The following is a 112,827-nucleotide window of genomic DNA, read 5'->3' on the forward strand; positions in this document are numbered from 1 at the left end:
AGGAAGCTGAGGAGCGGCGGGCCAAGCGCTTTGCCGAGTTCAAGGCGGCGACGGATGTTTTTTTCGCCCTAAGCGCCTGAAACATATTGCCTTCCCAGGCATTATGGCGAAATCTGCGACTCCAACGGGGTGGTGCGGGATTTTGCAATGAATTGGCTGAGGTCGTGTTTTTGCCGGGCCGCACTCGTCTGTATCGCGCTCACGGCCTGCGTCAGTCTCTCGGGCACGAAGCCGGAGACGCCGGTCTATGATGTGCGCAGCGCCGTCGTTCTCTCCGGCCCGAACATGCCGGCCGAGCTGCTTTCCGGCATCAACGACCGCGTCAACGCCGCGATCAACGCCACGGTGCGCAACACGGTGCTGCCGCGGGTGGTGCTGACGATCCGGGTGGTGTCCGTCGAAAAGGGCCTCGGCTTTCAGAAGGACCGCAACGTCGCCAAGATCAGCATCGACGCCGCCTCGGTCGAGGACGGCTCGGTCATCGCCGTCAGCGCCTTCGACGTGACCAGCATCGCTGCCGATCCCAAGCTTGCCGACGAGATCCTGGCCGAGGACGTTGCAGCAAGGATACGCTCGGTTTTCTCGCTCAGCGGCCGCAGCCGCTAGGACAAATCTACCGCCGGATTGCCGCCCGCAGCGGCGAGGGAGATCGCATGAAGGAAATTCTCGAAGAGCTGGAACGGCGCCGCGACATCGCCCGTCTCGGCGGTGGCAAAGCCCGCATCGACGCCCAGCACAAGCGTGGCAAACTGACGGCGCGCGAGCGCATCGACCTTTTCCTCGACGAGGGCTCCTTCGAGGAGTTCGACATGTTCGTCGAACATCGCTCCACCGATTTCGGCATGGACAAGAGCCGTGTTGCCGGCGACGGCGTCGTCACCGGCTGGGGGACGGTCAACGGCCGCACGGTGTTCGTCTTCGCCAAGGACTTCACCGTCTTCGGCGGTTCGCTGTCGGAAGCGCATGCCGAGAAGATCATGAAGGTACAGGACATGGCGCTGAAGAACCGCGCGCCGATCGTCGGCATCTATGATGCGGGCGGCGCCCGTATCCAGGAGGGCGTGGCGGCCCTCGGCGGTTATGCCGAGGTGTTCCAGCGCAATGTGCTGGCTTCCGGCGTCATCCCGCAGATCTCCGTCATCATGGGGCCTTGCGCCGGCGGCGACGTCTATTCGCCTGCGATGACCGATTTCATCTTCATGGTGCGCGATACCTCCTACATGTTCGTCACCGGTCCGGATGTGGTGAAAACCGTGACCAACGAGACAGTGACAGCCGAAGAACTCGGCGGCGCCGTCGTCCATACGGTGCGCTCGTCGATTGCCGACGGCGCCTATGACAATGATGTCGAAACGCTGTTGCAGGTGCGCCGGCTGATCGATTTCCTGCCGCTGTCGAATACCGCGCCGCTGCCGGAGATCGAATGTTACCAGTCGGTGACAGAAGTCGACGCCTCTCTCGACACGCTGGTGCCGGCGAGCGCCAACAAGCCTTACGATATCAAGGAACTGATTCGGAAGGTGGCGGACGAGGGGGATTTCTTCGAGATCCAGGCGAGTTTTGCCGGCAACATCGTCTGCGGTTTCGGGCGCGTCGAAGGCTCCACCGTCGGCTTCGTCGCCAACCAGCCGATGGTGCTGGCCGGGGTGCTCGACAGCGACGCCTCGCGCAAGGCGGCCCGTTTCGTGCGCTTCTGCGACTGCTTCAATATTCCGATCGTCACGTTTGTCGACGTGCCGGGCTTCCTGCCGGGCACGGCGCAGGAATATGGCGGCCTCATCAAGCACGGCGCCAAGCTGCTCTTCGCTTACGCCGAGGCAACGGTGCCGAAGCTCACCGTCATCACCCGCAAAGCCTTCGGGGGTGCCTATGACGTGATGGCGTCGAAGCATCTGCGCGGCGACCTGAACTATGCCTGGCCAACGGCGCAGATCGCCGTGATGGGCGCCAAGGGCGCGGTCGAGATCATTTTCCGCAAGGATATCGCCGATCCCGAGAAGATCGCCGCACATACGAAAATGTACGAGGATCGGTTCCTCTCGCCCTTCGTCGCCGCCGAGCGCGGTTATGTCGACGAGGTGATCATGCCGCATTCGACCCGCAGGCGGCTGGCGCGCGGCCTTAAGATGCTGCGCAACAAGGATCTCGCCAATCCGTGGAAGAAACACGACAACATTCCGCTTTAACGTTTCCGCCGAATAAAGCTGCGCGATCGGGTGTTTACCCGCTGTCGAAAATGTGAACGGCCGTCAGTGATCCGTGTGTTCAATCGCTGACGAGGACGGGCTAACGCTCGGCTGTAATTGTTTTAATGGAGAGGTTTAATGTCAAGTTTCGAGCGTCTTTCTGCCTATCGCCCCTACGGGCTGGCCGCTCTCAGAATCATCACCGCACTGCTGTTCATCGAACACGGCACGATGAAGCTTTTCGGCTTCCCGGCGTCGCAGATGTCCGGCTCGCTGCCGCCGCTGATGCTTTTCGCGGCTCTTCTCGAGCTTATCGGCGGTATCCTCATTCTCATTGGCCTGCTGACGCGCCCTGTCGCTTTCCTGCTCGCCGGCGAAATGGCGGTCGCCTATTTCATGGCGCATGCGCCGAGCAGCTTCTTCCCGGCCGTCAATCAGGGCGACGCCGCGATCCTGTTCTGCTTCGTCTTCCTCTACCTGTTCTTCTCCGGTCCCGGCGCTCTTGCCGTCGACAACCGCAAGACAGTCTGAACCATAGCTGAGGGACGTCGCCGACGCCCCTCAGCCTCAATTTCAGGCAGTGAGCTTGAGGCCGGCGATACCGCCGACGATCAGCATGATGCAGGCAAGACGGGAGACAATTGCCTCATCGCCAAGCAGCCAGATGCCAAGCAGTACGGTGCCAACCGTGCCGATGCCGGTCCAGACCGCGTAGGCGGTGCCGATCGGCAGGTGCTTTACCGCCAGGCCGAGCAGCACGATGCTGATCACCATGGATATGACGGTCAGCGTCGTCGGCAGCGGCCGCGTGAAACCCTCGGTATATTTAAGACCGATCGCCCAGCCACATTCGAAAAGGCCGGCGAGAAAAAGCAGAAACCAAGCCATACGACTCTCCTTGTTCAAGAGCGAGGCCGTCCCCGCGACGGTTGCATCCCGAGGGATGCCGCAGTCGTCTGCGATGGGGCGTATATGCGTGAGGAGACGGCTTACTTCAAGGTAGGAATCGGCATGGCTGCCATGCCGCCCGTGTTGCTGACTTGTTTTGCTGGTTTGGGATGCGATCAGCCTTGGCCGCCAACTTGCGCGGAAAGGCTCTTGGCGCGGCGGCAGAGGCGGTCGAAGGTTTCGAGGAAGCGTGACCGGTCTTTCGGGCTGAAGGCGGCGTTATAGCCCTTGCTCTCGCCGGTTTCACGCAAATGCGCGCCGAGATCGCGCATGGCGCTTGCCATGCCGATATTGGTTTCGTCGAAGACGCGCCCGGTCGGGCCGCTGACGAAGGCGCCGGTCGCGACACAGCGCACGGCGAGCGGTACATCGGCAGTGACGACGACATCGCCCGCACCGGCGCGTTCGGCGATCCAGTTGTCGGCGGCGTCGAAGGCATTGGAGACGATGACGTTGTGGATCATCGGATCGCGCGAAGGGCGCAGGCCGGAATTGGCGACGAAGGTCACTTCGAGGCCGTGACGTTCGGCGACCTTGAGGATTTCCGGTTTCACCGGGCAGGCATCGGCGTCGACATAGATCATGGCTATATCCTCATGCCGGCTGAATGGCCGGCTGTCTGATCATATCGATATGGGGAATGCCGTCTTCCAGATATTCCTGCGATATCCCGACAAAGCCGAAGGATTCGTAGAAACGGCGCAGATGGGCCTGCGCCGACAAGGCGATCGGATTTGCCGGATAAAGCCGCTCACAGGCGGTGATCGCTTCGCGCATCAATGCATCGCCCAGCCGCTTGCCGCGATGGGCAGGCGAGACGACGACGCGGCCGATCTTTGATGGATCCCGCGGCTCATACGGTTTCAGGATTCGCGCCGCGCCCAGGAGCTCAGCGTCCTCCAGAAGGCGCAAATGCAGAGCATCGATATCCTTGCCGTCGAGTTCCGGATACGGGCAGTTCTGCTCGACGACAAAAACATCGACGCGCATTCTCATGAGCTCGAAGAGCTCCCGCGCGGGGAGCTCTTCGAGCTTCTTGAGATCGACCCTGTAGTTGGCTGCAGTCATCAGTACACGACCACGCCGCGGATGGACTTGCCCGTATGCATCAGCTCGAAGCCCTTGTTGATGTCTTCGAGCGGCATGGTGTGGGTGATCATCGGATCGATCTGGATCTTGCCCTGCATGTACCAGTCGACGATCTTCGGCACGTCGGTGCGCCCGCGGGCGCCGCCGAAGGCGGTGCCCATCCAGTTGCGGCCGGTGACCAGCTGGAACGGCCGGGTGGAGATCTCCTGGCCGGCGCCGGCCACGCCGATGATGATGGACTTGCCCCAGCCGCGATGGCTGGCTTCCAGCGCCTGGCGCATCACCTTGGTGTTGCCGGTGCAGTCGAAAGTGTAGTCGGCGCCGCCGATCAGGTCGCCGTTGCGTTTGGTCAGGTTGACCAGATAGGGCACGATGTCGTCACCGACCTCCTTCGGATTGACGAAGTGGGTCATGCCGAACTTTTCGCCCCATTCCTTGCGATCACTGTTGATATCGACACCGATGATCATGTCGGCGCCGGCAAGCTTCAGGCCCTGCAGCACGTTGAGACCGATGCCGCCGAGACCGAAGACGATCGCCGTCGAACCGATCTCCACCTTGGCGGTGTTGATGACCGCGCCGATGCCGGTGGTGACGCCGCAGCCGATGTAGCAGATCTTGTCGAAGGGGGCGTCGGGATTGACCTTGGCAAGGGCGATCTCCGGCAACACGGTGAAGTTCGAAAAGGTCGAGCAGCCCATATAGTGGTGGATCTTGTCCTTGCCGATCGAGAAGCGGCTGGTGCCATCCGGCATCAGCCCCTGGCCCTGGGTCGCGCGGATCGAGGTGCAGAGATTGGTCTTGCGGGACAGGCAGGAATAGCACTCGCGGCATTCAGGCGTGTAGAGCGGAATGACGTGATCGCCCTTCGTCACCGAGGTGACGCCCGGGCCGACATCGACGACGATGCCGGCGCCCTCATGGCCGAGGATGGCCGGAAACAGGCCTTCCGGATCGGCGCCCGACAGGGTGAAATCATCGGTGTGGCAAATGCCCGTCGCCTTGACCTCGACCAGCACTTCGCTGGCCCGCGGCCCTTCCAGCTGCACGGTCATCACTTCGAGCGGTTTTCCGGCCTGAACGGCAACGGCGGCGCGAACGTCCATCTTCATATCTCCCTGCTGATTTTGTTGCTTCCCAGCTGATTTATCGGGCTCGCGCTTGGCATGGTCGACGAACTCGGCTCAAGCAAAAACACCCGGCCGCCCGGTCTTTCCCTTTCAGGCGAATTCCATGATCACGGCATCGACGGCCAGGCTTTCGCCGGCTGCAGCATTGATCTTGGAGACGACGAGATCGCGGTCGGCGCGCAGCACGTTTTCCATCTTCATCGCCTCGACGATCGCAAGCGTCTCACCGGCCTTGACCTCCTGGCCCTCGGCAACGGCGATGGCGATGACGAGGCCGGGCATCGGGCAGAGCAGGAGCTTGGAGGTATCGGGCGGCAGCTTCACCGGCATCAGCCTGTCGAGTTCGGCATGACGTGGCGAAAACACCTTGGCCCTCACCGAAAGCCCCTGCCAGTCGATGCGCAACCCGTTGAGAACGGGACGGACCTGCGCGATGATGTCGCGACCGCTGACCTTGCCGCTCCACACAGGGTCTCCCGGTCTCCAGTCGGTGACAACACTCCGGCTCTCGTCCTCGATCGCCATGTCCATATCGAAAGGGATGGTGACGAGACCGTCGAGCAATCTTGCGGCGACGTGGTTGTCGCCGATTTTGACCACCCAGTGCTCGCGCAGCGCGCCCGATGCGGCGCGCAGGCGATCGGCGAAACGTTCGCGGCGGTTCGCCTCGATCAGCGATGCGGACAGCGCGATGGCGGCAAGCACGGCCTCCTCCTGCGGCTCCGGTTTCATCGGCGCGAAACCATCGGGATACTCCTCGGCGATGAAGCCTGTGGAAAGCCGGCCCTCGCGCCAGCGCGGATGTTTCATCAGCGCCGCCAGGAACGGAACATTATGTTCGATGCCGTCGACGACGAAGCCGTCGAGCGCCCGGCCCATGGCCTCGATCGCCTCGAGCCGCGTCGGCGCCCAGGTGCAGAGCTTGGCGATCATCGGATCGTAATACATCGAGATCTCCGCACCCTCGAAGACGCCGGTATCGTTGCGGATGACGGCATTGCCGGTCCTGCCTTCCGCCGGCGGGCGGTAGCGCGTCAGGCGGCCGATCGAGGGCAGGAAATTGCGGTAGGGATCTTCGGCATAGAGCCGGCTCTCGATCGCCCAGCCGTCGAGCCTGACATCTCCTTGAGCAAAGGGAAGGGGCTCGCCCGCTGCGACGCGGATCATCTGCTCGACGAGATCGATGCCGGTGACGAACTCGGTCACCGGGTGCTCGACCTGCAGCCGGGTGTTCATTTCCAGGAAATAGAAATTGCGGTCGCGGTCGACGATGAACTCGACGGTGCCGGCGCTCTGGTAGTCGACGGCTTTCGCCAAGGCCACCGATTGTTCACCCATCGCCTTGCGGGTTTTTTCGTCGAGGAAAGGCGAGGGCGCCTCTTCCGCGACCTTCTGGTTGCGCCGCTGGATCGAGCATTCGCGTTCGCCGAGGTAGACGACGTTGCCATGTGCATCGGCCAGGACCTGGATCTCGATATGGCGCGGCTCAACGACGAATTTCTCGATGAAGACACGGTCGTCGCCGAATGAGCTCTTCGCCTCCGAGCGGGCGCGCTCGAAGCCGTCGCGCACCTCCGCCTCGTTCCAGGCAATACGCATGCCCTTGCCGCCGCCGCCAGCCGAAGCCTTGATCATGACGGGATAGCCGATCCCGGCTGATATCACTTCCGCATGGGCGGCATCCTCGATGATGCCGAGATGGCCGGGCACGGTGGAGACTCCGGCGGCGTTGGCGAATTTCTTCGATTCGATCTTGTCGCCCATCGCCATGATCGCCTTCGGCTTCGGGCCGATGAAGACGATTCCCTGCTTTTCCAACTCGGCGCAGAAGGAGGCGCGTTCGGAGAGGAAGCCGTAGCCCGGATGCACCGCCTCGGCGCCAGTCGCCTTGCAGGCAGCGATGATCTTTTCGGCAACCAGATAACTTTCCGACGCGGCGGCCGGGCCGATATGCACGGCCTCGTCGGCCATCTCGACATGCAGCGCGTCCCGATCCGCATCCGAATAGACCGCGACGGTTTGAATGCCCATGCGGCGCGCAGTCTTGATCACGCGGCAGGCGATTTCGCCGCGATTCGCGATCAGGATTTTCTTGAACATCGAGACTCCACCCAGAAATGCATCCCGGAGTTTTACGCACAAAACACCGGAACGCACAATCAGGCTTGCGGAGGGTCAGGCGACGGCTGCTTCCGAGACGGGTTCTTCGTCGACGATGCGCAGCCAGCGGCTGCGCCGCGGCTCGGCATATTCGCGCAGCTTGACGGCGGCCATGATCCCCGCCCAATGCGGATGATTGGCGCCGGCCAGTGTTGCCTGCTCGATCTGCTGGAGCACGCCGTATTCGACCGGCGAGACCGGGATGATGCCGCCCTCGGCGACGCTTCTGAAGATGCGCATCGCGAAATCGACGTCCTGGCGGGTAATGCCCCGGCGGTCGACGGCACGCGACAGCTTGTAGCCACCGATATTGTCGGTGATCGCCAGTCGGAGCTGATCGAGGGCGAGCGCTCTCAATTCACCCGGGACATCGGCCGAGATCTCCATGACATGGAGAATGAGCTCGAGTTCCAGCGCCGAGTTGACGACACCATCGGTCGTGAACATGCGCATGATCCAGGCGACGTTGATTTCATCAAGCGAGCCTTGCGGATAGGTATAATGGACGATGAAACCGGCGAGCTGTTCGACGAAGAAAGCGTTCCACGCGGCACATTTTTCAGGGCAGGAATTATTGAGCGCCAACATCGCCACGACATCGTCGGATGTCCGAATGCCATGCGGAAAAGCATGTTTGCGCAACAGTATAATATCTTCGGCCGTCAGCCGATGCTTGCCGGCCACGACACAGGCCGGAAAAGCGAGACGAAATTCGCTCATGTTTTAACTCCAGGCTTCATCATGAAACCGGAAACTGTTTTATCGTCTGCGAATTGACGATCCCTCAAGAAGCGGAGTTAACCCGATATTCCCGGGGTCAGGAGGATTTTAACGATTGCGCCTGCAACCGCTCGCGCCAGATGATGAAGAGGCCTGATGCAACGATGATGACGATGCCGATCCATTTGGAAAAGCTCGGGAAATCGTTGAACAGCGCATAGCCGAGAACGGTCGCCGAGATGATCTCGAAGTATTGGAACGGCGCAAGCAGCGACAGCGGCGCGAGCCGGAAAGCCCGGACCACCAGCATATGCGCATATCCGGAGATCGTGCCGAGGGCGAGCAACAGGACAAGGCCGAGACCGGAGGAGGGCAGAGAGACGGTAAAATCGGCATTGCCGGAACTGCTGCCGACGAGAAGGGCGGCGGCCATGAAGACCGTTCCGCCGATTCCGGCCATCGTCTGCATGGTCAGCGGCGAATCGGCCTCGCCGATGGCGCGGTTGAGGAAGAGATAGAGCGAGAACAGAAAGGCGCAGGCGACCGGCAGCAGCGCCTTCAGGCCGAAAATCTCGTAGCTTGGCTGAATGACGATCATCGCGCCGCCGAATCCGACGACGATCGCTATCCAGCGCCGCCAGCCGACCTTCTCTCCGAGAAACAGCGCCGACAGGGCGGCCAGCATGAAAGGCTCGACGAAATAGATGGCGAAGACATCGGCAAGCGGCATGTATTTGACGGCGACGAAGAACAGCAGGCTCGCGCCCCCATGCAGCGCACCGCGCAGCAGGTTCATCCACGGCCGCCGGGCCGAAAGCGCCTTGAGCCCGAAAAGGGCGAAAAGAATCGGCAGGGTGCAGGCGATCTGGAAGAAGAATCGATAGAAGGTCACCTGACCCGGCGACATCGCCTCGAAGGTCGCCATGTATTTGGCGATCGCATCCATAGTCGGCAGGATGAGCATGGCGCCGGACATGATGGCCATGCCCTGCAGGGAATTTTGATGGGGCTCTGACATGGCTGCTGATTCTTGCGAGGATGACGCCATCAATCACGGCAAAGCCGGGCGATCAAGCCAGGCAGCCGCAAATAGCTTCGAGGTGATGTCGAAATCGTCGCTTAGAAAGCGTTCCCCTGAAGGGAAATGGTGCGGTCGAGAAGACTCGAACTTCCACGGGTTGCCCCACAGCGACCTCAACGCTGCGCGTCTACCAATTCCGCCACGACCGCATCGTGGTAGGTGCCGATTTGCGTCGGCGGGGCAGCATGTAGCAAAAGCATCTGGGGTGCACAAGGGCGATATGACAGTTTTTTTGAAAACCGCTCACAGCATTTGAATTGGCCCCGAAACGGGTCCATATAGCTGTCCTGCCGCCCCTTTTTTGCAGGCATTTCGGGGAGAGCGGCAAGGAATGGCCATGCTTCGCACCGATCTCGAATTCTCCATGCTTCCCCAACCCGGCACCCGCCCGGTGCGCTGGCGCATCGCCGATGGCCTCGTTGCCTATGAGGAGGCGGTGGCGACGATGGAGCGCGAGGTGGCGGTGATATCAGATGGCGGAGACGAGCTCGTCTGGCTCGTCGAACATCCGCCGCTCTATACTGCCGGCACCAGCGCCAATGCGAGCGATCTCGTCCAGCCGGACCGTTTTCCGGTCTTTGCGACGGGGCGTGGCGGTGAATATACCTATCATGGACCCGGCCAGCGCGTCGCCTATGTCATGCTCGACCTGAAAAGGCGGCGCCAGGACGTGCGCGCCTTCGTCGCCGCCCTTGAGGATGTCGTCATCCGCACGCTCGACATGATGAATGTTCGTGGCGAGAGACGTGAAGATCGCGTCGGCGTCTGGGTGCGTCGGCCGGAAAAGCCAGTGCTGGCGGACGGGACGATGGCCGAGGACAAGATCGCCGCCCTCGGCATAAGGCTGCGCAAATGGGTGACCTTCCACGGACTGTCGCTTAACGTCGATCCGGATCTCGATCATTTCGGCGGGATCGTGCCCTGCGGGATATCAGCCTATGGCGTGACCAGTCTCGTCGATCTTGGCTTGCCCGTGATGATGGCCGATGTCGATATCCGGCTGCGCACCGCCTTCGAGTCGGTTTTCGGCGAAACGACGGGCGAGAACTGACTCAGCATGACGGCGACTTGTCCGGGGCAATTTGCATTTTTCCGCGGATCAATGCGTCGCGCGACATTGTAGACGCGCAGTTCTTGAGCGCCCATTTCCCTTCGGACGATGTCGCCTGGCGCATTTTAGGGTCAGGATCAGCAAATCAAATCGCTGCACTGCGAGATGTGGGTGAAGGTCTTAACCTATAATTAGCGGTGGCAAATATATAGGACATCACAACGCTGTGGATGTGGAAGTCTTGCGGACAATGAAAAAAAACTCAGCGGCAAGCTGGTCGATCTTCGATGTGTATTTCGTTCTCGATATTGTCGAGAAGGTCCTCATCGGGTATTTTTTCGTCGCGATCGTCATGCGTGTTCTGCCGCAGATGCAGGATAACCGGGCGATCATCGATTTCCTGCTGATCGTTTCGGAGGGCGCTGCGGCCTTCCTGATCCTGACACGCCGACCGACGAGAAATGCGTCGCTGCGCCTTTTTGACTGGACGGTCACCGCCATCGGCACGCTCTTCCCGCTGCTCGTCTCACCCTCCGCGACCACGCCTCTCGCGCCGCTCGCACTCTGCGGGACGGTGATGGCACTCGGTTTCATCCTGCAGATATCGGCAAAGCTGACATTGCGGCGAAGCTTTGGCTTGGTGCCGGCCAATCGTGGCGTCAAGATCGGCGGACCCTACAAGATTATCCGCCATCCGATGTATGCTGGCTATCTGATGACGCATATCGGCTTCTTCCTGGCCCATCCGAGCTTTTGGAATTTTGCCATCTATGCGACCGCCCTTGCCGCGCAGTGTTTCCGCCTCCTGGCGGAAGAGCGCCTGCTCAAACAGGATCCTGCTTACGAGGCCTTCATGGGCAGAACCCGTTACCGGCTCGTTCCATTCCTATTCTGAAACGACAGACAAATAGATCGAAAAAGAAAGGGCCGATTTCCGGCCCTTTCTTTTATCGGATCAATGCGTTGCCCGGCATGCTTCGGTGCGGGATGCGCCGCTGTCGGCACCCTTGGTGTGGGAGCCCTTGGGGCCAATCATGCTGTGGCACGGAGGCAGGGGGGCGATGCTCGCCGTTGCGGTCTTGTCGACGGCAGGGGCGGCCATGGCGCTCGGGGCGAAACCGTCGCTGTCATTGGTGTAGTCGCTGGAATAGGCCGGGGCCTTGCGGCTGCTGTAATGGACCGGGGCCGGCTTCGACACCGGGCTCGGTGCAAAACCGTCGCTGTCATTGGTGTAGTCGTCGGAATAGGTCGGCTGGGCGAAGGCAGCGCCTGCAAGGCTGACGGCGAACAGGGACGCGGCAAGGGCAAATTTGATGCGCATGGGTCTATCTCCTCAATCTGCTGTTGAATTCCACAACATAAACTAACCCTCGGCACGCACGAGTTCGCGCCCCAATTCAGGCAATTTTGTGAAAAGATGACGACGTAGCCGCGACCTTTTGTCCAAATGAAATCACAGTGTTGTCAACGAAATTGACGTTCTCGTTACGCAAGCCGCCTAAGCAAAATAACAAAATACGGCACTCACAAAAATGGATCGGCCTGCAATCTTAAATTGTTAACTTTTGGTAATGTAGGCGGAGGGGTGGGGAGGCCTTGGCGCCTCCCGCTTATGATCCGTATGTTGGGTGTCAGTCCTCGTTCGGAATATGCGCGTCGACGCCGGTCAGCTGCAGTTTATTGCGGACATGATGGACGCCATCGACCGAAAGCGCGGCGAGTTCGACCTTGCGGGCGATGCCGATCGTCTCCACCGAGCCTTCCAGGGTGACGACGTGGCCGTCGGCGTGAACCTCGATGCTGTCGATGTCGACTTCAGGAATGTTTTCGAGATTGTCGTTGACCCGCGCTTCGAGGTCGTCGCTTTCATCGCGGTCGATGGTATCGGCGCGCAGCGAATCCGTCAGGCGATTCTCGTTACCGTCCTCGTCCGTGCCATCGACCCGGAAGCCCCTGTTGGGATCGCTGTCAAAATTGGCTGCGGTCTCGCCATAGGGGCGGTTGGCGGGGTCGGCGCCGGTGCCGTCGGCATAGGGCCAGCCGTCGTCGAGATTGCGTTCCTCGAGGTCGCGATAATCTTCTTCGCGGGAAAGCTCAGGCTTTTCCCGGGAGAACTGGGTCTTGTCACCGATCCTTGCCATTGCAGTCGCTCCTTGTTTTTTGCCGGGTTCCTTTGCTGGAAACGCCGGCATCAGCGAATGGTTCGGTGTGGAGGGGATTTGTCAGGCCGACGTTTTTTCCCATTTCTTCACGAGACGCTCGCGTTTCAGCCGCGAGAGGCGCTGCAGCCAGAAAATGCCGTCGAGTTGGTCGACCTCGTGCTGGATGCAGATGGCGAGGAAATCTTCGGCGCCGTCCTCGTGCATGGCGCCTTCTGCATCCTGATAGCGGAATCGGATCGCTCGCGGGCGCGTGACCTCGTCGGTCGCGCCAGGCATGGAGACGCTGCCTTCGGCATGGCTCATCGTCTCCTTCGAAAACCAGGTGATTTCCGGATTGACGTAGAGACGTACGCCGTCGGCCCTGTCGAACTCCAGCACGGTCACACGGCTGAAGACGCCGATATGGGCGGCGGTGATGCCGACGCCGGGCGCGGCCCGCATGGTCGCCAGCAGGTCGTCGGCAAGTGCCGTGAGTGAGGAATCGAATGCCGTCACCGGCGCGCAGACTGTCTTCAGACCCGGATGCGGATAACGCAGAATCGGACGGATGGGCATGGGGCTGGCTTCCTCTTGGACGGGCTCTGCTTGGACGGGTGAGGAAACTATCGCCGGCCGCAGGCATTGTCATCACGAAGCACGGTTTGCCGCTTTACGACGCGAATGCTTTGGGCTAGCAGGGGCCAAGAATTCCGGCTGCGGGAGCCTCGCGCGGGATTCGCTTATCCGCTTGTTGACAATGTGTTTTCGGCCGACATTTGCGAATGCGGCACGGCAGTCGTTGAAATTCGAACCAGGTGCGAGGGCGGCAGATGACGACCACCGACGGGGAAGACCGCATTCGCAGGCGTCCTGACGGCGAGGAAGCCGATATCTACGACGAGGACGGCAATGTCCGCAGCGATTTTCTGGCGCTCGTCGGCGCCGCAATCGCCGACCGCGACACGCTGTTCCTGCGCCAGAACGTTGCCCGCCTGCATGAATCCGAAATAGGCGACCTGCTGGAAGCGATCCAGCCGGATCAGCGCCTGGCGCTGGTGCGCCTGCTCGGCGACGATTTCGACATGACGGCGCTGACCGAGGTCGACGAGGTGATCCGCCGCGAGATCGTCGACCAGATGCCGAACGAGCAGATCGCCGCGGCGATCGGCGAGCTCGATTCGGACGATGCCGTCTACATTCTCGAAGATCTCGACAAGGAAGACCGGGAAGAAATCCTTGCCCAGCTGCCGTTCACCGAGCGGGTGCGGTTGCGCCGGGCGCTCGACTATCCCGAAAGCTCGGCCGGGCGCCGCATGCAGACGGAATTCGTCGCGGTGCCGCCGTTCTGGACGGTGGGACAGACGATCGATTACATGCGCGACGAGGAGGATCTGCCCTATTCCTTCTCGCAGATATTCGTCATCGATCCGACCTTCAAGTTGCTCGGCGCCGTCGATCTCGATCAGATCCTGCGCACCAAGCGGCAGACGAAGATCGAGCAGATCATGCGCGAGACCAACCATCCGGTCCCTGCCGAGATGGACCAGGAGGAGGCTGCTCAGCTTTTCGAGCAGTACGACCTTCTCTCGGCTGCTGTCGTCGACGAGAACGGCCGACTGGTCGGCGTGCTGACCATCGATGATGTCGTCGACGTCATCCACGAGGAGGCCGACGAGGACATCAAGCGCCTCGGCGGCGTCGGCGACGAAGAGCTATCCGACAATGTGCTCTCGACGGCGCGTTCGCGCTTCCTGTGGCTTTTAATCAACCTCGGTACGGCGATGCTGTCAGCAAGCGTCATCGGTCTGTTCGACGCCTCGATCGAGAAGATGATCGCGCTCGCCGTGCTGATGCCGATCGTCGCCTCGATGGGAGGCAATGCCGGCACGCAGACGATGACGGTGACGGTGCGCGCGCTCGCCACTCGCGATCTCGACATCTACAATGCCGGCCGCATCATCCGCAGAGAGGCGGGCGTCGGCATCCTGAACGGAATCGTCTTCGCAACGATCATGGGCGCGATCGCAGGCACCTGGTTTCACGACTACCAGCTTGGCGGCGTGATTGCGGCGGCGATGATCATCAATCTGATAGCGGCAGCCCTTGCCGGCATCCTGCTGCCGCTGCTGCTCGACAAGGTGGGGGCCGACCCGGCGATCGCCTCTTCCGTCTTCGTCACGACGGTGACGGACTGTACCGGCTTCTTCGCCTTTCTCGGTATCGCCACCTGGTGGTTCGGTATCTGAACCGCCAAAAATTGACTATTACGTAAAAGTCAATATTATCGTCTGTCCGACGACGGGGAACACATGCCGGTGAACAAGTTTTATAGCATAACGGAACTGACGCGCGAATTCGGGGTCTCGACGCGCACGCTCCGCTTCTACGAGGACGAGGGACTGATCCATCCGGAGCGGCGTGGGCGCACCCGCCTGTTCCGGCAAGCCGACCGGCGGCTCATCGCAGAAATTCTCCGCGGCCGGCGCATCGGTTTCACCATCGCCGAAATCCGCGAGATCATCCAGGTTTACAAGGAGCCGCCGGGCGAACTCGGCCAGCTGAAGCTCCTGATGAAGCGCGTCGATGAGAAGCGTGACGACCTGCGCCAGAAGCGCAAGGATATCGACGACACGCTGGCGGAACTCGACGCTATCGAAGAGACCTGCCTCGGCCGCCTGGCCGAAATCGGCGTCACCACCTGATCACGCGCGGTATTGTCGGCGAATTCATTCCGCCTCGGCGCTGCATTCTGCGGCAATTGTCTGGACCCGCTCGTCGTTCTGTATATCGATCGCGCCCGCCTGAAGCGGCGTGAACAGGGCCTGCGCCTGCAATTTCTCCAGCGTGCACTGGCAGAAGCTGCGGCAGAGAGCTTCGCCCTGCTGCATGACGCAGGAGGCGTTGCATTGCCTTAGGTAAGTCGCAACCGGATCAGGCGCCTGCGGTGGGACGACGAGGGAAAGCCCATAGGCGATACCGATCAATACCGGCTGGTGGATGAGGTAAAAGGCAAGGCTGTGGCGGCCAAGCCTTGCCGGCCACCAGGAACCGGTGCCGATGGCGGCAAGCCGGTGCAGCAGTCTGGTTCTGATGGCGATCGAGGCAATAGTTAAACCAGCGAAGAAGGGCGTTGCCCAGGGAAACAGCGGCACGTAGTCGTTGGATCGTTCCGGCATCACCGCAAGGCCGATCCAGGCGAGATATCGGGGATCGAAGAAGGACGAGCGAAGCAGGCCGGGTGGACCGAAATTATCGGTGATCCAGGCGGCAAAGAGCGCGAGCGTGGCGATAAGGGTGAAGGCAAGCGGCAGTCTCAAAAAAACAACGCCGATGAGGGTGAGCACCGCGATGCAATGCAGGATGCCGAAATAGATCCACTCGTCCGGCATCGCGATGCGCGTGGCGATCGAGATTGCCGCGGCTGCCGCGGCGATCATGCCGAAGCGCTTCCAGAAGGAGGGCCAGCGAATCTCGGGCTTGCTCGAGAGCACCAGGCTGATGCCGACGATGAAGAGAAAGGTCGTGGCGATCGCCCGGGCATAGATCTTCAGCCAGCCGGTCTCGGCCGTGCCCGGCGCGAGATAGCCCATGAACTCCATATCCCAGCTGAAATGGTAGCTCGCCATGGCGATCAGCGCGACGCCGCGCGCCGTATCCAATAGACCGATGCGCGGCGGTTTTGTCACCACATCGGTTTCCGTTGCCGGCAATGTCATCAAAGTCCCTCGGGCAAATCACGTCCGCCGCTTGACGGCTTGTCGCGGCGAATAGCAGAAAGGTTGAGATTTGATGGCGGGCCGGCATCCATGATCGCCAGTCGCGCCTCCGAGAAGAACTGCCGCCGCGCCAGCACGAAGATGACGATCGCCGTGGTCAGCATGAAGACATAAGGGTTGATGAACCAGCCGAGATAGCCGATCGACAGGAAGATCGCCCGGAGGCCCTCGTTGAAATTACTGCCGGCAATGACGTTCATGCGGATGACGCGTTCGGCGGCCCGCTCGGCGGCGATGACGTCGCGCTCAGTGTCGCGCATCATTGGGATCGAGCCGAATAGGATGGTGCAGTAGTTGAACAGCCGGTAGGACCAGCCGAATTTGAAGAAGGCGTAGCCGAAAAGCGCAGCCAGCCCGCCGACCTTCATCTCGAAAACGGCGTGGCCGCCATGAAAGACGAAAGGCAGGTCGGCGAAGACGGCGTCGACCTTCTCGGTCGCGCCGAGCAAGGCAAAGCAACTGCCGATCGCGAAGATCGAGGTGGATGCGAAGAAGGCGGTGCCGTTCTGCAAGCCGGCCATGATCTGCGTGTCGATCATCTTCAGGTCGCGGCGCAGCGAATTGTAGATCCATTCGCGGCGCCGTTCGGTCATCGCATGGGTCAGGCTGGTGCGTCCGAAGAAGGTGCGGCCGTGCAGCAGCCAGGAATAGCCCATCCAGACGCAGGCAAAGAAGGCCAGAGCGATATAATCCGCCGTCGTCATCAGTGATTCAGTCTCCGCATGAACGCGGCCACTATGCCGCAAGTCGGATTGTGCCGCATGGCCGAGTTCGGCGGCTATACGCGGGCTTTTGGCCATGCGGCACTTCGGCATAATCGAGCCGTCGGGAAACGACAAGGCTTAGTGGACAACCGACCGGCATCTTCCGGAGGGAGCGCGCTGAAATCCGTGTTATCAACGAGCTTGCGTGGCAACCGGCAGACGAGAGCGCACCGTGTTAACCGCTTGTAAAGTTGTGATGGCCAATTGTTCAGGACTGAACCTGAACAGCTGATTCAAAAGTGACCCATGAGCCGGCCGGATTACATCCCGAGTCTCGATGGCCTGCGCGGTGTCGCTGCGCTTCTGGTCGTTGGAGCCCATATTGGCTTTATCTTTCCAATCACAGCTCCGCATCTCGTGTCGATGGGCGACGAAGCTGTCGGTTTGTTTTTTGCTCTTAGCGGCTTCCTGATGGCTCATCTCTACGGCTCACGGCCGGTCACGAGAGAAAACGTGTTGGATTTTCTTGTGAGCCGCTTTGCCCGCATTTACCCGGTCTATCTGGCGGCCGTCGTTCTGGTAGCGATGCTGTCGAGCGTGCAAAATCTGGATTTTGTTCAGCCGATCGCGGGCGGCGCGGATTTTGTGCGCCATGTCATTCTTCTCGGCTCCAGTGGTGTTTTCTGGTCGATACCACCTGAGATCCAATTCTATCTGCTCTTTCCCGTTCTGTGGCTTTGCTTGGCCCAGCCGCAACGCTATAGCGGCATGATTGTGGGGCTCACCGTGGTCGTCGTCGTGGACGGCCTGGTTGAATTGCCAGGCCCCGGAATAATGCTCGTCTCCAAGCTCCCTTATTTTCTTTTCGGCGCACTTGCCGGAATGATGCATTCCTACTGGGGCAGCTGGATTCCATCGACCCTCACAGGAATTTCAACGCTTTTCCTTCTGGCGGTGTTTTTCACTTACAGGCATATCTTCCCGGGCTTTTCCCCTGAATTCTGGAGCCTGCAAAGCGCGGTGGCCGCAGCCGTCATCGTCGGGCTCGTCGCTCGACAACCCCCGATCGCTGCAGATGTCCTGGCAGCTGCACCAGTACGGTTTCTCGGGAAGATCAGCTTTTCACTTTACCTTTTCCATGTCCCCATAATGTTCCTGGCGCGTCTGACTTTTGATGGCTTGATGCCCGAACCGGCGCTCATCGTGGCGACGCTTTTCGTAGCGGTAGCCGGGGCATGGTTCATCCACGAGACGATCGAGGCTCCCGGTCGTCGGCTGCTGGTCAGGCTATGGCAGAATAATCGCACGCGCATGGTTCCGCACGAAACTCCGGCTGATCAAATGGATCGCGCGATCGTCAACCTGCAAGAGATCGAAAAGCGCCTGCTGCACGGCGCTATGCCCGAAACCCAGGATGGGGCCGACGGCACGGTCATTCAGGATAGTCGCGACGAGAAGCTTCGCGCATAGTGCTCAGTTGAGCTCTTGGGCGAGTCCGATGAGAAGCCCTCCAAGCCCGCGGATGTAGCAGAGCCGATACGCGTCCTTGTACTGCACGACTTCGCCCACGAGTTGCGCGCCGCGCCTGCGGAGCCTTTCAAGCGTCTCGTCGATATCATCGACCGTGAACATGACGCGAAGGTAGCCCAGAGCGTTCACCGGGGCATTGCGGTGATCCGCGACAGTGGGTGGCGTGAGGAAGCGGGAGAGTTCGAGCCGGCTGTGACCGTCCGGCGTGCGCATCATGGCAATCTCGACGCGCTGATCGCCCAGTCCAGTGACACGTCCGGCCCATTCTCCTTCGATCGTGGTCCGCCCTTCGAGCTCGAGACCGAGCTCGCCAAAGAAATCAATCGCCTCTCCGAGGTGGTCGACGACGATTCCTACGTTGTCCATCCGTTTGAGCGCCATGCGTTCAATTTACAATGTGTCGTCTCGTCTAACAACGGACAAGTTGTGCAAACCTTCCCATTTGAAATGCTATAGTGACTGACAAGGCGGACCGCTTGGTTTGGCGCATAACCCCGAAAATCGGATTCGATTTTCGGAAAGGATTATGCGCAAACTCAAAGTGCTGGAGCGTCCCATTGGACGCGGGACGCTCTCGTGTGCACCGAATGTCGCACCGGCTCCATGCGATGTCGGTGTGCCGCGCGGATTTTAAACCGGCCCCGCTTATGCTTGCATCCTTGTATTCAGAAGGCGCACCCATGTTTCTCTCGGTATTCGATGTCTTCAAGATCGGTGTCGGGCCGTCGAGTTCGCACACGATGGGTCCGATGTCGGCGGCCAACCGGTTTCTCGACCTGATCCTGTCGAGTGAATGGCCGCGCCCGTCGTCGGGCGCACAGGTCGCAGCCATCAAGGTCAGCCTGCACGGCTCGCTCGCCCATACCGGTATCGGCCACGGCACGGGCAGGGCGGTCATTCTCGGGCTGATGGGCGAGGCGCCCGACAGCGTCGATCCTGACAAAATGGACGGCATCATCGATACTGTGGAGCGCACCGGCCGCATCACGCCGGCGGGCCATCCCGCCTATCAGTTCCAGCCGAAGACCGACCTGATCTTCGACAAGAAACAGCCGTTGCCCGGCCACGCCAACGGCATGATCTTCTCGGCCTATGACAGGGATAGCCGGCTGCTCCTCAAGCGCATCTATTATTCGGTCGGCGGCGGCTTCGTCGTCACCGACACCGAGCTCGAACAGATGCGGGCGAAGAAGAACGCGGCCGGCGGAACGCGCGTCCCCTATCCCTTCGCCACCGCCAAGCAGATGCTTGAGATGGCGGAGCGCTCCGGACTGTCGATCGCGCAGATGAAGCGGGCGAACGAAGAAAGCCAGCGTAGCCGCGAGGAGCTCGATCAGGGCCTCGACCGCATCTGGGAAGCGATGCGCTCCTGCATCGAGCGCGGCCTCAAGGTCGAGGGCATCATGCCCGGCGGCCTCAACGTCAAGCGTCGCGCCCGCCGGATTCACGACAAGCTCGAGGAGGAGTGGCGCAGCAACCGCGTCAACCCGCTGCTCGCTAACGACTGGCTCAGCGTCTATGCGATGGCCGTCAACGAGGAGAATGCAGCCGGCGGGCGCGTCGTCACGGCGCCGACCAACGGGGCGGCCGGTGTCATTCCGGCGACGATCCGCTATTACGAACATTTCCACGAGGACTGGGATCAGGACGGTATTCGCGACTACCTGCTGACGGCGGCTGCCATCGGCGGCATCATCAAGCACAATGCGTCGATTTCTGGCGCCGAGGTCGGCTGTCAGGGCGAGGTCGGGTCGGCGGCGGCGATGGCGGCCGCGGGCCTTGCCGCGGTCATGGGCGGTACGCCGGAGCAGATCGAGAATGCCGCCGAGATCGCGCTCGAACACCATCTCGGCATGACCTGCGATCCGATCGCGGGCCTGGTGCAGGTTCCCTGTATCGAGCGCAACGCGCTCGGCGCGGTCAAGGCGGTCACCGCGGCATCACTTGCCGTCAAGGGCGACGGCCAGCATTTCGTGCCGCTCGATGCCTGTATCGAGACGATGCGCCAGACCGGCCACGACATGAGCGAGAAATACAAGGAAACATCGACCGGGGGACTCGCCGTCAATGTCGTCGAATGCTGAGTTTGTGGACGCTGGAAGCTTGCTCTTGACGCTCGCTGCCAAAAGGATTTCAACGGCAGCATGGCATTGCATCTCATCAAACTCTGTGTCGGCGCCGACTCGATAGACGATCTGCGCGAATGGGTGGCGGAACGCGCGCTGCGCGCCATTGCCGCCGGCCTCGAGCCGCATTCGGTGCATACGACGCGCATGGTGCCGAAACGCATGGAGGAGCTGCTTGACGGCGGTTCGCTCTATTGGGTGATCAAGGGGCAGGTGCAGGCACGGCAGAAGCTGCTCGGCATCGAGACCTTCACGGACGGCGAGGGGATTTCGCGCTGCCGCCTGGTGCTCGGCCCGGAGGTCATCGAGACGGCGGTGCAGCCGAAGCGTCCCTTCCAGGGCTGGCGTTATTACACTGAGGACGACGTGCCGCGCGACCTGACAAGCCTTGGCGCCGGCATTGCCGAAATGCCCGCGGATCTTCGCCGCGAGCTTACGGAACTTGGCCTGCTGTAAGCCCGTAAATCAGAAACAATTTCCGAACGATTTATGCGTGTGGCAGCCGTCCGATCGGAGACGCTGCCGCTCTCCGCAGTTCAGCGCAGGCGCAACTGCACCGGCGCGCTGCCGTCCGGCGAGGTCACATGCAGGTGGATCCGGGCTTCGGGCTGGGAATAGCGCCAGGCGCGCGCGCCATGGCAAAGCAGCAGATTAATGAGATCCCGGGTCTTCGGAGATTTCGCCTTCGGCCGCTGCAGGCCGATCTCGGCCAGGCGCAAAGCCGCCTCGTGCAGCGGATGCAGAGATGAGCGCCCTTTGGTCGCCGTGCGGCGGTCTGAAGGCACTCCCGGAAAATTCTCATTGATCGCCATTGTTTTCCCCGTACGCAATACTGATCGAGTTCAAGAATTGTGGCCGGAAACGCAAACACCGATTCCGGCCGTTACCGATGCCGCCGGCCATCTTGCAGGCAGCATCGAATAGCTCATTGGGCAGCCGCCCAGCACTTGATGCCGGCCTTCTTCAAGGCCTTGCAGGCGTTGACCGCATCGCGCTGGTCGTCGAAGCCACCAAAGCGGGCACGGTAAAGCTGGTCACCTCCAGCGGCGTAGGCGACTGCGAAAGGCTTTGCCGAGGCCAGTGCCTTGCCGCCCTTGCTCTTGGCGCTTTCCAGAAGGTCCATGGCCATCTGCCGGCTCGGCGAGACGCCGACCTGCACGACCCAGCCGGTCGGGCCGTTGCTGATTGAAGCAGCACGAGTCGGGGAGGGAGTGGTCGAAGCGGTCGTGACGTTATCGACAGCGGTATCGCCCTGTTCCGGCGCCATGGAGGCGGGCGCCGGCGTCGGTACCGTGACCGAGGCCTGCTGCTTGAAGGTCATGGTCTTGACCTTGGTCGGCGCCGGCATCGGCTGTGCTACCAGCGGATTGTCGGATTTCGACTGAGCGGTCTCGGCATAAGCGACTTCGGTCTCGGCGACCTGATAGCGGGCATCCGGCATCGGCCCCTTATGCGGCAGGCTGAGATCGGCAGCGGTGGCAGAGACCGGCGGCTGCGCTGCGGTGATCGTCTTTGCGACCTGCTGTTGGGCCATTTGCGGCTGAGCTTTCTGCTGGGCCTTCTGCGGCTGGACCGGAGCAGGTGTTTCGATCATCGCCGGGGCAGGGGCTGCCTGGGCGATCAGCGCCGACGATCCACCGCGGCTCGATGCCTTCGGCAGGTAGGTGGCGATCAGATTGCGCATCTGGGCATCGCGGGCAGGCGTCGAGGCGCCGCCGAGCACAACACCGACGATCGATTTGCCGTCGACCTGCACCGAGCTCACCAGGTTGAAGCCGGCAGCGCGGGTGTAACCGGTCTTGATGCCGTCGACACCGCGCACCGAACCGACGAGGCGGTTGTGGCTGCGAATCGTGCGGCTGCCGAACTTGAAGGCGCGGGTGGAGAAATAGCCGTAATATTGCGGGAAATGCTGACGAAGGGCGATGCCGAGGCGGGCCTGATCGCGGGCTGTCGTCATCTGCGCCGTATTCGGCAGGCCGTTGGCGTTGCGATAGGTGGTGCGGGTCATGCCGAGCGCATGTGCCTTGGCGGTCATCAGTTGGGCGAAGCGATCCTCACTGCCGCCGCCTAGCATTTCGCCGAGTGCGGTTGCTGCATCATTGGCCGACAGGGTGACGAGGCCGAGAATGCCCTGCTCGACGGTGATCGTGCCGCCGGCGCGCACGCCGAGCTTGGTCGGCGCCTGGGCTGCCGCATGGGCGGAGAAGGGAACCGGTGTATCGAGACGGATGCGACCCTGCTCCAGCGCCTCGAAGGTCATGTAGAGGGTCATCATCTTGGTCAGGGAGGCGGGGTATTGCAGCCGGTCGGCATTCTCGCTGTAGAGAACGTTGCCGGTCTTGGCGTCGACGACGATGCCCGCATATTTCGGGTTCGCCGCTTCCGCGTCGGCATTCACCGAATCGACCAGGACGATCGTGACAGCCACCGAAAGGATCGCCAGCAGCTTTGCGAAAAAGCTGCCGGATCGGGACGATGATACGGAGGAGACTGACCTTGACACTATTCCACTCTTCGCTTGCATTTTCAGATATTTGGCATTTCGGATATTGGGGCAGGAACCGCACACCTCCCGCCGCACAGCTCGTCTTTCAAAATTACCGGTTGGGCGTTACCAATCCGTTTATGATGAATCGTTTATTTCGCTGTCCGGGGGGCATTTTAGGGACCTGTCGCAGAACGGTTCACAAGACGCGCGTCCACAAAGGTGCGGATAGCGGCATCAATATGTTCCCACTCGTCGAGATGGCTGCTCGAGAAACGGTAGAGAACGCTGAGATCCCTGCCGACCTTGATATCGCGCTGACAATCTCCGCTCGCCGCCTTGTCCGGGGCTGAAGGTAAAATGCAGCGCACGACGTAGTCCGGCCTGCCCTTGAGGGGCGCCGTCAGCAACACTTCGTCACCGTAACCGGCATCGGCGCGAAGACGATGCAGCGTCAGTCCGTCGCGGAAAGGCTCGGCCGGTCCTTCGAGCAGATGCGAATAGATCGGCTCCAGCCGCCCCGACATGTCGCGCGACATGGTGCTCTGTGTGATCTGCAGGAAGATCAGGCCGGAGGATTGAGCGACATCGTCGAATCGAAGGTGATTTTCCTTGCCGTAACCCTGCATTTCGGGCCAGGCGAGGTAGAGATCGACGCGCTCGGCAGCGCCCTCATGCCTTTGACTGGGGAAGCGGATGGCATTTTCCGGGAATTTGACGGTGTCGCGGCCGATGGCCAGCATGATTTCAGCCGTGCTGTCGGTGTTGCCGGCGAGCGAGATATGCCTGCCGAACCAACGGCCGCCGATGCTGATGGCAATAGTCAGGGCCGCCAGAATGGCGATCACCGCCATCGTGCGGAAGAGAAACCCCATGGAAAGAAGCGGTTGCTCGTCGGTTGCGCTGTGCGCGGCATGGCTCATGGTGGTTCTTCGCGTTTCGGTCCGCCCCAGGAAGAACATGAGCCGCCGGTACCGATGATGAATCTCATCGGTATGATCGGATCGGTATGGTTAACAATTTGCTAAGGGGCTGAAGGCAAGCCTTAAAAAAGGGGCGAGCCGTTCCCGGGACAGCGGGAACGGCTCTTGGGCGCCGGTCGGGGACGGGATGCGGGGACTGACCGGGCCGCAGACTGCAGCCGACATGGCCGGCAGGCTTGTTCCTACTTGACGCTACCGACCGCGACAGCGCGGCCGTCCTGAAGCTTCGACCAGCGGGCCGGATCGTCGGCGGACTGGCGCTTCAGATAGGTGTATTCGGTATCCGACCACAGCAGCACCTTGTTGCGCATGTTGTCGAGGATGAAGTCGCCGTGATCGGTGCGGACCGTCAGCACGGCATGGCCTTCGCCATTCGGCTGGAGCACGACTGTTATCAGCGTATCGGACGGCGAGAAGCCGTCGTCGATCAGCATCTTGCGCTTCAGCAGCGCATAGTCCTCGCAGTCGCCGACGGTGGTTGGATAGGCCCAACGCTCTTCGACACCGTAGATCTGCTCATCCGTCATCGGCTGGATCGTCGAATTGACGGCGTAGTTGACCTTGAGAATTTCCTTCCAGCGATCCTCGGTGAGGATGGCCGGTCCGGCATCGCCGCCGACTTCGACACATTCCTTTGGATTCGCCTTGCAGAATTCATAGTGTCCGATCGGCGGGCTGGCATTGCCCGCCAGGGCCATGCTGGCGGGCATCGCCTGTCCCGAACCCGCCATTGCCATGGTGATGGCACCGGCCAGAAGGCCGCCTTTCAGGATATTTGCAGTTGTCATTGCCGTCTCCCCGTAAGTTAGGGTGACAATGGCACAGACGTTTTTACCTCTCGCAAAATTACGCAATAGAATTAAAGGCTTAGTTGATTCAAATGCCGATAAAACTTGGCTAAAAACAGATTCGAATGCGCATAAAATTCGAAGCGGATTTGTCGCGAAATCGATTAAAATTGTAATTCACGCAACAAGGCTTTCACCCGCCAAGAGGTTGCGTTGCCGTCCTCATGTTAAGGGTTTTCGTTGAGCCGGATAATTTTCGGTGGCCGGCTGGCGATCTCAGGCGGGGTGCGACCGGCCGGAAAGGTCGCCGGAATGGACCGATTCGGTCGGTTCAAAAGCGGAATATCGCTCAGACCCCTGATGCCGGCGGGAAAATTATTTTTGCTGGATATCGCGAAATCGATCGGTCGCTGCGACGATCGCCGCGCTCATGTCCGGATTTGCGATGGAATGGGCAGCACGCGGAAGGACGCTGAGCTCGCTTTGCGGCCAGGCGCGGGCGAGTTCCCAGGCAGTGACGAGCGGCGCCTCGATGTCGAACCTTCCCTGCAGCAGGATACCGGGAATGCCGGCAAGCCGCGTGGCGTTCTTCAGCAGTTCGCCATCCTCCAGCCATGCGCCATAGCTGAAGTAATGAGTGATGATGCGGGCGCGCGTCAGCAGATAGGCGGGATCAGCCCAGCGGCGCGGCAGGCCTTGGGGATCAGCAAGCAGGATCGAGGCCGCTTCCCAATCATGCCAGTCGCGCGCCGCCTTGAGGCGGGTCTCCGGGTCCGGATCGTTGAGGAGACGATGATAGGCGGCAACCATGTCTTCCTCTCGACCCGGCACCCCTGGGGGAATGGCCTGACGGAAACGGTGCCATTCTTCCGGAAAGAGCGGCGCCATGCCGCGAGAGAGCCAGTCGATTTCCGAACGGCGGGTGGTGGTCACGCCTGACAGGACGATCGTTGCGACCCGCTCCGGATGGGTTTCGGCATAGGCGAGCGCCAGCGTCGAACCCCAGGAATTGCCGAAAAGCAGCCAGGTGTCGATGCCGAGACAGGCGCGCAGCCGCTCGATGTCGGCCACGAGATGCCAGGTGGTGTTAAGGGAGAGATCGGTTTCGGGATCGGCAGCACTCGGCAGGCTGCGGCCGCAATTGCGCTGATCGAACAGAATGATTCGGTAGGCACCGGGATCGAAATAGCGCCGCGCCGTGGTCGAACAGCCGGAGCCCGGTCCGCCATGCAGCACCAGCGCCGGCTGGCCCGCCGGATTGCCGCAAGCCTCCCAGTAGATCAGATTGCCGTCACCCGTATCGAGCAGACCATGATCATAGGGTTCGATTTCCGAATAGAGAGCTGACATCGGTGCCCCTGCGGTCGAAGCCGACCTTATCCATCATATCGCTGACAAAGGGAAGATGGGCGAGGGCGGGGCATTGCCGGACGCAAATTACTGCACAATCCTGGGCGACCTCATCGGGCGCCGATCGGTGTCGCCGCTTGTTCCACTCATAATATTATCTACCGACTGGATGGAACGACTTGCGACAGGAATAGGCGCTTGCCTTCCAAAGCCGGATTTGTTGCCACTTGCAAAGCTCTTGCCATGAAGTGAAGGCTTTTCAACACGACCTGACCGGGTGCGCACCGGATCCGGCAATCGCGTTCGATGGAAGCCCGTCAAGAATTGCACCCGCCACAGAACCCTCGGCAGGGCAGCCTCATTTTCAGCCATTGTTACAGGAATTCGCGCAGCGTCTCGCGGGACTGGATCGACAGGAATTCGATCGCCACGCCTTCGACGAAATGACGCACAACGCGGCCACGCATGTTGCCGAGGCGCACCGCCGTCCCGATCGAGGGACGCATCTCGACGTCGACGGCAGCACCCGACAGCGAAAGGTCCATGATGCGGCAGGAATAACGCGTGCCGTCTTCGAGCGTCAGCTCGGTCTTCGTGTCGCGCGGCGTCAGGCGGTCGTGGCGGCGATCTTCCGGCAGGCCGAGTTCATGTTTGTTGGCGAGCCAGGTGAGCTGGGCCGCGAGCTTCTCGCGCTTCCGGTCGGTGGCGTTGATCGACATGGTGAAGCCGCGGCCATCGAGCGTCTGGACATAACCTTCGACGCGTCCGAGATGATCGATATACGCGACGACGCGTTCGTTGGCGCGCGGCCGCCCGGAGCAGGTGACATACATGTCGCCGGGCGACATGTCGATCACCATGCATTCGAACTCCTCGTAGTTCGCAAGCATCAGCCGACCCTGCATGTTGATGGGCACACGCTGAAAAACGCCCTGTTCAGGGCGCGGCGCAGGTCGTTGCGTCTGAGCTGGCTGGAACGAGTGCATCAAAGGGCTTCTTCATCAAATCTGAGAGTCCGATCATTACCCGCAATCCATTAACAGAAGGTTGTTCCGTCTCGTCCCGACATAGCCGAAAACGAGTATGCCCGATGTCCCGAAACGAAACCCTCAGCGCGCCTCCGCACTCATCAGCAGCTGCGACACCATGCGGCGCATGACCTGTCCGAAACGGGCGCTTCTGCCGGCGACAATCTCGTTGATGGGGCGCAGTTCGACGGGTGCTGCCTTGCCGAACTTTCCGGGCAGCAGACGGCTGCGGTCGAGCGCCAGGAATTCGAGCGGTACGATCTCCAGCCAGCTCGCAGCCGCAGTCGGGGCAATGGCGCCGAGCAACCGATCACAGGCGCCGTTCGGTGAGCGCAGCGGCATCATGATAATCTCGAAGGAGGCCTGATGGCCGACGGTGCTGTAGCCGGTGGCATTGAACAGGGCGGGCATGGCATGGTCCATGACGCCCATCGCCGTGCGTTCGATATCGGCGTGCTGGCCATGGGCCCAGAGCGATGAAAAACGTTCGCCGCGCAGATCATGGCCAAAGAGATCGCAGATGCGGGTGCCGGCGAGCCGGAAACCAATATCTCCGCCCTCGCGCGCCTCCAGGATGAAGAGACTTTGCAGCAGATGCGGGACGGCGGAGGGTTCGACCTCTGATTTCAGCGGCGCATCGGCAGTGCCGCGGATACGGTTCCAGTAGTCAAAAATTTCGATGGTCGTTTGCACACGCATTTCACACCAACCTGTCCCATTCCGGATCATTTTCGGGCACTCATTGCCCCTACAGGCTCTACCTTGCGGATTTCATGCCAAACCGCGGCGGTTAAGGTTAAGAAAGGGTTTCGGTTGAGGTGCTGCGCCAGTCGTGCCACTGTCCCGCATCGCTTCGACTTTCGAAGTTCAGCACAACCTGCCCGGGCCGAGGTCTTTTCCTCGAACTCCCGACACGCCGTCCGGCACTTCGGACGGCTTTTTTTTTGACAGTCGCTCCTGTATGGCTGTGGCCTCAACGAGGCGATACGCAGATGAATGAGCAGACGGCCGAGCCGAACGAGGCGCCCGAACCTTCCAAGGTCCAGCCGCCGGCACGGCCAGCGCGCGAACCGGTCTTCAACCTTCCGCCGGCACTGTTCTTCAGCCTTTGCCTGCTGGCCGCCATCTACGCGGTGCAGGAGCTCTTGCTCTCCGACGATGCGCTGAACTGGCTGTTCTTCACCTTCGGCTTCGTTCCCGCCCGCTATGTGATTCCGCTGTCGCAGCAGGGGCCGGAGCTGTTCTGGACGCCAGTCACCTATTCGCTGCTGCACGGCAGCGTTCAGCATATCGTCTTCAACGCGTTCTGGCTGATGGCCTTCGGCGCGCCGGTGGTGCGCCGTATCGGGACGCTGCGTTTCGTACTCTTCTGGCTCTTTTCCTCCGTCGCATCCGCTGCCCTGCACGCGGTCCTGAACTGGGGCGACGTGTCGCTTTTGATCGGCGCGTCAGGGGTAATCTCCGGGCTGATGGGCGCTGCCTGCCGATTCGCCTTTCCAGCCGAACGACGGCCGATGCTGCCGGCACATCTCAATGCCCGGCTTTCCATCTTCGAGGCGCTGAAGAGCCGCACCGTCATCATCTTCATGCTGCTCTGGCTTGTCGGCAACGCCCTGATCGCCGTCGGAATCCCGCTCGTCGGCGACAGCGATCAGGCGATTGCCTGGGACGCGCATATTGGCGGCTTCGTCTTCGGCTTCTTCCTGTTTTCGCTGTTCGACCGGGCGCCGCGCCCGCCTGTGATGGAACCTGCGGGCACCGAGAAGGATGTGTTGCAATCCTGAGCCGGGCAGTGCACGATTGCCTTATCCGCGCTGGGGGGAGAAACCGCCGCGGATGCCTGTGACAAGTGTTTCACGGACATAGGAGGTTCGAATGACCAGTTCAGTCAAAGCAATCCTCGACCTGAAGGGCAGGGACGTCGTCACTGCCGGGCCGAACACCACCGTCGCCGAGGCGGCGGCCATCCTCAGCAAGAAGAAGATCGGCGCGATCGTCGTCGTCGGCATGGAAAACCGGATTTCGGGCATGTTCACCGAGCGCGATCTCGTGCATGCGATCGCCAAGCACGGCAAGGAAGGCCTCGATCACTCGCTCGCCCAGGTCATGACCGCAAAGGTCTACCGCTGCCATGAAGAGACGACCGTCAACGAGCTGATGGAGCTGATGACCAGCCGCCGTTTCCGTCACGTGCCGGTGGAAAGCAGCGGCAAGCTTGCCGGCATCATCTCTATCGGCGACGTGGTGAAATCGCGCATCGCCGAAGTCGAGCGTGAGGCCGAGGAAATCAAGGCCTATATCGCCGGCTGAGGTTTTTGCCGGCCGTGCCTGATTGATGTCGCCGTTCCAAACGCCACACGCTTTCGGACGGCATGCATCAGGGCTGGCTAGCGTAGACTTCCTGCATGCGCTTGATCTCGGGGAGCCGGGCTCTGGCTTCCTCGTAGCCGCGTTCGATCGCCTCACCGGCCCGGTGGAATTCGGAAAGGCCGATATAGCTGAGGCGCGGCTGCAGCGAAATATCCGGCGGGTCGCCGGCGAGACGGGCGCGGGCGATCCTATCCTGGATGATGTTGAAGGCCTGCACCATGACGCCGGTCATGCCGAGGCGCGCATAGGGCGCCTCTTCCTGCTTCTGCACTTCCTGCGGCGAGAGGCTGGCATTGTGCCGGACGACGGCCGAGCGGCCGTACAGGTCGTAGTTGAGATTGACGGCGACGACGAGCGGCTGCTCGTAGGCACGGCAGACGGAGACGGGGACGGGATTGACCAGCGCCCCGTCGACCAGCGTGCGGTGATTGCTGCGCACCGGCTCGAAGATGCCGGGCAGGGCATAGGAGGCGCGCAGCGCTGTAATCAGCGACCCATTGGCAATCCAGACCTCATGGCCGGTATTGACCTCGGCCGCGACCGCGACGAAGGGCCGATCGAGATCCTCGACGTTCAGGCCTTCGAGATGTTCCTGCATGCGCTTGGTCAGCCGCATGCCGCCGAAAAGGCCGCTGCCGCCGATGGTGAGATCGAGGAGACTTGCAATCCGGCGCATGGTCAGCGAGCGCGCGAAACTTTCGAGTTCATCGAGTTTGCCGGCGAGATAGCAGCCGCCAACCAGCGCGCCGATCGAGGTGCCGGCAATCATACCGATTTCGACCTTTGCCTCGTCGAGCGCGCGCAGCACGCCGATATGGGCCCAGCCGCGGGCCGCGCCGCCGCCGAGCGCCAAGGCGATCTTGATTTTCTTGACAGGCGCGGGAGGCGGGATCGTCTCCAGCGTCGTGGACATTCCGGAACCAGGACCTTCGCCTTCAGAGCTTTGACGATGCAGACTCCAGCTCAGCATGGCGCTCTCCCCTCCCAGCAGAACACTTGGTTTCCGATAGTGTGCCCGATCAGTTTCCAAATGGTATATAGAAGCGGTTTCTGGCGCAATAAGGAGCAAATGCCGGAGAAATTCGGGCTATTTTCCGTAGACATCGTGTGGATCGAAATGAATCTCGTCGTCGACGATATCCAGCATCGGCTTTCCGTCTCGAAGCGTGATCGTGCGGTAGAAGCAGGAGCGGCGGCCGGTGTGACAGGTGGCGTCGTGGCCGGCGACCTCGACCTTCAGCCAGATGGCGTCCTGATCGCAATCGGTGCGTATTTCCTTCACCGTCTGCAGATTGCCCGAGGTCTCGCCCTTCTTCCAGATCTTGCCGCGCGAACGGCTGAAATAATGGGCCGTGCCGCTCTGGATGGTCAGAGCCAGCGCGTGGGCATTCATATGCGCCACCATCAGCAGTTCGCCGTCCCTGGCGTCGGTGACGATCGCGGTGATCAGGCCGCGGTCGTCGAAACGCGGCGTGAAATCGCCGGCGTCTTCCAACGCCGACTTGTCCCCGGATGGTTGATTGAAGATCAGTTGACTCATCGCGGCCCTCCTGAGGGAGCCGGTATCAGCGGCTCCGCACCATGGTCATGAAACGGGCCTGATCGGCCGGCTCGGTCTTGAACGTTCCCGTAAACGTGGTCGTCAACGTGGTCGAGCCCTGCTTCTGAACGCCGCGCATCGCCATGCACATATGTTCGGCCTCGATCATCACGGCAACACCGCGCGGATTCAGCGTATCGTCGATGGCCCTGGCGATCTGCGCGGTCATCGTTTCCTGCGTCTGCAGGCGGCGGCCATAGATTTCGACGACACGGGCAATCTTCGACAGACCGAGCACACGCCCGTCCGGCATATAGGCGACATGGGCCTTGCCAATGATCGGCACCATGTGGTGTTCGCAGTGCGAGAAGAAGGGAATGTCCTTGACGAGGACCATGTCATCGTAACCGGCGACCTCCTCGAAGGTACGGCCGAGCACGTCTTCCGCCGCCATGTCGTAACCGGAAAAAAGCTCGCGATACGACTTGACGACGCGGGCCGGCGTTTCGAGCAGGCCTTCGCGCGTCGGGTCGTCACCGGCCCAGCGCAGCAGAACGCGAACGGCTTCCTCGGCCTCCTGCTGGGAAGGGCGATCGGAGTCCCGGTTCGTCTGCGGAAAGTTCTTTACGATGGCGTCCATGAACAATGGTCTCCTGGCCCGCACCGCGGGCCCATCTGTCGGAATCGCCACTGGTCAATCCCATGCGGGAATTCATGCACCTTTGGCAGGCTCCGGGGCTTTCGGGGCAGATTCAACGCCCGTCCGGCACGGTTTCCCAATCAAACTTACAAGAGGCCATTGCATTTTCATGGCCTTCGAACGACATACATATAGGAAGACGGCCATTATATGTAAGTATCCTCGGACGACACGGTGTGTTTTTTGTTTCAATAACAATAACACCCGCAAAGAGGCCGATCCGCAGCGATTTTGGAGCGGAAATCCAGCATGGATGACATCTACAACAGCAAGATTCTCGAATTCGCAGGCAATATTCCGTTGACCGGCACGTTGGCGGATGCCGATGCGACCGCCCAGGCCCATTCCAAGCTCTGCGGCTCGAAGGTGCGGATCTGGCTGAAGATGGATGGCGATACCGTGAGCGGTTTTGCCCATGACGTAAAGGCCTGCGCACTCGGCCAGGCCTCGTCCTCGATCATGGCCCGCCACGTGGTCGGCGCGACATCGGGCGAACTGCGCCAGGCACGCCTGGACATGCTTGCCATGCTGAAGGCCGATGGAGCGGGGCCGCAGGGACGGTTCGAAGACATGCGTTATCTTCTGCCGGTGCGTGACTACAAGGCTCGCCATGCTTCGACGATGCTGACCTTCGATGCCGTTGTCGATGCGATCGGGCAGATCGAGGCGAAACGGGCGGAAGTTGTCGAGGCGTAGCTGACATGTGCGAGTTCTGCGTCCGGCAGGCTGATGATGAGGACGACGGCGGTGCCGCCGGATCAGGCAAGTCGCGTGAAAAGGCCGCAGGCTCCTCCCGCAACTATACCGGCCCGTTCCGCAAGACCCCCGACCGCTTGCTCGGCATGGGGCTTATCCGCCTCTATCAGCTGACGCTTTCCGGCTTTGTCGGCAATTCCTGTCGCCACATCCCGACCTGCTCCGAATATGGCTATGAGTCGATCGCCCGCCATGGCCTGTGGGCTGGCGGCTGGATGACGCTGTTTCGCGTCGGCCGCTGCGGCCCGGGCGGCACCAGCGGCCTAGACCAGGTGCCGGAGAGGCTCGGCGACCGCTTCCGCTGGTGGACCCCCTGGCGTTATCTCGCTCTCGGACGCAAGAGAGGGTGAGCGCCATGACGATGCCCGGTGAATACAGGCGTGCATCGGAGGATTTCGACAGCTATCTCGATGATGTGAGAGCCGATGCGCTGATCGACAGCCGCAATGTGGTCTACACGATGACCCAAGGGGTCTTTCAGACATTCCGCTGCCGCCTCGATGTCGCAGACGCACTGCGGTTCGCCGATGTGCTGCCGCCGGTGCTGCGCGCAATCTTCGTCTCCGACTGGAACCCGCATGACGCCAAACGGTCCTTTGATGATCGTGCCGCGATGACGCGCGAGGCGCAGTCACTGCGCGGTGACCATAATTTTGCCCCCGACACTGCCATCCGAGACGTGGCAATGGCTGTGCGAAAACATGTCGAAGTCGCCGCATTCGACAGAGTGCTGAAGACATTGCCCGACGGCGCAGAGGAGTTCTGGCGGCCATGAGCACCTTCATCGCCCTCCTGCACAGCATTGTCCTGACGCCAGATCGCCGCGTTATCATGCAGGATTTGCGCGCACTTGCCGAAGAGCTCGGCTATCGCGAGCCGCGCACGCTGGTTTCCACTGGCAATCTCGTCTTCGAGGCCGACGATATGCGGCCGCACGAACTTGAAGTCGCCCTCGAAGAGGGTTTTGAAGAAAAGTTCGGCAAGCATGTTGATATCATCGTGCGCAGCGACTGCACCTGGATGGCGCTTTGCAGCACCAATCCTTTCAAAGACGGTAATGGTGACCAGGTCATCGTTCGGGTAATGCGCCTGCCGGTCGACCCGAAGAAGGTGGAAGCGCTGAAACCGCTGCTGACCGAGGGACAACGCATCGCCGTCGTCGGCGGCGATCTCTGGATCGATTTCGCCGGCAAGCCGAGCCAATCCAAGCTGCTTTCGGCGCTGACGACCAAGCGGCTCGGCGTCGGTACGATGCGCAACTGGAACACGGTGTGCGGCCTGACTGAAATGATCATCTAGGCCGGCTTCTTCTTTACTCACGTAGGAAATCTGAGTATCAGGCGGCAGCGTATCCGAGGACGGAGGCGCTGCCGTTGCAACCACCCGCATTCGTTGGCGGGACTGGACAAGGAGAATTTCGATGTCCCAAGCTATTTCCCTGACATTTCCCGATGGTTCCGTGCGCAGCTTCGATGCTGGCGCAACCGGCCGGGATGTCGCTGAATCCATTTCCAAATCGCTCGCCAAGAAGGCGGTCGCCATCGCAATCGACGGTACCGTGCGCGACCTTTCCGATTCCGTCACGACGGGCAGGATCGAGATCATCACCCGCAACGACGACCGCGCGCTGGAGCTCATCCGCCACGACGCGGCGCACGTCATGGCCGAAGCGGTGCAGGAGCTCTGGCCCGGCACCCAGGTGACGATCGGCCCGGTCATCGAAAACGGCTTCTATTACGACTTCGCCAAGAACGAGCCCTTCACGCCCGACGATCTGCCGAAGATCGAAAAGAAGATGAAGGAGATCATCGCCCGCAACGCCGCCTTCACCAAGCAGGTCTGGTCGCGCGAGAAGGCCAAACAGGTCTTCGCCGACAAGGGCGAGCAGTACAAGGTCGAGCTCGTCGACGCGATTCCGGCAGGACAGGATCTCAAGATCTATTACCAGGGCGACTGGTTCGACCTCTGCCGTGGCCCGCATATGGCCTCGACCGGCCAGATTGGCAACGCCTTCAAGCTCTTGAAGGTGGCCGGCGCCTATTGGCGCGGCGACAGCAACAATCCGATGCTGAGCCGCATCTACGGCACGGCTTTCGCCGAGCAGTCGGAACTCGACAACTACCTGCATATGCTTGCCGAAGCCGAAAAGCGCGACCACCGCAAGCTCGGCCGGGAAATGGACCTGTTCCATTTCCAGGAGGAAGGCCCGGGTGTCGTATTCTGGCACGGCAAGGGCTGGCGCATTTTCCAGTCGCTGGTCTCCTATATGCGTCGCCGGCTTGCCGTCGATTATGAAGAAGTCAACGCACCACAGGTGCTCGACACAGCGCTCTGGGAAACCTCGGGGCACTGGGGCTGGTATCAGGAAAACATGTTCGCTGTGAAATCGGCGCATGCAATGACGCATCCCGAAGACAAGGAGGCGGATAACCGCGTCTTTGCGCTAAAGCCGATGAACTGCCCCGGCCATGTGCAGATCTTCAAGCATGGCTTGAAGTCCTATCGCGAATTGCCGATCCGTCTCGCCGAATTCGGCCTGGTGCACCGCTACGAGCCTTCGGGCGCGCTGCATGGGCTGATGCGCGTGCGTGGCTTTACGCAGGACGACGCGCACATCTTCTGCACCGACGAGCAGATGGCTGCCGAATGCCTTAAGATCAACGACCTGATCCTGTCGGTCTATGAAGACTTCGGTTTCAAGGAAATTGTCGTCAAGCTTTCTACCCGTCCGGAAAAGCGTGTCGGCTCCGACGCGCTCTGGGATCGTGCGGAAGCCGTCATGACCGATGTGCTGAAGACGATCGAGGCTCAGTCCGAAGGTCGCATCAAGACCGGCATCCTGCCGGGCGAGGGCGCTTTCTATGGGCCGAAGTTCGAATATACGCTGAAGGACGCGATTGGCCGTGAATGGCAGTGCGGCACGACACAGGTCGATTTCAACCTGCCGGAACGCTTCGGGGCCTTCTACATCGACAGCAATTCCGAAAAGACGCAGCCGGTGATGATCCATCGCGCCATCTGCGGCTCGATGGAACGCTTCCTCGGCATCCTGATCGAGAACTTCGCCGGCCATCTGCCGCTCTGGGTATCGCCGCTGCAGGTGGTGGTGGCAACGATCACTTCGGAAGCCGATGCCTATGGCCTCGAAGTGGCCGAGGCGTTGCGCGATGCCGGTCTCAACGTCGAGACCGATTTCCGCAACGAGAAGATCAATTACAAGATCCGCGAGCATTCGGTCACCAAGGTCCCTGTCATCATCGTCTGCGGCAGGAAGGAGGCCGAGGAGCGCACGGTCAACATCCGCCGCCTCGGCAGCCAGGATCAGGTTTCGATGGGGCTCGATGCCGCTGTCGAGAGCCTTACTCTTGAGGCAACGCCGCCCGACATTCGTCGCAAGGCCGAAGCACGGAAAGCCAAGGCGGCCTGAAAATAGCGAGTTACGACAGCGCCGGGCCCTGGCCCGGCGCTGTCGGAAATCTGATATAAAGCCGCACTCTGTCGATGACGCTGCCCGCCGAAGCGCGGCCTTGCCCAAAGGTCTCGGTTGGGCCAAGCCGATCGAGGTTAAATCAATCGAGGCTGGTGTCGTCGCCGCCTTGTGGCGCGAGTTGCTCGTAGGAGGGCAGCGGAGCGACCGGAGCCGGCTGGACGCCCGGCGGTGGCGGTGTGCCAACCGGCACCTGTTGCACTGTGCGAGCCGCGCTCGCCGGCGGCTGCGGCTGCTGGTCCTTCATCAGAACCTCGACATCGGTATTCCTGCCGGCGACGACGGTGAAATCGCGCTGGTAGATCTTGTCCTTGTTGCGGGCGACGGCGGAATAGCCACCTTCGGCGAGAACCATGGTCGGGAAGGCGCTGACGCTTTCGCCGACGCTGTCGCCGGCGGCCGTCAGGATCGACCAGGCCGTATCGGCGATTGCCTCACCGCCGGCATCGGAGACAAGCTTGAAGGTGACCTGCGCGGCGCGATGCTGGATCGTCGCCTCGGTCAGCTTGCCGGCCTCCACCTGGATGTCGGCGCGGATCACGGCGTTGACGTTGCCGTACTCGGAAACGATGTGATAAGTGCCGGCATTGAGGCGGACGATGGTATTCGGCGAGACATCGGCAACGACGAGGCCACGCTCGCCATCGTCGCGCACTTCCGAGGAATAGATCGAGAAGCTCAACTGGTCGGGGCGGATGCGGGCATCGGTGCCGGAGACGGCATTGAGCAGCAGGCCGCCGGCATCGAGCACCATCACCTGCTTGTCGACATCGCCTTCAGCCGGAACGGTCAGCTTCTTGGTGACGCCGGCGCGGCCAAAGGAAACGTTGACGAAATAATCGCCGGGGGCGAGCTGAAAGGCGGCGGGTCCGCCCTTGGCGCTGGCGATCAGCGGCAGTTTGCCGTCGGCTCCGGCGATCGGGCTGAAGACGTACCAGGAGAGGCCTTCCTCCACCGGCGTGCCGTCCGCCGTCAGCTTGGCCTCCATCGGGACGTCACGCAGTTTGACCCCTTCAGGCGCATTGCCAGGCGCGATGAAAGCATCGAGCTTCGGCATCTTCGGCGTCGATTCAAGCTGTTTGAATTCCTTGAAGGCATCCTGAGCGCCGGCGCCCAAGGGCGTCAGTATCATCAGGGCAATGGCAAGGCCGATGCGTGCAAAAGGCGAAATGCCAAACATCTGTTTCGTGAACCGATTGACTTCTGAAATCGCAAAGGCCACTTCAAGACCAACGCGATGGCAAATTCAAGACCCACCCTTCGCAGCAGCATTAAAATGAGAGTTTCTCCCGCATGAAATCCGATATCAAGCTGATTGATTACCTCGCCGTGCGCCGCTCCATCCCCGCTTTCCAGATGTGTGAACCAGGCCCTGAGAAGGCCGAAATCGAGGAGATCCTGCGGCTTGCCTCGCGGGTTCCCGATCATGGCAAGATCGCGCCCTGGCGCTTCATCGTCTATCTCGGAGAGCAGCGCGCCCGTCTCGGTGAGGAGCTTCTGACCTTGGCGCTCAAGGCAAAGCCCGACCTTTCCGAAGAGATGATCCAGGTCGAGCGCACCCGTTTCACCCGCGCGCCCGTGGTCGTCGCCGTCGTCAGCAAGGCGGGGCCGCATATCAAGATCCCGGAATGGGAGCAGTTGATGTCGGCCGGTGCGCTTTGCCTCAACGTCATCCTCGCCGCCAATGCCAGTGGTTATGTCGCCAATTGGCTGACGGAGTGGTTCGCCTATGACCAGCGCGCTTATCCGCTGCTCGGCGTCGGTCCGGATGAAAAGGTGGCGGGCTTCATCCATATCGGCTCGACCACATTTCCAGCCATCGAGCGGCCGCGGCCGGAGCTTGCCGATACCGTAACCTGGGTCGGTGGAGAAGACTGATGTTCTACGCCACCGACGGGAACCGGCACGGGCTCGCGCATGATCCGTTCAAGGCGATCGTGTCGCCGCGTCCGATCGGCTGGATCGGCAGCAAGGGCAGGGACGGTTCGATCAATCTCGCGCCCTATTCCTTCTTCAATGCCGTTGCCGACCGGCCGAAGCTGGTGATGTTTTCTTCCGCCGGGCGTAAACACAGCCAGCGCAATGCCGCCGAGACCGGCGTCTTCACCTGCAATTTCGTCAGCCGCGATCTTGCCGAGAAGATGAACCTCTCCTCGGCGGCACTGCCCTACGGCAACAGTGAATTCGACTTCGCCGGTCTGACGCCGAAGCAGGCCGAACTGATCGATGCGCCCTATGTCGGCGAGGCCTTCGCGGTGCTCGAATGCAGGGTTACCGAGATCATCGAGCCGAAGACGCTGTCGGGTGAACCGTCCGAAAACGTCCTCGTCTTCGGCGAAGTGGTCGGCATCCGCATCGACGAGGCGATCGTCAGGGACGGCCGCCTCGACATGTCGATCGCCCGCCCTGTCGCCCGCATGGGCTATATGGATTACAGCGAGGGCAGCGATGTTTTCGAGATGGTCCGGCCGCAATTGCCGCCGATTGGTGGCTAATCAAGGCATGTAAAGGCTTAAGAAACATGGTGAACCAATCTTAAACCTTTTGCCGCTACCGTCGCAGCATTGAATGGAGCGCGAAGGAATCGCGTTCAAGTGCTGGGGCGTCGCGTGATCGTAGAAGCTTTCCTTCGTTGGATCGAAACGGCCAAGACGGGTGACCGGGCCCGGGCCGCAAACGCGCTCGGGCGAGCCTATCTGCAGTCCGAGATGTCTGCGGATGAGCGGGCGGCGGCTGAGATGGCGATGACCTTTCTGCTCGACGATTCGTCGCCGCGCGTGCGGCTGGCGCTGGCCGAGGCGATCGCCTGGTCGCCCGATGCGCCGCGCAGCCTGATCCTTTCTCTTGCCGAGGACCAGCCCGAAGTCGCCTGCCACGCAGTGACCTGTTCGCCGCTTTTGAACGATGCCGATCTCGTCGATCTCGCCGCCCGCGGCAATGGCGCCACCCGCATGCTGATCGCCGCCAGAGCGCATGTGACGCGCCCGGTTTCCGCCGCGCTTGCCGAGGTTGGTGACGAGGAAGAACTGCTGTGCCTGCTCGAGAATGACGGCGCGGTGATCTCCAGCCTTTCGTTGAAACGCATCGCCGAACGGCTCGGCGACTGCTGCGATATCCGCAACCTGCTTCTCGACCGCAGCGATCTTCCGGCCGATGCCCGCCAACTGCTGACCCAACATGTCAGCAATGCGCTGGTCGGGCTACCGCTGGCGCAGGCGGCTATCGGCCTGCAGCGGCTCCAGCGCATCAGCCGCGAGGCGACCGAGGCTGCCATCGTTTCGATCGCCGGCGATATCGCGCCGCGCGAAATACCCGATCTCGTCCAGCATCTGCGACTCAACGGCCGGCTGACGCCATCCTTCCTGATGCATGCGCTCTGCGCCGGAAAGGTCGACTTCTTCGCCGGCGCGATCGTCGATCTCACAGGCTGCAGCGAGCGCCGGGTGCGCTCGATCCTGGCAACCGGGCGCATGCATGCGGTGCGCGCGCTCTACGAGTCCGCCGGCCTGCCGAGAGATATTAGTGTCATCTTCGTCGAGGCGACGATGCTGTGGCGCGACGCCGCCAGAAAAGCGCCGGGCAGCGTGCTCGGCAATGTCTGCGGCCGTCTTCTGGAAAAGTTCCGCCATCACGACGCGCATGGCGCGATCGGTGAGCTGCTGGACATGGTGGAAAAACTCCACGTCACCGAACAGCGACAATCCGCCCGTGTTTATGCGGCGCTCGCTGCGGCCTAAAGCGCGTCGCGATCTTCAAATTAGCTTGCCGGACTTCAGGTCTTTGTTTCCGCCCGTCTTTTGGCGCAAAACCGCTGCACAGTTTTGCGCGACATGCTCTAATCGGCGAGCCGTGTCACCACCCAGGAATAGCTGGTGGAGACAAAATGCACCGGCTTGGTGAGCGTGTCCTTGACGCTCTTGCCGGAAGGCAGATGGTCGCGCACCTGCTGGGCAATATTATCGGCAAAACCAAGCAGTCCCTGCGGACGCTGTTCTGTCGCTTCAACAACAGCCGGCGGAGCGGGCGCCGGTTTCGGCGGCTCGGCGGCGGCAACGGTCTTCGGGGCCTCGCACACCGCGATTACCGAGGGATAATTGACATTCACATAGGTCTTCAGCCGGCGCTCGGCTTCGGCATCGCAGGCGGCAACAGTTTCCCAGCGTTTATCGACCGTCGCGAGATAATTGCACTGGCTGATGGAATCATCGCAGCCGAGAATGGTCATCGCGATCAGCACCGCTTGCATATTCTGCTTCCTTGACTATTGAGCATGTCATCGTCTTAGACGGCGCAATTCCAACCGAATGAAGGCAGCGGGATTAACTCTTTGTCATGTCGGCAAAAATTGTGTCCCAGTGCCAGCAGGGAGTCAGCATGTCCGTCACCATCGCCCTGGAGCCGCCGCGTCAGGCAGGTGTCATCCGGCTTCTCGATCTTTCCGATGCCTATGCGCAATCGCTCTATCCCCCTGAGAGCAACCATCTGGTCGACCTCTCGTTGCTGGAGAAACCTTCGGTGAGCTTCCTCGTCGCACGCAGCGACGATGTGATCGTCGGCTGCTGCGCGCTGGTCGAGGCCGGCGACGGCACGGCTGAGATCAAGCGCATGTTCGTCGATCCAGAGGCGAGGGGGCTGAGGATCGCCAGCGGACTGATGAATGCGCTGGAAGCGATCGCCGGGGAAATGCAGCTGAAGGCGATCCGGCTCGAAACCGGCATCTACCAGCCCGAGGCGATCAGCCTCTACCGCAAATACGGATATCGGGAGATCGAGCATTTCGGCGCTTACCTGCCGGATCCGCTCAGCCTGTTCATGGAAAAGCGGCTGGGATGATCGCCCGCTAGGGCGGGTGACGATTTAACAGTCAGGGATTCCCAGGCTGGAGCAAATCAGATTCCACACCGACTTTTGCAGGTCGGTGATGGATTGCGACGCACTTCGAGATGATCGATGGGAGCGTATCAGCGGCTTTGTGCCGGGTCGAACCAAAGGCAAGCGCGGTTCCCGAACGGACAATCGAGCATTTTTGGAGGGGGTATGAGCGATGTGTGCGGGAGCAAATTCGCGGCCGAATCTGGTCGCTCACTTGCGCAATCGGTTTGGTCGAATCTGCCACTGCAGCCCCCATTTTCATCTCGATTAGTACCAATCTTTGGGGAAAAGCTGCCCAAAATAGCTAAATTCAGAAAAAAATTTCGATTCCGCCTTCGACGGCAGGAATCCAGTCACGCCCACTAGCTTTTTCTAATGTTTTCAATGGACGCATTTCGCTATAGTTGCAGAAAGAATAATTCGCGGTACGCGAGACATATATTTTGCCACATTTTGGGCGACTCGAAATTCACCAAATATTTCAAACCGTAACTTCGGATCGATTTAGATAATGTGGCAGCAATATGGCTATACTTCTCAAGCACTTACTGTCGCGTTGCTGTTGCGCCCTCCAAAACGTCGCCCTATAACCTCCCGCCGTAACGCCTGATTAACTAAAAATAGTAACCGGCAAAGACAACGCTAAGGTTGAGGAACAAGAACATGACGACATACTACGTAGCGACGACCGGCAGCGGCGGTAACGGCAGTGCCTCGTCTCCTTTTCGCACGATCAGCGAGGCAATGGCTGCAAACCTTAAACCCGGCGACGAGGTCGTGGTGAAGCCGGGGACCTACAACGAGAGCATCAACATCGACAAGGACGGCTCGGCGGCTGGCGACATCACGCTGCGCTCGGAAGTGCCTGGCGCAGCACTGATCCGTCCGCCCTCGGGCTCGTACACCGGGATCAGCGTCAACGCCAACTACGTGACAATCGACGGCTTCGACATCAAGGGCGGCAACGGCGACGGCATCGAAGCGAACAACGTCCATCACGTCTCAATTCTCAACAACAAGGTCCACGACAGCGGGGAGTCGGGCATTCAGTTCAACTATTCTGACTTCGTCAAGATCGTAGGGAACGAGACCTACAATAACGCGTCGTCGGGCTGGTACTCGGGCATCTCGATCTACGAGAACCGGAACATCACCGGCGATACCTCGACGACCGGCTACCGGAATATCGTGCAGAACAACATCTCGCACGACAACGTCACGAAGTCGGGTGCACACACCGATGGCAACGGCATCATCATCGACGATTTCCAGAGCACGCAGGCGAGCGGTCATCCGAACTACACGTTTAAGACCCTGGTCGACAACAACCTGGTCTACGAGAACGGCGGCAAAGGCATCCAGGTTGCCTGGAGCGACTCCGTCACGGTGCAAAACAACACCGCATACCACAACAATCAGGACCCGCTGAACGACGGCACCTGGCGCGGCGAACTCAGCAACGCGCAGTCGAGCAACAACACCTGGGTCAACAACATCGCCGTAGCGGACCCATCGGTGAACAAGAACAACACTGCGGTCGATAACACGTCGTACGGCGGCTACACCAACGCCAACACCGTCTGGGCCAACAACATCACCTACAATGGGACGGCCGGCCAGTCCTCGGTCAGGACTGACGGCGGCAACGCGATGCCGAGCACGGCGAACGGCAATAAGCTCGGCGTCGACCCGAAATTCCTGGGGGCAGCGAGCGGCGACTTCCACCTCGGCTCCGGCTCGTCGGCGATCGACGGCGGAACCAACAAGTACGGGGTCGGCTCGGTCGATCTGGACGGCCACGCTCGCGTCGTTGGAACTGTCGATATGGGTGCCTACGAATCGGGCTCCAGCGCGGCACCGGGAACGCCAACCACGCCGACGAATCCGACGACGCCAACTACACCGACGAACCCGACCACGCCAACCACGCCAACTACGCCGACGACAAAGGAATTCGTCGGCACCAACGGCAACGACATCCTGCCACACACCGGTCAGTCCAACGGCGGCAACGAAACCTTCAAGGGTCTCGGCGGTAGTGACGTGTTGAAGGGCGGCGCCGGCGCGGACGTGCTCGACGGTGGTAGTGGCACCGACACGGCCAGCTATGCAGGCTCCGGCGCGGTCAACGTCAACCTGGCGACTAAGGCCGCATCGGGCGGGCAAGCCACCGGTGACAAGATCGCCAGCATCGAAAACTTGACTGGCTCCAGCTACAACGACGTGCTGACTGGCGGCAATGGCGGCAGCAACATTCTCAATGGCGGGGCTGGCGCGGACAAGCTCAGCGGCGGCGCCGGCGGGGACGTCCTCAATGGTGGTGCCGACAACGACACGGCCGGCTATGCGGGTTCTGGCGGGGTCAACGTCAACTTGGCGACTGGGGCCGCATCGGGTGGGTATGCCACCGGTGACAAGTTCGTCAGCATCGAAAACTTGACTGGCTCCAGCTACAACGACGTGCTGACCGGCAATAGCGGCAGCAACGTTCTCGATGGCGGGGCCGGCGCGGACAAGCTCAGCGGCGGCGCCGGCACGGACGTCCTCATCGGGGGTGCCGGAAAGGACATCATGACCGGCGGTATCAGCTCGGATACGTTTGTCTTCAAAACAGCGGCGGAAGCCGGGTCCGGCTCGACCCGCGACGTCATCACCGACTTCCAGCACGGCGTCGATAAGATCGATCTCCTTGCGATCGATGCGAATGGCTCTGCACAGGGCAATGGAGCCTTCCATTTCCTGGCGCAGGAGGGTGCCTCATTCGACCACAAGGCCGGCGCGCTCACTTGGCACTATGAAGACAAAGCTGATGCTACCGTTGTCCAGGGCGACCTGAACGGCGACGGTGTTCAGGACTTCCAGGTTCAGCTGCATGGCCACGTCCAGCTGGGGGCAGGCGATTTTCTCCTGTAACGATATCCGTTGTGGCGGTCGTTCGATCGCCACAACAATCGCGCTAGCGATCTGAAAATATGTCGATGGCAGAGTAATAACCAGCCACGCGACGCGCAAAAGTCGGTTACTCGGCGCGCGGATGAGTCCACCGGGAGGGCGTAGCCCGAGCGGGGTTCCCATCCGCGCGCTGCGATTTTTCGACGGGTGTCAGCCGTCCTTTCGGGCGCGGCTTTGCGCGAGGCGATAGCTGTCGCCGTTCATCTCGCGGATGTTGACTTGGTGGGTGATGCGGTCCAGCAGAGCGTCGATCAGGCGCTCAGATCCCAAGGTCTCGGTCCATTCGTCGAACGGAAGGTTGCTGGTGATCAACGTGGCAGCCGTGCGCGGTGTTGCGAGATCAGTTCGAACATTAATTCCGCACCGGGCCATATTGCGATTGCGGCGAGCTTGACGAACCTCATGAAGTTGACGAGCAGCTTGTCGTATCGGGTTGCGACGCGTCGAAGTCGTATGGGATGGAATGCTTACGCGTCGGATTGCATGGGATGACAGCTTCGGCATCCAGATTGCTGATGACTTGGCGCAATGCATTAGAATCATAGGCTTTATCGGCGAGAACGCGGCCAGCTTGGAGTCCTTCGAGCAAGGCTGAGGCCTGGGTGACATCGGCGCGCTGGCCGGGAGTGAGGATGATCCTGAGGGGCAGCCCTCTGCCATCGGTGGCCATGTGGACTTGGTGGTCAGTCCTCCTCGGGAGCGTCCCAAAGCCTGGTCCCCTTTTTGGCTGCCATCCTTTCCGGTGGCGGCGCGCACCAGCGAAGAATCGAGGGCGACATAGTCGTTGTCGGGATCCTGGACGAGATGATCGAACGCCGTCTCCCAGACGCCCGCCTTGGCCCACCGGGTGAAGCGCTTGTGGACTGTCTTGTACTTGCCGTAGCGCTCAGGCAGGTCATGCCAATGGGCTCCAGACCGCAACACTCACAAAACCGCGCTCACAAACAAAAGGTTATCGGCCCGATTCGGCTAGGATCTCTGGGCTTGCCCGGCAAAAGATCGCAGATACGACGCCATTGAGATGCCGTCGCTTGGCCATCTGAAGTCTCCAAATCAGACCTATGCATCACACATGAAGCCTGACGTGAATCCTGAATGTCGATTGGACCTACGGCAGGTTCAGCCTTCGGCAACGCGCGGGATCGGTTTCGACGAGCCGGGGATTGCCGGCGGGGCCTGTTCGTCGATGAGGAGCTGCGGTCCCGTCTCGCTCTTGTCGGCATTGCGGGCCTCGTGGATCCATTCGCGCCAGATGGCGACGATCAGCGCCATCAGCACCGGGCCGATGAAGAGGCCGAGGAAACCCATTGTCTTGACGCCGCCGACGAGGCCGAAGAAGGTCGGCAGGAAGGGCAGCTTGATCGGACCGCCGACGAGCTTCGGCCGCAGCGTCTTGTCGACGATGAAAAGTTCGACCGTACCCCAGACGAAAAGACCGATGCCGGCGACATGCGAGCCGCTGGCCAGCAGATAGACGGAGACCAGCGTGAAGGAGAGCGGCGCGCCGCCCGGTATCAGCGCCATCACGCCCGTCAGCACGCCGAGGGTGACCGGCGACGGCACGCCGGCGATCCAATAGGCGAGCCCGAGCACGATGCCTTCGCCGATCGCGATCAGCGTCATGCCCATGACGGTGGAGCTGATCGTCGCCGGCACGACCCGAGAAATGCGTTCCCAGCGGTTCGGCAGGATGCGCTCGCCGAGCATGTCGATCTGCTTGGAAAAGGAGAAACCGTCGCGATAGACGAAGAACAGCGCGATTAGCATGAAGAGCAGCGTCAGCAGCAGATGGAAGGCGCCGCCGCCGGCCGCAAGCACGGCACGATAGATATTGCCGATATTGGCGCCGCTGACCGCCTGAATGACCTCACCCAGGGCGCCGGGACTGCCGATATATTTGGTCCAGGCTTCATCGAGATAGGCGCCGGCCAAAGGCAGCGCGACGATCCAGTCCGGTGTCGGGGCGCCGGCGCGGTTGGCGTGGATCGCCCAGGTGACCCAGGTGCGCACTTCGCCCGTTGTATAAGTGACCGCAAGCCCGATCGGGATGACCAGGAAGGTGATGATCATGATGATGGCGATGGTGGCGGCGATCGTCGTGTTGCCGCCGACGCGGGCAAGAAGCTTACGGTAGAGTGGCCAGCTGGCAAAGCCGATGACGAGGGCTGCGAGCACCGGCACGAGGAAGCCGTAGAAGAAATAAACGCCGGCGGCGACGATCAGAACCAGCAGCCAGCGCGCCGCCGAGATGGAGGGAATCAGCGGCGTGCGTGTTTGCGCCGACGATCCGAGCCATCGCGGTTCATGATTGTTTTTCTGACGGTCGAATACACCCACGCGCGCCTCTTCTTATTCTTGTACTCTGGTTATGGGCCATGATCCCGACGGTTTCAAGGTCCGCAACGTGAAAGCGTATACAAAGCGTCGCTATTCGACTCTCAGAATCGAACGTCTTACTACTGCGGACGGCGCAAGACCTTGAAGGCGTAGAATTGCGTCTTTTGGCTGGGCGAGAAATTATTGTCAGAGCCGAGAATGAGGACATCGGCGCCGTCCTTGGCCTTGCCCAGCGACATGGCCTCGATATTGTCGGGAACAAGGCCGATGGCCCTCAGATCAAGGACCTGGCTCTTGCGGGCAGGGACGACGCGCTGGTCGTTTTTGGCGAGTGACGGGATGGCTGATACGTCGGTGGCATCGGCCAGATCCATCATCATGATCTTGATGGTGTTGCCGAAGCCCTGGGCATAGCTGCGCTCGACGGCGAGCAGCCGATGATCGTCGAGGGCAAGCATCTCGGACATGCCGTTGTCATTGCCGCCTTCGGCCTTGGTGGCGGCCTGCGGGATCGGCGAGACGGGGTAGACGTACTGAGCCTTCGGCTCACCGGTGGCGCCGTCGTAACGGATGATGCGCGACAGGCTGCCCGACGTCAGTGAGGGGTTCGGGCCGTCCTGGTAGAGGGCAGCTTCGACGCCGACGAAAACATCGCCCGAGGGCGCGACTGCGAGATCCTCGAAGGCGAGGTTGTCGCGGATGCCGGTCGACTTGTCGGCGGTCGGCGCAAAGCCCTCCGGCAACTTGAATTCGCGGACGAAGGAACCGTCCGGCGAAGCGACGCGGACGAAGGGTGCAAGCAACGTCTTGCCGTCGCCTTCGCTGCCCCAATAGATGCCGTCCTTGCCGAGGCGGATCGATTCCGGATCGACGGTCCTGGCAGCGAAGGGCTTGCCGTTCTTATCCTTCAAAGTGACTTGCTTGACCACCGAAACGTTCTTGAGACCCGATGCGTCCACATCGACGTCGAGTTCATAGAAGCGGGCAGGGCCTCTTTCCGAGCGGTCGTCGCTGATGGCGATGTAGTGGCCGGTGGCGGCATCGAAATCGAGACCTGATATGCCGCCGAATTCGACGCCGTTTTCCATATGGCCCGTGGGGATGACAAATTCGCCGAGATAGGAGAGCGATATGCCGGCGGCGCAATCGCCGAAGGGGCAGGCGGTCTCGACGGTGGCGCCGATCTCGGTGGCGCTGACGGTGCCGGTGCTGGACAGGAAAACGAAAGCGGCAGCCGCGAGAAAACGCTTGGTCATGACAAATATCCGGCAAGGGGTTTGAAAACGGTTCGAAACGGCGCCGCCGCTCCCTCAAGGGGAACGCGCGCCGACCGCTTCATGCGCCGGTTGTTTGAAGGAGTTGTTACGGTTCTTCGTCAGTTCCGTGAAATCGTCGATGCTAAAATGCGGTGCGCCGAACCGTTTTCACCCGTACCACAAGCGCATTCAGCGCTTTCGATCTAGAGTGCATTTTTATCACATTGTTTCTCCTAATGCGGGAAAAACAGAAATTACCTTGCAATTGCAAATTCAATTTGTAGTCTTCTTTTTGAGGTCATCGGCGCTGAATTACAACTTCGCAGATGGTATCTGTGATCAACGTGAGAGACCAGCGAGGCGGCAGATCAACGCTCGGGTCTCAGCAACTCTGACGTCCAAGCCGAGATTTCCGACGTAGATGGCAGAGGCTTGGCGAGGTCACGGCTGTACCCGGCATGCCGGTCGAAGCTTTCATACAGACCAAGGAGCGGACTGCTGGCCTATCTGACGAAGCCGTTCATGGATCAGGTCGCACGGGCGCTCAAGGAAGAATAAGAAAGATGCGGCGCTTTGATCAAAGACCAGGGGAAGACAGGCTCCTGACCACTGCCGACGCATTAGCCCGTTCCGTATTCCCTGCGGCTGCGCGTCCCGGTCCGAGCGATACGCAGGATCTAGGTCACGGTGCAGGTCAAGCGAAAGACCGCTTTATCTTTCTGGATGAGCTTCGAGGACTGGCTGCGCTATCAGTGGTTCTCTTGCATGCCAGCCAGCTTTTCAGCTTTCGGCTCAACTCCCACCCCTCCTTGGCCGTGGATTTCTTCTTTTGCCTGAGTGGCTTCGTTCTCGCAAATGGATACGACCAAAAGCTAAAGGCGGGTGCTCTGGGGAGCAGGGCATTCTTGCTGAAGCGCGTGGTACGGCTTTATCCCATGATGGTGGTTGGCGTCGCCTTGGGCGTCCTCGCGTCGCAATTTGCTTTGACGCCCAATATTGCTCTCGCCGAGGTCTCGATTCTTGCTGTGGGCGCATTATTCCTATTGCCCCTGGGACTCTTGGTAGGGCAGGAGGCCTTCGCGATCAACAACCCACTCTGGTCCATCTGCTTTGATATGGTCGCTAGCGTGGTTTACGGCTCAGTCGCTCACCGTCGGATACATTTTTGGCATGAGATAGCGGTCTTCGCGTTGTTGGCCGCAGCGCTTTTCCAAGTTGTCATGTTCGAGGGTGCTATCGGGCCGGTTGGTTTTGCGAACTGGCGAGCATTCTTCGAAGGATTTGTCAGGGTCGGCTTTTCGTTTCTTGCCGGCGTCTTGATCTTCCGCTGGAATATCCATCGTCGCGTCGGGGCTGTTCCACCTCAGATCCCGCTTTTCGTCCTGATCGCCGTGCTATTTTTCCCCTTTGCCGTCCCGAGTGACGTCTACGATTTCACTTGCATCGCGGTCATAATTCCGATCGTGGTCGCGCTAGCTGCAGCAGTACCGCAGGGCGCGGAGCGGCCGTTCGCTGCCTATCTCGGGCAGTTGTCCTATCCCCTGTATGTCGTCCATCTGCCTGTTATTCAGTTCGGCGATCATTTCCAAAACCTCACCGATGGCTTCATTCCATTGCCGGTCACGGTGAGCGGGACGCTCCTGGTCGCTGTCGGTGTGGCACATTTTTTACACGGTTGCTTCGATGCGCCCCTTCGCGCGTACCTGGGCCGCAAGTTTCCCTTGAGCTAGTTTAATTGCTTTCAAGCCGGCCATTGCTTTTTGGACACGGTTCGGTCCGATGAGCGCGATTATTGAAGCAAACTAGCTGGCAGGTATCGCCCTGCTCTAGATATCGAGATTCTCCGCGAAGGCCGCGCGCTCCTGGATGAAGCGGAAGCGGGCTTCCGGTTTGGTGCCCATCAGATCGTCGACGGCGCTGCGGGTGCCCTCGAAATCCACCTCGTCGATCAGCACCTTGAGCAGGGTGCGCTTGGACGGGTCCATGGTGGTTTCCTTGAGCTGGGCGGGCATCATCTCGCCGAGACCTTTGAAGCGGCTGATCTCGACCTTGGCCTTGCCCTTGAATTCCGTCTGCATCAGCTCGGCACGATGGTTGTCGTCGCGGGCATAGGCGGATTTCGAACCTTGGGTGATCTTGTAAAGGGGCGGCACGGCGAGGAAGAGGTGGCCGCCGCGCACCAGTTCCGGCATCTCCTGATAGAAGAAGGTGATGAGCAGCGAGGCGATATGGGCGCCGTCGACGTCGGCATCGGTCATGACGATGATGCGCTCGTAGCGCAGGTCTTCGTCGCGGTATTTCGAGCGTGTGCCGCAGCCGAGCGCCTGGATGAGATCGGCGAGCTGCTGGTTGGCGCCGAGTTTTTCGCGGCCGGCGCTGGCCACGTTGAGGATCTTGCCGCGCAGCGGCAGAATGGCCTGGTTGGCGCGGTTGCGCGCCTGCTTGGCCGAACCGCCTGCCGAATCGCCCTCGACGATGAAGAGTTCGGCACCCTCGGCGGTGTTCTGCGAGCAGTCGGCGAGCTTGCCGGGCAGGCGCAATTTACGCACCGCCGTCTTGCGGTTGACTTCCTTTTCCTTGCGGCGGCGCAGACGCTCCTCGGCGCGCTCGATCACCCAGTCGAGCAGCTTGGCTGACTCGTTCGGATTGTCGGCAAGGTAATGGTCGAAGGGATCGCGCAGCGCATTCTCGACGATGCGCTGGGCCTCGACGGTGGCAAGCTTGTCCTTGGTCTGGCCGACGAATTCCGGCTCGCGGATGAACACCGACAGCATGCCGACGGCCGAGATCATGACGTCATCGGTGGTGATCTGGGCGGCGCGCTTGTTCTGCGTCAGCTCGGCATAGGCTTTCAGGCCCCTGGTCAGCGCGATGCGCAGGCCGGCCTCATGCGTGCCGCCTTCGGGGGTCGGGATGGTGTTGCAGTAGGAATGCACCTGCGGATCGCCGCCATACCAGGTGATCGCCCATTCCATCGAGCCGTGGCCGCTCACCTTCTCGGTCTTGCCGGCGAAGATCTCGCGGGTGACGGTGAACTCCTTGCCCATCGTCGCCTGCAGGTAATCCTTCAGGCCGCCGGGGAAGTGGAAGACCGCCTTGTCGGGCACCTCGGAGCCTTCGGGCAGCACGCCCGGCTCGCAGCTCCAGCGGATTTCGACGCCGCCGAACAGATAGGCCTTCGAGCGCGCCATGCGAAAGACGCGGGCGGCATCGAACTTCATGTGATCCCCAAAGATCTGGGGATCGGGATGGAAGCGCACGCGGGTGCCGCGGCGATTGTGGACGTCGCCCAGCTCTTCGAGCCCACCCTGCGGCAGGCCGCGGGAGAAACGCTGGCGGTAGAGCTTGCGGTTGCGCGCCACTTCGACCTCGAGGTCGTCGGAAAGCGCGTTGACGACGGAGACGCCGACGCCGTGCAGGCCGCCCGAGGTCTCGTAGGCCTTGCCGTCGAATTTGCCACCGGCATGCAGCTTGGTCATGATGACTTCGAGAGTCGACTTGCCCGGCACCTGCGGATGGTTCTCGACCGGGATGCCGCGGCCGTTGTCGGAGACGGTGAGATAACCCTCGAGATCAAGATAGACCTCGATGAAATTGGCGTGGCCGGCGACCGCCTCGTCCATCGCATTGTCGATGACTTCGGCAAACAGGTGGTGCAGCGCCTTTTCATCGGTGCCGCCGATATACATGCCCGGGCGCATGCGCACCGGCTCGAGGCCTTCGAGGACGCGGATCGACGAGGCACCGTATTCATCCGAGTTGGAGGCGGCGGGCGCCGGACGCGCTGACGCCCCGCCAGCAGAGGGCGCTGCAGCGACGGCGGGCGCAGCCGTTACCGACGGCCGCTCGGCCAGAGCGGCAGGCTTCTGCGCCTCCTCGCGTTTTTCAGAGAGGGGCATTCCGGAAAAAAGGTCGTTGCTATCGTCCATGGAGCCGTTCAGATCTTCATCCTGTCTTAGGTCTGGCATTCCCGTCGACCCAAAATCACCGCATTTCATGCCACGTTTGCGAATCAGGCAGATTTTGCCAGAAAGCACCTCTATACGCGACACCGCCTGACTTGGCGGGTTTTTCCCAAATGATTTGCGTTGCCGGGCGCGGAATGGCAAGCGGCGGCAGGCTTCAGGAACCATCCGAATGCGAATGTCCACAAGTCATTGCACCATCATCACCGCAATTGCGGCGTTTTTCTTGTCCGTAGCCGTCCTCTCCGCCGTCGGCGCGCAGGCAGCCGATGCGCTGCCGCCCTTCAAGGACGATCTGTTTTCGAAGCAGACCGTGCTGCAGACGGGTGATGACGGCGCCTTCGAGGTCCTCGACTATGACGAGATGCGCGATATCAACGGCCGCGACCAGATCCCGCAAAAGCGGGTGCAGCAGAAATATGTGGCGCTCGGCATCCGCAAGGCCCAAGCCGACGAGACGCTGTCTCTCGATGGCGTCATGCTCGATGTCACCAGGGTGGGACCGGCCGGGAATGCCGCCTTCACGGTGATCTTCATCCATGGCCGCGACGGCGACCGGCGGCTCGGGGCCAACGACTACAGCTTCGGCGGCAATTTCAATCGGCTGAAGAACCTGGTCGCCGGCAATGGCGGCGTTTATTATTCGCCGACGGTCAGGAGTTTCGACAGTAGCGGCGTTGCCGTAATTGCCAGCCTGATCCGCTATGCCGGCGCGCAATCGCCCGGCCGGCCGATCATCCTTTCCTGCGCCTCGATGGGCAGCCAGGTCTGCTGGGGCATTGCGCGCGACGCTGACAGCGTCAAGCGGCTGAAGGGCATGCTTGTTATGAGCGGGGTCACTGACCCTGATTTCACCAGGAGCGCCTTCTACAAGGCGAAGCTGCCGCTGTGGTTTGCCCATGGCAGCCGCGATCCGGTCTACGCCGCCGCCAACCAGCAGGCGCTGTTCGAAAACCTGCACAAGGCGAAATATCCGACGCGCTTCACGCTGTTTCAGACCGGCAATCACGGGACGCCGATCCGGATGATCGACTGGCGTAACGTGTTGAACTGGATTCTTGCCAGTTAGCGGCTGGTTTTCGGCAGAAATATACGCGGGACCGCTGAGATTCCCCTTACGTCAAGGGCATGATGCTTTTCTTTGCCGCGCGCTTTTGATATTGCCCAAGGCATAAGCAGATTTTGGAAGGCTGGCATGACACCTGACGTGCGCCCGCTTGTGGCGGGAAACTGGAAAATGAATGGCATGCGTGCCTCCCTGGATCAGATCAAGGCGATCGCCGAGGGCGTTCGTTCGCCGCTGGCTGACAAGGTCGAAGCGCTGATCTGCCCGCCGACGACGCTGCTCTATGTGGCGACGGCGCTCTGCACCGACAGTCCGCTGGCGATCGGCGCTCAGGACTGCCACCAGAAGCCATCCGGCGCCCATACCGGCGACATTTCGGCCGACATGATTGCCGATTGTTTCGGCACCTATGTCATCGTCGGCCATTCCGAGCGGCGTACCGACCATGCCGAGACGGATCATCTGGTCCGCGCCAAGGCGGAAGCCGCCTTCGCCGCGGAGCTGACGGCGATCATCTGCATCGGCGAGACGGCGGATGAACGCCGGACCGGCCAGGCGCTCGATGTCATCAAACGCCAGCTCTCCGGCTCGGTTCCGGACGCCGCCACCGCCGAGAACACCGTCATCGCCTACGAGCCGATCTGGGCGATCGGCACCGGCGTGACGCCGACATCAGGCGATGTCGAGAAGGCGCACGCCTTCATGCGGGCAGAGCTTGTGGCCCGCTTCGGCGATGAAGGCCGCAAGATGCGTCTGCTCTATGGCGGCTCGGTCAAGCCGGCCAATGCCGGGGAGCTGATGGGCATCGCCAATGTCGACGGCGCGCTGATCGGCGGGGCGAGCTTGAAAGCGGCAGACTTCCTCGCCATCTACCGGGCCTATGAGGCGCTGCTCGCCTGAGGCATTGTTTATTCCTGGGTTTATTCGTTTATTCCAGGGCGTATTCCGGGCCGAAGGGCTTGGAATAGATCAAAGCCTCATGTAAAGAGCCGCCAGAATTCTTAACTTTGTCCGTCTCCAGGCGGGCAGGACTGGACCCATGCAGACAGTATTGATTGTCATCCATCTCATGATCGTGCTCGCCCTCGTCGGCGTCGTGCTCATCCAGCGCTCGGAAGGCGGCGGCCTCGGCATCGGCGGCGGTTCGGGCTTCATGTCGGCCCGCGGCACGGCTAATGCGCTGACGCGCACGACCGCGATCCTTGCGACCCTGTTCTTCCTGACTTCGCTCGGCCTCGGCATTCTGACGCGTTACGAAGGCCGCCCGAGCGACATTCTCGACCGCATTCCGGCAACAAGCGGCCAGGGCAACGGTATTCTCGATTCGCTCGGTGGCGGCGCACAGGCTCCGGCAAGTCAGCCGGCCGGCAACGGCGTTCCGAGCAGCGGGGCTGCGACGCCCGCACCGCAGGCTCCCGCCGCTCAAGCTCCCGTAACTGGCGCTCCGGTGACTCAGGCCCCGGCAGCTACCGCACCTGCAACGACTACCCCGGCAGTTCCGGCCGCGCCGGCTCAGCCCTCCGGTGTCCCGACGGGACAATAAACCGGTCTTCGACATAAACCGCCGGCAGGCCCTCGGGTCTGCCGGTTTTCTTTTGTTCAGATTCCCGCGTCACGCTCCGAAAGTTCTGGAAAAGAATTTTTGGGCTGGTGGAATCGTTTTTGAAAAGGTATCCGGTGAATCCCATGGCGCGATACGTATTCATCACTGGCGGCGTGGTTTCCTCTCTCGGAAAAGGAATCGCGGCCGCGGCTCTCGGAGCGTTGCTGCAGGCCCGTGGATATCGGGTCAGGCTTCGCAAGCTCGATCCCTATCTGAACGTGGACCCGGGCACCATGAGCCCGACCCAGCACGGCGAGGTCTTCGTCACCGACGACGGCGCGGAAACCGATCTCGATCTCGGTCACTACGAACGCTTCACGGGGCGTTCGGCGACCAAGACCGACAACATCACCACCGGCCGCATCTACAAGAACATCATCGACAAGGAACGGCGCGGCGACTATCTCGGCGCGACGGTGCAGGTCATCCCGCACGTCACCAACGAGATCAAGGATTTCGTTGTCGAGGGCAATGACGACTACGACTTCGTCATCTGCGAGATCGGCGGTACGGTCGGCGACATCGAGGCGATGCCGTTCATGGAGGCGATCCGCCAGCTCGGCAATGACCTGCCGCGCGGCACCGCTGTCTATGTCCACCTGACGCTCATGCCCTATATTCCGGCGGCCGGCGAGCTCAAGACCAAGCCGACCCAGCATTCGGTGAAGGAACTGCAGGCGCTCGGCATTCATCCCGATATCCTGCTGGTGCGCGCCGACCGTGAAATTCCGGAGGCAGAGCGCCGCAAGCTGTCGCTGTTCTGCAACGTGCGTCCGTCCGCCGTCATCCAGGCGCTCGACGTCGCCAACATCTATGACGTGCCGATGGCCTACCACCGGGAAGGTCTCGACGACGAAGTGCTCGCCGCATTCGGCATCGAGCCGGCGCCGAAGCCGCGCCTCGACCAGTGGGAAGAGGTCTGCAATCGGATCCGCACGCCGGAAGGCGAGGTAACGATCGCGATCGTCGGCAAATACACCGGCCTCAAGGATGCCTATAAGTCGCTGATCGAGGCGCTGCATCACGGTGGCATCGCCAATCGCGTCAAGGTCAAGCTCGAATGGATCGAATCCGAGGTCTTCGAAAAGGAGGATCCGGCGCCTTATCTCGAAAAGGTGCACGGCATCCTCGTGCCGGGCGGCTTCGGTGAGCGCGGTTCGGAAGGCAAGATCCATGCGGCCCGCTTTGCCCGCGAGCGCAAGGTGCCGTATTTCGGCATCTGCTTCGGCATGCAGATGGCGGTGATCGAGGCGGCGCGCAATCTTGCCGATGTGCCGGCCGCATCCTCGACGGAATTCGGCCCGACGAAAGAGCCGGTGGTCGGCCTGATGACCGAATGGATCAAGGGCAACGAGCTGCAGAAGCGGACAGCGGCCGGCGATCTCGGCGGCACGATGCGCCTTGGCGCCTACAAGGCGGCGCTGAAGAAGGGTACGAAGATCTCGGAGATTTACGGCTCAACCGATATTTCCGAGCGTCATCGCCATCGCTATGAGGTCAATATCGACTACAAGGACCGGCTGGAGAACTGCGGCCTCGTCTTCTCCGGCATGTCGCCGGACGGCGTGCTGCCGGAGACGATCGAATATCCCGATCATCCCTGGTTCATCGGCGTGCAGTATCACCCGGAACTGAAGAGCCGGCCGCTCGACCCGCATCCGCTGTTTGCCAGCTTCATCGAAGCGGCGACGGAACAGAGCCGTCTCGTCTGATGAAAGTCGCACCAGATCGCGCGGTTAGGCGCGATCTGGATTAGGTCCGGATGCTCTGCCGGATCAACCTTCAAGCCGCGGCCGGCAACGGCCCGATATAGACAGAACGCGGGCGAATCAACCGGCCGTCGAGCGCCTGTTCGCGCGCATGCGCCAGCCAGCCGACGGTGCGGCCGATCGCAAAGACCCCGGTGAAGGCTTGACGCGGAAAGCCGAGGGCTTCGAGCAGCAGCGCGGTATAGAACTCGACATTAACGTCGAGCGGCCGGTTCGGCTTGCGCGCCTTGAGGATCGACAATGCAGCAGCCTCCACCGCTTCCGCCAGCGCGCTGCGAGCCCTGTTGACCTGTCCGGTTGATATCAGCGGCTTCAGTGCGCCCTTCAGCGCATCGGCACGCGGATCGCGGACACGATAGATACGGTGGCCGAAGCCCATCAGCCGTTCGCCGCGGTCGAGCGCTTCGCCGAGCCACGGGTAAGCGTTTTCCGCCGTTCCGATTGCATCCAGCATGTCGAGCACGGGACCGGGCGCGCCGCCATGCAGTGGTCCTTTCAGTGCGCTCAGTGCTGCGAGCACGGACGAGGTGAGGCCGGCCTGTGTCGAGGCGATGACGCGCGATGCGAAGGTCGAGGCGTTGAGGCCATGGTCTGATATCGTCACCAGATAGGCGTCGAGTGCCGCCGTCTGCTCTCTGCTCGGCAATTTTCCGGTCAGCATGCGCAGGATATCGGCCGCCTGCGGCAGCGAAGCGTCGGGCGCGATCGGTTTTTTGCCGCGCTGCATGCGCAGAACCGCCGGAAGGAAGACTGCGGGCGCCGCCAGAAGGCTGAGCGCGGTATCGAAATCCTCGCCGTCGGGCAGCCGGGCGATCAGCGCTCGCATCGCATCGACCGGAGGCAGGGCGAGCAGTGCGGCATCGGCAGCCTTGATATGGTCGAACACCCCGGTTCGCGCTTTGGCGAGCCAGCCGCGCAATTCGGCTTCATCGAAGCTTCGTTCCATCAGCCCGTCGAGCAACAGGACGGCGACGCCTTCATAGGTACCGTCTGCGACCAGATGATCCAGCGATACGCCACGGATGATCAGCCGTCCCGCTTCGCCATCGACATCCGAGAGCTGCGTTTCGGCGGCGATGACATCTTCCAAGCCATTCGTCATGTTGTTTTCTCCTTTACGCCACGGATGATCCGACCTAGTCTCATTGACGTCAATCTTGATGTAAATGATCAATATGAGGTTCCGATGTCGTGGCTGACCGCCGAGGAGGCGCTACAGGCGCTGAAGACCAAGCCGCAGACGCTCTACGCCAATGTCAGCCGCGGGCGCATCCACGCCAAGCCCGATCCCTCCGATCCGCGCCGCAGCCTTTACCAGGCCAGCGACGTGCAGAGGCTTGCCGAACGCCATGCCGGCCGCCGCAAGGCCGAAACGGTTGCGGCCGAGACGATAAGGTGGGGCGATCCGGTTCTCCCCTCGGCAATCTCGACCATCACAGGCGGACGGCTTTTCTATCGCGGCCGGGATGCGGCCGATTTCGCTGACGTCGCGACGCTGGAGCAGACGGCAGCACTGCTCTGGAACGGCGCGGAAGCCTTCCTCTCCGGGAGCAGAACCGGAAATACCTCTCCGTCGCTTCAGGCGGCCTTCCGGGCGTTGGCAGGACGGGTGACATCCGATCTGCCGTCGCTCGGCCGCTCACAGGCCGCACTTCGCCGTGAAGCAGGCGGGGTTCTCTGCACCCTCGCCGATGCGCTGGCCCCGGGGCCGCCGGAGCAGCCGTTGCATCTGCGGCTTGCTGCCAGCTGGCGGCGGCCGGATGCTGCCGATTGCCTGCGCCGCGCGCTGGTGCTGATGGCCGATCATGAACTCAACGCCTCCACCTTCGCGGCGCGGGTCACGGCATCGGCGGGTCCGGCCCTTTCCGCCGCCGTGCTTTCGGGACTGGCGACGCTGACAGGACCGCTGCATGGGGCCGCCTGGCAGGGCGTCGACGCCTTGATCGAGGCAGCAGCCGCCCTTGGGGCGGAGCAGGCGATCCGCCGCACGCTTGCCCAGGGCAATCGCCTGTCGGCCTTCGGCCATCCGCTCTATCCCGATGGCGACATCAGGGCTCTGGCGCTGCTGCCGCACTTTCCCCTGCCGCCGCAGTTTGCAGCGGTTCGGGAAACCGGCGAGGAGATGGTCGGCGAGAGGGTCAATGTCGATTTCGCGCTTGCTGCGATGGCAGCCGCTTTCGATCTCCCGAGGGAGGCGCCGATCATCATTTTCTCGCTTGCCCGTTCCGCCGGCTGGCTTGCGCATGCGATGGAGCAGATCGACAGCGGCGAATTGATCCGGCCGCGGGCGCGTTATGTCGGACCGGCACCTGAAACGGACCGCAGAACTTAAGAATTCCGCCGCTTCGCTTTTTTGCCTAGGGAAATATCCGAATTCGGCTATCATGCCGCACATGGAAGAAGACGGTTGGCGGGGCGCTTTCGAAAAGCTGTCCCGCGCGGTCAAGGGGACTTTCCATGAATAGGACGCTTCGTAGCCTGCTTGCCGCCGCACTCGCTGTCGGCCTCATTCCGCATGGGGCGGCCGTTGCGCAGTCTGCCGGCTGCACGGTCTCGCGTGATGCCGGCGCCCGCCAGGTGCTCAGTTGTCCAGGTGGTGTCACGGTAACGGCGGAGGCCGGCGCGGTCTACAGCCTCGTCGACCGCAACCGGGACGGCAGCCCTGATTCGGCGGCGTTGCGCCGCAAGGCGATCCTCGTCGATGTCGACAGCACGCAGCATGCCGGCGGTTTCCAGGTCGTGACGCCGCAGGCGATCGCCGCCGTGCGCGGCACTCAATGGGCTGTCGATGTCGCGGGTGGCAAGACCTCGGTGCTGGTCGTCAGAGGCAGCGTCGCGGTCCGCCGGCCGGCCGGCGAGCCGGTGGTGCTGTCGCCGGGTGAGGGCGTCGATGTCAGCGGCGGAACCGAACCCCTCGTCGTGCGTCGCTGGCCGGCGCTGCGCGCCGCCGCCCTTCTTGCCCGCCTCGGCCAATAAATCCTATGAACCATCGCCTGCAGACTGTGATCGCGATGCTGCTCGCCGGTCTTTGGGCGGCAGCACTCGGCTATACCAATCTTAATGCCGGAAGCGGCATTCTCGACCGGATGGAGGCCTCGCTTGCCGATATCCGCAGCGTCATCGTCGGGGCGAAGACACCGCCTCCTGTTGTCTCGATCGTTGCGATCGACGACCGCACCGCCGGGGCGCATGGTTATCCCCTAAATCGGGCGACGCTTGCGCGCCTCATCGAGGCGATCACCGCGCTGAAGCCGAAAGCCGTGGCCATCGATATTCTGCTGGTCGATCCGGGGCCGGAGGAGGGCGACGCGGCACTGACCTCAGCCCTTCGCCGGGGACCGAGCGTGATTGCGGCTGCGGCCACCTTTGCACAGAGTCGGCAGCGCGTGAGCGATACCGCCGACGATCCGCTTGCCGCCATCCCTGAGGCAAACCAGCTTCTCCTGCCGCTTCCCCGTTTCGCCGAGGCAGCCGCGGTCGGCATCGTCAATGTCGCAACCGACCAGACCGGCACGCCGCGCTTCATTCCGCTGATCTCGCGTACCGCAGAGCGGCTGGATCCGGCTTTTCCGCTGCGTGTCGCTTCAGTGGCGCTCGGAGTCAATCCCACCATCGAACCCGACGCCATCATGCTCGGAAAGCTGCGCATTCCCACAGATATCGGCCAGCGGCTGCCGGTGACCTTCTACGGCGGCCACGGCAGAATCGCCACCTTCAGCGCCGCCGATGCATTGGATGGCAAGCTTTCGGCGGATGCGATCGCCGGCCGCATCGTCGTCATCGGTTCGACGGTCACCGGTGGCGGCGACGTCTTTCCGACGCCGTTCGATCCCGTCATGCCAGGTGTCGAGGTAATGTCGACGGCGATTACCCATCTCGTCACCGGCGACGGCATGGTGCGCGACCACAGGATAAGGCTGATCGATGCCGCCACCGCCATCGGTCTGACGGTCGTGCTCGTTTCGCTGGTCGCCTGGCGCCGCAGTGCGGCAGGCTATGTCATCATCGTGCTGACGCTCATCGTCTGGGCGATGCTCAATCTGTCGGCCTATGCGCATGGCTACTGGCTGAGTGCGGCGCTGCCGATCGCCGCAGCGCTGCCGCCGGCGCTGATCTTCGGCGCGGCCGAACTCTGGCGCGACCGTGGCCGCGCCCGCCATTATGCCGAACAGAGCGCGCTCCTGCAGCGCATCGAGGCGCCCGGCCTCGGCGAGTGGCTGGCGCGCGATCCGAATTTCCTCGCCACGCCGGTGCGCCAGAACGCCGCCGTCATCTTCATCGATCTCTCGGGCTTTACCGGCCTCAGCGAAACCGTCGGACCGGTGGCGGTGAGCAAGGTGCTGAGCGGCTTCTTCGAACTGATCGATGAGGAGGCGCGCGCCCATGGCGGCGCCATCACCAGCTTCATGGGCGACGGGGCGATGATCCTGTTCGGCCTGCCGGAACCCTCCGATGACGATGCCGCCCGGGCTGCTGCCTGCGCAGTGAGCCTGTGTGAGCGCACGCGGGCCTGGCTTCAAGCGCATGCGGGCTTCGCCCAAAAGAAGATCGGCTTCAAGGTCGGCGCCCATTGCGGGCCGATCGTCGCCTCGCGTCTCGGTACCGGCGACCGGCAGCAGATCACCGCGGCAGGCGACACCATCAATGTCGGCAGCCGCCTGATGGAAGTGGCCGCCCGCCATGGCGTCGAGCTGGCGTTGAGCGCCGAAATCGTCCGCGCGGCAGGCCCCGACAGCATGCTTGCGCAGTCCGGCCGGATGGAGGGACCGTTGGAAACGACGCTGCGCGGCCGGGCGAGCCACATCGACGCGTGGCTGTGGCGTAGCCGCACGCTTTGACAATCGCCGCGGGAGCGGTTAGGAACGGCGCAAATACCCCGCCGGCTGGCTCCGGCCATGGCGCAGTCACGCGCCTGACAGCTCCGAAAGATCGAACCCATGACAGAATTCAACGGCGTCGTCCCGGCGATCGCCAAGGCGTTGCAGAAGCGCGGTTACGCCGAACTCACCCCGGTGCAAAAGGCGATGCTCGATCCGGCGCTCGCCGCTTCCGATGCGCTGGTCTCGGCCCAGACCGGTTCCGGCAAGACTGTCGCCTTCGGCCTGGCGCTGGCGCCGACGCTGCTCGAAGGCCGAGAGCGCTTCGGCAATGCCGGCGCGCCGCTCGCCCTCGTCATCGCCCCGACGCGCGAGCTTGCCCTGCAGGTGAAGCGTGAGCTCGAATGGCTCTACGAAATGACCGGCGCGGTGATATCAAGCTGCGTCGGCGGCATGGACATCCGCAGCGAGCGTCGCTCGCTCGAGCGCGGCGCCCATATCGTCGTCGGCACGCCCGGCCGGCTCTGCGACCATATCCGCCGCAGGGCGCTCGATATGTCTGAGCTGAAGGCTGCCGTGCTCGACGAGGCCGACGAGATGCTCGATCTCGGCTTCCGCGAGGACCTGGAATTCATTCTCGATTCGGCGCCGGACGAACGCCGCACTTTGATGTTTTCGGCAACGGTGCCGGCGGCGATCGCCAAGCTTGCCAAGAGCTACCAGCGCGATGCCGTGCGCATCAGCACCGCGGCCGAGGAAAAGCAGCATGTCGATATCGAATATCGCGCGCTCATGGTGGCGCCCAGCGACCGCGAGAACGCGATCATCAACGTGCTGCGCTATTATGAGGCGACCAACGCCATCGTCTTCTGCTCGACGCGCGCTGCCGTCAACCATCTGACTGCGCGGTTCAACAACCGCAATTTCGCCGTGGTGGCGCTTTCCGGTGAGCTGACGCAGAACGAGCGCAGCCATGCGCTGCAGGCGATGCGCGACGGACGTGCCCGCGTCTGCATCGCGACCGACGTCGCCGCCCGCGGCATCGACCTTCCGGGTCTCGATCTCGTCATCCATGCCGACCTGCCGACCAATCCGGAAACGCTGCTGCACCGCAGTGGCCGCACCGGCCGGGCCGGGCGTAAAGGCATCAGCGCCATGATCGTGCCGCTGAACGCACGTCGCAAGGCCGAGCGCCTGCTCGAAAATGCCGGAATTTCGGCTGCCTGGGCGCGGCCGCCTTCGGCCGAGGAGGTGAGCGAGCGCGACGACGAACGTCTGCTTGCCGACCCGATCTTCAACGAAACACCGCAGGAAGAAGAACAGGGGCTGGTGCAGCAGCTTCTCGCCAGCCACGGCGCCGAAAAGCTTGCCGCCGCCTTTCTGCGTCTATACCGCACCAATCATTCGGCGCCGGAGGATCTCATTGAGGTTACCGTGCAGGACGAGCGCAACCGCAAGCGCCGCGACAATGCCGAGCCGTACGAGCCTGCGCAGAAGGGACCGCGTGAGGATTTCGGCGCCAGCGTCTGGTTCTCTATCTCGGTCGGGCGCAAGCAGAATGCCGAGCCGCGCTGGCTGATCCCGATGCTCTGCCGCAACGGCAATGTGACGAAGCGCGAGATCGGCGCGATCAAGATGCAGCCCGAGGAAACTTTCGTGGAGATCGCCGCGGCGAGCGCCGAAAGCTTCCAGGCGGCGATCGGACCGAACAAGGCACTCGAACGCGGCATCCGCGTGACCCGGCTTTCGGGCACACCGGATTTCAGCCGGGCGCCGTCGCCGAAACCCTATGCCGGCAAGCCATCCCGTGACGAGCGCCCGGACGACTCGTTCCGCAGCGAGCGCCCGAAGAACAAGTTCGGCAAGGGTCCGGGCGGCGGATATGCTGCGGCTGACAATGCCGGCGGGGAAACACGGGACAGCAAGCCCTGGAGCAAAAAGCCGGGCAAGCCTGCTTTCGATGGACCCAAATCCGACAAGCCGAAATTCGACAAACCGAAATTCGAAGGCGCCAGATCTGAGGCCCCCAGATATGAGGGCAAGGGCGGCGGACCGAAGGCCAAATTTTCAAAAAAGAAGCCCGGCTGATCTTGCTGCTACAGCGCTGGATGCTGCAGCAGTTTGAATCGCGGGACCCCTTCGCCAGTTCGGGCGAAGGGCCTTGGGTCGTATTCCTCGGGGAGCTCCTGTGATGGTGGAAACAACGATCCTCAGCGTTCCGGTTTTCAGTATGCTCTGCAATGAGGCCTTCCGGCTGCGGCGTGCCGTTTTCGTGCATGAGCAGAAGGTTCCCGAAGCCGAAGAATTCGATGCCGACGATCTCAGCGCCCACCATCTCGTCGCCCTCACGGCGGGCGAAGTCTCCGGCACGCTGCGGGTCATTTACGCCGAGGAACATGTGAAGATCGGCCGTGTCGCGGTTGCCCACCCATGGCGCGGGCGCGGCATCGCGGCTGATATGATCGGGCGGGCGATGGACCTGCATCGCAGCGCGCGCGACAACCGCTTCTATCTCACAGCGCAGGCCGGCAAGCTACCGCTCTATGAACGTTTCGGTTTCGTCGCCTATGGCACGGAATTTCTCGATGGTGGCATGCCGCATCTCGCCATGAAGAACTACTGAACCATCGGGCTCAGCCAGGCAGGAGAGACAATGAAATGCCCGGTCATCTCGCAACCCGATCCAGTCGCCTTCATCAAGGCCAATCTGCCGATATCAGCCGTTCCCTGCATTCCCGAGATCCGGCTGCATACCGCAGGCCCCGCGAGCGGGCTCTGGCGGCTTGCAGGCCCCGGAGAAGCCGATCCGGCGCCTTATTGGGCCTATCCCTGGGCCGGCGGCGCTGTGCTTGCCCGCCATCTGCTCGACCAGCCGGAGACGGTCGGGGGCCGCCGTGTCCTCGATCTCGGCGCCGGCTCCGGGCTCGTCGCCATCGCGGCGGCCAAAGCCGGCGCAGTGGCGGTGACGGCGGTCGATATCGATGCCAATGCCATTGCCGCAACCGGCCTCAACGCGGCGATCAATGATGTGAACATCGTGGCCGTCGCCGCCGATATCATCGATGAACCGCCGCCGGAGACAGACCTTCTCGTGGTTGGCGACCTGTTCTACGAACCCGCCCTTGCCTTGCGGGTGATGGCGTTCCTGTCGCGCTGTCAGGCAAGCGGCATCGAGGTGCTGATCGGCGATCCCGAGAGGGCCTATCTGCCTCAGGGAGAATTGAGTCGAATCGCGACCCATGCCGTTGCCGATTTCGGCGCCGGCACGGGCGGCGGGGCGGTGCCGGCAGGGGTCTTCACGCTCCGGCACCAGTTGAAGGCGGGGATTATGCCAGGAGGTCAGGCCGCAACAGCATGACCGGGCAGGGTGCGCCGGCCGGCAATTCACCCGCATGCGGCGGGCGGATGACGAGGCAGTCGGCCGCAGCGAAGACCTTCATCATCGAGGAATCCTGCTTGCCGAATGGTTCGGCGATCCAGCCGCCCGTGGCCGATTTCGCCAGTCTGGCGCGGAGATAATCCTGGCGATGATCGTTGGCTCGCAGCGATATGGCTGTCTCGGCTGTCGCCTCGCGCCGCACCGGCGGCAGCGATGCGAGCCGGCGGATCAGCGGCTCCAGGAACAGCAGGCTGCAGACCAGGCTGGAGACCGGATTTCCGGGCAGGCCGAGCACGTGGATCGGCCCGAGACTGCCGACCATCAGAGGCTTGCCCGGCCGCATGGCGATCTGCCAGAAATCGAGTTCCATGCCGGCAGCCGTCAGCGTCGCCCGCACTAGATCGTGGTCACCGACGGAGGCGCCGCCGATCGTCACGATCACATCGGCGCCGGCCGCCTCAGCCTTGCCGATCGCGGCGGTGATGGCTGCCTGGTCGTCAGGCGCAATGCCAAGATCGAGCACCTCGGCGCCGGCCTTGCGGGCGAGGGCGGCAATGCCGAAACCGTTCGAGGCGATGATCTGCGCCGGGCCGGGTTGGCTGCCTGGCGGCAACAGCTCGTCGCCGGTCGCAAGGATGGCGACCAGCGGCTTGCGTCGTACCTCCACCGTTGCATTGTTCATGCCGGCGGCAACCGTCAGCCGGGTGAAATCGAGTATCGTGCCTGCCGGCAGCACGGCTTCGCCCTCGACGAAATCCTGTCCGCGCGGGCGCACATGCTGGTTCTGACGCACGGGGAATGTCGTGCGGATGGTGCCGTCGTCCAGCCGTTCGGCATCCTCCTGCAACAGCACGCTATCGGCGCCCGAGGGAACCGGGGCGCCGGTGAAGATGCGAACAGTCTCGCCCTTGCCGACCTCGCCTTCGAAGGCACGGCCGGCAGCCGAGGTGCCGATCAACCTCAGCACGGCGCCGGGCTCCGGTGCATCGTCGCGGCGCAGGGCATAACCATCCATAGCGGAGGAATCGAACGGCGGCTGCGTCAGCTTTGACGTGAGATCGCGGGCTAGCACACGGCCCTCGGCCTCGGCAAGGTCGAGCGTCTCGGAGGTTTCGACAGGTTTGGCGCGCGACAGCAAGCGGTTCTGCGCCTCGGCGACGGGCAGCAGGCTCATCGACCGGCCTCCGGATGACGGAAATCGCCTGACTTGCCGCCGGATTTTTCCAGCAGCCGGATGCCACCGATTTCCATCGTCCGGTCGGCAGCCTTGGCCATGTCGTAAATGGTGAGACAAGCGACTGATACGGCCGTCAGCGCTTCCATCTCGACACCGGTCCTGCCGGTCAGCTTGGCCATGGCCGTAACGCGCAGGCCGGGAAGAGCGGCGTCCTCTGATATATCGACCGTCACCTTGGTTAGCATCAGCGGATGGCAGAGCGGGATCAGATTGGCGGTCTGCTTGGCGGCCATGATGCCGGCAAGGCGGGCGGTGGCGATGACGTCGCCCTTCTTGGCGTTGCCGTCACGGATCAGCTTCAGGGTTTGCTCGGCCATGCGCACGTGGCCCTCGGCGGTGGCGATGCGGACCGTTTCCGCCTTGTCGCCGACATCGACCATATGGGCTTCGCCGGCAGCGCCGATATGGGTCAGACGGGGCTTCTCGCTGCCCATCTCACTCGGCCGCCAGCACGGCTTCGCCAAAGAGCAGTGCGCGGGTGGCGGCCGCCACGTCGTCCTTGCGCATCAGGCTTTCGCCGACCAGGAAGGTGTTGATGCCGCTGGCGGCCAGCCTTTTGCAATCGGCATGGGTGAAGACACCGCTTTCGCCGACCAGCAGCCGGTCGTCCGGCACCATTGATGCAAGCGCCTCGCTGACGGTGAGGCTGACCTCGAAGGTGCGGAGATTGCGATTGTTGATGCCGACGAGCGGCGAAGAGAGCTTCAGCGCCCGCTCCATCTCCTCGGCGTCGTGGACCTCGACCAGAACGTCCATGCCGAGGTCGAAGGCTTCGTCCTGCAGGCGCTCGGCTTCATCATCCGACAGCGAAGCCATGATCAGCAAGATGCAGTCGGCGCCCCAGGCGCGGGCCTCGTGCACCTGATAGGTCTCGAACATGAAATCCTTGCGCAGTGCCGGCAGCGCGCAGGCCGCGCGGGCGGCCGTTAGAAATTCCGGCGCGCCCTGGAAGCTCGGCCTGTCGGTCAGGACGGACAGGCAGGCGGCACCGCCGGCCTCATAGGCGCTCGCCAGCGACGGCGGATCGAAATCCGGACGGATGAGACCCTTCGAGGGGCTCGCCTTCTTGATCTCGGCGATGAGGCCGAAATTGCCGGCATCACGCTTGGCCACGAGCGCCTTGTGAAAACCGCGCGGGGCGGATTGACCGGCCTGCATCGCCTTCAAGTCGGCGAGCGACACCGTCGCCTTTGCGGCGACAATCTCTTCACGCTTGTAGAGTTCGATCTTCTTCAGGATATCGGTCATCGGGCAATCCTAGTCGATATCGTTGGAAACGGCGATGAGTTTGTCGAGGGCGAGCGCGGTGGCGCCGCTATCCAGCGACTGCGCGGCAAGCGTCATGCCGTCGCGGATCGTCCCGGCCTTGCCCGCGATGACCAGTGAGGCGGCGGCATTGGCGAGCGAGACATCGCGATAGGCATTCTTGGCGCCGCCGAGCACCTCGCGAAGCGCTGCGGCGTTGGCAACACCGTCACCGCCCTTGATGTCGGCGAGCACGCAAGGGCTGACGCCGAAATCGGCGGGCGACAGCTCGAAGGTGCGGATCTTGCCGTCCTCGAGCGCCGCGACTTGTGTGACGCCGGTGGTGGTGATCTCGTCGAGGCCGTCGCCATGGACCACCCAGACGCATTCGGAGCCGAGATCGCGCATGACTTCGGCGAGCGGCACCAGCCATTGCGGCGAGAAGACGCCGAGCAGCTGGCGTCGGACGCCGGCCGGATTGGAGAGCGGGCCGAGCAGGTTGAAGATCGTGCGCGTGCCGAGTTCGACCCGGGAGGGGCCGACATGGCGCATGGCGGAATGATGCATCTGCGCGAACATGAAGCCGACGCCGGCCTCCGCGATGCAGCGGGAGATGATCTCGGGGCTGACATCGAGCTTGACGCCGAGTGCGGCCAAATTGTCGGCCGCGCCCGATTTCGAACTCAGCGCCCGGTTGCCGTGCTTGGCGACGGGGACACCGGCGCCGGCGACGATCAGCGCCGCCAGCGTCGAGATATTGTAGGTGCCGCTGGCATCGCCGCCGGTGCCGACGATGTCGATCGCATCGGCCGGCGCCTCGACGGCCAGCATTTTCGCGCGCATCGCGGTGACGGCGCCGACGATCTCATCGACGGTTTCGCCGCGCACGCGCAACGCCATCAGGAAGCCACCGATCTGCGAGGGCGTCGCCTGGCCCGACATCAGGATGTCGAAGGCGGCGCGAGCCTGGTCACGCGTCAGCGGCTCGCGGCTTGCGGCCTTGGCCAGGAACGGCTTCAGATCGGTCATAAGGCCTCCTAGCGGACTGTCGCCTGTTCGGCGAGCTTCTGGTTGATCTGCGCGCCGTATTGCGTCTGCAGCAGGTTGACCATCTGATCGAGGATGTCGTCGCCGGCGGCATTGGCCATGGCGGTGATCTGGGCATCGCGGTTGTTCAGGACGTCGCCGGTCGGCTCACTGTTGACCTCGGTGACCTTCATCAGGATCTGCGTCGAGGGATCGGCGCCCACGGCGCTCGCGACCGTATCGACCGGGCCGGAGAAGGCGGCGGTGACGCCGGCGCGGCCGAGCACCGGATCGTCGGTGGAGCGGGTGACACCGCTCTTGCTTTCGACGGCGATGCCGAGCGGCGTTGCGATATCGGCAAGTGCCGTGCCCTTCGCCGCCTCGGCCTTCAATGCGTCGGCCTTCTTGGCGAGCTCGGCCTTCTGCTGTTCGGCGGTCCAGTCCTCGACGGCCTTTTCGCGCACCTCGGCGATCGGGCGATCGCGGTCCGGCGTGATTTCAAGGACGTTGAACCAGACATAGCCGTCATTGCCGATCGGCAGCGGCGGCGCATCGACGCCGACCTCGGTCTTGAAGGCTTCGCCGAGCAGCTGCTGCTTGGCCGGGAGATCCTTGACCTCTTTGCCTTCCTTGTCGGCGCCGGTCATGTCGACGGCATCGACGGTGACGGCCTGGAGCTTCAGCTGACCGGCGATATCCTCGAGCGTGGAACCTCCGGCGCGCAGGTCTTCGATGCGGTCATGAACGTTGATCACCTCCTGAGAGGCGTTGGAAAGCGCCAGCTGCTTGCGGATATCCTCCTTCACCTCGTCGAAATTCTTCACCGTTTCCGGCTTGATGTTGGTGATGCGCAGGATGACGGCCCCGAAGGAGCCGTCGACCACAGGCGTCGTGCCGCCATCGCGCGAAACCGCGAAGGCTGCATTGGCAACGGCCTGGTCGGGAACCTTGTCCTTGGTGAATTCGCCGAGCAGCACGTCGCTTGCCGTCTTGCCCTGGTCGGAGACCAACTGATCGAAGCTGGTGCCGCTCTTCAGCGCCGTTTCGGCGGCGGCGGCAAGATCCTTGCTGGCGAAGGTCAACTGTTCGATGGTGCGGCTTTCCGGTGTGCGGTAGATATCCTTGCTCTTGTCGAACGTTTCGTGGATCTGATCGTCGGTGACGGTTGCAGCGTCGGCAATATCGGCGGGCTGCAGCTTGAGATAAATGAGCTTGCGGTATTCTGGCGCCCGATAACGCTGCTTGACACCTTCGAACCACGTCGCCAGCACGTCGTCGGCGGGCGCCTTGATCGGCTCGATATTGGCGTTGGTGAGCAGCAGGTAATCGACACTGCGGCTTTCATTGCCATAAAGCTTCAAGGCGTCGACCAGCGTCTTCGGCGCGGTGAATCCGTTCGAGATGGCATCGACGACCTGGCTGCGGACGGCGACCTTGCTGCGCTCCTTGATGTAGTCGTCCTGGCGGATGTTGGCATTGCGCAGGCGCGAGACAAAGAGCTCACGGTCGAACTGGCCGTTGACGGCCTTGAAAGCCGGATCGTCGGCGATCAGCTGGGCGAGGCGATCCTCCGACAGGCCGAGGTTCATGTCTTCGGCTAGCTGATCGAGCGAGGCGCCGGCCACGAGCTGGGCAAGCACTTGCTGCTCGATGCCGAAGGCGCGGGCCTGCTCGGGGGTGAGGCGCATGCCGAACTGCTGGCTGAGGCTTGCCACCTGGCGCTGATAGGCGAGGTGGAATTCGTTGACGTCCACATGCTGATCGCCGACGGTCACGACCGTGGTGCTGTTGCCGCCCGTTAACAGCTCATGCGACACGCCCCAGACACCGAAGGAGACGACGAGCAAAAGCAGCAGGAGCTTGGCAACCCAGGTCTGAGCAGCTCTTCTCAGGATATGGAACATGGAAACGCAAACCTCGCAGTATCATTGAGCCGCGCGCCGGCGGACATTCGACGTTCCTTAAAACAAACCCGACAGGAAATGAAGGGTTTGTCGCGCGAAAAGCTGCACAAGGCGGCTGCCCGGCCGCGGCGGCTTTGCGGCGAACAAAAGATCGGTTGCGGCGGAACTTTTCGGGCCGCCATTTCGTTGAAGCGGCATCCCATGAAACAGGAGCAGACCATGGCAGAATTGAAAACCGCTTCCGCCGAATCCACCGCCGCGCGTGTCAAGGCTGATATCGCAGCAGACGATCTGTCGGCGCAGGTCGCAGCCCTTCGCAACGATCTCTCCCGGCTGACGGAAAGCGTTGTCGCGCTGGGGCAGGGCGCAAAATCGGCGGTGACGGACGAGGCTTCGGTAATGACCGAACGGCTGCGCGACAAGGTGCGCGAAGAACCGCTCATGGCACTCGCGGTGACGGCAGGCATTGCCTATGTGTTCGGCCTGCTCAGCCGCCGCTGAACGGGAATTCAGAGCTCAAGAAAAAGCCGGACGTCATCAACGCCCGGCTTTCGATATGTCTAACGCGCAGATTGAGGCCAGCGGCCGGGGTCAGCGGCGGATGAGACGGCCGATGAAAATCAGGATGCAGGCACCGATAAAACCGGTGATCAGATAGCCCAGCCAACCGGCAAGCGGCTGGATGTGTAACAGACCCAGGATCCAGTTGGCGACAATGGCGCCGACGATGCCGAGCAATATGTTCATGAGCAAGCCCATGTTGCTGCTCATGACCTTTTCCGCCAGCCATCCGGCGATACCGCCGATGATGATGGCTGCAATCCAACCCACGCCTGCGTTTTCCATGGTTATCTCCCTCCTGGCAAAACGAGTCACAGAATGCACGAAACGAGAGGAAGTTCCACTCCCAGTTACCGAGATTGCTTGCGGGTTCAGCAACTTATGTGACTCAGGGCTGCAGCACGGTGACCGGGAAGTTCAGCACGTAGGCGGCTATCTGAAACAGCAGGCCTGATATGGCGAGAATTGCGAATCCCAAAGGCATGATCAGACTTTTCGTAAACATCTTTCCTCTCCCCTATGCTTAAAGCATAAGCTGAAGCGGACGACGCGCAAGATTATTACTAATAAATAGTTAAGCGCTGCATTTGAGTAAAACTTAAGATATCAAAATGACACAACCTGTTCTTTTGCGACACGGATTAATAAATACTCGAATAGCTGGCGACGAGTCGTGCGATAGATGACTAGTGAATGTTTTTCTTGCTTTGAAAAGACTGCGGTCAAACTCGCGATGACAAACAATGCCTCCGGGGGAGTGCACTTCAATATTTTACGGCGTTTTGGGATTAACCCAACCCATCGGCCGTTCGCTCCGTTGGAAATACGCAGGATTAATTCCGTGGCGGGGCGAAATTTGTTTCCAGGCGCAAATGAAGCAATTCCGGTGATGGACGGAGTTCAGAATAACTTCGCCGTCATGCCAGCCCCGACGGATTGATTTTGCCACGAAGCGCATCATTTTATCCAGAAGCCATTCGATCCGGGGGAAACACTCGATGTCAAAAGCTGCAATCGCCATCGCCTGCATCTGCCTGCTCACCCTTTCCGGCTGCGGCAATACCGCATACGGGCTGAAGAAGGATGGACAGGAAGCGAGCCACGCAATGGACAACGCGACCCATCGGGTGCTTTCGGCCGGCGCCAAGAAGTGATGCGTATTAATCGCTAAAAAAGCCCGCCAGGGGTGAGGCGGGCTTCAAATAACAGGGAGAATGGACGGATGGAAGCCGTCTCGTCTAATAAAGCATTTCCTTAAGCGTATGGCTTTACGTCATTCGACGTAGCCGCGACCGGCAACGATCCGATGCGACCATGACTCGGAATCGAATCAGAAGTTGCCCCAGTTCTGGGCGCGGGCACGGGCGCGAATAATCCGGTATTCGCGACCGCCATAGAGCGAGCCGATTGTCAGCAGAAGTGTCAGAACGTCCCAGATGATATGCATGTTATCCTCTTAGGTTGGACGGCTCTGCCGTCGATCGGTGAAGCTACAATAGCAATCTTTCGAATGTGCTTATATGACAAGAAATCGGGATAAGCGGAAAAGCGGGCAGGGCGCTCCCGCAGAGGAGAGGCGGCGTCACCGCCTTGGAGCAGCAAGGTGAACAGATTACCGGACGGCGGCCGATGACGATTTTTTCCGTCCGCCACATAACGTCCTATCGTTACGTCAGGGCGGTCGATTTCGGCGAGCATCGCCTGATGTTCCGGCCGCGCGACAGTTTCGACCAGCGGCTGATCGAAGCGTCGTTGACGACCTATCCCGAGGAAAGTCATGTCCGCTGGATCCACGATGTTTTCGGCAATTGCGTGGCGCTCATCGATATTTCGAGGCCGGCGTCCGAGCTTCGCTTCGAAACCTGGATCACCCTCGATCATACGCCCCAGGTCGCCCTGGATCTCAAGGTCGACGAGGCGGCCCTGATTTATCCATTCTCCTACGACAAGGAGGAGATTGCCGATCTGACGCCGGCAATGCAGCGCCATTATCCCGATCCGAACGACGAGGTCGGACGCTGGGCACGGCAGTTCGTGCGCCAGGGGCGTCCGACGGAAACCGGGCATCTGCTGATGACGCTCTGTTACGCCATTCGGGAAAGCTTCGTCTATCAGCGCCGGATGGAACACGGAACACAGACCCCGGTGCAGACCTTGCAGCTTCGCTCCGGCACCTGCCGGGATTTCGCGCTTTTGATGATGGAGGCCGCCCGCGTCCTTGGGCTCGCGGCGCGCTTCGTCACGGGCTATGTCTATGTTCCCGACCGGGACGGCTCCACGGTGCTCGGCGGCGGTTCCACCCATGCATGGTGCCAGATCTATCTCCCCGGCGCCGGCTGGGCGGAGTTCGATCCGACCAACGGGATCGTCGGCAACCGCGATCTCATTCGTGTCGCGGTTGCCCGCGATCCGCGCCAGGCAGTCCCGTTGAGCGGCAGCTATGATGGCGACGGGGCGGATTTCGACAGCATGACGGTGCAGGTCAACGTCACCACGAGATAATCTCGATTCTCTCCGAGGTAATCCGGATTACCTCCGAGATAATCTTCCGGGGCAATCTCGGATCACCACCAAGTCTCTGTATGGTGACAGTTGTCCCTTGCGGGAACCGGGTAGCGCGATCAACGTTCCATACTCACCTCCGCACATGCGGAGCCGCGATAGGGAAGCCACAATGAAGATACGCGCCGGGTTTCATCTGGGCTACGAATGCACGCAACCAACGCCGATGCTGCTCGTCCTCAACATCCATCCCTCTCGGCGCGCCGATCTGCTGAGTGAGCAGGTCCTGACATTCGACCGGCCGATCGAGGCCTGGGAATATACCGACGGGTTCGGCAATGCCTGCAGCCGGATCGTCGCCCCGCCGGGACTGACGACCATTTCCACGGAATTCGAGATCTACGACAGCGGGCAACCCGATATTGTTCCCGATGATGCGGTCCAGCACGCGATCAATGACCTGCCGGACGATGTGCTGGTTTTCCTGCTCGGCAGCCGCTATTGCGACACCGACAGGCTGGCAGATTTTGCCTGGGCAACCTTCTCGTCGACGTCGCTCGGCTGGACGCGCGTCCAGGCAATCTGCGATTTCGTCCACGACCATATCACCTTCGATTACCAGAAGGCCGACCTCCTGCGCACCGCCCATGGCGGCTTCACCGATAAGGCGGGCGTCTGCCGTGACTTTGCCCATCTCGCCATCGCGCTGTGCCGGTGCATGAATATCCCGGCCCGATATTGCACCGGCTATCTCGGCGATATCGGCGTACCGATCGATCCCAATCCGATGGATTTCAGCGCCTGGTTCGAAGTCTTTCTCGGCGGCCACTGGCATACGGTCGACGCCCGCCACAATACGCCGCGCATCGGCAGAATATTGATGGGAACCGGCCGCGACGCCACGGATGTCGCGATGTCGACGGCCTTCGGGCCGGCAACGCTTTCCCGTTTCGAGGTGATCACCGAGGAAGTGCCGCAGGAGGCACCCAGGAACGATTGATGGTGGGCGACGGAGCTCCTATGCCTTCTTCAAAAACTCGGTTTTCAATACGAGACCTTTGACCTGCTTGGTGCTGCATTCGATCTCACCGGGATTGTCGGTGAGGCGAATGCCCTTGACCAGCGTTCCACGCTTGAGCGTCTCTGAAGTTCCTTTGACCTTGAGGTCCTTGATCAGCGTTACGGAATCGCCGTCGTGAAGCTGGCTTCCGTTGCTGTCTTTTACGATAATGTCGTCAGCCATGATGTCCTCGCTTGTTGATGCGAGACGGGAAATCACGGCGACATGGCATAGTCAACCTCAGGCGGCCTTCAATCACGTAGCCGCGCAGACATCCCGGACACACTCGCGCAGCCAGCGATGGGCGGGATCGGCATCCATCCTGGGGTGCCAAAGCAAGGAAATCGTGATCTCACACGTCGGAACGGGCAGGGGAAAACTATGCATCCCCGCGCGCAGCGATTCCGTGTGACGCTCGGGCACGCTGGCGATCAGATCGGAGGTTCGGGCGAGCGCCAGCGCCGTCGAAAAGCCGCCGACGATCGTGGCGACCTGCCTGTCCAACCCCAGCGCATTCAGGGCTTCATCGATCGGCCCCTTGTCGAGCCCGCGCCTGGAGACAATGATGTGCCGGCCGGCCGCGTAACGGGCAGGCGTGATCTCGCCTTCGCTGAGCGGATGGCCCCTGCGCGCCACGCCGATGAAACGGTCCCGGAACAAGGCCTGCGCCCGCACCTCCGGACTGGTCGTATCGCCGACGACGCCGGTTTCGAGATCGACGGTACCGTCGCGTAGCGGGGTGCTGTCCTTATCCGGCTTCTGCATGAAGCGCAGCCGGACGCCTGGCGCTTCCCGGCTGAGGCGGGCGATGAGATCGGGACCGAAATTCTCGGCGAAGCCTTCGCTGCTGCGCAGTGTAAACGTCCGGACCAAGCTTTGGAGGTCGAGCGCCTCCAAGGGCCGCAGCACCGCCTGCGCCTCCTCGACGACCCGACCGACCCGCTCGCGCAGTTCCAGCGCCCGTGGCGTGGGAACGAGGCCGCGGCCGGCGCGCACCAGCAGCGGATCGCCGGTCGTCTCGCGCAATCGGGCCAGCGCCCGGCTCATCGCCGACGGGCTCAGCCGCAGCCTTCGGGCGGCGCGCGCAACGCTGCCTTCTGCAAGCAGGACGTCCAGGGTGACGAGCAGGTTGAGATCGGGTGTCGACATGCATCCCATATAACATGGTTTCATCATGATGTGGCGTTAGACGCATGAATGAAATGCAAATCGTGCGCCTTCCGCCACGCCACGCAGCGGACTAGCTTTTCATCGGCTCCATTCGGGCCCACGGAAAAGGAGGCCATTGTGAAACCAGTCATTGCAGAGCGAGGCGAGGCCGTCGCCGAACGCATACCCTCCGTCCGCTGGGCGCTTGCCAGTCTTTCCCTATCCATGCTGCTGCCATCGCTCGGCACCAGCATCGCCAATGTCGGTCTGCCGACTTTGGCGCAGGCATTCGACGCCACCTTCCAGGATGTCCAGTGGATCGTGCTCGCTTATCTGCTCGCCATCACCACCCTGGTCGTCAGCGTCGGACGGCTCGGCGACATCACCGGCCGCCGCCGGCTGCTGCTCATCGGCATACTGCTCTTCACGCTGGCCTCAATCCTCTGCGGCCTGGCGCCGACACTCTGGCTGATGATTGCCGCGCGTGCGGTGCAGGGCCTGGGCGCCGCCATCATGATGGCGCTGACCATCGCCTTCGTCAGCGAAACGGTGCCGAAGGCGAAGACCGGGAGCGCCATGGGGTTGCTCGGAACCATGTCGGCGATCGGCACCGCTCTTGGGCCTTCGCTTGGCGGGTTCCTGATCGCCGGGCTCGGCTGGCCGGCAATCTTCCTCGTCAACGTGCCGCTCGGCGTGCTGAGCTTCGTTCTCGTCCATCGCTATCTGCCCGCCGATCTCAGCAAGGGGAAGGCGAATCGGACCAGCTTCGATACGATGGGCACGCTGGTGCTTGCCCTGACGCTGTCAGCCTATGCGTTAGCGATGACGATCGGGCGCGGCAGTTTTGGTCCGCTGAACATTGCCCTGCTGCTCACGGCCGTCTTCGGCGCCGGTCTGTTCGTGTTCACCGAGGCGAGAACGGCATCGCCGCTGGTCCGCTTGGCGGTGTTCCGCAACCCGGTGTTCAGCGCCAGCTTGGCGATGAACCTGCTCGTTGCAACGGTGATGATGGCGACGCTGGTGGTCGCGCCGTTCTACCTCTCCCACGCGCTCGGGCTCGATCAAACTCTCGTTGGGCTCGTCATGTCGATAGGCCCTGTCATCTCCATCTTGAGCGGAATCCCGGCCGGCCGCCTGGTCGATCGTCTGGACGCATCATTCGTGGTTATCGCCGGGCTCGTCGCCATGGCGGCGGGCTCCGTCGCCGTGGCCGTGCTTCCCGGCATTACAGGCTATATCGCTGCCATCGCCATGCTGACGCCAGGCTATCAACTGTTCCAGGCGGCCAACAACACCACCGTCATGGCCGACATCAGCCCCGACCAGCGCGGCGTCATCTCCGGCGTGCTCAATCTGTCGCGCAATCTCGGACTGATCACCGGCGCTTCCGTCATGGGCGCCGTCTTCACTTTCTCTTCGGGAGCGCACGATATTGCGGCGGCGCATCCCGACGCGGTTCACTCAGGCATGCGGATCACCTTCGCCGTCGCGGCAGCGCTGATTGTCGTTGCGCTCGCCATTGCGACCGGGACTTGCCGGAGCCGCCGAGCGCTCGGGGAGAGTTAGCCCGACCCTCATCGGCCGCCGAGCGAAACTCAGACCAAGGTCCGATCTGTCCCGGACTTCATGCCGATACCAAAGCTTCGGTCGCTGCAATAGGTTTTGCGGACTTTGGTGGAGTTTGCGGAGCTATTGCTGTGACCAAGATCATTGTTGCGGGGATGATACTTATGCCAGTAATCTTCTGGGGTTCTGTTGGCGTCCTGATATACTCGCACCTCTCGTGAGGGCACTCACCAGAGCAATTCCAGGATCTGTGGCTCCTCGTAGAGGATCGGGCTGCTCGGACGCCGAGGGGCCTGATCGTGAAGGAATGTCTGATGAAAATTTTGGCGGAGAATGCCGCTCAGCTGGAAGGTTGAACCAAGCCAAACTCGCTTCAAGGCTGCAGCGAGAACGTCTTTGCGACGCCGGCTCAGAGGACGGCCACGTGATCTCGTGGCAGCGACGTGACGTCAATCTGCCGCCCGACCCCATTCTTAAGTTAATGGCAGTCGCGTCCTGCTGCAGCCTGTATATCATCTCATCGTCAACGCAAAGGATCAGTGCGACCACGGCAACGCGCAGCTGCCCGCCTAACGTATGGCGAAGTAAAGCTGCGCTTCATATTGTTCATCCGGCGTCGGCATACGGGTTTCAACCAATGGAAATTTCGCGCCGCGCCGTCGCATGACTATGCCGCCAAGGTTTCCTTTTTCTTCGGAAGGGAAAGGCGCCCATTCAGTCGAGCAACTCATCCAGGAAAGCCATGCAAAAAGCTTCAAGCGAATTATCTCCAAATGACTTTGGGCAGTTTCGCTGACTTGTTCGCAAGTGAATATCCCAGCAACGTCGAGATGATTGAAATCGCGCCAAAAGACAATCGTGATTTTTTGGGAGATTGCCCGCGAGCGTCAGGGCGAGCAGAATCATTGGGGCAACAGCAAAACGGAAGCCTGCGATACCGCGCCGATGCTACTGAGACGGCATCCTACCGTTAAGGTAAGGGCGCAATTCCCGAGCGGAAATCGGAAATTATATAACAAAATCAATATGAAATGGCGGAAGAGGTGGGATTCGAACCCACGGTACGGTTTCCCGCACGCCGGTTTTCAAGACCGGTTCCTTAAACCACTCGGACACTCTTCCATCTGATTGAAAAGGTTAAGAAATCGACATTTTGTTGATTCCAGCAACCGGTCATTGCTGCCGATTTGCGACCCAATCATTCGATGGCTGGCTTTTTAGCAGCTTTGATCGCAGCGTCAACGTGCTCTGCAGCATTTGCCGGCATCTCCGCTATGATGGGCAAATAGCTCTGGAGAGAACCGACCTTCAACCGTTCTTCAGCCTGCGCGAGCCTGTGCCAGTTCCGGCGCAAGGAAGCTGCTGGTCAACCCGGCACTGCTAAACAATTCAACCCTGTTACGGCCGTTGTTTTTGGCAATGTAGAGCGCCTGATCTGCACGTTTCTGGACGTCTTGGTCGGTCAGACCCGCTTCCCAAAGTGCCACGCCTGCGCTGACGGAAGGGGTGACCTGATTTCCTTCGAAGACAAGGCTGACGGCGCTTACCGCCTCGCGTATCCGCTCAGCGAGCGCAAAAGCGGAAGATTGCGTTTGGCCGCGCAGAAAGAGGCTGAACTCCTCGCCGCCCAGCCGGCCGAACACGCAGGAAGGGGGGACATTCTGTGCAATTGTCCGAGCAACATTTATGAGAACGACATCGCCTTTGTCGTGCCCGTACATATCGTTCACACGCTTGAAAAAGTCGATATCGATGAGGACGAAGGCGTCTCCGGGGCCGAGGCTTTTCGGAAGCGAATTGAAGAAATGCTGCCGATTGGGAATGCCGGTCAGCATATCGGTATTTGCAAGTCTGGTAAGCTTCTCTTCGGCTCTCTCCTGCACGAGCACGAGCACAAACAGCGCCACCGCGAAATGACAGATGATCAGCAAAAAGAATGCGTAGCGCGGAGGAAGGGGCGCATCGTTCGGAAAGACGAAGCCGACGACCACCAAAACGGAGAGAGACGTCGCCACCCATATGGATGCGGAAAGACCGAGCCGCGCGGTAAGGCGCTCGTGGAAGAAGTCGCGGGCGATCACGAAACCTGACAAGGCAAGCAGGACGGCGGCGCTGCCGTTGAACACCGATGCTCTCAATCCGTTGTTCAAATACCATGGCGTTTTCACCGCACTCAGCGTCAGGACGACGGGCAGGAGTAACGGCCACCAGTCTCGTAAAGAGTTTTGACGCCGGCTGAGGCCGAAAAGCCCAACCGCCATGAGCCCATAACCATTGGCGCCGAGTGAAAAACTCCAGAACGTCCTGGCATCGCCGGACATATGAAGGCTCTCATCCAAACCAGCGAGCGTTGAGGCGATCGCAAGCAAAGAGAAACTGCCGGCAAGTACGCCAAGCCCTGGCGTCGCTCCGGAGCGCCATCTCACGTAAAAGAAGCAGATTGCTCCGACGATGAAGGAAGACTTGTGTAGAAGAAGGACAGTCGCAAGATCCATTGCCGGAACCCGATATGAGATGAGAAGCGGGCTCCGAATAACGGCTAAAATCTACTTTTCAATGAACGCGGAGTGACCTTTAGACGTCAGTATTCGCGGTGCTTCCGGAGACTGGCGATAGGAAGCGTTGAGCGGCCTGTTCCTCCCGCTGGAAATGACTCGCCTTCGCCCCGGCTTGAGCGTTTACTGTGCTATTCTGGCGGAGGACACACACCATGGCCATGTATCTCACGCGCTTCAGCTACACGCCCGAGACATGGGCGCGCATGATCGAAAACCCCGAGGATCGCCGGGAGGCGGCACGCAGCTATATTGAATCCGTAGGCGGAAAGCTCCACGGGTTCTGGTACGCCTTCGGCGAGCATGATGGTTGGAATCTTTGGGAGGCGCCTGACAACGTCTCGATGGCGGCGGTCGCACTGGCTATCGGCGCAGGAGGCGCGCTCAGCGCGATGGAAACCACTGTCCTCCTCAGCGTCGAGGATACGATCGAAGCGTTGGAAAAGGCGAAGTCGGTTCGATATCGTCCACCGGCAGCGTAATAAGCAGGGGCCGAATGCCAGCGAGCCCTCCGCGGCTCTCCGCGTAAAGTCTGAGCCGGGCCGCCGATTGTTCGGTGGCCCGGCCGTTAAGCGTTACTTCGACTTGATGTTTTCCCAGCGCTTCAAGAGGTCGGCATGGGTGTCGGTCCAGCCCTTAACCGCCTCGTCCATTGTCTTGCCGTCGGCGACCGCGCCGGCGATCGCGGTGATATCTGCGAGCGGGAGATATACGCTGGCGATGACTTCGCGCGCATGCGGGTTCTCGGTGGAGAAGCCGCTCTTGGCTATCCAGTTGTAGGTCTGCGCCAGCGGGAATATCGCCTTCGGATCCTTCAGAAACTTGACCGGGTACTTCTGTATCATCCACGACGGCTCCCAGAGCGTCACAGCAATCCATTCCTTTCGGTCGATGGCCGACTTCAATTCAGCCGTCATCGCAGCCGTGCTGCCTTCGACAAGCTGTAGCTTGAGGTCGTAGGCTTTGACCGAGTTGGCGGCATCGCGCATCAGGCCTGAACCCGGTTCGATACCGACGATCTTGCCGCTGAACTTGTCGGCGTTACCGTTCAACTGCTCCATGGAGTCGATCGGCACATAATTCGGAACCGCAATAGCCTGGTACAGGCCAAACGAAACCGGCGATATCTTCTCCAGCTTCTTCTTGTTCTTGTCCCAATAATCCTGTGCGACGTAGTCGGTCAGCGAGGCGAGAATCTGGATATCGCCCTTGCTGAGAGCGGCATAGGCGATGCCCCATTCGGAGAACGACACGACCTTGACGGTGTAGCCGGAATCTTCCAGCGCCTTCTTGGTGACACCGCTGATCGCTCCCAGATCTTCCCACTGCATCGTGCCAATGGTGATGGTCTTTTCTTCCGCGTGCGCGGGCAGCATGGTCATTCCGAACATGGCCGCGGCACAAAGCATTTTCCACAACTTCATCATTTTTTGCTCCTAGTTTTCGTTCCCCTTTTCATGAAACACCAGCGGTCGGCCTGGCCTTCATGATTGCGCGGCGAGGGGTCATCCCTGCGCGCAATTCCTGCAATCAGATCACCGAGTCCCGCTCGTAGCCATCATGGCCACGACCTTGTAGACGGCGAGGCCCACATCTTTCGGGACTTCAGGCATGCCTTGACTTGCGTATGCCTTTAAGATCGATCCCTGGAGGACTGGCCGAAATCGAACTGATTGGCGGGCATTCAACCCTACGGCCTTGATCAAACCGCGGCCATGAATCGATGCGCGTCGTATATGGCCGCGTGGATGTTCCTGCTTGCGACCGCATCGCCAATCCGAAACAGCTGAAACTTGCCACCGGGATTATTGGCAACAACTTGCGGCTTGCCCGCTATGAACGCCCGGTAATCGATTTCACCTTGGTTCCGGGAGAGCGGCTTGAGCGAGAAATAGAGTTCGTCCATCGGCTTCGTCCCGCTTTCGACGACAACCTGGTCCACCTCTTTTTCGACGCAGACCTTGGAATACTCGTCGAAAAGTATGACTGCGATCCTGTTGCCGCGACGTTCGAGGCGCTCAATGTGCAGGTTCAGGGTGATCTTTGCGCCGGCTTTGTTGAGGGCACGGAAATAGGCGGGGTAGCTCGTTGCCCCGATGTCCGGCGCAAGGGTTCGTGCAGGCGTGACAACTTCAAGATTCGAGCCCGCGTCGGCCAGAAACTCAGCGATCGTCATGGCGGGGTGCGAACCGTTGTCGTCGTAGACCAGCACATTTTTCGCGGGCTGAACGCTTCCGCCGAGGATGTCCCAACTGGTCGTCGCAAGCTCCTGTCCTTCCTCAAGACAGTCAACATTAGGCAGTCCGCCCGTAGCAACGACGACGACGTCGGGTTCTTCCGCCACAACGTCACTCTCATCGACGAAGCGATTGTAGTGGAATTCGACGCCGAGGCGCTCGCATTCAGACAAGCGCCAGTCCACGATCCCAAGGATTTCGCGACGGCGTTTCAGTGCCGCGGTTATTAGAATTTGTCCGCCTGCTTTGGATCCAGCCTCAAAAACCGTGACCTTGTGGCCCCGCTCGGCCGCGACCCGTGCAGCCTCAAGACCGCCCGGTCCCGCTCCGACGACCACAATCTTATGCATTGGCCCGTTGGTCTTCCTGATCACATGCGCGAGGCTGCCCTCCCGACCAGTCGCCGCATTGTGCACGCAGGTGGCGTTGCCAGCGGGGTAAATGGAATCGATGCAGAACCCCATGCCGACACAGGGGCGAATTTGATCCTCCTTCCCTTCGATCACCTTGCGGATGATGTGAGGATCGGCAAGGTGCGCGCGTGTCATGGCGACCATATCAAGCTTGCCGCTCGCAATCGCGTGTCGCGCGGTAGCCACATCCTGAATTCTTGCCGCATGAAAGGTCGGTATCTTCACATTCTGACGAACCTCTCCGGCGAAATCGAGATGGGGAGCAGATGCGGTTCCCATGTTCGGAATCACATGACTCAAGGCCTCGTCTTCTGAGACGTGGCCGCGAATGACGTTGACGAAATCGATCAAACCGCCGGCCTTCAATCGACGGGCAATCTCCACCCCTTCGTCTCGCGAGAGCCCTTTATCCCAAACCTCATCGCAGACCATGCGGACGCCGACAATGAATTCGTGACCGATGCGCTTACGGATGGCGGTGAGAATATCGTTCACCAGGCGCATCCGGTTCTCGAGCGAGCCGCCGTATTCATCCTCCCGCTTATTTGTTGCCGGAGACCAAAAATGCGCGATGAGATGCGAGGCGCATTCGAGCTCGATCCCGTCAAGCCCTGCCGCTTTGACCCGCTCCGCACTGTCGGCATAGGCTGTGATCACGCGCTCGAAGTCCCAATCCTCCATCGCCTTGGGATAGGCGCGATGCGCGGGCTCCTGGATGTGGGACGCATCGATTATCGGGAGCCAATCGCCTTTGTTCCAGTTGGTTCGGCTTCCCAGGTGAGTGATTTGAATCATCACGGCAGCGCCGTGGTCGTGAACGTCGTCGGCAAGCTCTCGAAGCCACTTCACGGACTCGTCTTTGTGGAGCTGGATATTGCCGAACGCCTGGGGACTGTCGATGTCGACGACGGACGAACCGCCGATCATCGTCATTGCTATCCCGCCTTTGGCTTTTTCCGAATGGTAGAGACGATAGCGCTCCTTCGGGAGTCCGTCCTCAGTATATCCCGGCTCGTGCGCCGTCGACATCATCCTGTTTCGGAGTGTCAAATGCTTGAGTTGGAAAGGCTGGAGCAATGGATCGTTTGACATCTCAATTGTTCCCGTGACGGCCTATTGTCGTAGTCGCCTGTTCTCCCGACGTCGGGTTCTGGCGGGTGAACGACAATGTCCGGCGAGGGCGTGAGGCCGTAAAGGGCAAATAAATTCATGGAAGTATGAGGCAGGATGGATAAAGACCGGATCGGCCGGCAGGTGAGTGGGTGATCGTCCTCCAGGCTTGTTGACCACGCGAACGATAAGGTGTTTCGCTTCTTGCCGGTGCGCAGTCTTGCACCGTGTGACGGAGATTCCGTGCGCTGCAATTTTCGAACGGCGAAGAACTCGAAACCATGAGTCATGACAGTCAGTCGTTACGACGGACAATTCCCTCCCTCCACAGCCTGATCCTGTTCGAGGCTGCGGCGAGATATCTGAATTTTTCGAAAGCCGCCGCGGAATTGTCCATCACTCAGCCTGCGGTCAGCCACGGGATCCGACAACTCGAGTCGTCTCTCGGCCACGCGCTTTTCGTCCGGGAAAGGCGGGCGCTAAGCCTGACAACGCAAGGCCAACGCCTCTATTCGGCGGTATCGGGGGGATTTGCGTCGATCGCCGAAACGCTTGACGATATCGCCGGCATGCCTCGCCGAGACACCCTCGTCATCAGCGCCTCGACGGTCATGGCGACAGAGTGGCTGATGCCGCTGTTGCCGGAATTTCGCCAAGTCCATCCTGATTTGATGATTGACCTGCGATGCTTGGACCGCGATCCAGCGATGACGACGAGCAACATCGATGTTCACATTCGGCTCGGCGATGGAAACTGGCCGGATTGTGATGCCATTCCGCTGTGGGACGAGGAAATATTGCCTGTTTGCAGCCCAGCTTATCAGGCGAAGAGCAAGCCTCTGTCACTCACCAGTGATATATTGCGCCATCGGCTTATACACTACGTTGACCCGTATCGCTTCAGGATCGGTTGGGCCGAGTGGTTGCGGGCCACAGGTGTCGGCGCTCCACCGACTTTGCCGACATCGCTGCAGGTCAACGATTCCCTTGTCGCGATGAAAGCTGCGGAAAATGGCGAAGGCATCGCGCTCGGTTGGCGACCTCTCATCGATCGGCCCCTTCGAGAAAATCGCCTCGTCATTGCTATTGACCGCACCCTGAAGACAGGGAGGCGTTTCTACGTGGTAACGCCAAGTGCCCCAAATCGCAGAAAGGTCGCCCTGATTTTCAGGGACTGGCTGGCGAGCCGTTTTGAAGGTCTTTGAGGCGCGCGTGTCGTTCCCGCCTTTGGCGTGATTTTGGAGGGGATGCTGCGCATAAACGCAATTCCAACGGCTTTGGGAGGTCGCAGCTAGCTCCCATCGGATCCAAGGCCCTTCGGACCGTTGAGCTGGTTCATATCCTCGCAAAGAGAACGAACCGCCTCCATCGTCACGGCGAGTGCCGACATCAGGATCGAGATGTCGTTGTCTTTATCTGGCTGGGAAAGCGCGCGAGATCGAGCGTGCAACTGTTGGCTGACCGTGTCGAGCTGCAGAATGGTTTCATTATTCATCGTGATCCTCCAAAGGTCTAAACCTTCAAAGTTCCCGGCGGGCATTTCGTTCCATACAGCCCGAAGCGTCAAATACGCAATCCGCCATATGGCAATTGGTGACGTGACTAGCCGTTCGGTTTGCGCAAGGGCGGAAGCCGCATGTAGTAGGAGTTCAGGGGGGCGTAGGATCCCTTCGGTTCACCCTTGCCGGGCTTGACCAGATTGGGCGCCAGTTTTCCCTCCGGCCCGAAAATATAGTCGATGCCGGCGCAGAGATGGGCGAGGGAGCGGTAGTTGAAGTGTTTGAACCAGTCGTTCGCGAGGAAGGCGGCTTCGTCCCAGGCCTTTCCGCGGAGGCGATCGTATCCGGCCTGCTGCAGAAAGGCCTCGCCTGTCCTCGTATTGATGCTGGCGCCGAGACATAAGTTGCCGGCGATCAGCGACAGCCTGAGCACTCTGATGGTTTCGGCATCCTTGTTCGATAAGGGTTTCAGGGTCTGAGCCAGATAGAAATTCGTCGATGGATCATTGGTCATCGTCTTGCGCCAATAGGCGGGGAGATCCTCCGCGCCGGCGCCGACGGCCGGTGAGACGGTCATTATGACCAGCAAAATCAAGCTTTTGACAATTCCGCCCATGGCAATCCCCCAACCCTGCGCATAGAATGCATAGCGTTATTTCGCCTGATGAGGCAAGGTGACGCCGCGCCGCGCGGGAAGCACGCGCCGCCTGTGCCAATTTGGGCTATTCGGGCATTCGGAAGCGAGTTCAGATTTACCATATGCGCCGCATCGGCATGAGGATTTCGGGCCTTATTGCGGCGGCGGAAGGGCAGGGCGGAGAGGTTCGCGTTAGTGATTTATAAACCATAATCATTAGAATTGTCGCTATCGCTGCGAAATCGTTCGTAAATTTGCCACGAACTTCGCATGATTAAAGTCTCGTTAGGCGGGTGGGGATAAGGCGTATTGGCCCGGATTGGGGCAAGGTTCCTTAACCATAACGATCTTTGAGCGGCGTGGGACATATGAAACTGGAATACGGGGCGGCGTCTTTCGCAACGACAGCACGGTGGCTGGCGATCTCGGCGATGTGTGCGACGGTTGCGGCGTGCGGCACGACACAGGCGGTGCCGAAGAAGAAATCCCACGGCAAAGAATATTTCTCCGAATCCGAATATGGCGTGAAGGCAAGCCCGCGCGTCGCTACCGGCAACAACATCCCCAAGGGCGGCGGCCGCTACATCGTCGGCAATCCTTACGAGGTGAAGGGCAGGTGGTATTATCCGAAGGAAGACTTCTCCTATAACAAAGTCGGCGTCGCCTCCTGGTATGGCTCGGCCTTTCATGGGCGGCTGACGGCGAACGGCGAAGTCTACGACCAGATGCATCTTTCCGCCGCGCATCCGACCTTCCCGCTGCCGAGCTATGCGCGCGTCACCAATCTCGAAAGCGGTTCCTCCGTCATCGTGCGCGTCAACGATCGCGGCCCCTATCACGAAGGGCGCATCATCGACCTTTCCAACAAGACGGCCGATATGCTGGATCTGCAGCACAGCGGCACCGGCAAGGTGCGGGTGCAATATGTCGGCCGCGCCCGCATGGACGGCCACGACATGCCCTATCTGATGGCGTCCTACGTGCCGAAGGGCAGCCGCATTCCCGGCGTCAATCCGGAAGGCCAGATCGCAACCGGCGTGATGGTCGCCTCCAACAGCCGCAAGATCACCCGCGATCAGCTGCAGAGTTCGGAAGATTATGAGACGCCGGCCAACGTGCCGGTGCCGATGTCGGCCACTTCCTATGCCGGGTCGACGCCGAGCGCACGCTACAATGCGGCCCCCGTCGCAGCACCCGCTTTGGCAGCGCCCGCCCATGTTCTGGTAGCGCCATCAGCACCATCCGCCACCAATGCCGCTCCGTCCTTCGACCAGATGGTCGTGTTGCCGGAGATCGGCCCCATGCCCTACGAACGGCCGCTGGGGTCTCTCGCGCTCGGCTACCAGAACGAGGATGTGAAGACCGTGACGGTCGATCTCGCCTTCGACGCTGTGATGGTGCGCAATGACGGGCTGACGCAGGAGTCGATCCTTGCTGCGACGAAGCGTCATCAGGCAAAATCCGCCGCGCGCTGAGCGCGGCAATTGCATCGAATTTCCTCTCGCTCTAACCTCCTGAAATACGCCCCCTGATCGATGGGAATTCTTGATGCTGAAGCCTTTGCTTCGTCTGCTTGTATGCATCATGCCGCTCTCCACCGGCGCATTTGCAGCCGATAGCGGTACCGCCGGTTTCGCCACCAAGGCGGCGCAGGCCTATATGATCGAGGCCGCCACCGGCACGGTGCTTCTCGCCAAGAACGAGGACCAGGGCTTTTCGCCGGCTTCGCTCGCCAAGCTGATGACGATGGATCTCGCCTTCGAGGCGGTGACGAAGGGGCAGATCACGCTCGATACCGAATATCCCGTTTCCGAATATGCCTGGCGAACCGGCGGCGCGCCATCGAGGACGGCAACGATGTTTGCCAGCCTGAAATCGCGCGTGCGCGTCGAGGACCTGATCAAGGGCGTCGCCATCCAGGGCGCCAACGACAGCTGCATCATCCTGGCCGAAGGCATGGCCGGCAGCGAGCAGCAATTTGCCGTGTCGATGACACGCCGCGCCCGTGAACTCGGCATGGAGAAGGCTGAGTTCGGCAATTCCACCGGGCTCCCCGACGGGAAGAGCAAGGTGACGGCGCGCGAGATGGTGACGCTTGCGGCCGCCCTGCAGCAGTCTTATCCCAATCTCTATCCCTATTTCGCCCAGCCGGATTTCGAGTGGAACAAGATTTTCCAGCGCAACCGCAATCCGCTGCTCGGGCTCGATCTCGGCGCCGACGGGCTTGCCACCGGCTTTACCGAGGGCGAGGGTTATTCGATCGTCGCCTCAGTCCAGCGCGATGGCAGGCGGCTGTTTCTGGCGCTTGCCGGCATCGCTTCCGACAAGGAGCGGACGGAGGAGGCCAAGCGAGTGCTCGAATGGGGACTGACGGCCTTTGAGGACCGGCAGATCTTCGGTGAGAAGGAAGTGATCGGCGCCGCCAGCGTCTATGGCGGTACGGCGCGTACCGTCGATCTCGTCGCCAAGGCGCCGGTCAGCGTCTATATTCCGATCAGCAATCCCGATCGGCTGTCGGCGCGCATCATCTATCACTGGCCGCTGACGGCGCCGGTCGAGCCGGATACCCAGGCAGGGGTGCTGAGGATTTTCGCAGGCAGCCGGCTGCTCCGAGAAGTGCCGCTTTATACGGTGCAGGCGGTCGGCGAGGGCTCGCTCAGCAGCCGGGCGGTCGACGCCATGCTGGAACTCGGCGAATCGCTGTTCTTCTCCTGGCTCTGGGACAAGTCGGCACCCGGCTGAGCGGCCACTTACTGGTGCAATTTGCCGGGAAAGGTGAATATGTCGCCGCGACGAAAGGTTTTCCTCCCTGACATCTTCGGATAGATAGATGGAGCACGGCGCGTGCGGCGCCTGGAATGCGGGAAGTTGTCATTGTCATCCGGTACGGGATTGTTCGTTACGTTTGAAGGCGGGGAAGGCGCGGGGAAATCCACGCAGATCCGCCGCCTCGCCGAAGCGTTGAAGGGCGAAGGTCACGACGTGCTGATGACGCGCGAACCAGGCGGATCGCCGGGCGCGGAGGCCGTGCGCCACGTGCTTTTGTCAGGGGCTGCCGAAGCCTTCGGCACGCGGATGGAGGCGATCCTCTTTGCCGCGGCGCGCAACGACCATGTCGAAGAGGTGATCCGGCCGGCGCTGGCCGCCGGCAAGATCGTGCTCTGCGACCGTTTCATGGATTCATCCCGCGTCTATCAGGGCATAACCGGCAATCTCGAGCCGGATTTCATCGAGACGCTGCAGCGCATCGCCATCAACGGCGTCATGCCGGATTGCACCGTGATCCTCGACATCCCCGCCAAGATCGGGCTGGAGCGGGCGCAGAAGCGCGCTCCAGCCGACGGTCCCGACCGCTTCGAGAAGGAGCGGCTCGAAACGCATGAGAAACGGCGCGAGGCCTTTCTCGACATCGCCGCCCGCGAGCCGGAGCGCTGCCACGTGGTCAACGCCATGCAGAGCGAAGAGGCGATCGCTGCCGAGATCCTGGCGATCGTCCAACAACTCAAGTCGCCCGCCGACCGTTTGCGAATGCCGGAAGCCGCCCATCATGAGTGAAGCCCATCATGAGTGAGGAAAGGCCCGGACTGCTCGACGGCGCCATCTGGCCGGGAGAAAATACCAGGCTGTTCGGCCATGAGGAGGCGGAAGCCTTCCTTGCGCAATCTTACCGCTCCGGCAAGGGCCACCACGCCATCCTGATCGAGGGCCCGGAGGGCATCGGCAAGGCGACGCTCGCTTTCCGCTTTGCCAATCACGTGCTATCGCATCCCGATCCCGAGCGAGCGCCGGAAATGATCGGCGATCCGGACCCTGCCTCTCCCGTCAGCCGGCAGATCGCCTCCGGCGCCTCGCACAATCTGCTGCATCTTGCCCGGCCGGTGGACGAAAAGACCGGCAAGGTGAAATCGGCGATCACCGTCGACGAGGTGCGCCGCGCCGGCAAGTTCTTCTCGCAGACCTCGGGCACCGGCAACTGGCGGATCGTCATCATCGATCCGGCCGACGACATGAACCGCAATGCCGCCAACGCCATCCTGAAGATCCTGGAAGAGCCGCCGAAGCGGGCGCTGTTCCTGGTGCTTTCGCATGCGCCGGGACGGCTGCTGCCGACGATCCGCTCTCGTTGCCTGCCGCTGAAACTGGCGCCGCTTGCCGACGCCGCGCTGGTCGCGGCCCTTGACCATCTCGGCATATCAGGCGAGGGCGGGGCGGTACTTTCGGCCGCCAAGGGCAGCGTCGGCGAGGCGTTGAAACTCCTGAACTACGGTGGCGGCGAGATCATTGCCGCCTATGATGAGATGCTTTCCGCCCAAGGACCGACGGCGCGCAAGGCGATGCATCGGCTGGCCGACGCGCTTTCGGGCAGGGAAAGCGACACGATCTTCGATTTCTTCGTCAGCCATGTCGGCGACGATATCATGAACCGCGCGCGGGCGGCAGCAAGCGAGGGGCAGATCACAGCTGCGGAGCGGCTGGCTCGGCTCTATTCGGACATTACCGAGCGGCTGACCATTTCCGACGCCTATAATCTCGACCGCAAGCAGACGATCATCAGCATTCTCGCCGATATCAAACAGCCGGGCCTCTAGAGCGGTTCAGCGTTTAACGGAAGCGCAGAACCGCTCTATCCTTTTGTTTTGACGCAATTCCCGGCAAAACCGCTTCGCGCTTTGCCTGGGAAAACCGCTTCGCACTTTTCCTGGAATTGCTCTAGGTCAGCAGCTTGCCTGCGACCACTGCTAGCGTGGCGGCGAGCACGATGCGGATGGTGCGCTCGTGCAGCTTCGGCGCCAGAAGGCTGCCGATAATGATGCCGGGGATAGAGCCGATGAGCAGGGCAGACAGCATTGGCCAGTCGATCTCGCCGATCAGCCAATAGCCGGTGCCGCCGATCAAGGTCAGCGGCACCGCATGGACGATATCGGAACCGACGATCTCGCGCACATCGAGCCTGGGATAGAGGATCAGCAGGATCGTCACCCCCAGCGCACCGGCGCCGACCGAGGTCAGGGTGACGAGGACGCCGAGCAAGAATCCGAGAATGACGGTAAGGGCGAGGATGGTTGCCGGCCGCGGCGGCGTGCGGTCGCCGATGGCGCGGCGCGCAAGCTGGAGTATCGGACCTCGGAAGACCAGCATGATGGCGGTCATGACGAGAAGCCAGCCCAGCGCGGTGGTGATCGTATTGGTGACGCCGATGCTTTTGCGGTCGACGCCCGCCAACAGCCAGAGCATCAGCAGGGCGGCCGGCACGCTGCCGACGGCCAGACTGCCGACGATCTTCCAGTTGACCCGCCCATGCATGCCGTGAACGGCAGTCCCCGCCGTCTTGGTGATCGCCGCATAGAGAAGATCTGTGCCGACCGCGGTGGCCGGATGGACGCCGAAGAGCAACACCAGCAGCGGCGTCATCAGCGAACCGCCGCCAACGCCGGTGATGCCGACGAGGGCGCCCACACACAGGCCGGAAAGCGAATAGAGCGGCTCGAATGTCAAACAGGCGCCCCTGTCAGCGCGCAGCCACGACAATTCCGATAGATGAAAACTGCCACTTCGTTTTGTCCCGCCCTCTTTTCCATGACGGGTAGATGGCGGCAGAAGCGGAGTCAAGTTCACCACGCCAGCGTCCGGGAAATCATCGACAGCTGGAAAGTTGAGGTTTCGCTCGACGGTGACATGCGCTAAGAGCGGCTGACCATTTTTATAGAGTTAGCCGGACATTGGCCTCCATGACAGACAAGACACCCTTCTACATCACCACCGCGATTTCCTATCCCAACGGCAAGCCGCATATCGGCCATGCCTATGAGCTGATCGCGACGGATGCGATGGCGCGCTACCAGCGTCTAGACGGCAAGGATGTGTTCTTCCTGACCGGCACCGACGAACATGGCCAGAAGATGCAGCAGACGGCGCGCGGCGAGGGGATTACCGCGCAGGCGCTTGCCGACCGCAACTCCGGCGAATTCCAGGCGATGGCAACGCTGCTCAACGCCTCGAACGATGATTTCATCCGCACTACGCAGGAGCGTCATCACGAGACGTCGCGCAACATCTGGAACCTGATGGCCGACAATGGCGACATCTACAAGGACAGCTATGCCGGCTGGTATTCGGTGCGCGACGAGGCCTATTACCAGGAAAACGAGACGGAGCTGCGCGCCGACGGTGTGCGCTACGGGCCGCAGGGCACGCCCGTCGAATGGGTGGAAGAGGCAAGCTATTTCTTCAAGCTCTCCGAATACCAGGAGAAGCTGCTTGCCCATTACGAGGCGAATCCCGACTTCATCGGTCCGGCCGAACGCCGCAACGAGGTGATCTCGTTCGTCAAATCGGGGCTCAAGGACCTCTCGGTCTCGCGCACGACCTTCGACTGGGGCATCAAGGTGCCGAACGATCCTGCCCACGTCATGTATGTCTGGGTCGACGCGCTGACCAACTACATTACAGCGACCGGCTATATAGAAGACAGGAACGGCCCGCGGGCGAAATACTGGCCGGCCGACGTGCACATCATCGGCAAGGACATTATCCGCTTCCACGCCGTCTACTGGCCGGCCTTCCTGATGTCGGCGAAGCTGCCGCTGCCGAAGCGCGTCTTCGCCCACGGCTTCTTGCTCAACAAGGGCGAGAAGATGTCGAAGTCGCTCGGCAACGTCGTCGATCCCGTCAATCTGGTGAACCATTTCGGCCTCGACCAGGTGCGTTACTTCTTCCTGCGTGAAGTCTCCTTCGGCCAAGACGGCAGCTACAGCGAAGAGGCGATCGGCACGCGCATCAACTCCGACCTCGCCAACGGCATCGGTAATCTCGCCAGCCGCTCGCTGTCGATGATCGTCAAGAACTGCGACGGCAAGATCCCGGAATGCGGGACGCTCAGCGACGAGGACAAGGCGATGCTGGCCCAAGTGGACGCGCTGCATGCATCGACGCGCGAGGACATGGGCAAGCAGCAGATACACCGGGCGCTCGCCTCGATCATAGCAGTCGTCTCCGAGACCGACCGTTATTTCGCCGGCCAGGCGCCCTGGGCGCTGAAGAAGACCGATCCGGAGCGTATGGGCACGGTGCTCTATGTGACGGCCGAAGTCGTTCGCCAGATCGCCATCCTGCTGCAGCCCTTCATGCCGGAATCATCGGGCAAGCTGCTCGACCTGGTTGCCGCACCCGCTGACAAGCGCGACTTCGCCGCCCTCGGCGAGGCAGGCCGTCTCGTTGCCGGAACGGCTCTCGAAGCGCCGACCCCGGTCTTCCCGCGCTACGTGGCTCCGGAGGCTTGAAGCCGTGCTGATCGACACGCATTGCCATCTTGATTTCGCCGACTTCGAGGCGGAGCGGGACGAGATCGTCGCGCGCGCCCATTCGGCCGGTGTTTCGCAGATGGTGACGATCTCGACACGGGTGCGCAAACTCGGCGCGCTGCTTGCCATCACGGAGAAGTATCCCTCGGTGTTCTGCTCGGTCGGCACCCATCCGAACAATGCCGACGAAGAGCTTGATATCCAGACGGAAGAGCTGGTGCGTCTCGCCAATGCCCATGAGAAGGTGGTGGCGATCGGCGAAGCCGGTCTCGACTATTTCTACGACACGCAGAAGCCGGAGGACCAGCAGACCGGTTTTCGCCGCCATATCGCGGCGGCGCGCGAGACCCGGCTGCCGCTCGTCATCCACAGCCGCAGCGCCGACGAGGACATGGCGGCGATCCTGACCGAGGAAACCGGGAAGGGGGCCTTCCCCTTCATCCTCCACTGCTTCTCCGCAGGCCCGGAGCTTGCCACGACCGGCGTCGCGCTCGGCGGCTATATCTCCTTCTCGGGCATCCTGACCTTTCCGAAGTCGGAGGAGCTGCGCGAGATCGCTAAGACGATCCCGCATGACAGACTGCTTGTTGAAACGGACGCGCCGTATCTGGCGCCGAAGCGCTGGCGCGGCAAGCGCAACGAGCCGTCCTATGTCGTCAACACGGCCGAGGTGCTCGCCGATACGATCGGCCTTTCCTACGAAGAGGTGGCGCGGATCACGACCGAGAACGCTTTCCGTCTGTTCTCGAAGATGCCGAGGGTCTAGCGGCGTGCTCTACCGGCGGCGTTTCACCATTCTCGGCTGTTCGTCGTCACCGGGCGTGCCGCGCATTACCGGCGATTGGGGCGCCTGCAATCCCGACAATCCGAAAAACCGGCGCACGCGCGCCGCCTTCATGGTGCAGCAATTCGCGCCGGATGGCGGTGTCACCACGGTCGTTATCGACACCGGGCCGGATTTTCGCGAGCAAATGATCAGGGCAGGGGCCGACCATGTCGATGCCGTGCTCTACAGCCATCCGCACGCAGATCATATTCATGGCATCGACGATCTGCGCGGCTATTTTCACAATACCCGCCGACGGGTGCCGATTTTTGCCGACCAATTCACGATGGACAGGCTGCGGGAAGCCTTCGGCTATTGTCTGGAAACGCCGCCGGGCAGCAATTATCCACCGATCGTACTGCCCGTTGTGATCGAAAACCTGGATGAACCCGTCGAAATTCGCGGCCCGGGCGGCGCGATCGCCTTCCATCCGCATCTCCAGCAGCACGGGGATATCCACTCGCTCGGCTTCCGGATCGGCGATGTAGCTTATTGCAGCGATATCAGCGATTTCCCGCCGCAGACCGTCGAAAAGCTTCAGAACCTCGACGTGCTGATCATCGACGCGCTACAATATACCTATCACCCGAGCCATCTGTCGCTGGAACAGTCGCTTGACTGGATCGGCCGGTTGAAGCCGAAACAGGCGATCCTCACGCATATGCACACGCCGCTTGATTACGACGCTGTCATGGCAGAGACGCCGGACCATGTGGCGCCGGCGTATGACCAGATGAGCTTCGAGACCGAGGTCAGGATTTAGTCTAAAGCTTGAGCCCGCTCGCCTGCACGTAGGGCCACACTTCGACGCCGCCGCGATGGATCATGTCGAGCGAGACGTAGAGAATGATCAGCAGACCGACATAGGCGATCCAGCGATGGTTGTTGAGCAACCGGGCGATCAGGTTAGCGGCGATGCCCATCAGCGCAATCGACAGGGCAAGACCGATCACCAACACGCTCGGATGTTCGCGCGCCGCACCGGCAACAGCGAGCACGTTGTCGAGCGACATCGAGACGTCGGCGATGACGATCTGGGTCGCCGCCTGGAAGAAGGTCTTCTTCGGCGCGCGTTCGGCGCCCGTAGCTTCGTGGTTCTCGCCATGGCCGGCGCGAAGCTCGCGCCACATCTTCCAGCAGACCCACAGGAGCAGCAGGCCGCCGGCCAGTAGCAGGCCGACGATCGCCAACAGATAGACCGCGACGCTGGCAAAGAGAATACGCAGAACAGTTGCGGCGACGATGCCGACGATGATCGCCTTACGGCGTTGCGTCGCCTCGAGGCCGGCAGCAGCAAGACCGATAACTACGGCGTTGTCGCCGGCGAGAACGAGGTCGATAGCAATGACCTGCAGCAAAGCCGTCAGACCGGCTGCCGTAAAGATGTCCATATGAATTATCCCCAATGCGTCAAAACCGTGCTAGCGTCTCGAAGGTTTAACGTCAACCGCTGACGGATTTCGCAGGCGGCACAATTCGCGACTCTGTGCATCAGACATGCAAGGCGGAAACACGGCGGGGCATCGCTATTCCCATCGCCATTGCCTTGGAACATTCACGTCAGCCACCGGTTCTTCAAGTCAGGAAAGCTGCCATCGATCGATGGCAGGATCGAGACATCGAGAGGAGAACCCCGTGAGCAGCATTTACAACGATACCAACCCGGCTTTCTCAGGCCCGACAGGCGGCAGCAGCCTTGCCGCATTTTTCGACAGCCGGTCAGAAGCCGAATCCGCCGTCTCCCGTCTTGAGGACGCAGGCGTGCCGGTTTCAAGAATAAGGTTGATGCCCGGATATGAGGCGGATGGAAAAAATCCCGGGGCCATGAGCGACGACCGCAGCGGCTTCTTCGACGCGCTGGCGGACTTCTTCTTCCCTGACGAAGATCGGGCGGTCTACGCAGAAGGGTTGCGGCGAGGCGGCTTCCTCGTCCAGGTCAATGATATCGATGACGCGCTCTACGAGACCGTCCACGATATTCTGGACGACGAGGGCAGCATCGACATGGATGAACGGGCGGACCTCTGGTCGTTGGAGGACAGGCAACAAGGCGCATCAAATACCGGCTTTGCCGGCCAATCCTCTGGCGGCAAGGCGTCGGAAGACCTCGCCGTGTCCGAAAGCGCATTCGACGATGCGCGCCCGCTGGCAATGCGGGACACCACGCATGGAAGCGCCAAAGTGCGCGCCTATACCTTGCCCGGCAGCAGTTCCGAACCATCGGACGATGCCGATGGGAAATCCCAAGGCCACTCTCAGACCCAGTCGCAATCCCAGGGCGGATCTCACCAGAGCCAGGGCTTCCGACGCGATCACTGATAGCGCCTGACGTGGATCAAGGCCCGGCGGCGATGCCGGGCCTTGATCTCATCCCGCTTGTTTATTCGAGGATATGTCCATGCAATCATCCATCAATCGCGACGGCCGCCTTCCAGACCCCGACGAACTGATCGCAGAAGGTGAGCCGCCTTTTGCCGATGCCGCAGTGGAGACTGCGCGTGAAAAAGCCGACCAGGATCTCAACGCCCTGCAGCAGGAGCTAAGGCTACTGAAGGCCCATATCGGCGCGCTGCGCGAGGACGCCGAGGCGGCGCTGAAAGCCAAGGCCACATCGGTCGATGCAAGCGCCCATGTCCAGCTCGGCGACTATCCCTGGCTGAAGCTCGCCGCGGCTATCTGCGCAACCTTCATTGCAGCCAGACTGGTTCGGCGCCTTCCACTCGGGGTCATGCTTGCCGGATTTGCCGGTCATCTCACGGACGCGAGAACACCTGGCATCCGAAGCCGCATGAGCGCGCTACGATCGGTCTAGAGCGGTTCAGCTTTTCACGGAAGCGCAGCACCGCACGCAATCCCGGACGGAAAACCGTTTCACACACTTTTCCTGGAATTGCTCTGGCCGCTGCGCACCGAATGTTCCGCTTCCGTCTGCGATGCCGATGCCAGTTCCATGGCGATGTCGACAAAGCGCTGACCGAGCGAATTGAGTTGCCGGCCTGCAATTTTCTGCAGGGCGAACTGGCGTGAGGCGATGTGTTCCTGCAGCGGAATCGCTGTCAGCACGCCCCGGCGGATCTCCTCGCGCAGGAACTCATCGGACAATATGCTAACGCCATCCGAGCGTTCCACGATTGCCTTCAGCACGCTGAAGGGAGCTGCCTCGACAAGGTGTACCGGGAAGGGGACGCCATTTGTCGTGAACAGGGCTTCAATCTGTTTGCGGAAAGCGCCGCCGCGCGGGGGCATCACCCATGTCGAGCAGGCGAGTTCCGCGAGAGAGACGTCTTGCCGCCCCTCCAATGGATGCCCCGCCCGAACCACGATCACCGATCGGGCCGTGAAGAGCGGAATGACTTCCACTCTCTCCGGTGCCGGTCTCTGTCCGACATTGGAAATGACGAGATCGAGCTTGTGGGTCAGGAGCCGCTCCATCAACTGCTCGTCCGTGCCCTCAACTACCTCGATGGCAGCATTGCCATTTTCCTCGAGAATGCGGCCGACGACCAGCGGCACGAAACTGCCGGTCGCGAGCGGCGTTCCGCCGATGTGGAGCGGGCCTTCAACACCGCGGCCACGCGCTTCCAATTCCCGTCCGGCTATCTCCAGAATGGCTTCAATGCTTTCGGCATGGCGCACCAGTATCTTGCCAGCCTCCGTCATGATCGCACCATGTCGACCGCGGTCGACAAGCTGCATCTGCGTTACGTCCTCCAGACGCGCGACGCTGACAGAAAGTGCCGGCTGGGAAATATGAAGCGCTTCCGCCGCCTTGAGGAAGGAGCCGGCGCGGTCGATGGCGAGAAGGTAGCGAAGCAGTCGGGGATCCAAGTCCATTTGTCACCAGACCTTCGGCGTGGGTGTGTTCAGAATTCCGTCGAATAGCACGTCCGCAATGGATGCCCTACAGCGCCGCCCAACGCCACGCATTTCCATCGGCAACTTTTCATGAGGCTGCCGTCTTCATGTCTTCATGTCTTCATGTGCTTTCTTAAAACGTTGATGAATGCTGCGACCTTGGGTTTGCGGAAGGCCGATGGCAACTGGACTGTCTGGATCGCGATCATTCTCGATGGAAAACCGGCCAGCAGCTGAACGAGCCGGCCTTGGGCAAGGTCGTCAGCCAGAAAAACGTCGGGGCAGATGAAGATACCTTTTCCCGCGCGCGCAGGTATCAGGCAGGCGGGAGGGCTATTGGAGAGGAAGGGGCCGGTGACCGACACTTGGATCTGCTTCCCTTCAATCAGGAAGGGCCAACGGTTCGGGTCAGGATTGTTGGCGTCGCGAATGCAAATGTGGCTGGACAATTCGTCCGGATGGGCCGGTGCGCCATGGCGTTCGATGTAGGATGGGGCGGCGACGACCAGAAGCCTTGCCTCTCCGAGCTTTCGTGCCACGAGGCTCGAGTCCTTCAAAGTGCCGATGCGCACGGCCAGATCGAAACCGTCTTCAGCGAGATCGACGTATTCATCGGACAATTCCAGCTCAACCGTAACCTCCGGATGGAGATCCATGAACTCGAGAATTGCGGTTGCGACGACCGTTTCGCCAAAGGTCAGAGGTGCTGCCACACGCAGCGTGCCTTTCAAGCCACTTGATGCCTCGAGGGACATGTCCATCAGATCGAGTTCGTTCAGAACACGTCGGCATCCCTCGAGATAGATCCGACCGTCATGCGTCAACGACATGGATCGGGTGGTGCGATGAAGCAGATTCATTCTCAAGTCAGCTTCAAGCGTCGCGATGTATTTGCTGACGAGCTTACCGGAAATGCCCAGCCGCTCGCTTGCGGCGGCAAACGATCCCGCCTCGACCGCGGCGACAAAAGTTCGCATGCCGTCAATCTTATCCATACCGATTGTCTCCATTTTGGCGAAACTGAGACGCTATAATCGCCATTTTGGCGATTAATTGCCAGTGCTAAATCGGAACCCGGCAGATCCAGGAAACATAGATGGTTGCTTCCGAACTGCCGCTCTCGATCGCACGCGGCGTTCCGGCGGTGAGCAATCGGCGTGCCGTATCGCGTTCGACGAAGATACCGTCAACCCGGTCCCGCCCGGTCGTCGGGCGCGAAATTCACAAGTTCTGCAGCGCAGTTCCGCGCTGCCTCATGCAAACCAGGTAAAAGGGATTTTAAAAATGAGCCCAAAGGAAATCGTGCTGAGCGCTGTCGTCGCGCTGTTCACCAATTTTGATCCGGAAGCGGCAAGCCAGCTCCTGAAGGAAAACTACATTCAGCACAATCCCGCCGTACCCACGGGCGCCGCTCCTATCCTCGGCTTTCTGCCTGCGCTCAAGCAAAGCGGCCTGACGGCGACAACTCATCGCGTCCTGGCAGAGGGGGATCTGGTGGTCCTGCATTCGACCTATGAAAATGCCCAGGCCTTTGGCGGCCAGACGATGGTCGCATTCGACGTGTTCCGTGTCGAAGACGGCAAGGTTGCCGAACATTGGGACAATCTACAGGCTGCCGTCCCCGCGTCGAAAACAGCCAGTGGCAATTCGATGACGGACGGCGCGACCGAAATCAAGGATCTCGCCAAAACCGCCGAAAACCGTACGCTGGTCGAGAACTTCGTGCATGACGTATTGCTCGGCACGGCACCGCAGAAGATCACCGACTATATTTCGACGGAAACCTATATCCAGCACAACCCGATGGTGGGCAACGGATTGGACGGCCTGGGCGCCGCGCTGAAGGCGATGGCCGAAGCCGGCCAGCCGATGGCCTACACCAAGACACATTTGATCGTTGCCGAGGGCAACTTCGTCTTCACGGCCTCGGAAGGGAAGCTCGGCGAAACACCAACTGCCTTCTTCGACCTCTTCCGCGTGGAGAGCGGCAAGATTGTCGAGCATTGGGATACGATTTCCACCATCCCGGCTCAAATGGCCCACGACAACGGAAAGTTCTGAGGAAGGCGCGAAATGAAATTCGTCCTGTCAGTCATTCTGGCGTTTCTCGTTTCCATGTCCGGTACAGCGATGGGCCAAGAGAAGCATGTCGTCGAAATCGTGACGATGAACTTGAAGGATGGCGTATCAGCCGAAGCCTTCGCAAAGGTCGACAAGGCCCTCGAAGATCAGCACGTCAGCAAGCAGCCCGGTTTCGTTTCGCGTGAGACTGCCATAAACGGCCGCCAATGGCTTGTTATCGTGCATTGGAAATCGGCTGCCGCCGCGCAGGCTTCGATGGACAGTTTTGCCGATGCACCGGCAGCATCAGAGTTCATGAGCATGATCGACGCCTCAACGATGACGATGACGCGTTACGACCTCGTTATCCGCTGAGCGGCTGCACCCGTGTGGGCTCACGCTGTTGGGTGAGCCCACACATCGATATTGCCGGCGGATGGATGTTTTGGTCGCCGACGCGGGTCGTATCGTTGGGCCATCGTATGCGCTATCTCGCGTGTACATCACGCTGATGGGGGCTGAATGAAGGGCGCCGCTCGGATTAAGACGTTCCGTTTCTCGAAATGTGGGGCTGAAATTGAACCGCCGGCATGCAACGATCCCAATCCGTCAATTGTCGCTCAAAGGCTCTAACATTGATGAGCTTGCGGCCGCTCTTTCCAGCCTCTGCCTGCGAACCGAAGCCGTTCTGGAGAGCAGAGAAGCCGTCTCTTACAATATCCATTCCATCACGGCCGGACCAATCTCTCTCATCGCCGGCGTTTATGAAGGTGATCTGACGGTCCGGCATCGGAGTCCGACGGAGACCGATGTGATTATCCTTCCTCTCTCCGGACGCTCCGTCGTTACCATGAACGGTCAAGAGATGTTATCGGAGGGAACTCGTGGCGTCTTCGTGAACAGTTTGGCCGCAAGCGCAACGCGTTTCATCGGATCAAGAAAACACCTCGGCCTCAGGATCCCTCGCGACGAACTGATACGGCGCCTGGCGCTGCGCCTCAACATGTCAATACGCGGCCATCTCGATTTCGCGCCGGACATCGACTTGTCGACGGCCTCAGGATCCCTGTTGATGCGGCTGTCGGCCCTTATGTACACCGGTTTGGCAGATGGAAGCCTGGTTCAATCGCCGATAGCGCTGAGCAACCTCACCGAGACAACGATCGAACTCTTGATGGAAGCCGCTCGGCATCGCTATTCGAGCGACCTGCTCTACCGCACTGGCGAGCCGCCCCTGCCGAGGAGCGTCAAGCGGGCGATCGACTATATGCGCGCGCATATCTCGGAGCCGATAACCGTGAACGACATCGCAGCCGCAAGCGGCGTCAGCCCGCGGACGTTGCAGCAGGGATTTCGCGACTTTCGTGATACGACTCCCTTTGCCTTTCTCCAGCGCCTGCGGCTGGAGGCGGCTCATCGCGAATTGATGACAGGTGGATCGGACCTGTCGGTCAAGCAAGTCGCGCTCAAGTGGGGTTTCGTCCACCGCGGTCGATTTTCCGCCGACTACAGAAAGCGCTACGGCGTGCTTCCGTCAGAAACATTGCGGAGCTCGGGGTCGAGTTCGGCCGACTGAATAGCCGCGTCCCTCGCCAGCGCCGGGGGTATCGAGGATGCCGGCGTGAGCCACATATCGCGGGAAAGGTCCGATATCCGAGACGGAATCGTACGGCCTCTCGCGGTTTAAGTTTCTGGTAAGCGCGCGCCATTCACTTATCGCTCGGAAGTGCATGCTTTGCCGATATCCGCAGACCAATTTCGCCGCGGTGAAATCCATCTTGTGTCGGCAAGCAGCGTATTTGAGCTGATGAGGTTGGAATGTCGAGATTGCCGCTAACGTTGCTACTTATGTTATTGACTATATTTCCACTGCTGGCCTTCGCGCTTATGGGTGCGTCGACCGCATTGGAATACTACCATGGGTATTCTTCTTTCGAGCAGGCGGACGTCACGCAACGCCTTGGAAGGGCTGGCGGCGTTCTGGCACAGGTCATCCCGGCAGAAGCGTTTTCTTCTGCTGACGACCGTCAGGCGCGCCGGGCCGCATCGGATGCTGCTCTTGCGGAAGTTCAGTCTGCCTACGACGCCTGGAAAGCGTCCGGTCTTGCCGATCCCGCGATCGAGCATGCCGTACAGATCATTGGCGAGAAGCGCGACAATCTTGCGAATTTCCGCAGCCGTGTCGATGCCGGAACCGCCGGCGAGACTGAAGGAGGTGTTGCCCTGCGTCCCGCTGCGGCCGCCGGTCTGGATCTGATCCGCCGCACCGGCGCGACGATCGACGATCTCGAACTGGCGCGTTTCATCAACGGCTTCCACGCCCTAATGCAATTCAGGGAGGCGGGGTTCATGGAAATCAGGCCGGGCAGGGCTTATATCAAGAATTCGACAATGGCGGTCGATCTCTTTTCGTCGCTTCTGTATTCCAAGAGCCTGCGACAGCTTTATTTCGCGCCGATGCATGAGTTTCTGCCAGCGGACCTGGTAAAACCCTACGACGATTTCGAGGCTGGCGCCGAGGGCAGGTTCATAGCGAGCGTGCGCGATCAGGTTTACGCGAACCTGCCAAACGTCTCCTTTCCCGTCGATACAGCTGATCGCTGGAATGCCGCAACTGGGCGGAGAGCCGAACTGCTGGGCCAGCTTGTCACACGCGCCAGCGCACGGCTCGACCAGACGGCCGCCAAACGCTACTCCGAACTTCGGAAATCCTTCCTGGGCTATTCCGGCTTGACACTCGCGATCATGACGATTGTCCTTTTGCTCTGCGTAACGGTCATTCGCAGGATTTCCCGCTACATTCGGTCGCTGACCGGACGCATGACGGGACTGGCGGAGGGCGATACCGCAACGGAAGTGCCGTTGACGAGCCGACGCGATGAAATCGGTGAGATGGCGCGAAGCCTGGAATTCTTCCGTGAGGCAGCGATTCAGAAGAAGAACCTCGAAGCGTCGGCAGAATCCGAGCGGGATCGCTCGGAAAAAGAAAAACTCGACATCCAGGAAAGCGCCGAGCGCGAGGCGGAAGACCGGCTTACGCGGGCGACCACGGCGCTCGCGACAGGTTTGAAGCGATTGGCGCATGGCGACCTGGTCTGTGAGCTAGAGGAGCCGTTCGCTCCGCAATTCGAAAGCCTGCGCGAGGATTTCAACGCCTCTATACGGCAACTGCGGGACGCGCTCCAGACGGTCGGGCGCTCTGTTGAAAGCGTGACCAGCGGCAGCGCCGACGTGTCCGCCGCCTCCGAAGATCTCTCGAAACGCACGGAGCAGCAGGCCGCCTCGCTTGAAGAAACTGCGGCAGCGTTGGAGGAAATCACCGCCAATGTGATGTCCACCACCAAAAGGACTTCGGAAGCCCGCGGCGCCGTTCAACGCATGCGAGATCATGCCGAGATATCCGGTCGTGTGGTGCGTGACGCGGTCGGCGCCATGAACCGTATCCAGGGCTCTTCCCAACAGATCAGCCAGATCATCGGGGTCATCGACGAGATTGCCTTCCAAACCAACCTCTTGGCGCTCAATGCAGGTGTCGAGGCGGCGCGAGCGGGCGAAGCCGGGAAGGGTTTTGCGGTCGTCGCCCAGGAAGTCCGTGAACTCGCTCAACGCTCTGCCAACGCGGCGAAGGAAATCAAGAAGCTCATCGACACTTCGGCTTCGGCTGTCGGGGAGGGGGTAAAACTCGTCAGTGAAACCGGTTCGGGGCTGAGGACGATCGAGGAGCTCGTGCTTGATGTCAACGTTCACATGGACGCGATAGCGATAGCGTCCCAAGAACAGTCCTCCGGACTTCACGAGATCAATACAGCCGTCAATCACATGGATCAGACAACGCAGCAAAATGCCAGCATGGTCGCGGAGATGAGTGCAGCCGGTGCGAGTCTTGCACAGGAGAGCCGGAGTTTGGCGACGCTGTTGAAGCATTTCCGCTTCGAGACCGGGCGGAAGGACATTCGCATACAAAGAGCTGCCACAGAACTCAGAAGCGTTCGACGCCCCTTGCCTCAAACGAGCCGTGGCAATCTAGCACTCGCATCCTCAAATGAAGATTGGCAAGAGTTCTGACTCCGGCAAACTGCCATCGAATATATCAACCATGAAGACAACGGCAGGGTCGTTCCCGGCCGTTTCCTCGACGCTGTTTCACCGCGCGGAACTGCTTGGGTTCAGGATTTGTCTGATCCATCCTCACGCGCCTTGCTTGCCAAGATAACGTGCCTGCCACTTGCCCGTCCTGACGTTTTCCTCGGTTGATTTGTGCAGCATTTCAGTGAAGCGTATCGCTGCAAGCGTGCGCTCCGTATTTTGAAGCGAGGCGATCAGCCAAGTGACGTTGAGGTTGTCGATCGGCGACCAGGCGAACTGGGTCAGCGGTGAGTTGACCATCCCGCAATAGGGCATGATGGCAAAGCCGACCTTGCGCCGAATGAGGTCGTCCATAGGCGCATATTCGGTTTCTACGGCAACTTTTGCCCGGCGGCCGATACGGGCGAATTCTGCTTCGACCAGTGTTCTCAGGCCGTCGGGACGCGGCGTCAGGATCAGCGGTCGGTCCGCCACCGCATCGAGGCTGACCGGCCGATCGGGCGACAGACCGCTGTCGACAGGCCCGACCAGGTAAAGCTGCTCCTGAAGCAATGGCACGGTGTGCAGATCGGGCTCCGTCAACGGTGCAGCCAGAATGCCGATGTCGATGTCCCGGAAAAAGATCGCCTCGCGAAGCTGGACCGAATGTGCACCGCGGACGCGAAGGCGCACATGCGGGTAGGTCTCCACGAAGCTTGCCACAAGTTCGCCGGTCAATACGCGTCCCATGAAGGGCGGCGCGCCGAAGGCAAGCCGGCCTGATGGCGTGTTGGCGGCGTGCATGACTTCCTCCGGAATCCTGGCGATCTCTTCCAGAACCGCTTCCGCGCGCGTCCGGAACACTTCGCCGGCCGGCGTCAGTGTCAAGCCTCGACCCGTGCGATGAAACAGTGGCGCGCCGATCTCCTGTTCCAAGGCTGTGATCTGCCGGCTGAGCGCCGGCTGCGAGATGTCGAGCTTTTCGGCCACGCGCGACAGATTGCCGAACTCGGCGGCCTTCAGAAAATATTCCCATTTTCGAAGGTTCACAGCCTCGCCTCCGTTCGTGCCGCGATATGCATTTAAGGTTATAGCTGAACTGCCGTTCTGTCTATTGATGAAAGGCGCCGCGCTTGGAATAGTCGCAATGGGTTGAGGAGCCCGTGTTCGAGGAGATCTTTATGTTCAAGCGCGCAATTCTGACCGCAACTGTCGTCATCGCCGGCGGGACCCAGTCCTGGGCCGAAACCCGGATCGCCATCGGCACGCCTCCCATTGCCGAAGTGGAAGCCGCCTTCGTGGCCAAGGATGAGGGCCTGTTTGAAAAGAATGGCCTCAACGTCGAGTTCCTGCCGACCGGCTCCAACCAGACGCTGGTGGCATCGCTGGTCGCCGGCTCGCACCAGATCGTCGCCGTTTCGCCCACCGTGCTGTTGCAGGCGGTCGACAGCGGGATCGACCTCGTGGTCGTTGCCAATTGCGGCGTGACCGCAGCGCGCACGGCCAGGAATGTCGGTCTTGCGGTACGCGAGGGTGTCGAGATCGCCAAGCCGGAGGACCTGGTGGGCAAGAAGATCGGTACGCCAAGCATCGGCGGCACCCTGGATATCCTGTTCCGCCAATGGCTCAAGCAGAAGAACGTGTCGGAGAAGAACATCACCTTCATCGAGGTGCCGATCCCGAACACCGCTGACGTCCTCAAGGGCGGCACCATCGATGCAATCATCGCCGGACAGCCTTCACTCGGTCGCGCCGTCAGCCAGTCGAATGGCAAGGTGGCGTTCAATTTCATGGCGGACCTTCCCGAAAGCCTGCCTTATACGACCTTCGTGGCGACCCGCGATTGGGCCAAGGACAATGCCGAGACCATCAAGTCGTTCCGCGCCGCCTTCGCTCAGGCGACAGACCTGGTGGCCGCCAATCAGACCAGAACCCGCGAGATCGTCTCGAAATACACCAAGCTGCCCATTGAGGTTCTGAACAAGATCGAACTGCCGGAATGCAAGACCGTGCCGACCACGGCCGCGCTCGACTATTTCGACAAGGCGATGCGGGAAGGCGGCATGCTGACCGGCGAGATCGATACCGCTGGCCTGATCGCTCCCTGAGCCCCCTTCGTCAATATCCACAGGTGACATCATGGCCCAGATGACCGGCGCGGAAGCGCTAACCCTTTTGCTTGTTCGGGAAGCGGTTCCCTTTGTCTTCGGCGTCGCCGGCGGCAAGCTGAACCCGCTGTTGCATGCAATTTCGCGCGAACCGTCGATCCGTTATCTCGGTGTGCGCCATGAGGCATCTGGCCCCCTGATGGGGGCGGCGATTGCCGCAGCGAGCGGACGGATCTGCGTGGCGCTCGGTGAAATGGGACCGGGCTCGTCCAATCTGGTCGGCGGCCTCGGCACCGCCTTCAACAACAACTTGCCACTCGTGCTCGTCACCTCAAACAATCACCATGCGTGCGCCTATCCCCACCGCGGCATGTTCATGGATCTCGACACGCATGCGCTCCTGAAGCCGCTGACCAAATGGAGCGCGGTTGTGCATGACGGGCGACGGCTGCCCGATCTCGTCCGCGACGCCTTCCGCCAAGCGCTGACCGGGCGGCGCGGCCCGGTTCATCTCGATGTGCCGCAGGACGTATTTACGACCAAGTTCGATTTCGACGACGCGGCGCTTTCGCTGCCGCCATCGGCCTATCGCACCGTCGAAGGCCCGAGAGCCTCCGCTGCCCAGATCGCCCGCGCCGCCGACATGCTGGCGCAGGCGGAGCGCCCGGTGCTGGTTGCCGGCGGCGGCGTCGTGTCCGCGGAAGGGGGCGCGCTGTTCCGCAATCTTCTGGAGGTTCTGAAGGCCCCGGCGCTCGCCACGCAGATGGGCATCGGCACGGTTCCTTCGGATTCGCCGTTCTTCATCGGCCATGGCGGCATCATTGGCGGCGACGCGGTTTCTTCGGCCCTTGCCGGAGCTGATGTCATACTAGCTGTCGGATGCCGGTTTTCCTCCTGGCTCTGGAACGAAACCGGTGCCCTTGCAGGCGGCGGTGCCGACCTCATCAACATCAACATCGATCCGATGAGCCTTGGCGCGAATGCCCGCCATGCCCTCGGCATATGGGCGGATGCCGCCAGCGCGCTTGCCGATCTGCTTGATGCCCTGAGGAGCCGGCAGATACCGGATCGGTCGCGGTGGCTGGCGCGCATGCGCGATATCTACGCCAGCTATCGCGGCAAGCTCGAACGCATGAACGAGGACAATGGCCCGGTCATGCATCCCGCCCGTCTCGGCACCGCGCTCGGCAAGCTTCTGCCCGCCGATGCGCTGATCGCCTACGACGGTGGCCACACCTCCTTCTGGAGCAATGATCTCACCCCGGCAACCATCGAACGCACCCGTTTCCACGAGCCCGGCATGTGCCAGCTCGGCTTCGGCACGCCCTATGCGGTGGCGCTCAAGCTACTTCATCCAGACAGGCCGGTCTTCAACATCTGCGGCGACGGCGCCTTCGGCTTCACGCTTTCCGAGCTCGACACCGCCCGGCGCTACGGTCTGCCGATCATCAACATCATCCACAACAATGCCTCCTGGGGCGTCATCAAGATGGGCCAGAGAAAGACCTACGACTTCTCGTTCGGTACGGATCTTGACGGTGTGGACTATGCCGACGTCGCACGCGGTTTCGGTTGCCATGGAGAGCGGGTGACAACGGTGGAAGAGATCGGGCCGGCTCTCGAGCGGGCTATCGCCTCCGGCCTCCCGGCGGTGATAGATTGCCACGTCCGTTTCGAGGCGCATCCCAGCATGCCTTACTTCGCGAAGATGAATGCCTATGGATTCCCGCAGGGGGCAGGCGGCCCGCATGCCGCTCTTGTGAAGGGAGTTTGATGTGGTTGTGACGCAATTTTCCACCCGCCGACCCTATGGTGAAAGCAATGCGCCGGCCTCCGGCGAGACGCGGATTCGCATCCGCGACGTGACGCTCTCCTATGGCCCGCTCCAGATCATCGGCGGCATCAGCCTCGATGTCGCGGCCGGTGAGACCGTCTGCGTCATCGGCCCATCCGGCTGCGGCAAGACCACGCTGCTGCGCATGCTGGCCGGTCTGGCAAAACCGACCTCCGGCAGCGTCGAACTCGATGGCGCGGGGCTTGGCGGACCGAACCGCTCCGTGGCGATCGTCTTTCAGGACTACGGAAAGGCTCTGCTGCCCTGGCGGACGGCAGCAGGCAACGTATCGCTGGCGCTGGAAGCACGCGGCTGCCGCCCCGCCGACCGGCCTGGGATCATCCGAGATCTCCTCGAGAAGATCGGCCTTGGCGCTCACGCCGACAAATATCCGGGTGAAATGTCCGGGGGCATGCAGCAGCGCCTGCAGATCGCCCGCTGTCTGGCGCAGGAGCCGAAGGTGCTCCTGATGGACGAGCCCTTCGGCGCCCTTGATGCCATGACGCGGCAGGCGCTTCAGGACGAGGTTCTCGGACTGGTTGCCGCAACCGGGGCCACCATGGTTTTCGTCACGCATGATCTCGAGGAAGCGATCTATCTTGGCGACCGGATCGTCTGCCTGCAGCCGAATCCCGGCCGCGTCGGGCGGATCGTCGACGTGTCGCTGTCGCGGCCACGCGACCAGCTTCTGACCCGTGAGGATCCGGAATTTCTGCGTCTGCGCCGTGAACTCTACGATCTCATCAAGGATGATCACCAATGACCGCGCAGCGCCTGCTGAGCACTGGCTGGCGCGCGGCTCTGCTGCCGGTCGCCCTCATCGGCCTGGCGCAGCTTGCCGCGACCGCGACTGCGCTGGAAAGCGACAGCCTGGCGAGCCCGTTCGATATTGCCAAGGCCTTCTTCTCCGTCGTCGCAGACGGTTCGCTGCTGCGGGCGACGGCGGATACGCTGAAAGCGGCTGCCGCCGGGTGCCTTCTCGGTGTCGGGGCAGGATCGCTTCTCGGCATCGTGCTCGGCCTTTCCCGCATTGCAGACGATGCACTCGATCTGACGATCGAGCTGCTGCGGCCGATCCCCGTGGTGGCGCTTATCCCGGTCGTGATGATGTTGCTCGGCTTCGGGGCGGAAATGGAGATCGTCATCATCGCGCTCGGCATGCTGTGGCCCTCGGTCGTGCTGGCACGCGCCGCCGTCAAGGAGGTGGAGCCGCGCCTGATAGAGGTATCCAGCGTACTTCAACTCGGCTTTGCCGCCCGTCTCGGCAAGATCGTTCTGCCGGCCATCCTGCCACAGCTCTTCATGTCGCTGAAACTTGCCGCCGGCTATGCGCTTGTGGTCGCAGTGACGGTGGAGATCACGGCCAATCCGCTCGGCCTCGGCTATGGTATCATGATGGCGCAGCAGGCCCTGAGGCCGGCTGAAATGTTTGCCTATCTGATCTGGATCGGCGCGATCGGCTGGCTCATCAGCCTGCTTCTCAACGCGGCGCAACGGGCCTTCTTTCCGGCCTTCGTCAAGGGAGAGGGGCGATGAGGCATTTTTCCCTGCGACGGCTTTTGCTCGGCACTGGGGCGCTGGTACTCTTCGTTCTTGCGTGGAAGCTGGTGACCGATGCCAAAATTGTCTCGCCGATCTTCTTCCCCGGCCCGGAGCGAACCTATGCCGCGCTGGTGAAGGGGCTCTTCGGCGGCGCCCTTCTCACGCAGACGCTGGAGACGATCCAGCGCATGCTGCTCGGCTGGCTGCTTGCTTCGTTCGTCGGCGTCTTTCTCGGCGCGCTTATCGGCGTGTCGAAACAGGCTCGCGCATTCATCGCTCCGACGCTCGAACTGCTTCGGCCGCTTCCCGCTTCGGCCATGATTCCGATCGCAATCGCCTTTCTCGGTTTCTCCGATCACATGGTCCTCGTCGTCATCGCCTTCGGTGCTCTCTGGCCGATGCTGCTCGCCACGATGCACGGCTTCGCCGCCATGGAGCCGCGGCTCTATGAGGTCAGTCAGGTGCTTGGCCTCAGTCGTTCAGAGGTGATCTGGAAGTTGGCACTGCCGAGCGCCATGCCGATGATCCTCGCCAGCCTGCGGCTCGGCCTGACCATCTCACTCATTCTGGCCGTCGTCGGCGAAATGCTTGCAAGCCGCGAAGGGCTCGGCCAGAGCATTCTGGCGGCCAGCCGAAGTTTCCGTTCCCCCGATCTTTTCGCCGGCATCGTCATTCTGGGGGCAATTGGCCTCGCCGGAAGCCGGTTGCTATCGGTTGCGGAAAAACGCCTCCTGCGCTGGCAGGCCGCCAGCCGCTGATTTTTGTCTTTTGAATAGATGGATCTTGTCATGTTCAAACTTTCCGATGCCTCAACCATCATCGACACCGCCCTTGCGGAAGGACGGACCCGTGGTCTCGCGCCTCTGGCTGTCGCCGTCCTCGACGCCGGTGGCCATCTGGTCGCGTATAAACGCGAGGACGGGGCCGGCATCGTTCGTTTCGACATCGCCTTCGGAAAAGCCTGGGGCTCGCTCGGCATGGGATTCGGGTCGCGCGAATTGACGGAACGCGCCGGCAAGAACCCAACATTCGTCACGGTTCTATCGGCCGTCAGTGGTGGGCGCATGGTGCCTTCTCCGGGCGGTGTCTTGATCGCCAATGGACAAGGGCACATCATCGGCGCGGTCGGAATTTCCGGCGATCTCGGAGACAATGACGAGCTTTGCGCCATTGCCGGCATCGAGAAGGCCGGGTTCCGGCCTATCGCAAAACTTGCAGATTGATTTCTGGAAGAATTCGCCTGTTCATTTAAAGGGAAGCCTCCTGCAGACCGCAAGCTGCATCGACGGGGCTTTGTCCTGCGAACGGAATTTCACCGATTAGAGCCTTCACCAGCGCCTGCTGCACCGGCGGCACGGCGGCATAGCCGTTCACGAAGGTTCTGCATTCCGGCATGTGATACAGCAGGAACGGCGTGCCGAGCGAGATGTAGACTGTGGGAAGATAGTCCCACAGTCTTTGCATCGAAAGCGGGAACAAGCCGTGCAGGTCCTCCCAGCGCGGCCCCAGGTTTTCCTTGGCGGACACACCTTCCTCGGCCATCAGATACATGCCGATATCGTGGGCGGCCGGATCGATAGCATCGCCCCGGCGATAGAGCGTGACGTCAAAACCCCGTTCGCGCAGCATATCGGCCACGCGCAGTTGCGGCAGTGGGCCGGAAGGGCTCATCCGGCTTTCCAGTTGCGCCAGCAGGATACGTTTGTGCCGGCTCGGATCAAGCGGCAGCAGAGCCTGCTGGTCCTTGACCAGCGTGATCCCGGCCTCCGCGGCCGATTTCGACCATGCGGCATGCTCGGCGCCGCCGAGCAGCCGCGGGCGATCTTCCGCCTCCGGGGGATGGCCGCCGGTCTCGTGGAGCTTCATCGATGCTTTGAGCGCAAGCACACGCAAGACCGCTTCATCGACACGCTCCTGCTTGAGAAGACCGTTCTGAAGGCCTTCCCTGATATAGCCGAGATCCTTGTCGAGATCAGCCGGGAACAGCAGGATATCGCAGCCCGAGGCGATGCAGAGCGGCACGAGTTCCCGCCGCGCGCCGCGCGCATTGAAGCCGACCATGCCGGAGGCATCGGAAACGACCAGGCCATTGAAACCCAGCTCTTCTCTGAGAAGGGTGGTGGTGAGGTCGAAGTTGAGCGACGCAGGCATATGGGCGGGGCTCAGGGCCGACGATCCCAGCTCGGCCGTGTAGGCGGGAAGGGTGATGTGGCCTGCCATGACGACCTGCACCCCCTTCGCAAAGGCGTCGGCATAGATTTTGCCAAACGTCCGGCGCCACTCTTCCATCGGCATCGTATTGTGGGTGGTGGCGAAATGCTGGTCCCTGTCGTCGATGCCGTCACCCGGCCAATGCTTGATCGAGCTTGCGAAACCCGCCGAGCGGGCGCCTTGCTGATAGGCCGTCGTCATTGCCATGACTGTCGAGACATCCGCGCCGAATGACCGGGTGTTGACCACGTTCGAACGGAAATTGACCGCAAGATCGGCAACCGGCGTCCAGGAGATATTGAAGCCGAGAAAACCGCCCTCGCGCGCCGCAACGACACCCATGCGCCGCGCATGCTCGGCGTCTCCCGTCGCAGCGATGGCCATCTGGTTGAGGTAGGGCGTTCCGGCCGCAACGCTGCTCTTCTCCGAGAACTCGATGTCGCAGCTCATCAGGAGCGGTATCGCCGTCTGCGACTGAAGGAATTGCGCGCTGTCGCGCAATTCCTGCTCGGAACGGGAGGGCATGCGATGAATGCCGCCGACATGGCGCTGCAGCGGGGCCGAGAGATTTTCCGGCGAGAGGTCGCGGCAAAGAGGCAGCATGATCTGCCCGAGCTTTTGGTCCAGCGACAGGCTGTCGAAAGTGGATCTCACCCACGCAAGAGCCGTGTCATCGAGATGGAAGGGATGTCCTGCAAGCTTTTCAAGGATGGTCTCGGTCATCAAACCCGCTTTCCGCTGTCTGCGTCAAATATGTGAAGGCGATCCTCGGACAGGCCGAGCCACGCCTTGTCGCCGGGTTTTATGCTGACGGAGGCTGATGTCTTGGCGCAGATGCCAATGCTGCCGCGTTTGCACCAGACGAGCTTTTCGGCTCCCATCGGCTCGACGACGTCGACCTCGACCGCCACGCCCGATGCGGCCTCTTCTGCATGGAGCACGACGTCTTCGGGGCGGATGCCGACGATCACCTTTCGGCCGTTGGCCAGCGGCGCTTGCAGCGCGGACGTGATGCGCACCGCCTTGCCGTCGATGATCACATCGCCGCCTTCAACGGCGGCGTCGAGGAAATTCATGGCGGGCGAGCCGACGAAACGGGCGACGAAGGTGTTCGCCGGCTTGTTGTAGATCTCGTCTGGCGTGCCCTGCTGCTGGATGATCCGGTCCTTCATGACGACGATGCGGTCGGCAAGCGTCATCGCCTCGATCTGGTCGTGGGTCACATAGATCATCGTCGACTTGAGCCGCTGATGAAGACGCTTGATCTCGACGCGTAGGTCTGAGCGCAATTGGGCGTCGAGGTTGGAGAGCGGTTCGTCGAAGAGAAACACGCCCGCGTCGCGCACGACGGCGCGGCCGATCGCCACGCGCTGCCGCTGGCCGCCGGAAAGTTCCGACGGTTTGCGGTCCAGCAAGGGTTCGATCTGCAGCATCCTTGCCGCATTGGCGACGCGCTTTTCGATTTCCGGCTTGGCGGTCCCGGCGACTTTCAGGCCGAAACTCAGATTTCCCCGCACGCTCATCCGAGGATAGAGCGCGTAAGACTGGAAAACCATCGCGATCCCGCGGTTCTTCGGCTCGACATTGGTCATGTCGTGACTGCCGATCAGGATCTGCCCTTCGGCAACGTCCTGGAGCCCGGCGATCGCATTCAGAAGCGTGGACTTGCCGCAGCCGGAAGGCCCGAGCAGGACGATGAATTCCGACGGCGGAATGTCGAGATCTATGCCTTTGAGGACCTCGACCTGCCCGTAGCGGATGCCGAGATTTCGCAGTTGAACGCCTGTCATGATTAGCCTTTCACGGCACCGGAGGCCACGCCGCGGACAAACCAACGGCCCGAGGTGAAGTAAACGAGAAGCGGGATGATCGAGGTGAGCAGCGTTGCCGCCATCTCCACATTGTATTCCCGCTCGCCATAGGTGGAGTGCACGATATTGTTGAGCTGGACGGTCATCGGCGCATAGTTGATGCCGCCGAAGACGAGGCCGACGATGTAGTCGTTCCAGATGAAGGTGACCTGCAGGATGCCGGCGACGGCGATCATCGGAACCGACATCGGCAACAGGATGGAGAAGAAGAAGCGCCAGTAGCCGGCACCGTCGACACGAGCGGCCTTAAAGAGATCGATCGGGATCGTTGCGAAATAATTGCGGAACAGCAGCGTCACGACGG

General features: G+C 61.3%; 111 protein-coding genes, 2 tRNA genes and 2 pseudogenes (2 of these 115 running past the window's edge). 60 read left to right on the forward strand and 55 right to left on the reverse strand.

All coding sequences use genetic code 11. The annotated features are described in order from the left end of the window. From FHT69_RS06505 to FHT69_RS06520, 4 genes are all read left to right on the forward strand, one after another. Window positions 1-80: the 3' end of an ATP12 family chaperone protein gene (locus FHT69_RS06505; protein ID WP_047609920.1), read on the forward strand. 706 nt of this gene lie to the left of the window's left edge; the window shows 80 of its 786 coding nt (coding positions 707-786); the start codon falls outside the window, past its left edge; its stop codon occupies window positions 78-80. 67 nt (window positions 81-147) lie between these two features. Further along, window positions 148-606 carry a hypothetical protein gene (locus FHT69_RS06510; protein ID WP_047613903.1) on the forward strand — a complete coding sequence of 153 codons (459 nt, stop codon included), beginning with the start codon at window positions 148-150 and terminating at the stop codon, window positions 604-606. Window positions 607-653: 47 nt separating this feature from the next. Then, a complete protein-coding gene (locus FHT69_RS06515; RefSeq protein ID WP_063475250.1) occupies window positions 654-2,186 on the forward strand; it encodes an acyl-CoA carboxylase subunit beta in 1,533 nt (510 codons plus the stop codon). Between the two features lie 138 nt (window positions 2,187-2,324). Then, window positions 2,325-2,717 carry a DoxX family protein gene (locus FHT69_RS06520; protein ID WP_047609914.1) on the forward strand — a complete coding sequence of 131 codons (393 nt, stop codon included), beginning with the start codon at window positions 2,325-2,327 and terminating at the stop codon, window positions 2,715-2,717. A gap of 42 nt (window positions 2,718-2,759) precedes the next feature. Here FHT69_RS06520 and FHT69_RS06525 read toward each other — a convergent pair whose 3' ends face one another. From FHT69_RS06525 to FHT69_RS06560, 8 genes are all read right to left on the reverse strand, one after another. After that, window positions 2,760-3,074, reverse strand: coding sequence for a DMT family transporter (locus FHT69_RS06525; RefSeq protein ID WP_063475251.1), 315 nt, complete (start codon window positions 3,072-3,074; stop codon window positions 2,760-2,762). Between the two features lie 176 nt (window positions 3,075-3,250). After that, the gene (locus tag FHT69_RS06530; RefSeq protein ID WP_063475252.1) at window positions 3,251-3,718 is read right to left on the reverse strand and encodes a YaiI/YqxD family protein; all 468 of its coding nucleotides are present in this window, start codon (window positions 3,716-3,718) and stop codon (window positions 3,251-3,253) included. A gap of 10 nt (window positions 3,719-3,728) precedes the next feature. After that, window positions 3,729-4,202: a GNAT family N-acetyltransferase gene (locus FHT69_RS06535; RefSeq protein WP_063475253.1), complete on the reverse strand. Its 474-nt coding sequence runs from the start codon at window positions 4,200-4,202 to the stop codon at window positions 3,729-3,731. Continuing rightward, window positions 4,202-5,329, reverse strand: coding sequence for an S-(hydroxymethyl)glutathione dehydrogenase/class III alcohol dehydrogenase (locus tag FHT69_RS06540; protein ID WP_183905114.1), 1,128 nt, complete (start codon window positions 5,327-5,329; stop codon window positions 4,202-4,204). Before FHT69_RS06540 ends, FHT69_RS06535 begins: the two co-directional genes overlap by 1 nt. Before the next feature lie 114 nt (window positions 5,330-5,443). Beyond that, on the reverse strand, window positions 5,444-7,453 hold the full coding sequence (locus tag FHT69_RS06545; RefSeq protein ID WP_183845435.1) for an acetyl/propionyl/methylcrotonyl-CoA carboxylase subunit alpha: 2,010 nt from the start codon (window positions 7,451-7,453) through the stop codon (window positions 5,444-5,446). 75 nt (window positions 7,454-7,528) lie between these two features. After that, a complete protein-coding gene (locus FHT69_RS06550; protein WP_063473925.1) occupies window positions 7,529-8,233 on the reverse strand; it encodes a hypothetical protein in 705 nt (234 codons plus the stop codon). A gap of 97 nt (window positions 8,234-8,330) precedes the next feature. Continuing rightward, window positions 8,331-9,281, reverse strand: coding sequence for a DMT family transporter (locus tag FHT69_RS06555; RefSeq protein ID WP_176707336.1), 951 nt, complete (start codon window positions 9,279-9,281; stop codon window positions 8,331-8,333). Between the two features lie 97 nt (window positions 9,282-9,378). Continuing rightward, window positions 9,379-9,463 (reverse strand) — tRNA-Leu (locus FHT69_RS06560). Window positions 9,464-9,645: 182 nt separating this feature from the next. Here FHT69_RS06560 and lipB point away from each other — a divergent pair. Further along, window positions 9,646-10,365, forward strand: a complete 720-nt coding sequence (lipB, locus tag FHT69_RS06565; RefSeq protein WP_025555017.1) for a lipoyl(octanoyl) transferase LipB — start codon at window positions 9,646-9,648, stop codon at window positions 10,363-10,365. Between the two features lie 250 nt (window positions 10,366-10,615). Next, window positions 10,616-11,260 (forward strand): methyltransferase family protein, encoded by a 645-nt coding sequence (locus FHT69_RS06570; RefSeq protein ID WP_047615318.1) that lies wholly within the window; start codon window positions 10,616-10,618, stop codon window positions 11,258-11,260. Window positions 11,261-11,320: 60 nt separating this feature from the next. Here the strand turns inward: FHT69_RS06570 and FHT69_RS06575 are convergent, their stop codons facing one another. The 3 genes from FHT69_RS06575 to FHT69_RS06585 form a co-directional block, all read right to left on the reverse strand. Then, entirely contained in the window at window positions 11,321-11,686 is a 366-nt protein-coding gene (locus tag FHT69_RS06575) for a hypothetical protein (RefSeq protein WP_063473927.1), read from the reverse strand. 310 nt (window positions 11,687-11,996) lie between these two features. After that, window positions 11,997-12,506 carry a BON domain-containing protein gene (locus tag FHT69_RS06580; RefSeq protein WP_097631245.1) on the reverse strand — a complete coding sequence of 170 codons (510 nt, stop codon included), beginning with the start codon at window positions 12,504-12,506 and terminating at the stop codon, window positions 11,997-11,999. Window positions 12,507-12,587: 81 nt separating this feature from the next. Continuing rightward, window positions 12,588-13,082 (reverse strand): peptide deformylase, encoded by a 495-nt coding sequence (locus tag FHT69_RS06585; protein WP_063473929.1) that lies wholly within the window; start codon window positions 13,080-13,082, stop codon window positions 12,588-12,590. Between the two features lie 254 nt (window positions 13,083-13,336). Between FHT69_RS06585 and mgtE the strand changes: the two genes are divergently transcribed. Further along, window positions 13,337-14,752, forward strand: coding sequence for a magnesium transporter (mgtE, locus tag FHT69_RS06590; protein ID WP_047615313.1), 1,416 nt, complete (start codon window positions 13,337-13,339; stop codon window positions 14,750-14,752). 63 nt (window positions 14,753-14,815) lie between these two features. Then, window positions 14,816-15,208: a MerR family transcriptional regulator gene (locus FHT69_RS06595; protein ID WP_018242133.1), complete on the forward strand. Its 393-nt coding sequence runs from the start codon at window positions 14,816-14,818 to the stop codon at window positions 15,206-15,208. Window positions 15,209-15,232: 24 nt separating this feature from the next. On the opposite strand, the gene FHT69_RS06600 is transcribed toward FHT69_RS06595, so the two are convergent. Together FHT69_RS06600 and FHT69_RS06605 are read right to left on the reverse strand one after the other, a co-directional pair. Continuing rightward, a complete protein-coding gene (locus tag FHT69_RS06600) occupies window positions 15,233-16,222 on the reverse strand; it encodes a heparan-alpha-glucosaminide N-acetyltransferase (RefSeq protein WP_183845436.1) in 990 nt (329 codons plus the stop codon). Then, window positions 16,222-16,986: a DUF599 domain-containing protein gene (locus FHT69_RS06605; RefSeq protein ID WP_063473974.1), complete on the reverse strand. Its 765-nt coding sequence runs from the start codon at window positions 16,984-16,986 to the stop codon at window positions 16,222-16,224. The genes FHT69_RS06600 and FHT69_RS06605 overlap by 1 nt, the downstream gene beginning before the upstream one ends. Window positions 16,987-17,292: 306 nt before the next feature. Between FHT69_RS06605 and FHT69_RS06610 the strand changes: the two genes are divergently transcribed. Next, complete coding sequence (locus FHT69_RS06610) at window positions 17,293-18,456, forward strand: acyltransferase family protein (protein WP_183905115.1); 1,164 nt, start codon at window positions 17,293-17,295, stop codon at window positions 18,454-18,456. A gap of 3 nt (window positions 18,457-18,459) precedes the next feature. On the opposite strand, the gene FHT69_RS06615 is transcribed toward FHT69_RS06610, so the two are convergent. Then, window positions 18,460-18,897, reverse strand: coding sequence for a VOC family protein (locus tag FHT69_RS06615; RefSeq protein ID WP_183845438.1), 438 nt, complete (start codon window positions 18,895-18,897; stop codon window positions 18,460-18,462). A 299-nt stretch (window positions 18,898-19,196) separates the two neighbouring features. Here FHT69_RS06615 and FHT69_RS06620 point away from each other — a divergent pair, with 299 nt between their 5' ends. Beyond that, window positions 19,197-20,600: an L-serine ammonia-lyase gene (locus FHT69_RS06620; RefSeq protein WP_097623412.1), complete on the forward strand. Its 1,404-nt coding sequence runs from the start codon at window positions 19,197-19,199 to the stop codon at window positions 20,598-20,600. 60 nt (window positions 20,601-20,660) lie between these two features. Further along, window positions 20,661-21,098 carry a DUF1489 family protein gene (locus tag FHT69_RS06625; RefSeq protein ID WP_047615304.1) on the forward strand — a complete coding sequence of 146 codons (438 nt, stop codon included), beginning with the start codon at window positions 20,661-20,663 and terminating at the stop codon, window positions 21,096-21,098. An 80-nt stretch (window positions 21,099-21,178) separates the two neighbouring features. Here FHT69_RS06625 and FHT69_RS06630 read toward each other — a convergent pair whose 3' ends face one another. The 7 genes from FHT69_RS06630 to FHT69_RS06660 form a co-directional block, all read right to left on the reverse strand. Then, complete coding sequence (locus tag FHT69_RS06630; protein WP_047615302.1) at window positions 21,179-21,454, reverse strand: hypothetical protein; 276 nt, start codon at window positions 21,452-21,454, stop codon at window positions 21,179-21,181. A gap of 113 nt (window positions 21,455-21,567) precedes the next feature. Then, complete coding sequence (locus tag FHT69_RS06635) at window positions 21,568-23,169, reverse strand: D-alanyl-D-alanine carboxypeptidase (RefSeq protein WP_097623413.1); 1,602 nt, start codon at window positions 23,167-23,169, stop codon at window positions 21,568-21,570. Window positions 23,170-23,306: 137 nt separating this feature from the next. Continuing rightward, window positions 23,307-24,092 (reverse strand): hypothetical protein, encoded by a 786-nt coding sequence (locus FHT69_RS06640; protein WP_097623414.1) that lies wholly within the window; start codon window positions 24,090-24,092, stop codon window positions 23,307-23,309. A 203-nt stretch (window positions 24,093-24,295) separates the two neighbouring features. Next, window positions 24,296-24,901, reverse strand: a complete 606-nt coding sequence (locus tag FHT69_RS06645) for a transglutaminase-like cysteine peptidase (RefSeq protein WP_047615296.1) — start codon at window positions 24,899-24,901, stop codon at window positions 24,296-24,298. A gap of 375 nt (window positions 24,902-25,276) precedes the next feature. Beyond that, a complete protein-coding gene (pip, locus tag FHT69_RS06650; protein ID WP_097623415.1) occupies window positions 25,277-26,251 on the reverse strand; it encodes a prolyl aminopeptidase in 975 nt (324 codons plus the stop codon). Window positions 26,252-26,625: 374 nt separating this feature from the next. Further along, window positions 26,626-27,237, reverse strand: a complete 612-nt coding sequence (locus FHT69_RS06655) for a PilZ domain-containing protein (protein WP_047615292.1) — start codon at window positions 27,235-27,237, stop codon at window positions 26,626-26,628. A 123-nt stretch (window positions 27,238-27,360) separates the two neighbouring features. Further along, on the reverse strand, window positions 27,361-28,008 hold the full coding sequence (locus FHT69_RS06660; RefSeq protein WP_176707337.1) for a PAS domain-containing protein: 648 nt from the start codon (window positions 28,006-28,008) through the stop codon (window positions 27,361-27,363). Between the two features lie 263 nt (window positions 28,009-28,271). On the opposite strand from FHT69_RS06660, the gene FHT69_RS06665 reads away from it, so the two are divergent. Both FHT69_RS06665 and FHT69_RS06670 read left to right on the forward strand, forming a co-directional pair. Beyond that, complete coding sequence (locus FHT69_RS06665; RefSeq protein WP_097623416.1) at window positions 28,272-29,063, forward strand: rhomboid family intramembrane serine protease; 792 nt, start codon at window positions 28,272-28,274, stop codon at window positions 29,061-29,063. Between the two features lie 91 nt (window positions 29,064-29,154). Beyond that, window positions 29,155-29,589, forward strand: coding sequence for a CBS domain-containing protein (locus tag FHT69_RS06670; RefSeq protein ID WP_183845440.1), 435 nt, complete (start codon window positions 29,155-29,157; stop codon window positions 29,587-29,589). Between the two features lie 67 nt (window positions 29,590-29,656). On the opposite strand, the gene FHT69_RS06675 is transcribed toward FHT69_RS06670, so the two are convergent. The 3 genes from FHT69_RS06675 to folE form a co-directional block, all read right to left on the reverse strand. Next, window positions 29,657-30,619, reverse strand: coding sequence for a patatin-like phospholipase family protein (locus tag FHT69_RS06675; protein WP_047615287.1), 963 nt, complete (start codon window positions 30,617-30,619; stop codon window positions 29,657-29,659). A gap of 117 nt (window positions 30,620-30,736) precedes the next feature. Beyond that, window positions 30,737-31,189 (reverse strand): phosphoribosyl-AMP cyclohydrolase, encoded by a 453-nt coding sequence (hisI, locus tag FHT69_RS06680; protein ID WP_097544332.1) that lies wholly within the window; start codon window positions 31,187-31,189, stop codon window positions 30,737-30,739. 25 nt (window positions 31,190-31,214) lie between these two features. Continuing rightward, entirely contained in the window at window positions 31,215-31,829 is a 615-nt protein-coding gene (gene folE, locus FHT69_RS06685) for a GTP cyclohydrolase I FolE (protein ID WP_047615284.1), read from the reverse strand. A gap of 309 nt (window positions 31,830-32,138) precedes the next feature. Here folE and FHT69_RS06690 point away from each other — a divergent pair, with 309 nt between their 5' ends. The 5 genes from FHT69_RS06690 to thrS all read left to right on the forward strand — a co-directional run bounded on the left by FHT69_RS06690 (window position 32,139) and on the right by thrS (window position 36,072). Beyond that, window positions 32,139-32,585 carry an iron-sulfur cluster assembly scaffold protein gene (locus FHT69_RS06690; protein ID WP_097631241.1) on the forward strand — a complete coding sequence of 149 codons (447 nt, stop codon included), beginning with the start codon at window positions 32,139-32,141 and terminating at the stop codon, window positions 32,583-32,585. A gap of 5 nt (window positions 32,586-32,590) precedes the next feature. After that, on the forward strand, window positions 32,591-32,995 hold the full coding sequence (gene yidD, locus FHT69_RS06695; protein ID WP_097631240.1) for a membrane protein insertion efficiency factor YidD: 405 nt from the start codon (window positions 32,591-32,593) through the stop codon (window positions 32,993-32,995). 5 nt (window positions 32,996-33,000) lie between these two features. Continuing rightward, window positions 33,001-33,420 (forward strand): DUF2267 domain-containing protein, encoded by a 420-nt coding sequence (locus tag FHT69_RS06700; RefSeq protein ID WP_097631249.1) that lies wholly within the window; start codon window positions 33,001-33,003, stop codon window positions 33,418-33,420. Next, window positions 33,417-33,944 (forward strand): DUF1697 domain-containing protein, encoded by a 528-nt coding sequence (locus tag FHT69_RS06705; protein ID WP_047615277.1) that lies wholly within the window; start codon window positions 33,417-33,419, stop codon window positions 33,942-33,944. Before FHT69_RS06700 ends, FHT69_RS06705 begins: the two co-directional genes overlap by 4 nt. Before the next feature lie 121 nt (window positions 33,945-34,065). Next, window positions 34,066-36,072, forward strand: a complete 2,007-nt coding sequence (gene thrS, locus FHT69_RS06710; RefSeq protein ID WP_183845442.1) for a threonine--tRNA ligase — start codon at window positions 34,066-34,068, stop codon at window positions 36,070-36,072. Window positions 36,073-36,214: 142 nt separating this feature from the next. Here thrS and FHT69_RS06715 read toward each other — a convergent pair whose 3' ends face one another. Next, on the reverse strand, window positions 36,215-37,312 hold the full coding sequence (locus FHT69_RS06715; RefSeq protein ID WP_063473940.1) for a hypothetical protein: 1,098 nt from the start codon (window positions 37,310-37,312) through the stop codon (window positions 36,215-36,217). A gap of 113 nt (window positions 37,313-37,425) precedes the next feature. On the opposite strand from FHT69_RS06715, the gene FHT69_RS06720 reads away from it, so the two are divergent. From FHT69_RS06720 to FHT69_RS06730, 3 genes are all read left to right on the forward strand, one after another. After that, window positions 37,426-38,010, forward strand: a complete 585-nt coding sequence (locus tag FHT69_RS06720) for a nitroreductase (RefSeq protein WP_183845443.1) — start codon at window positions 37,426-37,428, stop codon at window positions 38,008-38,010. Continuing rightward, complete coding sequence (locus FHT69_RS06725) at window positions 38,010-38,627, forward strand: flavin reductase family protein (protein ID WP_063473942.1); 618 nt, start codon at window positions 38,010-38,012, stop codon at window positions 38,625-38,627. Before FHT69_RS06720 ends, FHT69_RS06725 begins: the two co-directional genes overlap by 1 nt. A gap of 99 nt (window positions 38,628-38,726) precedes the next feature. Next, window positions 38,727-39,869, forward strand: a complete 1,143-nt coding sequence (locus FHT69_RS06730) for a DUF2336 domain-containing protein (protein WP_183905116.1) — start codon at window positions 38,727-38,729, stop codon at window positions 39,867-39,869. Window positions 39,870-39,967: 98 nt separating this feature from the next. On the opposite strand, the gene FHT69_RS06735 is transcribed toward FHT69_RS06730, so the two are convergent. After that, complete coding sequence (locus FHT69_RS06735; protein ID WP_047615269.1) at window positions 39,968-40,378, reverse strand: hypothetical protein; 411 nt, start codon at window positions 40,376-40,378, stop codon at window positions 39,968-39,970. A 128-nt stretch (window positions 40,379-40,506) separates the two neighbouring features. On the opposite strand from FHT69_RS06735, the gene FHT69_RS06740 reads away from it, so the two are divergent. Further along, window positions 40,507-40,965 (forward strand): GNAT family N-acetyltransferase, encoded by a 459-nt coding sequence (locus tag FHT69_RS06740; protein ID WP_183845445.1) that lies wholly within the window; start codon window positions 40,507-40,509, stop codon window positions 40,963-40,965. Between the two features lie 702 nt (window positions 40,966-41,667). Next, on the forward strand, window positions 41,668-43,917 hold the full coding sequence (locus FHT69_RS06750) for a M10 family metallopeptidase C-terminal domain-containing protein (protein WP_097623420.1): 2,250 nt from the start codon (window positions 41,668-41,670) through the stop codon (window positions 43,915-43,917). Window positions 43,918-44,106: 189 nt separating this feature from the next. Here FHT69_RS06750 and FHT69_RS06755 read toward each other — a convergent pair. The 4 genes and pseudogenes from FHT69_RS06755 to FHT69_RS06770 form a co-directional block, all read right to left on the reverse strand. Further along, a pseudogene (locus FHT69_RS06755) lies at window positions 44,107-44,324 on the reverse strand (ATP-binding protein); the annotation flags it as partial. After that, window positions 44,325-45,023 (reverse strand): annotated as a pseudogene (locus FHT69_RS06760) (IS5 family transposase); the annotation flags it as partial. Between the two features lie 52 nt (window positions 45,024-45,075). Then, a complete protein-coding gene (locus FHT69_RS06765) occupies window positions 45,076-46,293 on the reverse strand; it encodes an AI-2E family transporter (RefSeq protein ID WP_047615262.1) in 1,218 nt (405 codons plus the stop codon). 119 nt (window positions 46,294-46,412) lie between these two features. Then, a complete protein-coding gene (locus FHT69_RS06770; RefSeq protein WP_183845447.1) occupies window positions 46,413-47,549 on the reverse strand; it encodes an esterase-like activity of phytase family protein in 1,137 nt (378 codons plus the stop codon). 563 nt (window positions 47,550-48,112) lie between these two features. Between FHT69_RS06770 and FHT69_RS06780 the strand changes: the two genes are divergently transcribed. Next, window positions 48,113-49,279: an acyltransferase family protein gene (locus FHT69_RS06780; RefSeq protein WP_063473947.1), complete on the forward strand. Its 1,167-nt coding sequence runs from the start codon at window positions 48,113-48,115 to the stop codon at window positions 49,277-49,279. A 96-nt stretch (window positions 49,280-49,375) separates the two neighbouring features. Here the strand turns inward: FHT69_RS06780 and parE are convergent, their stop codons facing one another. Continuing rightward, a complete protein-coding gene (gene parE, locus FHT69_RS06785; protein ID WP_063473948.1) occupies window positions 49,376-51,478 on the reverse strand; it encodes a DNA topoisomerase IV subunit B in 2,103 nt (700 codons plus the stop codon). Between the two features lie 208 nt (window positions 51,479-51,686). On the opposite strand from parE, the gene FHT69_RS06790 reads away from it, so the two are divergent. The 4 genes from FHT69_RS06790 (at window position 51,687) to FHT69_RS06805 (ending at window position 55,895) form a co-directional block, all read left to right on the forward strand. Continuing rightward, window positions 51,687-52,583, forward strand: coding sequence for a phospholipase (locus FHT69_RS06790; protein ID WP_047615259.1), 897 nt, complete (start codon window positions 51,687-51,689; stop codon window positions 52,581-52,583). 126 nt (window positions 52,584-52,709) lie between these two features. Then, on the forward strand, window positions 52,710-53,480 hold the full coding sequence (gene tpiA / locus FHT69_RS06795; protein ID WP_063473949.1) for a triose-phosphate isomerase: 771 nt from the start codon (window positions 52,710-52,712) through the stop codon (window positions 53,478-53,480). Between the two features lie 139 nt (window positions 53,481-53,619). Further along, window positions 53,620-54,123, forward strand: coding sequence for a preprotein translocase subunit SecG (gene secG / locus FHT69_RS06800; protein WP_047615256.1), 504 nt, complete (start codon window positions 53,620-53,622; stop codon window positions 54,121-54,123). A 143-nt stretch (window positions 54,124-54,266) separates the two neighbouring features. Continuing rightward, a complete protein-coding gene (locus tag FHT69_RS06805; RefSeq protein WP_047615254.1) occupies window positions 54,267-55,895 on the forward strand; it encodes a CTP synthase in 1,629 nt (542 codons plus the stop codon). Between the two features lie 70 nt (window positions 55,896-55,965). Here the strand turns inward: FHT69_RS06805 and FHT69_RS06810 are convergent, their stop codons facing one another. After that, complete coding sequence (locus FHT69_RS06810) at window positions 55,966-57,054, reverse strand: citrate synthase/methylcitrate synthase (RefSeq protein ID WP_063473950.1); 1,089 nt, start codon at window positions 57,052-57,054, stop codon at window positions 55,966-55,968. 84 nt (window positions 57,055-57,138) lie between these two features. Between FHT69_RS06810 and FHT69_RS06815 the strand changes: the two genes are divergently transcribed. The 6 genes from FHT69_RS06815 (at window position 57,139) to FHT69_RS06840 (ending at window position 64,127) form a co-directional block, all read left to right on the forward strand. Continuing rightward, a complete protein-coding gene (locus FHT69_RS06815; protein WP_063473951.1) occupies window positions 57,139-58,284 on the forward strand; it encodes a citrate synthase in 1,146 nt (381 codons plus the stop codon). A gap of 125 nt (window positions 58,285-58,409) precedes the next feature. Further along, window positions 58,410-58,928: a FecR domain-containing protein gene (locus tag FHT69_RS06820; RefSeq protein ID WP_063473952.1), complete on the forward strand. Its 519-nt coding sequence runs from the start codon at window positions 58,410-58,412 to the stop codon at window positions 58,926-58,928. Window positions 58,929-58,933: 5 nt separating this feature from the next. Continuing rightward, a complete protein-coding gene (locus tag FHT69_RS06825; RefSeq protein WP_097623423.1) occupies window positions 58,934-60,790 on the forward strand; it encodes a CHASE2 domain-containing protein in 1,857 nt (618 codons plus the stop codon). A 99-nt stretch (window positions 60,791-60,889) separates the two neighbouring features. Continuing rightward, window positions 60,890-62,857: a DEAD/DEAH box helicase gene (locus FHT69_RS06830; protein ID WP_063473954.1), complete on the forward strand. Its 1,968-nt coding sequence runs from the start codon at window positions 60,890-60,892 to the stop codon at window positions 62,855-62,857. Between the two features lie 100 nt (window positions 62,858-62,957). After that, window positions 62,958-63,392 carry a GNAT family N-acetyltransferase gene (locus FHT69_RS06835; RefSeq protein WP_082849670.1) on the forward strand — a complete coding sequence of 145 codons (435 nt, stop codon included), beginning with the start codon at window positions 62,958-62,960 and terminating at the stop codon, window positions 63,390-63,392. A 30-nt stretch (window positions 63,393-63,422) separates the two neighbouring features. Then, on the forward strand, window positions 63,423-64,127 hold the full coding sequence (locus tag FHT69_RS06840) for a methyltransferase (RefSeq protein WP_183905117.1): 705 nt from the start codon (window positions 63,423-63,425) through the stop codon (window positions 64,125-64,127). Here the strand turns inward: FHT69_RS06840 and glp are convergent. The 5 genes from glp to FHT69_RS06865 are packed head-to-tail and all read right to left on the reverse strand — an operon-like array spanning window position 64,096 to window position 69,560. Beyond that, window positions 64,096-65,322 carry a gephyrin-like molybdotransferase Glp gene (glp, locus tag FHT69_RS06845; protein ID WP_063473957.1) on the reverse strand — a complete coding sequence of 409 codons (1,227 nt, stop codon included), beginning with the start codon at window positions 65,320-65,322 and terminating at the stop codon, window positions 64,096-64,098. The two genes, FHT69_RS06840 and glp, sit on opposite strands and share 32 nt — an antisense overlap. Then, a complete protein-coding gene (gene moaC / locus FHT69_RS06850) occupies window positions 65,319-65,819 on the reverse strand; it encodes a cyclic pyranopterin monophosphate synthase MoaC (protein ID WP_047615240.1) in 501 nt (166 codons plus the stop codon). Before moaC ends, glp begins: the two co-directional genes overlap by 4 nt. Before the next feature lies 1 nt (window position 65,820). Continuing rightward, on the reverse strand, window positions 65,821-66,633 hold the full coding sequence (trpC, locus tag FHT69_RS06855; protein ID WP_063473958.1) for an indole-3-glycerol phosphate synthase TrpC: 813 nt from the start codon (window positions 66,631-66,633) through the stop codon (window positions 65,821-65,823). Between the two features lie 9 nt (window positions 66,634-66,642). Further along, window positions 66,643-67,659 (reverse strand): anthranilate phosphoribosyltransferase, encoded by a 1,017-nt coding sequence (gene trpD, locus FHT69_RS06860; RefSeq protein ID WP_063473959.1) that lies wholly within the window; start codon window positions 67,657-67,659, stop codon window positions 66,643-66,645. 8 nt (window positions 67,660-67,667) lie between these two features. After that, a complete protein-coding gene (locus FHT69_RS06865) occupies window positions 67,668-69,560 on the reverse strand; it encodes a peptidylprolyl isomerase (RefSeq protein WP_063473960.1) in 1,893 nt (630 codons plus the stop codon). Window positions 69,561-69,779: 219 nt separating this feature from the next. On the opposite strand from FHT69_RS06865, the gene FHT69_RS06870 reads away from it, so the two are divergent. After that, window positions 69,780-70,061 (forward strand): hypothetical protein, encoded by a 282-nt coding sequence (locus FHT69_RS06870; RefSeq protein WP_047615451.1) that lies wholly within the window; start codon window positions 69,780-69,782, stop codon window positions 70,059-70,061. Window positions 70,062-70,151: 90 nt separating this feature from the next. Here the strand turns inward: FHT69_RS06870 and FHT69_RS06875 are convergent, their stop codons facing one another. Then, entirely contained in the window at window positions 70,152-70,406 is a 255-nt protein-coding gene (locus FHT69_RS06875) for a GlsB/YeaQ/YmgE family stress response membrane protein (protein WP_047615234.1), read from the reverse strand. A 713-nt stretch (window positions 70,407-71,119) separates the two neighbouring features. On the opposite strand from FHT69_RS06875, the gene FHT69_RS06880 reads away from it, so the two are divergent. The 3 genes from FHT69_RS06880 to FHT69_RS06890 all read left to right on the forward strand — a co-directional run bounded on the left by FHT69_RS06880 (window position 71,120) and on the right by FHT69_RS06890 (window position 73,623). After that, a complete protein-coding gene (locus FHT69_RS06880; protein WP_018495827.1) occupies window positions 71,120-71,275 on the forward strand; it encodes a hypothetical protein in 156 nt (51 codons plus the stop codon). Window positions 71,276-71,750: 475 nt separating this feature from the next. Beyond that, window positions 71,751-72,623 carry a transglutaminase N-terminal domain-containing protein gene (locus tag FHT69_RS06885; RefSeq protein ID WP_028759137.1) on the forward strand — a complete coding sequence of 291 codons (873 nt, stop codon included), beginning with the start codon at window positions 71,751-71,753 and terminating at the stop codon, window positions 72,621-72,623. A gap of 172 nt (window positions 72,624-72,795) precedes the next feature. Then, complete coding sequence (locus FHT69_RS06890) at window positions 72,796-73,623, forward strand: transglutaminase-like domain-containing protein (protein ID WP_028759138.1); 828 nt, start codon at window positions 72,796-72,798, stop codon at window positions 73,621-73,623. An 18-nt stretch (window positions 73,624-73,641) separates the two neighbouring features. On the opposite strand, the gene FHT69_RS06895 is transcribed toward FHT69_RS06890, so the two are convergent. Next, window positions 73,642-73,866: an alkylphosphonate utilization protein gene (locus FHT69_RS06895; RefSeq protein WP_003559525.1), complete on the reverse strand. Its 225-nt coding sequence runs from the start codon at window positions 73,864-73,866 to the stop codon at window positions 73,642-73,644. A 72-nt stretch (window positions 73,867-73,938) separates the two neighbouring features. Beyond that, a complete protein-coding gene (locus tag FHT69_RS06900) occupies window positions 73,939-74,832 on the reverse strand; it encodes a LysR family transcriptional regulator (protein WP_047615449.1) in 894 nt (297 codons plus the stop codon). Between the two features lie 138 nt (window positions 74,833-74,970). Between FHT69_RS06900 and FHT69_RS06905 the strand changes: the two genes are divergently transcribed. Then, complete coding sequence (locus FHT69_RS06905; RefSeq protein WP_097623424.1) at window positions 74,971-76,398, forward strand: MFS transporter; 1,428 nt, start codon at window positions 74,971-74,973, stop codon at window positions 76,396-76,398. Window positions 76,399-76,967: 569 nt separating this feature from the next. Here FHT69_RS06905 and FHT69_RS06910 read toward each other — a convergent pair. The 3 genes from FHT69_RS06910 to FHT69_RS06920 all read right to left on the reverse strand — a co-directional run bounded on the left by FHT69_RS06910 (window position 76,968) and on the right by FHT69_RS06920 (window position 78,893). Continuing rightward, window positions 76,968-77,156 (reverse strand): hypothetical protein, encoded by a 189-nt coding sequence (locus FHT69_RS06910; protein ID WP_028758518.1) that lies wholly within the window; start codon window positions 77,154-77,156, stop codon window positions 76,968-76,970. Between the two features lie 274 nt (window positions 77,157-77,430). Then, window positions 77,431-77,520: transfer RNA gene (locus tag FHT69_RS06915), tRNA-Ser, on the reverse strand. Between the two features lie 197 nt (window positions 77,521-77,717). Next, entirely contained in the window at window positions 77,718-78,893 is a 1,176-nt protein-coding gene (locus FHT69_RS06920; protein ID WP_025554796.1) for a GGDEF domain-containing protein, read from the reverse strand. A gap of 215 nt (window positions 78,894-79,108) precedes the next feature. Between FHT69_RS06920 and FHT69_RS06925 the strand changes: the two genes are divergently transcribed. Beyond that, complete coding sequence (locus FHT69_RS06925) at window positions 79,109-79,435, forward strand: GYD domain-containing protein (protein WP_025554797.1); 327 nt, start codon at window positions 79,109-79,111, stop codon at window positions 79,433-79,435. A 93-nt stretch (window positions 79,436-79,528) separates the two neighbouring features. Here the strand turns inward: FHT69_RS06925 and FHT69_RS06930 are convergent, their stop codons facing one another. Both FHT69_RS06930 and FHT69_RS06935 read right to left on the reverse strand, forming a co-directional pair. Continuing rightward, the gene (locus tag FHT69_RS06930) at window positions 79,529-80,380 is read right to left on the reverse strand and encodes a glycine betaine ABC transporter substrate-binding protein (RefSeq protein WP_025554799.1); all 852 of its coding nucleotides are present in this window, start codon (window positions 80,378-80,380) and stop codon (window positions 79,529-79,531) included. Between the two features lie 275 nt (window positions 80,381-80,655). After that, window positions 80,656-82,695 carry an NADH:flavin oxidoreductase gene (locus FHT69_RS06935; protein WP_097623425.1) on the reverse strand — a complete coding sequence of 680 codons (2,040 nt, stop codon included), beginning with the start codon at window positions 82,693-82,695 and terminating at the stop codon, window positions 80,656-80,658. 299 nt (window positions 82,696-82,994) lie between these two features. Here FHT69_RS06935 and FHT69_RS06940 point away from each other — a divergent pair, with 299 nt between their 5' ends. Continuing rightward, a complete protein-coding gene (locus FHT69_RS06940) occupies window positions 82,995-83,918 on the forward strand; it encodes a LysR substrate-binding domain-containing protein (RefSeq protein WP_052213380.1) in 924 nt (307 codons plus the stop codon). Window positions 83,919-84,004: 86 nt separating this feature from the next. On the opposite strand, the gene FHT69_RS06945 is transcribed toward FHT69_RS06940, so the two are convergent. After that, window positions 84,005-84,208, reverse strand: a complete 204-nt coding sequence (locus FHT69_RS06945; RefSeq protein ID WP_063475678.1) for a hypothetical protein — start codon at window positions 84,206-84,208, stop codon at window positions 84,005-84,007. A gap of 107 nt (window positions 84,209-84,315) precedes the next feature. Beyond that, window positions 84,316-84,828 carry a hypothetical protein gene (locus FHT69_RS06950; protein ID WP_097631235.1) on the reverse strand — a complete coding sequence of 171 codons (513 nt, stop codon included), beginning with the start codon at window positions 84,826-84,828 and terminating at the stop codon, window positions 84,316-84,318. A 389-nt stretch (window positions 84,829-85,217) separates the two neighbouring features. On the opposite strand from FHT69_RS06950, the gene FHT69_RS06955 reads away from it, so the two are divergent. The 4 genes from FHT69_RS06955 to FHT69_RS06970 all read left to right on the forward strand — a co-directional run bounded on the left by FHT69_RS06955 (window position 85,218) and on the right by FHT69_RS06970 (window position 89,438). Then, a complete protein-coding gene (locus FHT69_RS06955; protein ID WP_028757348.1) occupies window positions 85,218-86,324 on the forward strand; it encodes a septal ring lytic transglycosylase RlpA family protein in 1,107 nt (368 codons plus the stop codon). A gap of 73 nt (window positions 86,325-86,397) precedes the next feature. Further along, entirely contained in the window at window positions 86,398-87,591 is a 1,194-nt protein-coding gene (locus tag FHT69_RS06960; protein ID WP_028758510.1) for a D-alanyl-D-alanine carboxypeptidase family protein, read from the forward strand. 132 nt (window positions 87,592-87,723) lie between these two features. Next, complete coding sequence (tmk, locus tag FHT69_RS06965) at window positions 87,724-88,404, forward strand: dTMP kinase (protein ID WP_028757350.1); 681 nt, start codon at window positions 87,724-87,726, stop codon at window positions 88,402-88,404. An 8-nt stretch (window positions 88,405-88,412) separates the two neighbouring features. Continuing rightward, a complete protein-coding gene (locus FHT69_RS06970; RefSeq protein WP_028757351.1) occupies window positions 88,413-89,438 on the forward strand; it encodes a DNA polymerase III subunit delta' in 1,026 nt (341 codons plus the stop codon). Window positions 89,439-89,559: 121 nt separating this feature from the next. Here the strand turns inward: FHT69_RS06970 and FHT69_RS06975 are convergent, their stop codons facing one another. Beyond that, window positions 89,560-90,345: a sulfite exporter TauE/SafE family protein gene (locus tag FHT69_RS06975; RefSeq protein WP_028758508.1), complete on the reverse strand. Its 786-nt coding sequence runs from the start codon at window positions 90,343-90,345 to the stop codon at window positions 89,560-89,562. Between the two features lie 233 nt (window positions 90,346-90,578). Here FHT69_RS06975 and metG point away from each other — a divergent pair, with 233 nt between their 5' ends. The 3 genes from metG to FHT69_RS06990 are packed head-to-tail and all read left to right on the forward strand — an operon-like array spanning window position 90,579 to window position 93,739. Next, on the forward strand, window positions 90,579-92,129 hold the full coding sequence (gene metG / locus FHT69_RS06980) for a methionine--tRNA ligase (protein ID WP_028757353.1): 1,551 nt from the start codon (window positions 90,579-90,581) through the stop codon (window positions 92,127-92,129). A 4-nt stretch (window positions 92,130-92,133) separates the two neighbouring features. Continuing rightward, window positions 92,134-92,916, forward strand: coding sequence for a TatD family hydrolase (locus FHT69_RS06985; protein WP_097544300.1), 783 nt, complete (start codon window positions 92,134-92,136; stop codon window positions 92,914-92,916). Window positions 92,917-92,920: 4 nt separating this feature from the next. Further along, the gene (locus tag FHT69_RS06990) at window positions 92,921-93,739 is read left to right on the forward strand and encodes an MBL fold metallo-hydrolase (RefSeq protein ID WP_097623427.1); all 819 of its coding nucleotides are present in this window, start codon (window positions 92,921-92,923) and stop codon (window positions 93,737-93,739) included. 1 nt (window position 93,740) lies between these two features. On the opposite strand, the gene FHT69_RS06995 is transcribed toward FHT69_RS06990, so the two are convergent. Next, window positions 93,741-94,367 carry a TerC family protein gene (locus FHT69_RS06995; RefSeq protein WP_028758505.1) on the reverse strand — a complete coding sequence of 209 codons (627 nt, stop codon included), beginning with the start codon at window positions 94,365-94,367 and terminating at the stop codon, window positions 93,741-93,743. Between the two features lie 244 nt (window positions 94,368-94,611). On the opposite strand from FHT69_RS06995, the gene FHT69_RS07000 reads away from it, so the two are divergent. Then, entirely contained in the window at window positions 94,612-95,295 is a 684-nt protein-coding gene (locus FHT69_RS07000; protein ID WP_047615222.1) for a hypothetical protein, read from the forward strand. 79 nt (window positions 95,296-95,374) lie between these two features. Then, a complete protein-coding gene (locus FHT69_RS07005) occupies window positions 95,375-95,788 on the forward strand; it encodes a hypothetical protein (protein WP_052213385.1) in 414 nt (137 codons plus the stop codon). 59 nt (window positions 95,789-95,847) lie between these two features. On the opposite strand, the gene FHT69_RS07010 is transcribed toward FHT69_RS07005, so the two are convergent. Continuing rightward, window positions 95,848-96,810, reverse strand: coding sequence for a LysR family transcriptional regulator (locus FHT69_RS07010; protein WP_025554536.1), 963 nt, complete (start codon window positions 96,808-96,810; stop codon window positions 95,848-95,850). Window positions 96,811-96,944: 134 nt separating this feature from the next. Then, window positions 96,945-97,826: a LysR family transcriptional regulator gene (locus FHT69_RS07015; RefSeq protein WP_210304185.1), complete on the reverse strand. Its 882-nt coding sequence runs from the start codon at window positions 97,824-97,826 to the stop codon at window positions 96,945-96,947. Between the two features lie 64 nt (window positions 97,827-97,890). Here FHT69_RS07015 and FHT69_RS07020 point away from each other — a divergent pair, with 64 nt between their 5' ends. From FHT69_RS07020 to FHT69_RS07035, 4 genes are all read left to right on the forward strand, one after another. Further along, complete coding sequence (locus FHT69_RS07020) at window positions 97,891-98,892, forward strand: nuclear transport factor 2 family protein (RefSeq protein WP_245445219.1); 1,002 nt, start codon at window positions 97,891-97,893, stop codon at window positions 98,890-98,892. Between the two features lie 12 nt (window positions 98,893-98,904). Continuing rightward, window positions 98,905-99,267, forward strand: coding sequence for an antibiotic biosynthesis monooxygenase family protein (locus FHT69_RS07025; RefSeq protein WP_025554542.1), 363 nt, complete (start codon window positions 98,905-98,907; stop codon window positions 99,265-99,267). Window positions 99,268-99,469: 202 nt separating this feature from the next. Beyond that, window positions 99,470-100,468 (forward strand): AraC family transcriptional regulator, encoded by a 999-nt coding sequence (locus FHT69_RS07030; RefSeq protein WP_246712998.1) that lies wholly within the window; start codon window positions 99,470-99,472, stop codon window positions 100,466-100,468. Between the two features lie 242 nt (window positions 100,469-100,710). Further along, window positions 100,711-102,957 carry a methyl-accepting chemotaxis protein gene (locus tag FHT69_RS07035; RefSeq protein ID WP_183905119.1) on the forward strand — a complete coding sequence of 749 codons (2,247 nt, stop codon included), beginning with the start codon at window positions 100,711-100,713 and terminating at the stop codon, window positions 102,955-102,957. Between the two features lie 123 nt (window positions 102,958-103,080). Here FHT69_RS07035 and FHT69_RS07040 read toward each other — a convergent pair whose 3' ends face one another. Beyond that, window positions 103,081-104,007 carry a LysR family transcriptional regulator gene (locus FHT69_RS07040; protein WP_063475623.1) on the reverse strand — a complete coding sequence of 309 codons (927 nt, stop codon included), beginning with the start codon at window positions 104,005-104,007 and terminating at the stop codon, window positions 103,081-103,083. 131 nt (window positions 104,008-104,138) lie between these two features. Here FHT69_RS07040 and FHT69_RS07045 point away from each other — a divergent pair, with 131 nt between their 5' ends. From FHT69_RS07045 to FHT69_RS07070, 6 genes are read left to right on the forward strand one after another with little or no spacing between them, the layout of a single operon-like run. Continuing rightward, window positions 104,139-105,065 carry an ABC transporter substrate-binding protein gene (locus tag FHT69_RS07045; protein ID WP_143541067.1) on the forward strand — a complete coding sequence of 309 codons (927 nt, stop codon included), beginning with the start codon at window positions 104,139-104,141 and terminating at the stop codon, window positions 105,063-105,065. A gap of 31 nt (window positions 105,066-105,096) precedes the next feature. Beyond that, window positions 105,097-106,839, forward strand: coding sequence for a thiamine pyrophosphate-binding protein (locus FHT69_RS07050; protein WP_063475621.1), 1,743 nt, complete (start codon window positions 105,097-105,099; stop codon window positions 106,837-106,839). 1 nt (window position 106,840) lies between these two features. Beyond that, window positions 106,841-107,662 carry an ABC transporter ATP-binding protein gene (locus FHT69_RS07055; RefSeq protein ID WP_028756750.1) on the forward strand — a complete coding sequence of 274 codons (822 nt, stop codon included), beginning with the start codon at window positions 106,841-106,843 and terminating at the stop codon, window positions 107,660-107,662. Next, window positions 107,659-108,435, forward strand: coding sequence for an ABC transporter permease (locus FHT69_RS07060; RefSeq protein WP_028756751.1), 777 nt, complete (start codon window positions 107,659-107,661; stop codon window positions 108,433-108,435). Before FHT69_RS07055 ends, FHT69_RS07060 begins: the two co-directional genes overlap by 4 nt. After that, window positions 108,432-109,199 (forward strand): ABC transporter permease, encoded by a 768-nt coding sequence (locus FHT69_RS07065; RefSeq protein WP_049813421.1) that lies wholly within the window; start codon window positions 108,432-108,434, stop codon window positions 109,197-109,199. Before FHT69_RS07060 ends, FHT69_RS07065 begins: the two co-directional genes overlap by 4 nt. A gap of 30 nt (window positions 109,200-109,229) precedes the next feature. Beyond that, a complete protein-coding gene (locus FHT69_RS07070; protein WP_049813423.1) occupies window positions 109,230-109,664 on the forward strand; it encodes a GlcG/HbpS family heme-binding protein in 435 nt (144 codons plus the stop codon). Window positions 109,665-109,689: 25 nt separating this feature from the next. Here FHT69_RS07070 and FHT69_RS07075 read toward each other — a convergent pair whose 3' ends face one another. The 3 genes in view from FHT69_RS07075 to FHT69_RS07085 are tightly spaced (at most 2 nt apart) and all read right to left on the reverse strand, a layout consistent with a single transcriptional unit that may run on beyond the window. Further along, window positions 109,690-111,375: a glycoside hydrolase family 3 protein gene (locus FHT69_RS07075; protein WP_097623429.1), complete on the reverse strand. Its 1,686-nt coding sequence runs from the start codon at window positions 111,373-111,375 to the stop codon at window positions 109,690-109,692. Further along, window positions 111,375-112,442 (reverse strand): ABC transporter ATP-binding protein, encoded by a 1,068-nt coding sequence (locus tag FHT69_RS07080; RefSeq protein WP_063475619.1) that lies wholly within the window; start codon window positions 112,440-112,442, stop codon window positions 111,375-111,377. Before FHT69_RS07080 ends, FHT69_RS07075 begins: the two co-directional genes overlap by 1 nt. 2 nt (window positions 112,443-112,444) lie before the next feature. After that, window positions 112,445-112,827: the end of a carbohydrate ABC transporter permease gene (locus FHT69_RS07085; RefSeq protein ID WP_063475618.1), read on the reverse strand. Its footprint extends 511 nt past the window's final position; the window shows 383 of its 894 coding nt (coding positions 512-894); its start codon lies off the right edge, out of view; it ends in the stop codon at window positions 112,445-112,447.

The organism is Rhizobium sp. BK008, assembly GCF_014197345.1.
Taxonomy (GTDB): Bacteria; Pseudomonadota; Alphaproteobacteria; order Rhizobiales; family Rhizobiaceae; genus Rhizobium; species Rhizobium anhuiense.

Coding starts and splice junctions, on each gene's coding strand:
- FHT69_RS06510 (WP_047613903.1), top strand. CDS start 148: ATGAATTGGCTGAGGTCGTGTTTTTGCCGGGCCGCACTCGTCTGTATC.
- FHT69_RS06515 (WP_063475250.1), top strand. CDS start 654: ATGAAGGAAATTCTCGAAGAGCTGGAACGGCGCCGCGACATCGCCCGT.
- FHT69_RS06520 (WP_047609914.1), top strand. CDS start 2,325: ATGTCAAGTTTCGAGCGTCTTTCTGCCTATCGCCCCTACGGGCTGGCC.
- FHT69_RS06525 (WP_063475251.1), bottom strand. CDS start 3,074: ATGGCTTGGTTTCTGCTTTTTCTCGCCGGCCTTTTCGAATGTGGCTGG.
- FHT69_RS06530 (WP_063475252.1), bottom strand. CDS start 3,718: ATGATCTATGTCGACGCCGATGCCTGCCCGGTGAAACCGGAAATCCTC.
- FHT69_RS06535 (WP_063475253.1), bottom strand. CDS start 4,202: ATGACTGCAGCCAACTACAGGGTCGATCTCAAGAAGCTCGAAGAGCTC.
- FHT69_RS06540 (WP_183905114.1), bottom strand. CDS start 5,329: ATGGACGTTCGCGCCGCCGTTGCCGTTCAGGCCGGAAAACCGCTCGAA.
- FHT69_RS06545 (WP_183845435.1), bottom strand. CDS start 7,453: ATGTTCAAGAAAATCCTGATCGCGAATCGCGGCGAAATCGCCTGCCGC.
- FHT69_RS06550 (WP_063473925.1), bottom strand. CDS start 8,233: ATGAGCGAATTTCGTCTCGCTTTTCCGGCCTGTGTCGTGGCCGGCAAG.
- FHT69_RS06555 (WP_176707336.1), bottom strand. CDS start 9,281: ATGGCGTCATCCTCGCAAGAATCAGCAGCCATGTCAGAGCCCCATCAA.
- lipB (WP_025555017.1), top strand. CDS start 9,646: ATGGCCATGCTTCGCACCGATCTCGAATTCTCCATGCTTCCCCAACCC.
- FHT69_RS06570 (WP_047615318.1), top strand. CDS start 10,616: ATGAAAAAAAACTCAGCGGCAAGCTGGTCGATCTTCGATGTGTATTTC.
- FHT69_RS06575 (WP_063473927.1), bottom strand. CDS start 11,686: ATGCGCATCAAATTTGCCCTTGCCGCGTCCCTGTTCGCCGTCAGCCTT.
- FHT69_RS06580 (WP_097631245.1), bottom strand. CDS start 12,506: ATGGCAAGGATCGGTGACAAGACCCAGTTCTCCCGGGAAAAGCCTGAG.
- FHT69_RS06585 (WP_063473929.1), bottom strand. CDS start 13,082: ATGCCCATCCGTCCGATTCTGCGTTATCCGCATCCGGGTCTGAAGACA.
- mgtE (WP_047615313.1), top strand. CDS start 13,337: ATGACGACCACCGACGGGGAAGACCGCATTCGCAGGCGTCCTGACGGC.
- FHT69_RS06595 (WP_018242133.1), top strand. CDS start 14,816: ATGCCGGTGAACAAGTTTTATAGCATAACGGAACTGACGCGCGAATTC.
- FHT69_RS06600 (WP_183845436.1), bottom strand. CDS start 16,222: ATGACATTGCCGGCAACGGAAACCGATGTGGTGACAAAACCGCCGCGC.
- FHT69_RS06605 (WP_063473974.1), bottom strand. CDS start 16,986: ATGACGACGGCGGATTATATCGCTCTGGCCTTCTTTGCCTGCGTCTGG.
- FHT69_RS06610 (WP_183905115.1), top strand. CDS start 17,293: ATGAGCCGGCCGGATTACATCCCGAGTCTCGATGGCCTGCGCGGTGTC.
- FHT69_RS06615 (WP_183845438.1), bottom strand. CDS start 18,897: ATGGCGCTCAAACGGATGGACAACGTAGGAATCGTCGTCGACCACCTC.
- FHT69_RS06620 (WP_097623412.1), top strand. CDS start 19,197: ATGTTTCTCTCGGTATTCGATGTCTTCAAGATCGGTGTCGGGCCGTCG.
- FHT69_RS06625 (WP_047615304.1), top strand. CDS start 20,661: ATGGCATTGCATCTCATCAAACTCTGTGTCGGCGCCGACTCGATAGAC.
- FHT69_RS06630 (WP_047615302.1), bottom strand. CDS start 21,454: ATGGCGATCAATGAGAATTTTCCGGGAGTGCCTTCAGACCGCCGCACG.
- FHT69_RS06635 (WP_097623413.1), bottom strand. CDS start 23,169: ATGCAAGCGAAGAGTGGAATAGTGTCAAGGTCAGTCTCCTCCGTATCA.
- FHT69_RS06640 (WP_097623414.1), bottom strand. CDS start 24,092: ATGTTCTTCCTGGGGCGGACCGAAACGCGAAGAACCACCATGAGCCAT.
- FHT69_RS06645 (WP_047615296.1), bottom strand. CDS start 24,901: ATGACAACTGCAAATATCCTGAAAGGCGGCCTTCTGGCCGGTGCCATC.
- pip (WP_097623415.1), bottom strand. CDS start 26,251: ATGTCAGCTCTCTATTCGGAAATCGAACCCTATGATCATGGTCTGCTC.
- FHT69_RS06655 (WP_047615292.1), bottom strand. CDS start 27,237: ATGCACTCGTTCCAGCCAGCTCAGACGCAACGACCTGCGCCGCGCCCT.
- FHT69_RS06660 (WP_176707337.1), bottom strand. CDS start 28,008: ATGATCCGGAATGGGACAGGTTGGTGTGAAATGCGTGTGCAAACGACC.
- FHT69_RS06665 (WP_097623416.1), top strand. CDS start 28,272: ATGAATGAGCAGACGGCCGAGCCGAACGAGGCGCCCGAACCTTCCAAG.
- FHT69_RS06670 (WP_183845440.1), top strand. CDS start 29,155: ATGACCAGTTCAGTCAAAGCAATCCTCGACCTGAAGGGCAGGGACGTC.
- FHT69_RS06675 (WP_047615287.1), bottom strand. CDS start 30,619: ATGCTGAGCTGGAGTCTGCATCGTCAAAGCTCTGAAGGCGAAGGTCCT.
- hisI (WP_097544332.1), bottom strand. CDS start 31,189: ATGAGTCAACTGATCTTCAATCAACCATCCGGGGACAAGTCGGCGTTG.
- folE (WP_047615284.1), bottom strand. CDS start 31,829: ATGGACGCCATCGTAAAGAACTTTCCGCAGACGAACCGGGACTCCGAT.
- FHT69_RS06690 (WP_097631241.1), top strand. CDS start 32,139: ATGGATGACATCTACAACAGCAAGATTCTCGAATTCGCAGGCAATATT.
- yidD (WP_097631240.1), top strand. CDS start 32,591: ATGTGCGAGTTCTGCGTCCGGCAGGCTGATGATGAGGACGACGGCGGT.
- FHT69_RS06700 (WP_097631249.1), top strand. CDS start 33,001: ATGACGATGCCCGGTGAATACAGGCGTGCATCGGAGGATTTCGACAGC.
- FHT69_RS06705 (WP_047615277.1), top strand. CDS start 33,417: ATGAGCACCTTCATCGCCCTCCTGCACAGCATTGTCCTGACGCCAGAT.
- thrS (WP_183845442.1), top strand. CDS start 34,066: ATGTCCCAAGCTATTTCCCTGACATTTCCCGATGGTTCCGTGCGCAGC.
- FHT69_RS06715 (WP_063473940.1), bottom strand. CDS start 37,312: ATGTTTGGCATTTCGCCTTTTGCACGCATCGGCCTTGCCATTGCCCTG.
- FHT69_RS06720 (WP_183845443.1), top strand. CDS start 37,426: ATGAAATCCGATATCAAGCTGATTGATTACCTCGCCGTGCGCCGCTCC.
- FHT69_RS06725 (WP_063473942.1), top strand. CDS start 38,010: ATGTTCTACGCCACCGACGGGAACCGGCACGGGCTCGCGCATGATCCG.
- FHT69_RS06735 (WP_047615269.1), bottom strand. CDS start 40,378: ATGCAAGCGGTGCTGATCGCGATGACCATTCTCGGCTGCGATGATTCC.
- FHT69_RS06740 (WP_183845445.1), top strand. CDS start 40,507: ATGTCCGTCACCATCGCCCTGGAGCCGCCGCGTCAGGCAGGTGTCATC.
- FHT69_RS06750 (WP_097623420.1), top strand. CDS start 41,668: ATGACGACATACTACGTAGCGACGACCGGCAGCGGCGGTAACGGCAGT.
- FHT69_RS06770 (WP_183845447.1), bottom strand. CDS start 47,549: ATGACCAAGCGTTTTCTCGCGGCTGCCGCTTTCGTTTTCCTGTCCAGC.
- FHT69_RS06780 (WP_063473947.1), top strand. CDS start 48,113: ATGCGGCGCTTTGATCAAAGACCAGGGGAAGACAGGCTCCTGACCACT.
- parE (WP_063473948.1), bottom strand. CDS start 51,478: ATGGACGATAGCAACGACCTTTTTTCCGGAATGCCCCTCTCTGAAAAA.
- FHT69_RS06790 (WP_047615259.1), top strand. CDS start 51,687: ATGCGAATGTCCACAAGTCATTGCACCATCATCACCGCAATTGCGGCG.
- tpiA (WP_063473949.1), top strand. CDS start 52,710: ATGACACCTGACGTGCGCCCGCTTGTGGCGGGAAACTGGAAAATGAAT.
- secG (WP_047615256.1), top strand. CDS start 53,620: ATGCAGACAGTATTGATTGTCATCCATCTCATGATCGTGCTCGCCCTC.
- FHT69_RS06805 (WP_047615254.1), top strand. CDS start 54,267: ATGGCGCGATACGTATTCATCACTGGCGGCGTGGTTTCCTCTCTCGGA.
- FHT69_RS06810 (WP_063473950.1), bottom strand. CDS start 57,054: ATGACGAATGGCTTGGAAGATGTCATCGCCGCCGAAACGCAGCTCTCG.
- FHT69_RS06815 (WP_063473951.1), top strand. CDS start 57,139: ATGTCGTGGCTGACCGCCGAGGAGGCGCTACAGGCGCTGAAGACCAAG.
- FHT69_RS06820 (WP_063473952.1), top strand. CDS start 58,410: ATGAATAGGACGCTTCGTAGCCTGCTTGCCGCCGCACTCGCTGTCGGC.
- FHT69_RS06825 (WP_097623423.1), top strand. CDS start 58,934: ATGAACCATCGCCTGCAGACTGTGATCGCGATGCTGCTCGCCGGTCTT.
- FHT69_RS06830 (WP_063473954.1), top strand. CDS start 60,890: ATGACAGAATTCAACGGCGTCGTCCCGGCGATCGCCAAGGCGTTGCAG.
- FHT69_RS06840 (WP_183905117.1), top strand. CDS start 63,423: ATGAAATGCCCGGTCATCTCGCAACCCGATCCAGTCGCCTTCATCAAG.
- glp (WP_063473957.1), bottom strand. CDS start 65,322: ATGAGCCTGCTGCCCGTCGCCGAGGCGCAGAACCGCTTGCTGTCGCGC.
- moaC (WP_047615240.1), bottom strand. CDS start 65,819: ATGGGCAGCGAGAAGCCCCGTCTGACCCATATCGGCGCTGCCGGCGAA.
- trpC (WP_063473958.1), bottom strand. CDS start 66,633: ATGACCGATATCCTGAAGAAGATCGAACTCTACAAGCGTGAAGAGATT.
- trpD (WP_063473959.1), bottom strand. CDS start 67,659: ATGACCGATCTGAAGCCGTTCCTGGCCAAGGCCGCAAGCCGCGAGCCG.
- FHT69_RS06865 (WP_063473960.1), bottom strand. CDS start 69,560: ATGTTCCATATCCTGAGAAGAGCTGCTCAGACCTGGGTTGCCAAGCTC.
- FHT69_RS06870 (WP_047615451.1), top strand. CDS start 69,780: ATGGCAGAATTGAAAACCGCTTCCGCCGAATCCACCGCCGCGCGTGTC.
- FHT69_RS06875 (WP_047615234.1), bottom strand. CDS start 70,406: ATGGAAAACGCAGGCGTGGGTTGGATTGCAGCCATCATCATCGGCGGT.
- FHT69_RS06880 (WP_018495827.1), top strand. CDS start 71,120: ATGTCAAAAGCTGCAATCGCCATCGCCTGCATCTGCCTGCTCACCCTT.
- FHT69_RS06885 (WP_028759137.1), top strand. CDS start 71,751: ATGACGATTTTTTCCGTCCGCCACATAACGTCCTATCGTTACGTCAGG.
- FHT69_RS06890 (WP_028759138.1), top strand. CDS start 72,796: ATGAAGATACGCGCCGGGTTTCATCTGGGCTACGAATGCACGCAACCA.
- FHT69_RS06895 (WP_003559525.1), bottom strand. CDS start 73,866: ATGGCTGACGACATTATCGTAAAAGACAGCAACGGAAGCCAGCTTCAC.
- FHT69_RS06900 (WP_047615449.1), bottom strand. CDS start 74,832: ATGTCGACACCCGATCTCAACCTGCTCGTCACCCTGGACGTCCTGCTT.
- FHT69_RS06920 (WP_025554796.1), bottom strand. CDS start 78,893: ATGGATCTTGCGACTGTCCTTCTTCTACACAAGTCTTCCTTCATCGTC.
- FHT69_RS06925 (WP_025554797.1), top strand. CDS start 79,109: ATGGCCATGTATCTCACGCGCTTCAGCTACACGCCCGAGACATGGGCG.
- FHT69_RS06930 (WP_025554799.1), bottom strand. CDS start 80,380: ATGATGAAGTTGTGGAAAATGCTTTGTGCCGCGGCCATGTTCGGAATG.
- FHT69_RS06935 (WP_097623425.1), bottom strand. CDS start 82,695: ATGTCAAACGATCCATTGCTCCAGCCTTTCCAACTCAAGCATTTGACA.
- FHT69_RS06940 (WP_052213380.1), top strand. CDS start 82,995: ATGAGTCATGACAGTCAGTCGTTACGACGGACAATTCCCTCCCTCCAC.
- FHT69_RS06945 (WP_063475678.1), bottom strand. CDS start 84,208: ATGAATAATGAAACCATTCTGCAGCTCGACACGGTCAGCCAACAGTTG.
- FHT69_RS06950 (WP_097631235.1), bottom strand. CDS start 84,828: ATGGGCGGAATTGTCAAAAGCTTGATTTTGCTGGTCATAATGACCGTC.
- FHT69_RS06955 (WP_028757348.1), top strand. CDS start 85,218: ATGAAACTGGAATACGGGGCGGCGTCTTTCGCAACGACAGCACGGTGG.
- FHT69_RS06960 (WP_028758510.1), top strand. CDS start 86,398: ATGCTGAAGCCTTTGCTTCGTCTGCTTGTATGCATCATGCCGCTCTCC.
- FHT69_RS06970 (WP_028757351.1), top strand. CDS start 88,413: ATGAGTGAGGAAAGGCCCGGACTGCTCGACGGCGCCATCTGGCCGGGA.
- metG (WP_028757353.1), top strand. CDS start 90,579: ATGACAGACAAGACACCCTTCTACATCACCACCGCGATTTCCTATCCC.
- FHT69_RS06995 (WP_028758505.1), bottom strand. CDS start 94,367: ATGGACATCTTTACGGCAGCCGGTCTGACGGCTTTGCTGCAGGTCATT.
- FHT69_RS07005 (WP_052213385.1), top strand. CDS start 95,375: ATGCAATCATCCATCAATCGCGACGGCCGCCTTCCAGACCCCGACGAA.
- FHT69_RS07010 (WP_025554536.1), bottom strand. CDS start 96,810: ATGGACTTGGATCCCCGACTGCTTCGCTACCTTCTCGCCATCGACCGC.
- FHT69_RS07015 (WP_210304185.1), bottom strand. CDS start 97,826: ATGGATAAGATTGACGGCATGCGAACTTTTGTCGCCGCGGTCGAGGCG.
- FHT69_RS07025 (WP_025554542.1), top strand. CDS start 98,905: ATGAAATTCGTCCTGTCAGTCATTCTGGCGTTTCTCGTTTCCATGTCC.
- FHT69_RS07035 (WP_183905119.1), top strand. CDS start 100,711: ATGTCGAGATTGCCGCTAACGTTGCTACTTATGTTATTGACTATATTT.
- FHT69_RS07045 (WP_143541067.1), top strand. CDS start 104,139: ATGTTCAAGCGCGCAATTCTGACCGCAACTGTCGTCATCGCCGGCGGG.
- FHT69_RS07050 (WP_063475621.1), top strand. CDS start 105,097: ATGGCCCAGATGACCGGCGCGGAAGCGCTAACCCTTTTGCTTGTTCGG.
- FHT69_RS07060 (WP_028756751.1), top strand. CDS start 107,659: ATGACCGCGCAGCGCCTGCTGAGCACTGGCTGGCGCGCGGCTCTGCTG.
- FHT69_RS07065 (WP_049813421.1), top strand. CDS start 108,432: ATGAGGCATTTTTCCCTGCGACGGCTTTTGCTCGGCACTGGGGCGCTG.
- FHT69_RS07070 (WP_049813423.1), top strand. CDS start 109,230: ATGTTCAAACTTTCCGATGCCTCAACCATCATCGACACCGCCCTTGCG.
- FHT69_RS07075 (WP_097623429.1), bottom strand. CDS start 111,375: ATGACCGAGACCATCCTTGAAAAGCTTGCAGGACATCCCTTCCATCTC.
- FHT69_RS07080 (WP_063475619.1), bottom strand. CDS start 112,442: ATGACAGGCGTTCAACTGCGAAATCTCGGCATCCGCTACGGGCAGGTC.